Source organism: Streptomyces sp. SCSIO 30461, assembly GCF_037023745.1.
Classification (GTDB): domain Bacteria; phylum Actinomycetota; class Actinomycetes; order Streptomycetales; family Streptomycetaceae; genus Streptomyces.
In genome coordinates this window covers 5,984,687-6,100,029 of the sequence record NZ_CP146101.1, presented here as the reverse complement: position 1 = coordinate 6,100,029, position 115,343 = coordinate 5,984,687, and the positions used below count along the sequence as shown (strand labels likewise).

Below are 115,343 nucleotides of genomic sequence, written 5' to 3'. Positions count from 1 at the left end.
CTGCTCGACTAGGGCTTTCGTCTGGACCAGGCCGGATCAGGGAGCGGTGCCAGGGAACGCGAGCCCGGCAGGATCCAGACGAAACCCCTGGGTCCTGTCCGACTGAGGGAGGAAGCATCCACGTGCGCTTCGACACGACCGGAAAAGTCTCGCTCGACGACATCTACAACCAGCCCGACCCGCGCACCTACTTCCAGGTGCTGCGCCCGCTCGGCTACTGCATACCTCAGCTGGCGAAGCCCTACTTCGTGAAGTACATCCAGGAGTACCGAGAGTCCAGGAAGGTCGCCGAGCCCAAAGTGCTGGACATCGGCTGCTCGTACGGGATCAACGCCGCCCTGGTGAAGTACGACGCCACCATGGACGAACTGTACGAGCGCTACGGCGGCGGGCGGGACGAAGACCGCGAGGCCCTGCTCGCCCGCGACCGTGAGCTGTCCCGCTCCCGCCAGCCCGCCCAGCCCATCCGTTTCACGGGCCTGGACGCCTCCACCCGTGCTCTGTCCTACGCCCGTGAAGCCGGGTTCCTCGACGACACCGTGCACGCCGACCTGGAACACCACGACCCCACCCCGGCACAGCGCGCCCGGCTCGCCGGCACGGATCTGGTGATCTCCACCGGCTGCATCGGCTATGTCACCGAGCGGACCCTGACCCGGGTCATCGCCGCCCAGGACGGCCACCGTCCGTGGATGGCCCACTTCGTACTCCGGATGTTCCCCTTCGAACCCGTCGAGCAGGCGCTGTCCCGCCTCGGCTACCGAACCACGCGCGTGGACGAGGCGTTCAGACAGCGCCGCTTCGCCTCCCTGCGGGAGCAGTCACTCGTGCTCGACGGAATGTCGGCCGCCGGGGTGGATGCGCGGGGCTTCGAAGCGGAGGGCTGGCTCCACGCACAGCTGTACCTTTCCCGCCCGAACAACCCGAATCGAGACCGGAATTGACCAAGACTCAAGGTGCGGTGAGCAGCGTGAACGCGACCTTCTCCCAGGAGCACAACCTGCCACGGGTCCCGCTGCCCACTCTGGAGTCCAGCTGCGAGCGCTTCCTCGAATGGTGCGCCCCGCTGCTCACCGCCGACGAACGCGCCGCCACCGAGGCGGAGGTCGCCGCCTTCCTCAGCCCCGAGGGACCCGGCCGGGTGCTGCACACGGCACTCGAGGAGTACGACAGCACCGAAGGCGTACACAGCTGGCTCGACACCTTCTGGCCGTACCGCTACCTCGGCCGCCGGGACCGCATCGCCCTGAACGCCAACTTCTTCTTCCTCTTCAAGGACTCCGCGCACCCGCAGTCCCAGCCGGAGCGGGCCGCGGGCCTCATCGCGGGCGCGCTCGCCTACAAGCGCCTGCTCGACCGGGAACTCATCGAACCCGTGGTGCTGCGCGGCGCCCCGCAGTCGATGGTGCAGCACAAGTACCTGTTCGCCACGACCCGCGTCCCCGGACTCCGGCAGGACACCGTCCGCGCCCCCTACAGCGAGGGTGCCCCCGGCCCGTCCAGGGCTCGGCACATCGTGGTGTTCTTCCAGGGCGCCGTCTTCCGGATGGACGTACTGGGCCATGACGGCGCCCCGTACGCCCTGGACGACCTCGAATCAGGGCTGCGCGCCGTCATGAAGGCCGGAGCCGAGCCCGCCGCCCCGGACACTTCGGTGGGCCATCTGACCACCATGGCCCGCGCCGAGTGGGCCACCGCCCGCGAGTCACTCCTCTCCTTCCACCCCGGCAACGCCGAAGCGCTGGAGACCATCGAGACCGCGCTGTTCTGCGTCTGCCTGGAGGACTTCGCCCCCGACGGCGTCAAGGACGCCTGCGACGAGCTGCTCTACGGGGACCGGGGCAACCGCTGGTTCGACAAAGCCGTCTCCTTCGTCGTGTTCGCGGACGGCCGCGCGGGCATCAACGTGGAGCACTGCGAGCTGGACGGCACCACGGTCCTCAACTTCACCGACGCCCTGCTGTCCACGCCGCCCGGCGCCCAGTCCCGCGAGTCCGGAGCCCGTCCCCAGGGACTCCCGGCGGTCGAACCGGTGGTGTTCGCCCTGGACGACGCCCTGCGCTCCCGGATCAGCGCCGCGGCCGACGCCTTCGCCATCTACGGCCGTGCCACGGCCACCACCACCGTCTCGTTCGACGGCTTCGGCAGCACCGCGATCAAGACGCTCGGAGTCTCGCCCGACGCCTTCGTCCAGGCCGCCTATCAACTCGCCCACCAGCGCGCCAAGGGCCGTCTGGGTGCCACATACGAGTCCATCGCCACCCGCCAGTACCGCAATGGCCGGACCGAGGCGATGCGCGTCGTCACCCCCGAGATGCTCGAATTCGTCCGCACGATGGAGGACCCGACCGCGGACGCCCCCACCCGCCGCGCGTCCTTCCTGACCGCCGCGACCCGCCATGTCGCCCGCGCCAGGGAGTGCCAGATCGGCCAGGCTCCCGAACAGCATCTGTGGGAGCTGGAGTTGATCCAGCGCCGCCGCGGCGCCGAACTGGGCGTCAGCGAGCAGCCCGGCCTCTACCGCACCCCCGGCTGGCTCACCATGCGTGACGACTACCTGAGCACCAGCTCCGCACCGTCCCACAACATCCAGTTCTTCGGCTTCGGCTCCACCAGCAGCCGCTGCATCGGCGTCGCCTACGTGCTGCTCCCCGAGCGCTTCAACCTCTACCTGAGCACCCCGCAGCCGGTCGCCGACCAGATGCACGCCTTCGCCGACCGCCTGCGCGACGCGGTCGCGGAACTGCGTGACTTGATGGCACCGTGAGCCGTCCGCAGCCGGCTCCGGACGCGCGTCGGCTGTGCCCTCGAGGGAGGGCACGGCCGACGGGTCACCGGCGGAGGCGTCATCCTGACCGCTGCCCTACTTACCGGCCAGGTGGCGACCATTGCCCAGCAACAGCAGATCGCAGACGTGCATGGGCTGAGCGCGCCATGAGGCGCGACCCTGGCGGAGGTGCGCAGGGCTGTGTGTCCGGTCCGGAAGACGCTGACCGGATCGGCTGACTCGGCCCTTCAGGTGATTGTCGGGTGCCTCATGAGCCAGACAGCCGATGCGGGGGGATGAAAGCTGCTACGTCTCAGCAGAACCCTGACCCCCACGAGGAGCTTGATGATGTACGCAGCAGTCCGGCGGTACGAAGGGGTGACGGATCCGGCTGAGGCGGGACGCCGCGTGAACGAGGGGTTCGTGCCGATCATGCGCCGGGTTTCCGGCTTCGTGGCCTACTACTGGGTCGATGCCGGGGACGGAGTAATGGTCTCGACCAGCGTCTTCCAGGACCAGGCCGGTGCCGAGGAATCGATCTCGAGGGCGGCGGACTTCGTGCGGGACAACCTTGCGCCACTACTCCCCAACCCTCCCCAGGTCATGGCCGGGGAGGTCTTGGCTTCGGCGTGAAGACGGTCGAATCAGCCGAATGAGAGTCTGGCTCGGGCCACGTCCGCTGGAGTGGTGTGTCGACGGCCATTCGGTGATCTCGGCTTGAGGCTATGCGGTGAGTACGGTGGGCAGGGCGGTGTTGTCGGTTTCTGACTCGATCCGGGTGGAGTCGGGCCTTGGCGAGGAGTTCGCGGCCCATGTGGCGGCGGGCTTCGGTCCACTCGTCGTTCTGCTCGGCCAGGACCGCCTCGACGAGCCGGATGACGGCCGTGTGAGCCCAAGCGACTCGATCGAGGTAGAGAGCGCGTGCTTTCGGAGGGGCGTCGTTGCCTGCTGCCGCCAACGCAGCCTGAGCCAGCGCCAGTCCTTCTCGCTCTTTGCCCGTGTTGCTGTACTGATACGCGAGCGAACCGGCGAGGTTTCCGACGAGCGTTCCATCTCCGGCTTGACGTGCGGCGCTCATACCGAGTTGGTAGATGTGTTTCGCTTCCTCGTGACGCCCAGCATCTGAGGCGATCCATCCCGCGATCCGGGCGAGCTCACCAATCTGCACGAGGAGGGCGCGGCCGGCTTCTTCCGTATGGCTTCCTGCGTGCTCCAGCTCAATTGCAGGCACTTCGAGAGCGATAGCGATGAAGGGCAGCCACTCGCGCGGGGTGCGCTTCCCCTTCTCATACCGGTAGATGTCCTGCCTGGTGAGGGAATCGGTCGGTAAACCAGCCGCACGGCACGCTTCCGCGGCTAGCCGCACCTGACTCCAGCTTTTGGCTTGCCGTAGGCGCCGGATCATGTGGGCCGCTGTCTCTCCGCGCATGTCTCAAGCCTGGCCTACACGGGGCCTACACGGGGCCGCTAGGCACCGATGAATGCGAGCGGCAGCGTGGTCCGACGCAAGGACCCCGGCGACGGAGGTAAGCCGTCCCTGGTTCCCGCCTGCACCCTGGGAACGGCCCCGACGACCCGGAGAACGGGTTGCCCTGGTGCGCGCAGTGCGGGCACTTCTTCGCGCTCACGGAGCCTGCGTGCCGTGGTCTGTGGTGGTGGCGCAACTCCGCCACCCGCACTCCCGTCCAGCCGCGCGGACACTGACACGGGCACCACGCCCTCGGCGGGTGTTCTCGTCGCTCAACGCGTGACTGAGCCCCTGCTACTCCACATCGGAGCGGCAGGGGCTCAGTTCTTGCACTGACGAGTAGTCAGCTACTCAAGATCGTCTTGCATGGGCATTGCACAACACGGTGAGAAACCGCCGGAACTGCTGAGAAGCGTATTCCCAGGTCAGCCCCGGTTTCGTGCCATCTCCGCCGGTGGCGGAGACGCGGCTCCTAGATGTCGAAGTAGAGCTCGAACTCGTGCGGGTGCGGGCGCAGCTGGATCGGGGCGATCTCGTTGGTGCGCTTGTAGTCGATCCAGGTCTCGATCAGGTCGGACGTGAAGACGCCGCCCGCCTGGAGGTACTCGTTGTCCGCCTCGAGGGCGTCGAGGACCGCCGGGAGGGAGGTCGGGACCTGCGGGACGCCCGCGTGCTCCTCGGGGGCCAGCTCGTAGAGGTCCTTGTCGATCGGCTCGGCCGGCTCGATCTTGTTCTTGATGCCGTCGAGGCCGGCGAGCAGCAGCGCCGAGAAGGCCAGGTACGGGTTCGAGGACGGGTCAGGGGCGCGGAACTCGACGCGCTTGGCCTTCGGGTTGGAGCCCGTGATCGGGATACGCATCGCGGCCGAGCGGTTGCGCTGCGAGTACACCAGGTTGACCGGGGCCTCGAAGCCCGGGACCAGGCGGTGGTAGGAGTTCACCGTCGGGTTGGTGAAGGCCAGCAGCGACGGGGCGTGCTTCAGGATGCCGCCGATGTAGTAGCGGGCGGTGTCGGACAGGCCCGCGTAGCCCTGCTCGTCGTAGAACAGCGGGGAGCCGCCCTGCCACAGGGACTGGTGGACGTGCATGCCGGAGCCGTTGTCGCCGAAGATCGGCTTGGGCATGAAGGTCGCGGTCTTGCCGTTGCGCCAGGCGACGTTCTTCACGATGTACTTGAAGAGCATCAGGTCGTCGGCGGCGGCGAGCAGGGTGTTGAACTTGTAGTTGATCTCGGCCTGGCCGGCCGTGCCGACCTCGTGGTGCTGGCGCTCGACCTGGAGGCCGGCGTTGTCCAGCTCCAGGGAGATCTCGGCGCGCAGGTCGGCGAAGTGGTCGACCGGCGGGGCCGGGAAGTAGCCGCCCTTGTAGCGGACCTTGTAGCCGCGGTTGTCCTCGAGCGCGCCGGTGTTCCAGGCGCCGGCCTCGGAGTCGATGTGGTAGAAGCCCTCGTTCGCCGTGGTGGCGAAGCGCACCGAGTCGAAGACGTAGAACTCGGCCTCGGGGCCGAAGTACGCGGTGTCCGCGATGCCGGTGGAGGCGAGGTAGGCCTCGGCCTTCTTGGCGATGTTCCGCGGGTCACGGCTGTACTGCTCGCCGGTGATCGGGTCGTGGATGAAGAAGTTGATGTTGAGGGTCTTGTCACGGCGGAACGGGTCCAGGCGCGCCGTGGACAGGTCCGCGCGCAGCGCCATGTCGGACTCGTGGATCGCCTGGAAGCCGCGGATCGACGAGCCGTCGAAGGCGAGCTCCTCGGACGGGTCGAACGCCGCTGCCGGGACGGTGAAGTGCTGCATCACGCCCGGAAGGTCGCAGAAACGGACGTCGATCATCTTCACGTCGTTGTCCGCGATGTACTTCTTGGCGTCGTCGGCGTTCTGGAACATCCAACTCCTCCTACTCCCGGCCCGGGGTGGGGCGGGGTTGTCGCTCGGTCGTGCGGCCAGTGCGGTGGCACACGCTGCACACGACCCTAGGTATCGGGGATTTCTCCAGCATGACTCATTTGTTTCGCGGACGTTAACCGGACCGGTTGCCGGTTGACCCGGCCGGGGGTGATCGAAAGCGCGCACAGTACCGTGGACTGGTGGACAACAGGCAAGCAATCGGTTCGTGGCTGTCCGGCCCCCGCGCGGCGGTCGAAGAGGCGGGCGGCGACCTCGGCTACCGGGGCGAGCAGCTCGGACTGCCTCAGGAGGGGCCGGGCGCCATCGCCCCGCTCGGGCGGCGCTTCGGGGCGCTGTTCATCGACTGGGGCCTCTGCATGCTCATCGCGTGGGGGCTCATCACGGGAGGCGACTGGTCCTCGGCGGGCAACCCCGCGCTGCTGGTCCTGCTCGCACTGAGCGTGCTCACCGTCGGCACCGTCGGCAGCACCCCCGGCAAGCGGATCCTCGGCCTCCGGGTCGTTTCGGTGCACGGCGGACGACTCGGCTTCGGGCGTGCGGTGCTGCGCAGCCTCCTGCTCTGCCTCGGTATCCCGGCGCTGGTGTGGGACCGCGACGGGCGCGGGCTGCACGACCGCTTCTCGGGCGCCGTGCAGGTGCGGATCTAGGTGACTGGTGTTAATCGTGTGAGCTCGCGCTGGGTCTTCGTCCTGTGTCAGGCTGCGGGGTGTTGGTCGCTGGGTGTGGGGAGAGGTTGAGCGATGGCAGTGGGCCGGACTCCGATGCAGCCGGGGTTGCTCTCCTCCACAGTGGGTTTCTGCGAGGGTCGGCTGGCGCCGAACTCGATCTACGCGGTGCTGCACCGCGAGTGCCGGGCGTTGTTCCCCGATGAGATGTTCGCCGATCTGTTCGCCGAGGACGGCCGCAGGTCGGTGCCGCCGATGATCGTGGCGGTCGTGATGGTCCTGCAGCGTCTGGAGGGTTTGTCCGATCGCGAGGCGGTCGAGCGGTTCGCGTTCGATGTGCGCTGGAAGTACGCCGCCGGCGGGCTGGACTTCGACCATCCGGGGTTCGTGCACACCGTGCTGGTCGACATGCGGGCGAGGCTTGCCGCTTCCGCCCGGCCGAACCGGATCTTCGAGCGGACGGTAGAGGTTGCTGCACAGGCCGGACTGGTCGGCCGCAGGAGGGTGCTGGACTCGGCACCGATCTATGACGCGGTGGCCACGCAGGACACCATCACGCTGATCCGTTCGGCCATCCGCGGCCTGCTGCGGGCGGCCGATCACGTGCTGCGGGCCGAGCTGCGGGCGGTGATCTCCAGCGGGGACGCCTACACCAGCACGGACAAGCCGGTCATCGACTGGACGGACGCGGCCGAGCGGGAAGCCCTCATCGATTCGCGGGCCCGTGACGGGTTCGCGCTGCTGACCGTGCTGGACGGCCGGGCCGTGCCCGGGGATGTGGGCCAGGCCGCGCGGTTGCTGGCCACCGTGCTGGGCCAGGACCTGGAGCAGGACGGGGGCGTCTTCAAGATCGCCCGCAAGGTGGCCGCGGACCGGGTCATCTCCACGGTTGATCCCGAGGCCCGGCACGGCCACAAGACCGTCCGCCGGTCCTTCGACGGTTACAAGGGTCATGTGGCCGAGGAACCCGACAGCGAGGTCATCACCGCGACCGAGGTCACGGCGGGCAACGCCGGCGATGCCGAGCCCGCCGCCGACCTGCTCGCCGACGTTCTCCAACCACCTGCCGCCGAGCAGGCAGACCAGGCGCGGGCCGAAGTCTACGGCGACGCCGCTTACGGGACCGGGCCGCTGCTGGCCGAGCTGGACGACGCGGGCGCCCGGGTGATGGTCAAGGTGCAGGCGGCCAACGCGCCCGGTGGGCGGTTCTCCAAGGACGCCTTCACCATCGATCTGGAGGCAGGGCAGGTCACCTGCCCGAACCAGGTGACCGCCGCGATCCGCCCGAAGTCTGATGGCGGTGGGGCGGCCTGCTTCAAGACCGCCTGCGCCGCCTGCCCCCTTGCGGCGCAGTGCACTACCGCCAGGAACGGACGCGTCATCACCATCGGCCCTCACGAAGAACACCTGGCCCGGGGCCGGGCTCGCAGTGCGGACCCCGTCTGGCTGGCCGCCTACCGGGCCACCCGCCCCAAGGTCGAACGCAAGATCGCCCACCTGATGCGGCGGCGACACGGCGGACGCCGCGCCCGGGTGCGGGGCCGGGCCAAGATCGCCGCCGACTTCTCCTTGCTGGCCGCCGCCGTCAACGTCGCGCGGCTCGGCGTGCTCGGAATCATGTCCACAGGCAGTGACAAGTGGGCGGTCGCCGCCGGCTGACCGTCCCGAGGGCGCCCTGGACCATGCAAACGACCCGCACGCGGCCGTGCCAAGCCCCCAACAGCCCCCACGACGGCCACGAACCACCCACACGCCGCCCGACCACCAGCCAGCAACCACGACCCTGACACCCCCAACGGCGACACCGCACGCCCAGGACGACCCGCTTAACACCAGTCACCTAGGGCGTGTTGCGAAAGCAGCTCCGTCCGCCCGCAGGGCGGGGCCTGCGGCGTCTGGTGCGTGCGATCGCAAGGCGGAGGATCATCCTCGTACTGGACGTACGTGGATGACTCCGGCAACGCAGCGAGCGTGTGTGCCAGGCGTCGCGGGTCAGGAGGGACTTTCGCAACACGCCCTAGGCCTGATCCAAACGAAAGGCCCTGGGCCATCGGGCCAGGGAGTCATCTCGCGCGGCCGGCTGCTCGGAGCGGCTCATCAGACAACGACGTGAGGGCCCGGATGCATCCGGGCCCTCACGTCGTGTTCAGCGATCAGCGTCAGCGCGCCTTTCCGCCGCGCGGCATGCGCATGCCCTTGGGCATGGGGCCCTTCGGCAACGGCATGTTGCTCATGAGGTCGCCCATCGCACGCAGCCGGTCGTTGGTCTGCGTCACCTGGGGGCCGCTCAGTACCCGCGGCAGTTTGACCATGGTGGTGCGTAGCTTCTTCAGCGGCACCTGGCCCTCGCCGTCGCCCACGATGATGTCGTGCACCGGGGCCTCCACCGCGACGCGGGACATCTTCTTCTTCTCGGCCGCCAGCAGCGTCTTCACCCGGTTCGGGTTGCCCTCGGCCACCAGCACGATGCCGGCCTTGCCGACGGCGCGGTGGACGACGTCCTGACTGCGGTTCATCGCGACCGCGGGTTTCGTGGTCCAGCCGCGGCCGACGTTCTGGAGCACTGCGGCCGCCGCTCCCGGCTGTCCCTCCATCTGCCCGAAGGCGGCGCGCTCGGCGCGGCGCCCGAAGACGATCGCCATCGCGAGGAAGCCCAGCAGGAAACCAAGGATGCCGAGGTAGACCGGGTGACCGATCAGGAAGCCGATCGCGAGAAGGACACCGAAGGTGACGATTCCCACAGCGCCGATGATCAGACCGATCTTCGGGTCCGACCGTCGGGTCATCTTGTACGTCAGGGCGATCTGCTTGAGTCGCCCGGGGTTCGCAGAGGCAGCAGTCTCTGCCTGTTCCTTCCTCGCCATGTTTGAAGTTTACGTGGCTCAGGAGGGGCGAGTCAGCGCGGCCTCCATCACGTGCTCGGCCTCGACCCGGTCCTTGGCGAGTCGGCGGTTTTCGAGCACGGCGATCCAGGCGTTGCGGCGGGCGGTGCTCTGGCCGCCGCGCAGGAGTACGGATTCCACGGCGCGAAGGGCCTGGGTGAAGGTCGGGAAGGCGTTGGCGCGTACGGAGGTCGCGGCCTGCATGGTGGAGTTCTCCCTCGGGGGCGGGGTGGCGATGAGTGAGCGAGAGCGTGCGCTGTGTGAATCCAGAGTCACTGATTGGTGTTACCAGGGTGTGACTGAGGGGTCAAACACCGATGAAACCTCTATTCGGGCCGTGTGAACGCGAACGCGGCCCATGCGCGCCCCCGACCTGCGGGGAGCGTATGAGCCGCGCCGATTCGGCCATTACCGGCCGGTAGTACCTTGTGTGGGAATTCACACCTTCTGGGTGGCCGCCGTCGTCGCGCCACGCCGTTCCATCGCCTGCTGGAAGAGGCGGCCCGCCCGGTATGAGGATCGCACCAGGGGGCCGGACATCACGCCGGAGAAGCCGATCTCGTCGGCCTCCTCCTTCAATTCCACGAACTCCTGCGGCTTCACCCAGCGCTCCACCGGGTGGTGCCGCACGGAGGGGCGCAGGTACTGCGTGATGGTGATGAGCTCGCAGCCCGCGTCGTGGAGGTGCTGGAGCGCCTCGCTGACCTCTTCGCGGGTCTCGCCCATGCCGAGGATCAGATTGGACTTGGTGACCAGTCCGGCGGCACGGGCCTCGGTGATCACCCTCAGTGAGCGTTCGTAGCGGAAGCCCGGCCGGATCCGCTTGAAGATCCGCGGCACCGTCTCCACGTTGTGCGCGAGCACCTCGGGGCGGGACGAGAAGACCTCGGCCAGCTGGTCCGGGTCCGCGTTGAAGTCGGGGATCAGCAGCTCGACCTTGGTGCGGCCGGCCTCGCGGGCCGCGGTCTGGGTGTGGATCTGGCGCACGGTCTCCGCGTAGAGCCAGGCACCGCCGTCCACCAGGTCGTCGCGGGCGACGCCGGTGATCGTCGCGTAGTTCAGATCCATCGCCACCACGGACTCACCGACCCGGCGCGGCTCGTCGCGGTCCAGGGCCTGGGGCTTGCCGGTGTCGATCTGACAGAAGTCGCAGCGCCGGGTGCACTGGTCGCCGCCGATGAGGAAGGTCGCCTCGCGGTCCTCCCAGCACTCGAAGATGTTCGGACAGCCGGCCTCCTGGCACACCGTGTGCAGGCCTTCGCTCTTCACCAGCTTCTGGAGCTGGTTGTACTCGGGGCCCATTTTCGCCCGGGTCTTGATCCACTCGGGCTTGCGCTCGATGGGGGTCTGGCTGTTCCTGGCCTCCAGGCGCAGCAGCTTGCGTCCGTCGGGTGCGACAGCGGACACGACCGGCTCCCTACACTTCGATTCCTCGGCGACCACCAGGGTACGCCCGATGTTTTGATGCCCCTACGCCTGGCCAACCTCTGGCCTTGGGTGGACATTCCCCGTACGGACCGGCATCGCCCGTATACGGGGCGACATCGCTCACCCGGCGGGGAGCGGGGCCTCCACGGCGCCGTGCTCGACCGCGCGGGGCTTCAGCTCCGCGTGCTCCAGCACCTCGCGCAGATGCTTCTCGGCCACCGGCAGCACCTCGGCGATCGTCACGTCCCGGCCCAGCTCGCCCGCGAGCGAGGCGACCCCGGCGTCCCGGATGCCGCACGGCACGATCCGGTCGAACCAGGTGTTGTCCGGGTTCACGTTCAGAGCGAAGCCGTGCATCGTCACACCTTTGGCGACCCGGATGCCGATGGCGGCCAGCTTGCGGTCCTCACGGCGCTGGCCGGCGTTCGAAGGGGCGTACTCGGGCCCGCTGAGCCGCGGGTCGAACTCTCCCTCGTCGCCCGCTTTCGGCGATGAGGGGCCCCCGTCGTGCAGACGCGGGTCGAAATCCAGGGACAGGCCGCCTGTCGCCGGGCGGTGCTCCAGCGTGTCGCCCAGCACCCAGACCCCGCTGCGGCCCTCGATCCGGGTGGTCTCCACGCCGAAGTCGGCGCAGGTGCGGATCAGCGCCTCCTCCAGCCGCCGTACATGCGCGACGACGTCCACCGGTCGCGGCAGCTGCATGATCGGGTAGCCGACCAGCTGGCCGGGGCCGTGCCAGGTGATCTTGCCGCCGCGGTCCACGTCGACGACAGGGGTGCCGTCCAGGGGACGCTCGTCGTCCTCGGTGCGCCGTCCCGCCGTGTAGACGGGCTGGTGCTCAAGGAGCAGACAGGTGTCGGGGATCTCGCCGGCGAACCGGGCCGCGTGTACACGGCGCTGCTCGTTCCAGGCCTCCTGGTACTCGACGGCGTCCTCGCCGAAGCCCAGATGGACAAAACGCAGCTCGCTCACCGGCTGTGCCTCCCTCAAGCTGCCTCATGCTCTCGCGGGTGCGCTCATCGCGCCCCCGGCCACTGTACGACCCGCCACGACTGGCCCTGCCGGGTGCTGCAGTCGTCAGCGGCACCCCTAATCCTCACACGATCGGATGAATGCGGAGACAAGGTGCGCCAGTGGGGTCGGTCGAGCCCGCTACATTCGCGCCGTTTCATGTGGGCTGCACTCAGGCCGTGCCGGAGAGCTTCCGCCTGGCTCCAGTTCCCCAGCACGGCCCAAGGCCCGGAAGGCAGGAGACCGCACAACCGATGACGGAACGACCCCCGCAGCGCACCCCCAACCGCCAGCTCGCCGCGCTCATCGAAGAGGCCGGATTCTCCAACGCCGGGCTCGCCCGGCGGGTGGACCAGCTAGGCCTGGAGCACGGTCTGGACCTGCGCTACGACAAGACCTCGGTGACCCGATGGCTGCGCGGTCAGCAGCCGCGCGGTACGACGCCCGCACTGATCGCCGAGGTGTTCACCCGGCGACTGGGCCGGCGGCTGTCCGCGCAGGACCTGGGGCTCGACGCGTGTGCGCCGGTCTACGCGGGTCTCGAGTTCGCAGCCACCCCCGAGGAGGCCGTGGACATCGTCAGCGGGCTGTGGCGAAAGGACTCCGGCAGCCATGCCGAGCTGCGGAAGATCGCCTTCACCCCGGCGGGCCTCGTCGTACCGAGCCGGGACTGGCTCATCGGACGGGCCGACGAGCGGGTCGGGAGGCAGGACGGGGCCGTCGCACCGGGTGGCCAGCCCGTGCACCCCGGGACCGTGCTGCGGGCCGCGCAGCCCGGAGTCGCCTCCCTGGGGACGGCCGCTCCGTCCGGCTCCGCCGCGCAGGGACGGGCCCGGGTCCCCGCCCAGGGCGCCCGGGTCCATGTCCCGCGCCAGCGCGGCACCGACCGGGGGCCGGGCCAGCGGGTCGGCGCGGGCGACATCGCCGCGCTGCGCTCGGTCAGCGAGCTGTTCCGTACCCTCGACCAGAACTACGGCGGCGGCCACGCCCGGCAGGCCCTCGTGCGCTACCTGGAGCACGAGTTGGAGCCCATGCTGCGCGGCAGCTACCCGGAGGCGACCGGGCGAAGGCTGTTCACCGCCGCGGCCGACCTCACCCGGCTCGCCGGCTGGACCTCGTACGACATCGCCGCGCACGGCCTCGCCCAGCGGTACTTCGTCCAGGCGCTGCGGCTGGCCCAGGCGGCCGGTGACCGGGCGTACGGGGCGTATGTGCTGGCCACCATGGCCCGGCAGGCGGTCTACCTGAGTCATGGCCGCGAGGCCGTCCAGCTCGCCCGGGTCGCCCAGCAGGGCATCGGTACGGGAGCGCCGCACGCCGTGCAGGCGCTGCTGCACGCGGTGGAGGCGCGAGGGCACGGGGTGCTCGGTGACGTCCGCTCGTGCACGGCGTCGCTGGTACGTGCCGAGCGGGCGCTGGAGGCGGCGCGGCCGGGCGACGAGGTCCCGCACTGGGCGTGCCACTTCGACGAGGCACAGCTCGCGGACGAGTTCGGCCACTGCCACCGCGACCTGCAGCAGTACCGCCCGGCGGTCCAGCACGCCGAGCGCGCCCTGCAACTGCGCCCGCCCGGCTACGCACGCAGCCGTCTCTTCTGCCGGGTCGTCCTCGCCACGGCCCGGCTCGGCCTCGGCGAACTCGACCAGGCCTGCGCGCTGGGTGCTGAAGCCGCGCAGCAGGCATCCGAGATGCGGTCGGCCCGCGCGGTGGACTACATCCGCGACTTCGAGCGCCGCCTCGAACCGTACCGGGACGCGGCGGCCGTTCGGGGCTACCGGGACCGGGTGATGGCCATCGGCTGAGCGTCAGCGGTCCAGGACGGGGCGGGCGTCTCGACCCGTACTCGACCGGGGGCCGATCGGCCTCGGCTTCGATGGTGTGGTGGCTTCGATGGTGTGGTGACGGCGATGACTTGGCGGTGGCGAGGTGGCGGTGGCGAGGTGGCGGGGCGCCTACGCGGCCATGGCGTCCGCGGTCGGCGCCCCCGCCGAGTAGCCGGGCTGGATGCCGAAGTCGCGCAGGATCGCGTGCGCTGCCCTGCGCCCCGAGTGCAGCGCCCCCTGGACCGTGCTGGTGTCGCGGTGGTCGCCGCACACATAGAGCCCGGCGAGCAGCCGTACCGCGCGACGTGCGTCGTGCGGTGGCGGCATCGCGGCCACGGCCTCCGGGTCGTGGTGCACGGCGAGCAGCTCCCAGTCGTCGGTGGGGGTGCCGTACAGCGCGGCGAGCTGAGCTCGCACCCGGCGGTCGGGATCCGCCGGTGGCCTCCCGAGGACGGTGGAGGTGACCAGTGCCCGGCCGAACGGGGCCCGGGACGGGTCCACCTCGCTCATCACGGCGGTGTGCGACACGGGCCCGGCGCGGTCGCCGTCCAGCAACAGGGACGGTTCGGCCAGCGGCGCCACGGGAGCCGTGTGGTGAAGGACCGTCACGGGGTGGAACGCGGGTATGCGCAGCCCGGGCAGCAGGGCGGCGGCGGTGCGGGCGCCGGTCGCGAGGAGCAGCGAGCGGGAGCTGACGGAGCCGTGCTCCTCCGTGAGCACACCGTTGATCGACGCGTCGGTGACCCGCACCCCGGTGTGCACTGTGCCGGGCGGCAGGGTGGCGGCGAGCAGTTCGGGAAGTGCTGCCGCACCGCCTGCCGGAACGCACAGCCGACCGCGGGCGAAGGCCCGCAGGGCGAGCTCGGCGACCCGGCTCGAGCTGCTGAGCTCCGGGTCGCAGAGCAGGGCGGACAGCAGTGGGCGCAGGAAACCGTTCACGGTCCGGGCGGAGAAGCCCCGGGTGTGCAGTGCGTCCAGTGCCGGGAGTTCGGGGCGGGCGAGCAGCCGCCGGGTCGGGGTCGCCGCGAGCCGCGCCAGCGCGGCGGCGAGGCGGGCCTGGTCCAGGGCGGTGCCGATCGGCGTGCGGGGGGCGCTCGCAAGAGCGCGTGCTGCTGTGAGCGCTCCCTCGACGCGCCGCGGCGCATGGGGCGAACCTCGGAGTGCGCTCCGGCGTACGCCCATCCTGTGCTGGCGTCCTTCGCTGTGCACTAGCACACCGGGCGCGAAGGAGCGCAGTTCGAGGCCTGCAAGCCCCGGATTGCGACGTAGTTCCGGATAGGCGGTGTTGAGCAGGTGGCCGGTCCGGTCGAGTCGGAACCCGTCGACACGTTCGGTGGCCATCCGGCCCCCGACGGTCGGCGAGGCTTCCAGGACGGTGACCGTGACCCCGGCACCGGTGAGCTGATGAGCCGCCGAAAGACCGGCGAGACCGGCCCCGACGATGACGACGTCCGCGTGGCGTGCGCTGCTGAGCACGTGGCCCTCCCCGAGTCGGCGCGGCTTGGTGTGGGGCCTCATTCCCCTAACCTGCCGGTGCGATGCGGAAGTTTGGACTGGAGAGTAGAAACCCTCCGGCAGGTGCACGGCCAGCGGCGCACATCGGTCGCCCGGCAGCATGAACTCGCACAAGTGTGCGCCTCCTTGTGTGGGAGATGAGTCAGTCCACGGCCGCCCGGATGGACTCGTCGATCGACGGGTGGGCGAACTCGAACCCCGAGTCGAGCAGCCTGCGCGGCAGCACCCGCTGGCTGGCCAGCACGTCGTCGGAGAACTCGCCCATGGCGGCACGGAGCGCGAACGGCGGCACCGCGAACAGCGTCGGGCGACGCAGGACCCGCCCCATCGCCGCGGTGATCTCACGGTTGGTCAGCGGGTTCGGTGCGGTCAGATTCACCGGTCCGGACAGCTCGTCCGCATCGATGATGTGACGGAAGGCGGCGACTTCGTCCTCCAGGGAGATGAAGCTCCAGAACTGGCGACCGCTGCCGAGCCGTCCGCCGAGCCCCGCCCGGAAGATCGGGAACAGCCGCCCCCATGCCCCGCCCTCCCGCGCCACCACCAGGCCCGTACGCGCGAAGGCGACCCGGATTCCGGCCTCCTGCGCGGGAGCCGCGGCTGCCTCCCACTCCTCGCAGACCCCGGCGAGGAATCCGGAACCGGGCGGTGCGGTCTCGTCCACCGCACGGTCGCCGGTATCGCCGTAGTATCCGATCGCGGAGCCGCAGACCAGCACCCGCGGTGGCTCCTCCAGCGACGCCACGGCCTGCGCGATCGTGGCCGTACCGAGCACCCGGCTGTCCCGGATCTCCTTCTTGTACGCCTCCGTCCACCGGTGGTCCCCGACCCCCGCGCCGGCCAGGTGGACCACGGCGTCGCAGCCGTCCAGGCCCAGCGCGTCGACCTCCTGGCGTACGGGATCCCATCGCACCTCGTCAGGGGTGCGCACGGACCGCCGCACCAGGCGGACCACCTCATGCCCGCCGTCCGCCGTCAGGGAGCGGACAAGCGCCTTACCGATGAGCCCGTTGGAGCCGGTGATCGCAATACGCATGCCCCCCATCCTGCCCAGCTGACACGGTGCCGTCATGCCCGTGGGCCATCCGCCGCGCCGGATGCGCCCAGCCCTCCGCGCGGCACGGGGAAGCGACGCCGCCGCGCGCCGAATCCACTCGCCCCCTGCGGCAGGGAGTGTGGCACCCTGCGCTGCCCCCGGGCCGAAGCGGTCCACGGCTTTGAGTGACACTGCTTCACCGCACCGGCTTCCTCCGCGGACGTTCCCCGAGACCGACTACCGGCGACGGGCGACCGGGGGACGGACCGCGGGACCGCGGACCGTCGCACCATCAGACCGCGAAACGCTCCCACAGCGCCGGGAAGCGCTCCGCCAATGCCCGGTCGTCCTCGAAGTCGAACGGGGTGCCCTCCGGTTCCGCCGACTGCGACGGGACTCCCAGATCGGGCGCGACCGCCCCGGTGAGCTGCTCGTACGCCTCGTCCGCCGCGTAGCCCAACTCCTCCCCGTCGCCGTCGATCTCCTCGTCGAAGTCCGCCAGCAGGCCTGCGAGGGAGTCGGGGTCGTGCACCGCGCCCTCGAATACCTCCCGCCCCTGACCGATCAGCCAGCAGCGGAAGTAGTCGAACGCGTCGTCACTCGCCCCGCCGAGCAGCACCGCAGCCGCCCCCCACAGGTCCCAGCGGTATGCGCGGTTGTAGCGCGCCTCGAAGTGGCGGGCGAAGTCGAGGACGGAGTCGGGGTCCAACTGGAGCAGCCGCTCGACCAGCAGATCGGCATGGTCCTCGGGGTCGCCTTCGGCGGCCTCGCGGGTGCGGTCGATGATCTCCCAGAACTCCGTCTCGTCCATCACGGCACAAGCATCGGGGTTCGCGGGCGGCGGCGCACGTGGAGCGGCCGAAATGCAGTCTTTCGGAAATGTGGACAGAAGGTGTCGGAGTTCAGTGGAACTGTCACCGCATGACGACTGACACACCATTCAAGGGACTCAGGGGGAAGGTCGCGCTCGTGGCGGGCGCGACCCGGGGCGCCGGCCGCGCCATCGCCGTACAGCTGGGTGCGGCGGGCGCGACCGTCTATGTGACGGGGCGTACGACCAGGGAACGCGTCAGCGAGGTCGGCCGGACGACCGAGACCATCGAGGAGACCGCCGAACTGGTCACTGCCGCGGGCGGCAAGGGCATCGCCGTACCCACCGATCATCTGGACCCGGACCAGGTGAGGGCGCTGGTCGCCCTGATCGAACGAGAGCATGACCGGCTGGACGTCCTCGTCAACGACCTCTGGGGCGGCGACCACCTGCTCGAATGGCACACCAAGATGTGGGACACCGAACTCGCCCGGGGGCTGCGCCTGCTGGAGCTCGGTGTACGCAGCCACATCATCACCAGCAGCGTGGCCCTCCCGCTGCTGGTGCGCAGGCCGGGCGGCATCCTCTTCGAGATCACCGACGGCACACCCGAGTACAACCGGCGCTTCCGCGAGAACTTCTACTACGACCTGGCCAAGAACGCCCCCATCAGGATGGCCTTCGCCCTCGGGCACGACCTGGAGGACCTCGGCTGCTCTGCCGTCTGCGTCACCCCCGGATTCCTGCGCTCCGAGCAGATGCTCGACGCCTTCGGCGTAAGCGAGGAGAACTGGCGCGACGCCGTCGCCAAGGAGCCCCACTTCGCCGTGGCCGAGTCACCGGTCTACGTCGCCCGGGGCATCGCCGCTGTCGCCGCCGACCCGGAGCGGGCGCGGTGGAACGGGCAGACGCTCTCCAGTGGGCAGCTCGCCCGTGAGTACGGCTTCACGGACGCCGACGGCAGCAGGCCGGACGCCTGGGGGTACTTCCTCGACGTGGTCCACGGTGGCAAGGACGCCTCCGTCGACGCCTACCGCTGACGTCTCGACACCGACCGCCTGCCACCGAGGCCTACCGCCGGGTCCGTAGCGGGCGTGCATCCGGGCCGCGGCCTCCGCGAAACGCGTGCGGAGGTCCGCGGGCTCCAGGACCTCCGACTCCGCGCCGAGGGAGAGCAGCTGGCTGAACGCCACCTCATCCGACTCGACCGCGAGGGTCACCGTCACCCAGCCCTGCCCGTCCGGTGGCCCGGCGGACTCCAGCGCCTCGACGGCGGCGGCCCGGTCGGTGACATGCGGGAGCCTGCGGGCAGCGTCGGGGGAGAGGCGTACGACGACATCGGAGCGAAGGATCGAGCGGGCGAACTGTGCGGCCCGCTCCTCCCAGAAGCCGGGTAGATCGAAGGCATCGTCCCGGGTGAAGCGCTCGTCGGAGACGGAGACGGCACTGAACCGGTCGATCCGGTACACCCGGAAGGACTTCCCGTCGGCGCGGGCGCACAGATACCAGACCCCTGCCTTGAGGACGAGACCGTACGGCTCAAGCCGCCGTTCGGCATCCCGATAGCGGGCGACGGCGATCCGGTCCCCCCACACCGCCTCGGCGATCGCCGGGAGCAGCTCCGGGGTCCCCGGCTCCTGCCACCAGCCGGGCGCGTCCAGATGGAACCGTTGGGCGGCCGTGTCGGAGGCGTCCCGCAGCGACGGCAGCAGCGCCGCCGACACCTTCAGCCGGGCCGCCGAACCGGCGTCGTCGAGCCCCATCTCGCGCAGGGCCACCGGCACACCGGACAGGAACAGCGCTTCCGCCTCGCTCCTGGCCAGACCCGTCAGCCGGGTCCGGTACCCGCCGATCAGCCGGTAGCCGCCCGCCCGCCCCCGGTCCGCGTACACCGGCACCCCGGCCTCGGACAGCGCGAGCGCGTCACGGGTGATGGTCCGCTCGGAGACCTCGAGCTCCTGGGCGAGCTCGGCGGCGGTCATGGAAGTCCGCGACTGGAGCAGCAGGACCATCTTGATGAGACGGGCGGCACGCATGACAGCCATTGTCGCGGGCCTCGGCACACCGCTGTGCCGGGACCCGCGACGCCGTCTACAGGCCGTAGCGCTCGCGCGCCTCCTTCACCGCCGATGCCGGGACCTCACCACGCCGGGCGAGCTGCGCCAGAGCCGCGACCACCACCGACTCGGCGTCCACCCCGAAGTGGCGGCGGGCCGCCGCGCGCGTGTCGGACAGACCGAAGCCGTCCGCGCCCAGCGATGACCAGTCCTGCTCGACCCATTGCGCGATCTGGTCTGGGACCTGCCGCATGTAGTCGCTGACCGCGAGCACCGGGCCCTCGGCGCCCTCCAGTGCCTGGCGGACGTACGGGATGCGCTCCTCGCCGCGCAACAGCGCCGCGTCCGCCTCCAGCGCGTCGCGCCGCAGCTCGGTCCAGGAGGTCGCGGACCAGACGTCGGCCGTGACGTTCCAGTCGGCGGCGAGCAGCTTCTGCGCCTGCAACGCCCAGTGGATGGCCGTGCCGGAGGCCAGCAGCTGGATACGCGGGTCGTCCGCCGCGCCCTCGCCCTCCTTGAAGCGGTAGAGACCGCGCACGATGCCCTCGTCCACGCCCTCGGGCTTGGCAGGCTGGGGCATCGGCTCGTTGTAGACCGTCAGGTAGTAGAAGACGTCCGGGTCCTCGTCCGGCCGGGCCTCGCCGTACATACGGCGCAGACCGTCCTTGACGATGGCGGCGACCTCGTAGGCGAACGCGGGGTCGTAGGTCAGCGCCGCCGGGTTGGTCGCCGCGATCATCGGCGAGTGGCCGTCGGCGTGCTGGAGGCCCTCGCCGGTGAGGGTCGTCCGACCGGCTGTCGCGCCGACCAGGAAGCCCTTGCCGAGCTGGTCGCCGAGCTGCCACATCTGGTCGGCGGTGCGCTGCCAGCCGAACATCGAGTAGAAGATGTAGAAGGGGATCATCGTCTCGCCGTGCGTGGCGTACGAGGTCGCCGCGGCGATGAAGTCGGCCATCGAGCCGGCCTCGGTGATGCCCTCGTTGAGGATCTGGCCGTCGGCCGCCTCGCGGTAGTACATCAGCTGGTCGCGGTCGACCGGCTCGTACGTCTGGCCCTTCGGCGAGTAGATGCCGAGCGACGGGAACAGCGACTCCATGCCGAACGTACGGGCCTCGTCGGGAACGATCGGGACCCAGCGCCTGCCGGTCTCCTTGTCCCTGATCAGGTCCTTGATGAGCCGGACGAACGCCATCGTGGTGGCCACGGACTGGCTGCCGGAGCCCTTGTCGAAGGCGGCGAACGCCTTCTCGGCGGGCGTCGGCAGCGGGCCGACCGGGTGGAGGCGGCGGGCCGGGGCGGGGCCGCCGAGGGCCGCGCGGCGCTCCTGGAGGTAGCGGACCTCGGGGGCGTCCGCGCCCGGGTGGCCGTACGGCACTTGTCCGTCGGCGAACGCGGTGTCCGGGATCGGCAGGTCCAGCAGGTCCCGCATCGCCCTGAACTCGTCCACCGACAGCTTCTTCATCTGGTGGTTGGCGTTCTTGGAGGCGAAGCCCTCGCCGAGGGTGAAGCCCTTGACCGTCTGGGCCAGGATGACCGTCGGGGCGCCCTTGTGCTCCAGGGCCGCCCTGTACGCGGCGTACACCTTGCGCGGCTCATGGCCACCGCGCGAGAGGTGGAAGCACTCGAGGATCCGGTCGTCGCTCAGCAGCTTCGCCATCTCGACCAGGGCGGGGTCCTTGCCGAAGAAGTCCGCGCGGATGTAGGCGGCGTCGCGGGTCTGGTACGTCTGCACCTGCGCGTCGGGCACCTCGCGGAGGCGGCGCACCAGGGCACCGGTGGTGTCCAGCCGGAACAGTTCGTCCCAGGCATTGCCCCAGAGGGTCTTGACGACGTTCCAGCCGGCGCCGCGGAACTGGGCCTCCAGCTCCTGCACGATCTTGAAGTTGGCGCGGACCGGCCCGTCGAGGCGCTGGAGGTTGCAGTTGACGACGAAGGTCAGGTTGTCCAGACCTTCGCGACTGGCCAGCGCGAGGGCCGCGGTGGACTCGGGCTCGTCCATCTCGCCGTCGCCGAGGAAGGCCCAGACGTGGGAGGCGGAGACATCCTTGATGCCGCGGTTGGTCAGATAGCGGTTGAACCGCGCCTGGTAGATCGCGGAGAGCGGGCCGAGGCCCATGGAGACCGTCGGGAACTCCCAGAGCCAGGGGAGGCGGCGGGGGTGCGGATAGGACGGCAGGCCGTCGCCGCCGGACTCCTGGCGGAAGTTGTCCAGGTGCGCCTCGGTGAGCCGGCCGTCGAGGAAGGCGCGGGCGTAGATGCCGGGGGAGGCGTGGCCCTGGATGTAGAGCTGGTCGCCGGAGCCGTCGCGCTCCTTCCCCTGGAAGAAGTGGTTGAAGCCGGTCTCGTAGAGCCAGGCGGCGGAGGCGAAGGTGGCGATGTGCCCGCCGACACCGTGCTTGGCGCCGCGGGTGACCATTGCCGCCGCGTTCCACCGGTTCCAGGCGGTGATCCGGCGCTCCATCTCCTCGTCACCGGCCGGGGCGGGCTCGGCGGCGGTCGGGATGGTGTTGACGTAGTCCGTCTCCAGAAGCTTGGGCAGTTCGAGCCCGGTGACGCCCTCGGCGTGCTGGAGCGTCCGCCGCATCAGGTACGCGGCCCGGTGCGGTCCGGCGGCCTTGGTGACGGCGTCGAGTGAGGCAGCCCATTCGGCGGTCTCTTCGGCGTCGCGGTCCGGGAGCTGGTCGAGCTCGCTCGGAAGCAGCAGGTTGCCTACGGTGTCGGGCATGATCGCCGCCTTCCGGAGTGGGAGGGGGTGGTGAGGGGGCCTGTCTGGCAGGACGGGGCCCAGGGACTGGTGAGTCCGGGTTGACTCTAAGCCGACGATCGATGATCGATCAAAGTCCTGGAGGTAAAAAGTGAGGTCCGGCGTCAAAGTCGGCACACGGTGCCTCGAAATGGGGCACTCCGTGCCTGGATTTCTCGCGGGTGCGCCGCACTCCGTGAGCCCCGTTGCACGGGGCGCTGGGGTGTCGCGGTGGTCCCCACCGGAGCCCTCGGTTGAGACCGGGCTGGGTGGTCGGGGTCGCCCGTAGCCGGTGTCGGGTCCGCTCCCGGACACGAGCACCGGGGTGCGGGCGACCCGGCAGGGCGTTACGCGCGGGGGGCGCAGCCCAGGACGTGGGACTTGACGAGGGCGCCGATCGCCGGGTCGCGGCGGCGGAACGCCGCGACGAGGTCCGCGTGCTCCTCCGCGTACGACTTCTGCTTCGTCCCCAGCCAGCGGATCGACAGCGCCGTGAAGACCTCGATCCCCAGACCTTCCCAGGTGTGCAGCAGCACGCCGTTCCCCGCGGCCTTGACCAGCTCGCGGTGGAACGCCACGGTGTGCCGGACCTGCGCGGTGCCGTCCGCCGTGCGGTCCGCCTCGTACAGGGCCGCCACATGCGGCTCCAGGGCCGAGCAGTCGGCCGCCAGCCGGTCCGCCGCGAGCTCCGCGGCGATCTGCTCCAGGCCGGCCCGGACGGGGTAGCTCTCCTCCAGGTCCGCGGCGGTCAGGTTCCGTACCCGTACGCCCTTGTTCGGGGCGGATTCGATCAGACGGAGCGACTCCAGCTCGCGGAGGGCCTCCCGTACCGGCGTCTGGCTCACGGCCAGTTCCGTCGCGATACGGCGCTCGACGATCCGCTCGCCCGGCTTCCAGCGACCGCTGACGATGCCCTCCACGATGTGCTCGCGGATCTGATCGCGAAGCGAGTGGACGACGGGGATGGTCATGGAGCGCTCCTTCAAGAAGAGAAGACTCCTAGACAATACGGCGGTGCCCCTACCCGGGAGTACTTCCAGGCAGGGGCACCGCAGGTGAGGCTGGTTACAGCCCGAGTTCGACCTCGAACTCGCCGGCTTCCAGGATCGCCTTGACCATCGTCAGGTAGCGGGCCGCGTCGGCGCCGTCCACCAGGCGGTGGTCGTAGGACAGGGTCAGGTACGTCATGTCGCGGACGCCGATGACCGTGCCCTCCTCCGTCTCGATGACGGCCGGACGCTTCACCGTGGCACCGATGCCCAGGATGGCGACCTGGTTCGGCGGAACGATGATCGTGTCGAACAGCGCGCCGCGCGAACCGGTGTTGCTGATGGTGAAGGTCGCACCGGCCAACTCGTCCGGGGTGATCTTGTTGCCGCGGACCTTGTTCGCCAGGTCGGCCGTGGCCTTGGAGATACCCGCGAGATTGAGGTCACCCGCACCCTTGATGACCGGGGTCATCAGGCCCTTCTCGGAGTCCACGGCGATGCCGATGTTCTCCGAGTCGAAGTAGGTGATGGTGCCCTCGTCCTCGTTGATCCGGGCGTTGACGACCGGGTGGGCCTTCAGCGCCTGGGCCGCTGCCTTCACGAAGAACGGCATCGGGGAGAGCTTGACGCCCTCGCGGGCCGCGAAAGCATCCTTGGCCCGGTTGCGCAGCTTCATCAGCTTGGTGACGTCGACCTCGACGACCGAGGACAGCTGGGCCTGGCCGTGCAGCGCCTTCATCATGTTGTCGCCGATGACCTTGCGCATACGGGTCATCTTGACGGTCTGGCCGCGCAGCGGAGAGACCTCGAGCGCCGGGGCCTTCCTGGCGGCGGACGGCGCGGGCGCGGCGGCCGGAGCCGGGGTGGCAACGGCGGCCTTCGCGGCCTCGGCGGCGGCGACGACGTCCTGCTTGCGGATACGGCCACCGACACCGGTGCCCTGGACCGCGGACAGGTCCACGCCGTTCTCGGCGGCGAGCTTGCGCACCAGCGGGGTGACGTACGCGCCCTCGTCCGATGCCGTGGCCGCGGGAGCGGCGGGTGCCACCGGAGCCTGAGCCGCGGGGGCGGCCGGAGCCTGAGCCGCGGGGGCCGGGGCAGCGGCGGCGGGCTGGGCCTGGACCGGAGCCGGGGCCGGCTCAGGGGTGGCAGCCGGAGCCGGGGCCGGCTCAGGGGTGGCAGCCGGGGCCGGAGCCGCGGGAGCCGCAGGTGCGGCGGCGGCCGGAGCGGCTCCCGGAGCGCCGATCACGGCCAGCTTCGCGCCGACCTCGGCGGTCTCGTCCTCGCCGACCACGATCTCCAGCAGCACGCCGGCGGCCGGTGCGGGGATCTCGGTGTCGACCTTGTCCGTGGAGACCTCGAGCAGCGGCTCGTCCTCGGCCACCTCCTCGCCGACCTGCTTCAGCCAGCGGGTGACGGTGCCCTCGGTGACCGACTCGCCCAGCGCGGGCAGCACGACGTCGGTGCCGGAAGCGCTGCCCTCGGAGGACGCCGCAGGGGCGGGAGCGGCAGGAGCCTCGGCGGCCGGAGCGGGAGCAGCAGGGGCCTCGGCGGCGGGGGCCGGGGCGGCGGCAGGCGTGCCCGAGCCGTCGTCGATGACGGCCAGCTCGGCGCCGACCTCGACGGTCTCGTCCTCGGCGACCTTGATGGACGCCAGCACACCGGAGGCCGGTGCGGGGATCTCCGTGTCGACCTTGTCGGTCGACACCTCAAGCAGCGGCTCGTCGGCCTCGACGCGCTCGCCCTCGGCCTTCAGCCAGCGGGTGACGGTGCCCTCGGTGACGCTCTCGCCGAGCGCCGGAAGGGTTACGGAAACCGGCATGGTTTCGGTTTCTCCTTACGAAATTGCGGTAGTGGTCGTCGCGCCCGTTGACTGGATCAGTCGTGGGAGTGGAGCGGCTTTCCGGCCAGAGCCAGGTGGGCCTCGCCGAGCGCCTCGTTCTGCGTCGGGTGCGCGTGGATGAGCTGCGCGACCTCGGCCGGCAGGGCCTCCCAGTTGTAGATCAGCTGAGCCTCGCCGACCTGCTCGCCCATACGGTCACCGACCATGTGGACGCCGACCACGGCACCGTCCTTGACCTGGACGAGCTTGATCTCGCCCGCGGTCTTGAGGATCTTGCTCTTGCCGTTGCCCGCCAGGTTGTACTTCAGAGCGACGACCTTGTCCGCGCCGTAGACCTCCTTGGCCTTCGCCTCGGACAGGCCCACGGAGGCGACCTCCGGGTGGCAGTAGGTCACCTTCGGCACACCGTCGTAGTCGATCGGGACGGTCTTCATCCCGGCCAGGCGCTCCGCCACCAGGATGCCCTCGGCGAAGCCGACGTGCGCGAGCTGGAGGGTCGGGACCAGGTCACCGACGGCCGAGATGGTCGGCACGTTGGTGCGCATGTACTCGTCCACCAGGACGTAGCCGCGGTCCATCGCGACGCCCTGCTCCTCGTAGCCCAGGCCCTGCGAGACCGGGCCGCGGCCGACGGCGACCAGCAGCACTTCGGCCTCGAAGGTCTTGCCGTCGGCGAGGGTGACCCGCACACCGTCCTCGGTGTACTCGGCCTTCTCGAAGAAGGTGCCGAGGTTGAACTTGATGCCGCGCTTGCGGAAGGCGCGCTCAAGAAGCTTCGAGCTGTTCTCGTCCTCGACCGGGACGAGGTGCTTCAGGGCCTCGACGATGGTGATGTCGGTGCCGAAGGACTTCCACGCGGAGGCGAACTCGACACCGATGACACCGCCGCCCAGCACGATCGCGGACTTCGGGACCCGGTCCAGCACCAGCGCGTGGTCGGAGGAGATGATGCGGTTGCCGTCGATGGTCAGGCCCGGCAGTGACTTCGGCACGGAACCGGTGGCCAGCAGCACGTGGCGGCCCTGGACTCGCCGGCCGTTCACATCCACCGAGGTGGGGGAGGACAGTCGACCCTCGCCCTCGATGTAGGTGACCTTGCGGGAGGCGATCAGGCCCTGAAGGCCCTTGTAGAGCCCGGAGATCACCTCGTCCTTGTACTTGTGGACGGCCGGGACGTCGATGCCATCGAACGTGGCCTTGACGCCGAACTGCTCGCTCTCACGCGCCTGGTCGGCGATCTCGCCGGCGTGCAGCAGGGCCTTGGTGGGGATGCATCCACGGTGCAGGCAGGTGCCGCCGACCTTGTCCTTCTCGATCAGGGCGACGTCCAGGCCCAGCTGCGCTCCGCGCAGTGCCGCGGCGTAGCCGCCGCTGCCGCCGCCGAGGATCACTAGGTCGAAAACGGTGCTGGCGTCGTTCGCCACGTCACGTCCTCCATGCATGTGCGCCGGGCGTCGGTCGTCACGACCGCGCGGCGGCTGGTGTTCGGCCGCTTTTCTTCGGCCCTGTGGTGGGGGCCCTGTCCTGCCGAGAACCCATCTTCGCACTTGTCGACGGCAGGCGGGACGCGGGGATGGGATCTGGGGCGGCGGCGAGCCGTTCGCACGGCTCTCCGGCCCGGCCAGATCCGGCGAAGGCCGACGAACACCGGCGAACGCTGACGAACGCCGACGAACACCGGCGAACGCCGACGAACACCGGCGAACGCCGACGAACACCGGCGAGCGCTCACGAACGCCGGCTGACGCCCGCGCACGTCGGTGTACGCCCGTGAAGTCCACGCATGCCGCCCGACGTCCGATCCACTGCGGTCCGTCAGCCGGAACAGGGATCCGGTGGCACGTATTCCTGCGCCCGGCGCCGGGCCGGGGCGGCGCCCCCGGCCCGGTCGAGGGGGCTGCGTCAGCCCAGGTCGCCCGACGCGGTGCGCTCGGCGAGCCTGACCAGGGTGCGGACCGCGGAGCCGGTGCCGCCCTTGGGGGTGTAGCCGTACGGGGCGCCCTCGTGGAAGGCGGGGCCCGCGATGTCGAGGTGGGCCCAGGTGATGCCCTCGCCGACGAACTCCTTGAGGAAGAGGCCGGCGACCAGGCCGCCGCCCATCCGCTCGCCCATGTTCGCGATGTCGGCGGTCGGCGAGTCCATGCTCTTGCGCAGGTCGGCCGGGAGCGGCATCGGCCAGGAGTCCTCGCCGACCTCTTCCGCGATCTCGTGGATGGAGGTGCGGAACGCGTCGTCGTTGGCCATGATCCCGAACCGCCGGTTGCCCAGCGCCAGCATCATCGCGCCGGTCAGCGTGGCCACGTCCACGATCGCGTCGGGGTTGTCCTCCGAAGCCTTGGAGATCGCGTCGGCGAGCACGAGACGGCCCTCGGCGTCGGTGTTGAGCACCTCCACCGTCATGCCGCTGTACATACGCAGCACGTCGCCCGGCCGGGTCGCGGTGCCGGACGGCATGTTCTCGGCGAGCGCCAGCCAGCCGGTGACGTTCACCTTCAGCCCGAGGCGCGCGGCCGTGACGACGGCGGCGAAGACGGCGGCGGCGCCGCTCATGTCGCACTTCATCGTCTCGTTGTGGCCGGCCGGCTTCAGCGAGATGCCGCCCGAGTCGTAGGTGATGCCCTTGCCGACGTAGGCCAGGGACTTCTCCGCCTGGGGGTGCGTGTAGACGAGCTTCACCAGACGCGGGCCGTTCGCCGCGCCCTGGCCGACGCCGAGGATGCCGCCGTAGCCGCCCTTGACGAGCGCCTTCTCGTCCAGGATCTGCACCTTGAGGCCGTGCTCCTTGCCGGCGGCGGCGGCGACGGCGGCGAACGACTCGGGGTAGAGGTCGTTCGGCGGGGTGTTGACCAGGTCCCGGGCGCGGTTGATCTCCTCGGCGAGTGCGATGGCACGCTCGGCCGAGGCCTTGTACGCCTTGTCGCGCGGCTTGGCGCCGAGCAGCGCGACCTCGGCGAGGGGCTGCTTGCGGTCTGTGCCCTTGGCGTTCTTGGTGCTCTTGGCGCTTCCGGAGAGACCGCCGTTGCCGTCCTGGTAGGCGGTGAAGGCGTACGCGCCCAGCAGCGCTCCCTCGGCGATCGCCTCGGCGTCCTCCGACGCCTCGATCGGCAGCGCGAAGGCGGCCTTCTTGCTGCCGGTCAGGGCGCGGGCCGCGGAACCGGCGGCCCGCCGCAGGGTCTCGGCCTGGTACGTCTCGTCCTTCTCGGGAGCCGCACCGAGGCCGACGGCCAGGACGACCGGCGCCTTGAGCCCGGACGGCGCGGGCAGCTTGGTCACTTCGCCCTCGGCACCGGCGGCGCCGAGGGTCTCCAGGACGGTGGCGAGCTTTCCGCCGAACGCCTTGTCCACGGCCTCCGCGCCCGGGGCGACGACAAGTCCGTTGCCGCCCTTGGGGCTCTTCGCGACGCCGACGACGATCGCGTCGGCGCGCAGCGTCGCCGCGCCGGCCGTGCTGAGAGTGAGAGCAGTCACGGTGGTGATTTCTCGCTTCCGTTTGTTGAGTTCTATGGGCCGAAGAGGTGGGGTCGGCCGTGCCCGGCGCATCGTAGATCGGGCGGGTCGGCGCGCCGCAACGAGCCTACGCGCGCCCGCGAGGTTCGCTCACATCAGCGGGTGTTCACCCTTCCGAGGTGTCTCTGGCGCGATCACCATGAGAGCGGGCGAGTCCTACGCCACACTCGGGCCGAATACGCAAGGCGGCAACGCGCCGCTTTGCATGATTTCCACAGATCCTCCCCGGGGAATCCACATGGGGGGGCCTTCAAGGGGTGGGAGTGCGCCATGGCGTACGGATTCAGTTCGAGTGATCACGAGCGAGGGGGGCCCGCGACGCACGGGACATACGAGACGGGGGCGCCGCGCCCGAACGGCGGCGGGCTGCGCGGGCGCGGCGGCAGGACGGCGGTCGCGCTCGCCGTGTCCTCCGCGTCCGCGCTGCTCGCCACGGCGCTGCCCGCGTCGAACGCCGCGGCGGCGGAGGACGCGACCGCGCCGAGGGTCGACCTCAAGGTGCTGGTCATCGACGACGGCGGGGAATCGGTCGCGGCGGTCACATCCGAGCTGCGCAGCACCGGGGTCCCGTACAGCGTGCTCGACCTCGACGCCCCCAACAGGCCGCAGATCAACGCGGCCTTCCTGAGCGACACGGTGAGCGGCCGGCCGCGTGCCAAGTACCAGGGCGTGGTGATGCCGAACGAGGCGCCGTTCGGCACGAGCACGGCGGGTGCCGCGGAGCAGGCCGCGCTGGTCGCTTACGAGCAGACCTTCGGCATCCCCCAGGTCGACGCGTACACCTGGGCACACCCGGGTGTCGGCTTGGACTACACCAGCGAGGGCGGCTGGTCCGGGACCCTCGACGGCACCGCCGCCGCCGTCACCACCGCGGGCCGCTCCGGGCCCTTCGCCTACCTCGACGGCGCTGTGTCCTTCGAGGACAACTCCCCGTCGGTCCCCGAGAGCTACGGCTATCTGGCGCGTCCGCGCGAGGGCTTCACGAGCTATGTGGACGCGCCCGTCCCGGGCGGTGAGGGCCGCGCCAGCCTGCTCGGCGAGTACGCCCACGACGGGCGCCGCGAGCTGGTCGTGACCTTCGCCTACAACCAGCACCAGCGGCAGTTCCGGCTGCTGGCCCGGGGAATCGTGGAATGGCTCACCCAGGGCGTCCACCTCGGTCAGAGCCGCAACTACTTCGCCGTGCACGTGGACGACGTCTTCGCGTCCGACGCCCGCTGGGACAGCGAGCGCAACTGCACGCCCGGCGACATCGACTGCGGCGGCGGCGAGGAGAGCACCACTCCGGACATCCGGATGACCGCCGCCGACGCGCAGTACGCCGCCCAGTGGCAGCAGTCCAGCGGACTGACGCTGGACATGGTCTACAACGCCGGTGCGGGTGAGGAGTGGAAGGCGGAGCACGGCGGCACCGACGCGCTCACCACGCAGCTGCTCGCCGACCGGGCCAAGTACCGCTGGGTCAACCACACCTACACGCATCCGTTCCTGGGCTGTGTGCAGGACGTGACCGTGGTCCCGTGGCAGTGCAGCAAGGACAGCGCGGGCAACATCCGCTGGGTGAGTCGCGCCGATATCTCCGGGCAGATCCGTGACAACCACGACTGGGGTGTGACGAAGGGCCTCTCGGTCGACCGCGCCGAGCTGGTCACCGGCGAGCACTCGGGCCTGAAGACGCTGCCGCAGCAGCCGGTCGACAACCCCAACCTCGCCACCGCGCTCGCCGAGAACGGCGTCAAATGGATCGCCAGTGACAACTCCCGGGAGTCTCAGCAGCGTTCTGTGGGCAGCGCACTGACCGTGCCCCGGTACCCGATGAACGTGTACTACAACACGGGCACGGCGGCCGAGATGGCGGACGAGTACAACTGGATCTACACGTCCCAGGCCGACGGTGGCAGCGGTATCTGTGAGACCAACGCGGCTTCGACCTGCCTCGACGAACCGCTGGACGTCGAGAGCGGATACGCGGACCACATCGTTCCGCAGGAAGCCAGGATCGCCCTCGGGCATGTCTTCGCCAACGATCCCCGTCCGCACTATGTGCATCAGTCCAACCTGGCAGAAGGACGGATCCTCTACCCGGTGCTCGACCGGATTCTCGGTGACTACCGCGATCTGTTCGCCGACAGCACACCGGTGGTGAACCTCCGCCACCGCGACATCGGTACGGAGCTGAGTCGCCGTACCGCCTGGCAGCAGGCGATCGACAACGGACGGGTGACCGCCTACCGGATCGGCACCACCGTCACCGTGCAGGCGCCGTCCGGAGTGGCGATCCCGGTCACCGTGCCCGAAGGCACCCGTAAGCAGCTCCTGCTGGGTACCGCCGCATTCGGCACCGCCTACGCGGGCAAGCGGTCGGACTGGACCTCACCGGAGCTGCTGCAGTCCGCGGTCACCTTGAGGCTGCCCGCCTGACCGAGGAACCGCCGCGCTCCCCGGTGGCCCGGGAGCCCTGGCCCACGGACCCGGCCGTCCGGAGGAAACAGCTGACGCGTGACACATGGCACGTGCCAGCTGTGGTCATCCGTGACCAAGGCGGCGCCTCGACGGTCTGCCGGGACACACCGACCTCCCGACCCTCCCGGCGGCCCCGCCGGGAGGGTCGATGGCGGACGGCGGAAGCACTGCCCGATCACAGCGTGGCGAGCGCGACGAGTGCGGCCGTGGCCGCCGTCTCCTCGACGGCCCCGAACACATCGCCCGTCACCCCGCCGAAGCGGCGCACACAGCGCCGCAGCAGGAACTCGGCGACGAGCAGCGCCACCGAGGCGGCTGCCACGGCCGCGACGGCGCGTCCCAGCGGGTCGGCGGGCGTGCCGACCAGCGCGGCGGTGCCCGCGCCCACCCCGGCCGCGGCGGTGAGGACCAGCAGTACGGCCGTAGCCGCGGCCCGCCCCGGCACGGTGGCTGCCACGGCCGCCCCCAGGCCCTCCGGCCTCGCCGCCGGAACGCCGCCCCGTGAGGCGAGGGTGAGGGCGAGCCGAGCCACCACCCCGGCGAGTACGGCCGCTCCCGCGCCCCGGGCCCAGTCACCGCCCTCCCGGCCGTTGCCGCCGTACAGTTCGGCCAGGGCCGCGATCTGCGCCAGCAGGGTGAACACCAGGGTGATCACTCCGAACGGGCCGATGTCCGACTGCTTCATGATCCGCAGCGCTTCCGGGGCCGGCTTGCCGCTGCCCAGCCCGTCCGCCGTGTCGGCGAGTCCGTCGAGATGCAGTCCCCGGGTGAGCACGGCCGGTACGGCGGCCGTGGCCACCGCCGCGAGCAGCGGCCCCGCCCCGGCGAGCAGGAGCAGCGCACCCGCCGCCGCGCCGAGGAGCCCGACCACCAGACCGGCCACGGGGGCGCACAGCATGCCCGCGCGGGCCGCCTCCCGGTCCCAGCGGGTGACCCGCGTCGGCAGCACCGTCAGGGTGCCGAAGGCGAAACGTATGCCGGTCACGGGCCCGGCGGCGGTCTTGGAGCTCATCGCGCGCAGGGTAGCCCGTGAATCCCGGCGGTAGATTGCGCATGACGGGCGAAACGGGAGTAGGCGGGCATGGGCGACTGGTTTTACCGAAACATCGTGGAGCCGGGGAAGCTCCCGCTGCTGCTCGCGCTGGCCTCGTTCGTGCTGACCTTCCTGATCACCCGTGTGGTCACCCGCATGATCAGGGCAGGCAAGGGCCCGTTCGGCAACGTCAGCTCCGGTGGGCTGCACATCCACCATGTGGTGCCCGGGGTGATCCTCACCGTGGTCGGTGGCTTCGGCTCCGTCGCCAGCAGCCAGCACACCGGCGCGGGCACCGTCGTCTGCGCGCTGATCTTCGGAATGGGCGCGGGGCTCGTACTGGACGAGTTCGCGCTGATCCTGCACCTGGACGACGTCTACTGGACCAACGAGGGCCGCAAGAGCGTCGAGGCCGTGGTCCTCACCGCCTCGGTGTTGCTGCTCATTCTGGCCGGCTTCTCCCCGCTCGGCGTGGACAACCTCAGCGAGGACGAACGGGACGACCGTCGGCTCTTCCTGCTCTTCGTCGCCGTCAACTTCTGCTTCGTGCTGGTCACGCTGCTGAAGGGCAAGCTGCGGATGGCGGTCATCGGAGTCCTGGTGCCGTTCGTGGCGCTGTTCGGCGCGCTGCGGCTTGCCCGCCCCACCTCGCCCTGGGCCAAGCGCCTCTACCGGAACCGCCCGCGCTCGCGGGCGCGGGCGACGCTGCGCGCCTTTCGCCACGACAAACGCTGGACGGGGCCGCGCCGCAGGTTTCAGGACCTGGTCGGCGGAGCTCCCGACCGGGTGGCGGCGGTCCCCGCATCCGGTGACGGTCCGCCTGCTCTGACCGGTGGCGCGTCCGCCGCCCCGGGAGGTGACGTGGCCGGCGTCCCGCGCGATGACGTGGCCGGCGACGGCACGAGGACATCCTCGGGCGACGCGCCGAGTGAGACCTCCGGCGAATCCGGACCGCGCTGACCCACGCGCCCTCGCAAGGCCGTCACCGCGCACACCACCAGCACGGCGGCGATGGCCGCCAGGTGCTCCTTGCCCGCCAGGTTGTTCTTGATCAGGATCTCGATCACCATTGCGGCGATCACCAGGTTCATCGTCAGCCAGGCCCGGTACCGGTAGCCCACGTACACCGCCAGGCCGACGACAGCGGCCGACGGGCCGGTGTCGACGACATGGGCGTCGGCGGCGGGCAGCCCCAGTGGGCTGTCGGGGCCCAGCGCGATCCCGAGCCGCGCGTACAGCGTCCCGGCCAGGGTGGACGTGTACGCGATCGCCAGCGTCCGCAGCCGGCCGAGGCAGATCTCGGCGATCCCGAATACCAGCAGGATCTGTGCCAGCGCGCCCCACACCGGCAGGTCGAGCGCCGGGACGAACAGCGACAGCGGGGTGCGCAGCAACGCCGTCCACAGCGGGTACTCGGCCTGGACCGAGCCGACGGCGTGCACCGCCTCGTAGCCCCAGGACTGATTCTGGACCAGTTGGCAGAGCGCGGTCAGGCAGACCGCGATGAGCGTCATCGGGGCCGCCTTCCACCGCCGCTCGATCAGAGCGGTTCCGACGGCGCTGTACAGCGACCCCCATTCGCGCCGCGCGAAAGCGCGCGCGCCGGCGGCGCTCGGTTCGAACGGCATGGATCGTGGCTCCCGGGTGGATCGGTATGCGGCCACGTCCGAAGACCGGTTCGGCCAGCCCGAGGTTGAGTGCCGGCTGGGGTATTTCGAACTCGTCGGTCAGTCGTACGGATCCGGGTCAGCCGTACGGCGTACGGGTCGATCAGTCCGTCGGGTCCTCGTCGTCCGCCGTGTCCCCGCCGGCCGGCCCGTCTTCGGGCTCCACCGCGTCCCCGGTGTCCGGTGTGCGCTCCGGCAGCTCGGCCGCGAGCGCCGCCGACGCCAGCACGAACGGAAGCGCGAGCAGTGCCCCGGTGCCCTCGCCGACCGTCACCCCCTGGTCCAGCAGCGGGCTGAGCGCCATCCGGTCCAGCGCCTTTGCCTGTGCCGGTTCACCGCTGACCTGCCCCGCCAGCCACCAGTCCGGCGCCCGGAACGCCGCACGCTGCGCCACCAGGGCACATGCCGCCGACACCACACCGTCGAGGATCACCGGTAGCCGCCGTACCGCGGCCTGCAGCAGAAAGCCCGTGATCGCGGCGAGGTCGGCCCCGGCGACCGTGGCCAGCAGCTCCACCTGGTCGCCCAGGACCGGCCTGGCGCGCCGCAGCGAGTCGCGGATCGCCGCGCACTTGCGCATCCAGGCGAGGTCGTCGATGGCGACACCGCCCCGGCCTGTCACCACGGATGCGTCGGTGCCGCACAACGCGGCGATGAGCGCCGCCGCGGCGGTGGTGCCGCCCACGCTGAGATCGCCGATCACGACGAGATCGGTGCCCGAGTCGGCCTCCTCGTCGGCGATCGCCATCCCGAGGCGCACGGCCCGCTCCGCCTCGTCGCGGGTGAGGGCGTCCTCGATGTCGATACGCCCGCTGCCGCGCCGCACCCGGTGGCTTACGACGGCGGCGGGCAGCAGCTCCGGATCGCAGTCGAGTCCGGCATCGACGATCCGCACCGGGACGTTCAGCTGCCGGGCCAGTACCGCGGCGGGGCTCGACCCGTCCAGCACGTCCCGCACCAGCGTGTACGCGGTGCCCGCCGCCCGCCCCGACACGCCCAGCTCGGCGACGCCGTGGTCCCCGGCGAACAGCACCGCCTTGGGTCGCTCCACGGGCCGTACGGGCACGTCCCCCTGGGCGGCAGCCAGCCATTCCCCGAGTTCGTCCAGCCGTCCCAGGGCGCCGGGCGGCACGACCAGCCGCTCCCTGCGCTCCTCGGCTTCGCGCCGGACACCGCCGTCCGGGCGCTCGATCAGGTCGGAGAAGTCGTCGAGATTCAGCGAGCTCATTCGGCGAACAGTACCGGCAGAGCGCGTCGTTGCCGCTGCCGACCCTGGACCGTCACCAGGAGCGGCGAACCAGGACCGCCACCGGTTCGCCCACCCGGCCGTCGTCCCGCGAAGCGCGCCCCGTTTCGGCGGCCGGGACCCTCAGCCCCGTAGGACCAGCGGCTGGCCGGCCACGACCAGCAGCAGGTGCTCGCACTCGGCGGCGAACGCCGTGTTCAGGCGGCCCAGCTCATCGCGGAAGCGGCGGCCCGACGCCGTCGCCGGCACCACACCCGAACCGACCTCGTTGGTGACCGCGACGACCGTGCGGCGAGTGGCGCGCACCGCCGCGACGAGCTCCGCCACGTGGCGGTGCAGTGCCTCACGGCCCGAGCACTCCCACACCTCGTCGTCCCAGGCGTCCACCCGGTCCATGGCATCGGTCAGCCACAGCGACAGGCAGTCGATCAGCAACGGTGGGCCGTTCTCGGCCAGCAGGGGCACCAGCTCACAGCTCTCCAGAGTCCGCCAGCTGCCCGGGCGGCGTTCCCGGTGGGCCGCGACACGGGCCGCCCAGTCCGGGTCACCGGCGCGGACACCGCTGGTCGCCACGTACAGCACGTCGGGGAACGACTCCAGCCGGCGCTCCGCCTCCAGCGACTTCCCTGACCGCGCCCCGCCCGTGACCAGGGTGCGGCGAGGTACGTCCGGCACCGCTCGGTAGTCGCCCACGTACAGCGTCGTACCGTCGGGAACGGTCCGTGCGCCCGCTGCCGCGAGCCGCCGCTCCAGCTCCGCGCCCGGTGGGACGTCGTGGTCGATATGGACCGCGACCACATCCGTCGTCGGGATGACCACGCCGGAACCGCGCAGCCGCGCGAGCCCGTCCGGGCGACCGATGACATCGGCGACCACCATGTCGTACGGGGCCGTGCCGCCCGCCGCGCCGGTGACACCCGCGGGCGCTCCGCCCGGCGGCAGGTACAGCAGCCGGTCGCCGTCCGGCGAGGTCACCTCGTACCCCGTGCCCGGTGAGTCCAGCGGCACAGCGCGCACCCGGTGCCCGCTGATCAGCGTCAACTCCTGGCCGTCCGGCACCCGCCCCGCGGTCGGCAGGCCCACGGGCAGCTCCACCGCGGGCCCGTCGTGCGGATGTGTCAGCAGCACCTGGCGTACGCCCACGAGTGAGCGCCCGGCCCGAGCGGCGGCCAACGCCGCCCCCGGGGTCAGATCGAGCAGCAGGGCCCCGTCGACCAGCAGGGCGGTCACGGCGCGCGCGTGAGCGTCGCGAGCGGCTGCGCAGACGGCGCAGGTGCAGTCGGGGCGGGGGAGCCCGCTGGGGGCGCCGGTGCCGAGCAGAGTCACATCCACAGGACGATCCTCCCGCGCCGCCGCTGCGGGTGCTCGCCCGGCTACGCTGCGGGCAGCAAACCGATCAGCTCCGGGAGGCGCAGATGGCGTGGACGTGGCGGTTCGAGAAGGCTGACGGGACGGAGGTCAGCCCGGCCGTGGAGCCGGAGGAGTTCAGCACCCAGGCAGACGCCGAGTCCTGGATCGGCGAGGTCTGGAGGGAACTGCTGGAGGGCGGCGCCGACCAGGTGTTCCTCTTCGAGGACGGCGGCCGGATCTACGGGCCCATGAGCCTGCACGCCGAAGGAGCGTGACGGCGGCCCGGTCGCAGTCACTCCCACGGCTCGGCGGCGGCCCGCGACGGCCGCCGCCTTCGGCCCTGAAGGCCGACTCCTGCGCGGAGGACCGACTCGGGTGCCGAGACGATTCGGGCGCCGAAGACCGGCTCATGCTCGGCGACAGGACGCCGCCGAGCCTGTAGTGCGCCTGTCAGTCGCGCACCCCGCACAGGTGCAGCAGCGCCGCCACCGCCCGGTACGGATCGGTCCGGCCCGCCCGGTCCTCGGCCGCGAGCAGCCGGTCGAGCGCCGCACCGGACGGCGGCTCAGCCTCGTCGGGCACGTTGTCCGTGAAGACCCGCACCCCGTACCAGGCGTGCAGCGGTGCCGCGATCCCCGCGAGCGTCGCCGTCAGGTCGGAAAGCCGGTCGGCGCGTACGGCCAGGCCGAGGCGGTTGGTGTACCCGTCCGTGTCGAAGGCCGCCAGCGCACCCGACCAGTCACTCCCGAGACCCGGGCGCATGGCCAGTGCGTCACCGTTGCGCACCAGGAGCGACAGCAGACCACCGGGCGCCAGCATCCGGGCCAGGCCGGCGAGCATCGCGTCGCGGTCCGACACGTACATCAGCACCCCGTGGCACAGCACCACGTCGAAGGCGCCGGGCAGGAAGTGCACTCCGGTGTCCCGGCCGTCGCCCTCGATCATCCGGAAGCGCTCCCGGATACCGGCGGGCTCCGACGCCAGCGCCTCACGCGCCAGCGCAAGCATCCCGGGGTCGGATTCGAGACCGGTCACCGTGTGCCCGGCGCGGGCGAGACGCAGCGCCTGGGTGCCCTGGCCCATGCCGACGTCGAGGATCCGCAGGCGCTGCCCGACCGGGAAGCGCCCGGCGATCTGCTCGTCCAGCTGGCGCGCCACAAGCTCCTGCCGGACGGTGTTGCGCAGCCCGCCCAAGCCCTGGATCCAGGCGGCGGCGCCACCGTCGAAACCGGCGACACCGGAGGGGGCACCGGACATACCCGAGACGTCGCCGCAGGCGCCGGACGCATCAGTGCTCAGGGCCGCTCTCCGCGCTTGACCTGCGGTTTCGGCAGGCGGAGTCGACGCATCTGGAGCGAGCGCATCAGGGCGTACGCCACCGCGCCGCGCGTCGACTCGTTCGGGAAGCGCTCCTTCAGCTGCTTCTTCAGCCGGAAGGAGACCCCGATCGAGTCGATGACGATCATCACGATGACGCCCAGCCACAGCAGCAGTGAGATGTTCTGGAGCTGCGCCACACGGATCATGGACAGCACCAGGATCACGACGGCCAGGGGCAGGAAGAACTCCGCGATGCAGAAGCGCGAGTCGATGTAGTCGCGTACGAAACGACGCACCGGACCCTTGTCGCGGGGCGGCAGATACCGCTCATCGCCACCGGCGAGTGCCTCGCGCTGCTTGGCCAGGTCGGCACGGCGCGCCTCACGCTGGCGGCGCGCGGCCTCCTTGCGGTCGACGGGCGCACCCGACTGGGCACGGCGGCGCTGGCCCTGGGCCTCACTCCGCTTCGGGGTGGGCCTGCCCTTGGGGGCCTCAGGGTCGCGGGGCTGCTTGGAGAGGTCCGCCGTCACCTTCTCGGTGGGGGCCTTCTCATCCTTCGATCGGCTACGGAACACAACACCCAAGGGTACGGGGTGGAGAAAGCGGGTGGGACCGTAGGTGCTCCCCGGGACTTCCGCACTTCCGGGCCCCGCCCCGGGAGCCCGCTGCAACGATCCGCGGCCGGCCGGCGTCTGTGTTCCCGACGGCCTTCTCCTCCCTGCGCGGGACCGCGGCGGGTGGCAGGTCGTTCCTGGGGAGGAGCGCATCAGCGCTCGAACAGTGCGGTAATGGAACCAGGGCCCGTACTGTGGGTTCTGGAGTAGCTGGAGCCGGTCCGTCAGAAGGGGGCGCGCGAAGCCCATGAGCGGTGTCATGAAGCGTATGGGGATGATCTTCCGCGCGAAGGCAAACAAGGCCCTTGACCGGGCCGAGGATCCGCGCGAGACCCTCGATTATTCGTATCAGAAGCAGCTTGAGCTGCTGCAGAAGGTACGCCGCGGCGTCGCCGACGTCGCGACCTCCCGCAAGCGCCTGGAACTGCAGCTCAACCAGCTCCAGGGCCAGTCGTCGAAGCTGGAGGACCAGGGCCGCAAGGCACTCGCGCTCGGCCGCGAGGACCTGGCCCGGGAGGCGCTGTCCCGCCGCGCCGCGCTCCAGCAGCAGGTCACCGATCTGGAGACCCAGCACCAGACCCTGCAGGGCGAGGAGGAGAAGCTCACCCTCGCGGCCCAGCGGCTCCAGGCCAAGGTGGACGCCTTCCGCACGAAGAAGGAGACCATCAAGGCCACCTACACCGCGGCCCAGGCCCAGACCAGGATCGGCGAGGCGTTCTCCGGGATCTCCGAGGAGATGGGTGATGTCGGCCTGGCGATCCAGCGTGCCGAGGACAAGACCGCCCAGCTCCAGGCGCGCGCCGGCGCGATCGACGAACTGCTCGCCTCCGGCGCGCTGGACGACCCGACGGGCATGGCCAAGGACGACATCGCGGCCGAGCTGGACCGTATCTCCGGTGGCACGGACGTCGAGCTGGAGCTCCAGCGCATGAAGGCAGAGCTGGCGGGAGGCAGCGGCGGCCAGCAGCAGGCCATCGAGGGCGGCGACGGTTCCACGGCGCAGGACGGGCCGAACCTCAACAAGCAGTGACGTGAGCGGCGATGAGCGGTAGGGACGGCGCGTCATGATCGTCAGGATCATGGGGGAAGGCCAGTGGAGGGTCGACAACGGGCACTTCGACGAGCTGAACAAGCTGGACGATGAGCTCCTGGCGGAAATGGAGTCCGGCGACGAGCCCGGCTTCCGGCGGACGCTGTGCGGACTGCTCGACGCGGTCCGCCGGCTCGGCGCTCCGCTGCCCGATGATTCGTTGGAGCCGTCCGAGCTGATACTGCCGTCCCCGGAGGCGACGCTGGAGGAAGTCCGCGACATGCTCGACGACGACGGGTTGATCCCGGGCTGAGCCTCTCCGCCTCAAAGCCCGGTGGTGTGCGCGGTCTGCGTCCTGGCCCGGCGGCCGCCGCCTTCGGCGAGCCGTCCGCCGACCGCACTCCGTGCCGAAGCGGGCACCGGTCGAAGCAGCCGTCGTGAGCGCGGGCTGGGACGGGCCGCTCCGGCGTACGTCGTGTGCCGACTGCCGGAGCAGCCCGTCCGTGGCGGTCGACTCGCTGGGCCATCGGCCCGCAGTCGGTGGACCGGTTCGTCGACCAGCCGGTCATCCACCCTCCTCGACGGCTGCGGCCCGCCACCTCGCCGGTTCCGTCCTCGGCCGTGCGGGAGGTGGGTACGGGGCAGAACAGGCACCGCCTCACCGGCTGGGCGGCTACCCGAACAGGTGCGCTCCGGGCGCCCTCCGCCTGTGCGTGGTCCACATTCGGGAGATGGGCCCGGCAGGAGGTCCGCGGCGAACGGTATCCAAGGGAGTGGCGAGCCATGGGTGAAGCGGGACGCGTCGTGGGGAAGACCGCAATCGTGACGGGGGGTTCGCGCGGTATGGGCGAGCAGCACGTGCGCCGACTGGTGGCGGAGGGCGCGCGGGTGCTTGTCGCCGACGTGCTGGTCGACGCGGGGGAGGCCCTGGCCGCCGAGCTGGGAGACGCTGCCGCGTTCGCGCGCCTCGACGTCACAAGCCCGGCTGAGTGGGAGCAGGCGGTGCGCCGGACGCTCGATGAGTTCGGCGGGAGGGTCGACATCCTGGTCAACAACGCGGGTATCGCGAACGGGAGCCCGGTCGACAGCTTCGAGCCCGCCGACTGGGAGAAGATCATCGGCATCAACCTGTCCGGCGTCTTCTACGGCATGCGGGCTGTGGTGCCGGCCATGAAGTCTCAGGGTGGCGGCTCGATCGTCAACATCTCGTCGGTCGAGGGCCTTCGCGGCAGCCCCTGGCTGCACGGCTACGTGGCGGCCAAGTTCGGGGTGCGTGGGATCACCAAGTCGGTGGCGGTCGAGGTCGGGAGCTTCGGGATCCGGGTGAACTCCGTGCACCCAGGCTTCATCGAGACGCCCATGACGGAGGGCATCGACCCGGCCGTGCTGCAGATTCCACTCGGCCGCGGAGCGCGGCCCGAGGAGGTCTCGGACCTGGTGCTGTTCCTTGCTTCCGACGAGTCCGGGTACTGCACGGGCGCCGAGTTCGTGATCGACGGCGGCCTCGTCGCGGGTATTCCGCTCCGCGGCTGACGACCGGCTCGGCCTCGCCGTGTGCGCACGGAGCCGGGTGGGGCGGGCGAATGCTCCGCGTACGGTCGCGATCAGGGGCGCGGCGGGCCGCTGCGGCTGCCGATGCCCCAGGTGTCGGTGCTCCAGCAGGTGCGCCGCGAGCTGATGTCCAGGAAACCCGGTCCCAGGTCGCAGCCGAAAGCCGTGTACCGGGCGTCGCCGATGCCGAGTCCCACGGTGATGTGCACCTCGTCTCCGCGCAGGTGCTCCTCGATGGCGCGTTCTGTGCGCTCGGGCCGGTCCGCGGGCCCGGCAGGTTGGACGGGCGTCCCGCCGATGCCGATGGTGACCCGGTCCGCATCGATGTCGGTGTCGTCATGGCACTTGCCCACCGCCACCGCGATCCGCAGCCAGTTGGGGTCCCCGCCGGTCACACCCGTCTTGACCAGCGGGGAGTTGACCACGGCCTTGGCCACGCGCTTGGCCTGCGCGCTGTCCCTGGCCCCTGTCACGGTGACCTCGATCAGCTTGGAGGCGCCCTCCCCATCCCTGGCGACCATCTTCGCCAGGGGGAGGGCGACGGAGTGGAGGGAGCGTTCGAACTCTCCGAGGTCGACCGGTCCGGCCAGTCCGTTCGCGAAGACCGCCGCCATGTCGGCGATGGAGGTGTCGGTGTCCACGGACACGGCGTTGAAGGTCGCGTCCACCACCCTCCGGAAGATCGCGTCGAGGGCGGGGCGGGGGATGTTCGCGTCGGTGAGGAAGAAGGCCAGGAGCGTGGCCATGTCCGGCTCGATCATCCCGACGCCCTTGGCGATGCCGAGGACGGTGGCGGGACCGCACCGCTCCGTCGCCGTCTTGGGCCGGGTGTCGGTGGTCATGATGGCGCGGGCCGCTCGCTCCGGCCAGCCGTCGTCGTCCGTGGGCGGCCATTCGAGCGACGACAGATGGGCCAGGATCTCGCCCATGGGGTACGGCCTGCCGATGACCCCGGTGGACGCGATCAGCAACTCCGTCTCGGGTACCGCGCAGGCACGGGCCGCGGACGCGCGCAGCTCCCGGGCGTCCCGCAGCCCCCGGGGTCCGTTGGCCACATTGCCGTTACGGGCGGTGACGACGACTCCACGCGCCGCCGCCACCCGGCTCTCGTCCCTGGACACCACGATGCTGGGACCCGCGAAGAGCGAGCGCGTGAACACCGCGCTGCACTCCGCCGGGTGGGCGGAGAGCAGGATGGCGAAGTCGTCACCGCCGTCGCGCTCATCCCCGCCGAGGCCGACCGACGCGGTATGCACGAGGAACCCACGAGGCGCTGCCACCGCTCCCGCCATACCCGCCTCCTTTCCCGTCCACCCGGTGGACCCCTGGTGGTTCCCGCGGTCCCGCGGCACCCATCGGACACGCCGCGACATGGGTGCCCCGGCGGGCGGGTCGCACGCCCTTCCGCCGCCCGTAATCCCTCGTTCGGGTCCAGGCCCCGCCGGTGGGCGGGTCGGCCGGGCCGGGATGAGAATGAGGAGAGGAAGGAGTGCATCGACGGTGTGTTCCGCAGAGCAGTCGGCCGACGCCCCGGGGGTTGTGCCGTGTGCGCTCGACCGGTACTTCCACGGGATCGCCGCCGCGGCGCGTGCGGCCGACGCGGAGCGCGAGACGGCCCCCCTCCTTCCTCTCGAGCTGGTCGAGAAGCCCCCGGGTTTCGCGGAGTTCGCTGCCGTCAGCGACATCGGCCTCACCCGTGTGGAGCAGCGCACCTACCTGCTGGATCTGACACGGAACCCGGGGACCAGGACCACCAAGACCCTGGCGTCCCTGCTCATGGTGGCGCGTGCGGCGGCCCATGTCCGGAAGACCGGCGAGCGGGTGCTGTTCCTCACCCCTACTTCCGGTAACAAAGGCATGGCGTTGCGGGACGCGGTCGCCCGCGCGTACACGAGCGGACTGGCTTCACCGGAAGAGGTCCGCTCGGCGGTCCTCGTGCCCGCCGCCTCGCGGTACAAGTTCCGCGACAGTGCGCTGAACGCAGACCCTGCGCTGCGTGCCGCGAACCCTGTGCTCGTCGCCGACGTCGGGGAGCCGAGCGAGGTGAAGGCCATGGCCGGGAGGGTGCTGACCGGGTACGCCGACCGCGTCTTCGACACCACCGGATTCCGCCTTTGCTACACCCACGACCTCGACAACTACCGTGTCGGTGACGCGACACGCGCCTTCGCCGAGGCCGAACTGCTTCCCCTCACCCCCGAGAGCGCGTCGCGGGTGCACGCCCACGCCGTCTCCAGCGCCTTCGGACTGCTCGGATACCACCTGGGGCACCGGATGCTCACCGAAGGAATGGCGGGGTTCCCGCGGCCGGCCAGCCACCCCGCCTTCCTCCTCGTCCAGCAGTTGGCGACTCCCGATCTGGTGACCTCCCTGGGCGTTCAGCCGCCCGAATACGCGTACGACGCCGCAGCGGCCCTGTGGCGCCAGTCGTCCGTACCTTCCGTACCCGAGTTCCCCGCTGCCACGGATGATCCGCAGGAGGTCATCGACCCGACCTTCTGGACCCGCCGACCGGCCACCAGCGCCCTGATCGGCGCGGTCATCAGACGACACGGCGGTGGCGGCGTGGTGGTGTCCAAGCGTGAGTGCATCGAGCGCCTGGACCGGGTGCGCGGGCTGGTCGCCGAGGCGGGCATCGCCATCGCCCGCGATCCCTCCCTGATCCAGGAGTGGTCGCTGGTGAAGGCGTTCGCGGGAGTGCTCGTGGCACGGGAGCGCGGGCTGATCGCGGAGTCGGCCGATGTCGTCGTCCACGGAGCCGGCTACTACAGCGACGATCTCATCGACCCGTTCCCGGCCGAACACCTCGGCCGGGCCGACACCACCGAGGAACTGGCCGGCGCCGTCCTCGCGGCGGCGCGTGTCTGATCCCCTGACCAGGGAGGACCGGCGGAGAGGACGACGGTGGTGGAATCGGCGAAGCCGGAGACCGGGCGGCCGGAGCGATCCGGGCGGCAGGGGAAGGGCAGCGGCGGGGCACGGGTGGGTCCGCGCGGCGGGGCACGGATGATCCCCCCGAACATCCGCTATGCCTGGGAGCACAGCGGTAACCCTCTGGTGGCGGGGGCCCACGCCTGGGCGGATGCGGTCGCCGCGACCCGGCCCTGGCTGGTGGAGTCACGATCGGCCCTGGCCGGGGTGCCGGTGCTGGCCTACGGAGGTCTGGCCCGTGGCCGAAGCCATGGGCTCCCGTTCCTCGAATGGCGTCGCGGCGGTCGGCCGATCCGGCAGGTGAGCCGGACCTCGTGGGCCGAGTTGACCGGCGGCCGGGCAGCCCCCGCGGCCGAGCTCCTGGTGATCGGTGTGCCGCAGCGGATGGCGCCGTCGCCACCGCCACGCCACAGCCTGCTGCTGCCCTTCCGGGTCGGCCAGGCGGTCCCCGTCGGCCCCGAGTACGGCGACGTCATCGACCGCCTCTCCCGCCGGGCGCGCGAGCAGCACCGGCATGAGATGTCCGTGCGCCGCCGCTCACTGGAAGTGGCCACCCGGGAAAGTGACTTCGACTACTTCTACGACCGTATGCACCGGCCGACCATGGACCGCAGGCACGGTGACAGAGCGCACTCGGAGGAGCGTGAGCACGCGCGGCGCTGCCTGTTCCACCGCGGTGTGCTGTTCTTCCTGTGCGAATCGGGGCGGCGTGTGGCGGGGACGCTGTGCCGGCTGGAAGGCCGCACGCTGGTCCTCCGGCTCGTCGGCGTGGCCGACGGCGATCAGCGCTACTACCACACCGGCACCTACCTGGCCGTGTACGTCCTGCTGCTGCAGTGGGCCACCGCCCAGGGGCTGAGGCGGGTCGACCTGGCGGGCTGCGAGCCCTTCCTGAGCAAGGGCATCTTCCAGTTCAAGCGCAGGATGCACCCGCAGGTCGGCCTGCCCGACGACCACTACCGGGACAAGCGCATGCTGCTGTGGGTGCGCCGGGACACCCCGGCGGTACGGGACTTCCTGGTGGCGAATCCCGTGCTGCTGATCGGGCTGGACCAGAGCTTGGAGGCCTGCTACTTCCACGACGCCGACCGCCCCCCGCGGCTGGACCTGCCCTGGCGGAGCCCGGGGGTGCGAGCGCACCGGCTGCTCGACTGCGACAGGTTCCTGGAGGGCCTGCCGGGGCCTGCCTGACCCCGTCGCCATCCGGCATCCCCGCACCGGCCCACCGGGTTCCCGCCGGTTGCGGTGTCATCCCGTACGAGGCGCCTCCGCCCGGTCGCCGCCGGCGACGAACGACCGGAACCTGCGGGCCACATCGGATGGATGGAGGGTCGGCCGCCCGAGCGGCTCCAGCGAACCGGGCTGGATGCGCGCGTGGACGAAGCAGGGGCCGGGGGCGGCCGCCGCCTCCTGCAGCGCCTCCCGCAGACCGGCCAGGTCGGTGCAGTCGAAGACGCTCGGGTAGCCGCAGGCAGCCGCCACCGCGGGGAAGTCGGTGCCCGCGGAGAGGCTGCGCTGGCCGCCGGTGGAATCGTGGACCTGGTTGTCCAGCAGCACATGCGTCAACGCCAGCGGCGGCTCCGCCCCGATGGCCGCCAGTGTGCCCAGGCGCATCAGGGCGGCGCCGTCGCCGTCGACGACGACGACCCGGCGGGCCGAGTGGCGGGCGACTCCCAACCCCACGGCCGATGCCGAGCCCATCGCGCCGACCAGGTAGAAGTGCTGCGGCCGGTCGGCGAGAGTGAACAGCTCCCGGCTGCACTTCCCGGCGGTCGAGATGACGGCGCTCCGATCGTCGACGGTACGGAGCAGGCACTCCAGTGCCTCGATCCGGCGTGGTGGCCGTCGTCGCCCGGCATCCCCGAAGCGGACCACCTTCGTCTCCGGTGACGGCTGCGGCCACGGCTCGCTCAGCGTCTCCGCCGCGATCGTCCCCTTCCGCATGACGAACGCGTGCGGAAGCTCCCGCCCGCGCATCGCGTCCCAGCCCTGGTCGAGTACGGCCCCGAGATCCTCGGGGCCGGGAGGGATGAGCGAGTGGCTGACACCGAGCGTCGTCAGCAGGTCGGTGGTGATCGCGCCGAGCAGTTCGTGCTGCGGTTCGTCCGGTCTGCCCGGCTCACCGCGCCAGGTGACGATCAGCGGCACCGGGATCCGGCAGGGGTGGTTGAGCGAGGTCAGAGGGTTGACCATGTTGCCCAGCCCGGAGTTCTGGGCTATGACACACGTCGTCGCGCCTGCCAGCCATGCTCCGGTGGCGATCGCCACGGCCTCGCCCTCCTGGGTGGCGGGCAGGTAGCGCACGGAGGGATCCGACGCCACCTTGTTGATCAGCGGTGTCAGGAAGGAGCAGGGTACGCCCGTCACCTCGGCCACGCTCCGGGCGGCCAGTTCGTCCACAAGCGCCCCCGCGGTGATCATGCGCGGTACCGCTCCTGGTCCGTGGTGAGCCCCTTGTAGTCCATGAGTCGGAAGACGACGTCGAGGGGGGCGATCTCCTCCTCCAGGGCGACAGGTCCCTCCGTTCGCAGCACGCGGCAGGCTCGGCGCATCGCCGCCACGGCGGACCGCAGGCTCTGGTTGGCCCAGATCACCGCGCTGATGCCGAGGTTCGCGAACACCTCGGGCGGCGTCCGGTAGAAGGTGGTGGGGGCGATGACGACCGGGAGCCGGTCGTGCCATATCTCCATGAACTGCGCGATCTCGTCCACGGATTCGCTGCGGGAATGGATGAAGACGGCGTCCGCCCCCGCCTTCCGGTAGGCCTCGGTCCGCCTGAGGGCTTCCTCCGCGCCGGCATCCGCCACGAACGCTTCCGTGCGGGCTACGATCACGAATTCCGGATCGCGCAGAATGTCCCGGCAGGCTCTGATCATTCCGCTGAACTCGTCGACGGGCACGAGCGCGTGGCTGTCCCCGAAGAAGGAGTTCATCTTGGGGAACACCTTGTCCTCGAAGCAGACGCCCGCTGCTCCGATGCGTTCAGCGCGGGCGGTGAAGGTGCGGGCGGTGTTGAAGTTGCCGTAGCCGGTGTCACCGTCCACCAGGACGGGGAGATCCGCCGCCTCCACGACGCGCATCACCAGGCCGAGCAGGTCGCTCCAGGATGCCTCGTCGCTGTCGCGCACGCCCAGCGTGGTGGACATGCACAGTCCGGACGCCCACAGTGCGGGGAAGCCGGCCTCCGCCGCGATGCGTGCGCTCAGCCCGTCGTGGGCCCCCATGAGCGGGGTCGGTTGCGGCTCGGCCAGCAGCCGGCGCAACCGGGTTCCAGGACTCGCGAGTTCGCTGGTCATCACGGCCACGCATCCGTTGTCCGGTTCGGTCCTTCGGCGATGTCCATCGTCGTCCACTCGCCCACGATCAGCCGGTGTCCGGCCCGCTGATCGCGTACGGCGCGGACCTCGGCGCAGGGGCCGATCAGCGAGTCGTGGAGCCGCCCGATGTCCTTGAGGCGGCCACCGTCGAAGACGATCGACCGCTCGATGTCCGTGCCGGTCACCACGCAGTTGGCGCCCAGGCTGGCGTACGGGCCGATCCTGGAGTCCTCCACGAGGCTGGATGCCCCGACCACCGCAGGGCCCACGATCTGCGAGCCCCTGATTCGGGCACCCCGTTCCACGACCACCCGTCCCGTCGCGTCGCTCAGTGAGTCGACCGAGCCGATGATCCGGCGCTCCAGGGTGTCGAGCATGACCATGTTGCAGTCCAACAGCCCTTCGACGGTCCCGGTGTCCTTCCAGTACCCGGAGAAACGCGTCGCCCGCACGCCGCCGCCGTGCTCGATGAGCCACTCGATGGCGTGGGTGATCTCCAGTTCGCCGCGCTCGCTCGCCTGGATGGAGCGTACGGCTTTGTGGATGGCTGACGTGAAGAAGAAGACGCCCATGACGGCCAGGTCCGTTGTGGGAACAGCGGGTTTCTCGGGGAGACACAGCACTTTTCCGTCCGGGGTGACCTCAGCCAGCCCGTGTGACGAAGGATTGGGCACCCGGGCGACGACGAGTTGGGCGTCCGGGCGATTTCGCTCGAATTCCTCTGCGGCCTTACTGAGATCTCCCAAGATGACGTTGTCACCGAGATACATGACGAAATCGTCGTCGCCCAGGAATTCCCTGGCCACCACCACGCAGTGCGCGAGGCCCAAGGGCTTCTCCTGCTTCACATAGGTGATGCGGAGGCCGTGCTCCGATCCGTCGCCCACCGCGTCGACGATGGCGTCCGCCCAGGTGCCGACAATGATGCCGACTTCCGTGACACCGAATCCTCTGATCGTCTCCAAGCCGTGGAAGACGACGGGCTTGTTGGCCACGGGAGCGAGTTGTTTGGGCATGGAGAAACTAAGAGGACGCAACCGGCTCGCCCTCCCCCCGCAAAGGATCAAAGCCTTCATCCTGCCTCTTCCCGTATACGGCCCGTGGAGCTGTGGATCGGGATCGCGAAAATACAAGGGGAGACCTTGATCCAGGGAAGCAACGTCGCATAGGGCTGTCAAATCGGTCGTCCGCTTCCACCGGAACCGTCGGATTCGAGTATGAGGGCGGGACCGGGGGCCTCGCATTCGGGCGAGTGCCGGGCCTGTGCCAAGGGTGTCTGCGGAGTGGGCAGGCGGGCGAGCTCAAGAATGTCGTGGTATGAGCGATCACAGCGAAGGCGCGGAAAGTGCCGGGCCGGCCGTGCGGCTCGGCGTCGACCGCGTTCTGCTCGTCGGCATTTTCCTGGCCCTGTCGCTGTCGATCATCGACGGAATGGTCGTCAGTATCGCGGCACCGACGATGGCCGCGGATCTCGACCTGTCATCGGCGGGCATCCGCTGGGTCGTCAACAGCTACACCCTTGCCCGCGCCGCGACCTTCGCCCTGGGCGGCCGGCTGGCCGATGTGTACGGGCCCCGGCGCGTACTGCTCGCCGGCCTCGCCGTCTTCGTGATCGCGTCCGTGCTGTGCGGTTTCGCCCCCCAGGAAGCCGGCACGCCCTGGCTGGTGGCGTGCCGCGTGGCCCAGGGTGCGGGCGGCGGAGTGATGTACCCGGCCGCGATGGCTCTGGTCGTTGCGGAGTTCCCCGTCCATCAGCGCGGCCGCGCCCTGGCCACACTGTTCGGTTGCTCCCAGTTGCTCAGTGCGCTGGGGCTGCCCCTGGGCGGCTGGCTGACCACGCTCAGCTGGCGATGGGTGTTCTGGATCAACCTGCCGATCGGTGTCGGCGCGCTGGCGCTGATCGCGATCGCGCGTGGCAGGAACGACATCGGGCAGCGGGGGGTCTCCCAGGACCTGAAGGGTGCCGCCCTGCTCGCCGCGGGGATGACGACCAGCGTGCTCGCGCTGGAGCAGGCTGCGCTGCTGGGATGGTCCGACCCCGTCACGCTGCTCCTGATCGTGAGCGGCCCGGGAGCCCTCGCGCTGTTCGTGCTCCGGGAGAAGCGAACGCCGTTCCCGCTCATCGACATCCGCCTGTTCCGCGACCGTTGCTTCGCGTTGGACATGAGCATCCTGTTCTTCTCGACCATCGCGTACATGCCCATGCTGTTCTTCGCGTCCTTCTACGCCCAGCTGGCGTTGCGGGACACGGCCGTCCAAGCGGGCGTCTACCTCCTGTTCTTCCAGCTCGCGTACAGCGTCGGCGCGCAGTTCGGCGGCCAGTTGCAGGACCGGGTCGGGGTGAAACCGGCCCTGCTGATCGGGGCGGGACTCGGGACCGCGGGGTTCGCCCTGTGGGCCCTGCAGCTCAGGGAGCTCTCCGTGAGCGCGCAGTGGCCGTTCATCGCCATGGCCGGCATGGGCGTCGGGCTCGTGGTCCCGCCGGCGGCCACGGACGCCTACGGGCGGGCGGGGCCGGAGGCAAGCGGAATGGTCGGCGGCGTCGTCCAGACCACGCGCATCTTCTCCGGTGCCCTCGGGCTGGCCCTGCTCGGCAGTGTGTTCTCCGATGTCGCCCAGTCCCGGGTCACATCGACGCTGAAGGATATGGGTATGGCTCCCGGCGCGGTGGGGGAGGCGGCGCGGCAGCTCGTGCACTTCGTCAGCGACGACCAGGGCGACCGGCTTCAGAGCAGCGTGGGAGGCGTCCAGCTCACCCCCGCCATCCAGGAGACCATCCGGCTCGACATCGTCAGAGCCCACCAGTGGGTCTTCATGGCCATGGCTCTCGCGGCGGCCATGGCCTTCTGCTGCGCGCTCCTGCACCCCGGCTCCCGGCCGGCGGGGACAGGCCCCGGTTCCGCAGCCGACGCGCGACATGATGCCGAGTCCTGATCGCCCGCGTGGTGACACCGGCTGCGTCGAGCCCCTCGGAGCCACCTCATGGACATATCAGAAAAGGTACACTTTTTGCCGTATGTCGAATGCGGTATCCCATGATCAACAGGGATCAAAGTCATTCAAGGGTGAGAATCACAGGGGAGAAGGAGGACGCCGTGGACGCGGAAGACGGCAGCAGCGTCAGCATCACCCCGCTCGCCGGTTGCATCGGCGCCGAGATCGAGGACATCGACCTCGCCGTTCCCCTCACACCGCGTCTGACCGCCGTCGTCCGGCGGGCTCTGGAAGAGCACAGGGTGCTCATCTTCCGCGACCAGCACCTCACCCACGACCAGCAGATCGCGTACGCCGGGCAGTTCGGCCCTCCCGCCCCCTCCCATCCATGGGTTCCCCATGTCGAGGGGCACCCGTACGTGCACGCCCTGATCACAGGGAACGGTGAGAGACCGGAGACGACCGATGAGCAGCGGCACGCCGCGCTCTGGCGGAACCCGGACTTCCTGTCCGGCTGGCACAGCGACATCACGGCCGCCGCCGACCCTCCCGTGTTCTGCGTGCTGCGCGCCGAAAAGGTCCCGTCGCACGGAGGCGACACCATCTGGGCCGACATGGTGACCGCCTACGAGCGCCTGTCGGCCCCGCTGCGCCAGTTCGCCGACGAGTTGACCGCGGAGCACCGCTACCTGGTCGGCTATGTGCCGTTCGGTATCAGTGACGCGTTCACCCGCACCAGCGTCGATGCCGGGCTGGTCGCGCACCACCCCGTCGTTCGCGCCCTGCCGGACACCGGCAAGCGCTGCCTGTTCGTGAACCCCAGCTTCACCAGCCACATCAACGAGCTGACGCCGGCGGAGAGCAGACGGATCCTCGACCTGCTCTTCACACACGCCACACACCGCGACTTGACGTTCCGACACCGCTGGACGGCGGGCGATGTGGCCATGTGGGACAACCGGGCCACCATCCACGTCGCCCCCACGGACCACGAGAAGCTGGGGCAGGAACGCGCGATGTACCGGGTGTTCGTCGCCGGAGAGCCCGCCGTGGGACCCTCCGGCGCCAGGTCGCGCGCCATCAGCGGTGATCCCTACCAGGTCGGGGGCGTACGCGCCCGCTGAGCCCCGCCTCCACCGAAGGGGTTGGCCTGGTGCGAACCTCGGCGGGGCAGCGCGCGCGCCCGAACCCGAGGACGTCGAATACCGTGCAGCGCATCCAGCGCGTGTGGACGAGCGGGCCCGGTGTGAGCCGCGCACCGCCCCGCTGCGGAATCGGGAACGGGACACCATGGCGAAAACCTCCGGCGACGAGGCCGCACCCTGGCTCCCGACCCGGCAGTTCCGGCTGGTCAAACTGTCGAGCATGGCTGGCAGCACGGTCGAGTCCTACGACTTCGCCGTGTTCGGCTCCATCGCCGCCCTCGCGTTCAGCAAGGTCTTCTTCCCGTCGCTGGGACCGGTTGCCGGATCCGTCGCCTCACTGGCCGTCTTCAGCTCCGCCTTCCTCGCACGCATGGTCGGAGGGGTCTTCTTCGGGCAGTTCGGGGACCGCCTCGGCCGCCGGCGGGTCCTCATCGCGACCCTGATCCTCATGGGCATCGGGACGCTCGGCGTCGCCTTCCTCCCCGGAGCCGCCGCGATCGGGATCATCGCACCGGTCCTGCTTCTGCTGCTCCGGCTCGTGCAGGGCTTCTCCCTCGGAGGTGAGTACGCGGGATCGATTCTCCTGGTCGTCGAGAACACACCCCCGAGCAGGCGGCCTGCCGTCGTCGCGTGGCCCCTGCTCGGAGGGACGCTGGGCTTCGTCGTGGCCTCGCTGGTCCTGCTCGTCGTCTCCCTGGCCATGAGCCAGGAGGCGTTCCTCGCCTGGGGCTGGAGGATCTCGCTGCTGTTCGGCGCTGTCCTCATCCTCATCGGCCTTTTCATCCGCAGCAGGATCGAGGAGACCAAGGACTTCTCGCGCTTCGTACGCGCGGACCAGCCCTTCCGCTCCCCTCTACGCGCGGTGACGCGCGGTCACCTCGCCGAGATCGGCATGGGCGTGGCCATGTTCACCACGCCGTTCGCGTTCAACTACATCGCGGCCTCGTACCTGATCGCGTACGCCCGCCGGCAACTGCACCTGGAACCCACCACGGTGCTCATCGCGGACACCTGCAGCGGTGTGGTCTACGTGCTCAGCGTCCTCATCGGCGTCTGGGTCAGCATGAGGATGGGAGTGACCAGGGCGCTCCTGGTCTTCGGCGCGGCCGAGGCCGTCATCGCCCTGACGCTGTTCCCCCTGGTCGACCTCGCTCCCCCCTTCACCTACGCCATCGGCGTCGCGCTGGCGCTCTCCTGCTCCGCCTTCGCCGCGGTGCCCGCGTGGATCATCATGATCCACGCGTTCCCTGTGGGGCTTCGCTACACGGGATCGGCACTGACCTACAACACGGCCGCCGTCGCCGGAGGTGCCGTCTCCCCGCTGATCGCCGTCTGGCTGCACACCGCCGTCGGCAGCGAGGCGATCGGGCTGTACCTCCTCCTCCTGGTCTGCCTCGGCACGGGCCTCGGCCGGCGACTGGCCGGGCGCGCCACCAACGCCTGAGCCGGTGAACTCTGCCACGGCACCGGCCGCTCCGCCTCGGTCCACCGAACGGTCAGCCGTGAGCTTGGCCACTCGGCGCGCCGCCGCCCTCTTTGACCTCAGGCGATGTCGGAACGGGGGCGGCGGGCACCGAGGGGTACCCCGTACCGTTGCTTGACGTGACGGCACTACCGACCGGAGCCGGCAGGCTCGACCGCGCCCGAGGCTGGCTGCGCGAGCACCCACTCGCGTTCGACGCCGCGTTGGCGTTCGGCGTGCTCGTCTGCATGATCGGGATGTCGTTCGCCGATCCGCACGGGCCGCACGGGCCCACCTTCGGAGCCCGTACACCGCAGCCGCACGCGCTGGTCCTGATGCTGCTCGCCGCGGTCGTGCTGGTGTACCGGCGCCGCCGGCCGATGGCCGTACTGGCCGCCACGGGCACGCTGTCCGCCGTGGAGTTCGTCGCCGGAGATCCGCCGGCGCCCGTGGTGATGACGGCGGTGGTGGCTCTGTACACGGTCGCGTCCCGTACCGACCGCCCCACCACCTGGCGGGTCGGGCTGCTGTCGATGACGGTGCTGACTGCGACCGCGATGCTGTTCAGCTCCGCGCCCTGGTACAGCCAGGAGAACATCGGGGTCTTCGCGTGGACCGGGATGGCGGCCGCGGCCGGTGACGCCGTACGCAGCCGGCGGGCCTTCGTCGACGCCATGAGGGAGCGGGCGGAGCGTGCCGAGCGGACCAGGGAGGAGGAGGCGGGGCGGCGGGTCGCGGAGGAGCGGCTGAGGATCGCCCGCGATCTGCACGATGTCGTGGCGCACCACATCGCCCTGGTCAATGTGCAGGCCGGAGTCGCCGCGCATGTCATGGACAGGCGCCCGGACCAGGCCAAGGAGGCGCTCGGGCATGTGCGGGAGGCCAGCCGGTCCGCACTGAACGAGCTGCGCGCCACGGTCGGTCTGCTGCGGCAGTCGGGCGACCCGGAGGCGCCCACCGAGCCGGCACCCGGACTCGCCGCGCTCGATCAGCTCCTCGAGTCGTTCCGCCATGCCGGACAGGCGGTCGAGCTGGCCAGGACCGATCACGGTGCCACCCTGCCCGCGGCCGTCGACCTGGCCGTGTACCGGATCATCCAGGAGGCCCTGACCAATGTGCAGAAGCACGCGGGGGCGGCGGCCAGGGCCGAGGTGAGCGTCGTGTGGGTGGGCCGGACGGTCGAGGTCACGGTGCTCGACAGCGGGACGGGTGCCGCGTCCTGCGCCGCCGAGGGTGGCGGCCATGGACTCATCGGTATGCGCGAGCGCGCCACCGCGCTCGGCGGTACGTTGACCGCCGGGCCCCGCTTCAACGGCGGCTTCCGCGTGCAGGCGATACTGCCGATCAAGGCCCACGCGGAGGGGGACGCATGACGATCAGGGTGCTGCTCGCCGACGACCAGGCGCTGCTGCGCAGCGCGTTCAAGGTGCTGGTCGACTCCGAGCCGGACATGGAGGTGGTCGGCGAGGCGGCGGATGGTGCCGAGGCCGTGGACGTCGCCCGGAAGCGAAGCCCCGACGTCGTCCTGATGGACATCCGGATGCCCGGCACGGACGGGCTCGCGGCCACCCGCACCATCAGCGCCGATCCCGCGCTCGCCGCCGTACGGGTGGTCATGCTGACGACCTTCGAAGTGGACGAGTACGTCGTCCAGGCGCTGCGCGCCGGGGCCTCCGGCTTCCTCGGCAAGGGTGCGGAGCCGGACGAGCTGCTCAACGCCATCCGTATCGCCGCCGCGGGGGAGGCCCTGCTGTCCCCTGCGGCGACCAAAGGGCTCATCGCCACGTTCCTCGCCCAGGGCGGCGGTTGGGACGACGGAGGCCAGGACTCGGCGCAGTACGCGGAGCGGCTCGCGGCGCTGACCGGCCGCGAACGCGAGGTACTCGTGCTGGTCGGGGGAGGGCACCCCAACGACGAGATCGCCGAGCGGCTGGAGGTCAGCCCGCTCACGGTCAAGACCCATGTCAACCGGGCCATGGCGAAGCTGGGAGCACGGGACAGGGCCCAATTGGTGGTCTTCGCCTATGAATCGGGTCTGGTTCGCCCCCGGACGGACTGAGACACCGACTACCCGCGTGTACTCCGTTCAGAGTATGCGCGACGTAAGGATCTGGACCTGGGGGCGACGGATTCACCCTCGCGGATGACCGATCGTATAGGCGGGTGGCCCCCGCACCCGCCGCATGCGCACGTCCCGTAAGGCGCACAAGCCGTAGAGCCACAGAAGAGAGACCCCATGTCCTGGCTGTCAAGATTCAGCCTCGCGCAAAGGGCCCTGATAGGGCTGATGTCGATCGTCGCGATCATCTTCGGAGCGATCGCCATCCCCCAGCTCAAGCAGCAGCTGTTCCCCTCGATCGAACTCCCGATCGTGTCGGTGCTCGCCCCCTATCAGGGCGCGTCTCCCGATGTGGTCGAGAAGCAGGTCGTCGAACCCCTTGAGAACAACATCAAGGCCGTCGACGGCATCAAGGGCGTCACCTCCACGGCGAGCGAGGGCAACGCCGTGATCATGGCCACGTTCGACTACGGGGACGAGGGCACCAAGCAGCTCGTCGCCGATGTCCAGCAGGCCGTCAACCGCGCCCGCGCCGTCCTCCCCGAGGGCGTCGACCCGGAGGTGGTCGCCGGCTCCACCGACGACATACCGACCGTGGTGCTCGCCGTCAGCTCGAACAAGGACCAGCAGGCACTGGCCGACCAGCTCGACCGGACCGTCGTCCCCGTGCTCGCGGACATCGAGGGCGTCAGGCAGGTCACCGTGGACGGGGTCCAGGACCTCCAGGTGTCCGTCACCCCCGACGAGAAGAAGCTGGCCGCGGCGGGACTGAACACGCAGGCGCTCGCCGAGGCCCTCAAGGCCGGCGGCGGGACGATGCCCGCCGGCTCGCTCTCCGAGGCGGGCAGCAGCCGCACGATCCAGGTGGGCGGCGGCTTCACCTCGCTGAAGCAGATCGAGGACCTGCGGATCGCGCCGGCGGCCGGCCCGGGTGCCGGAGCCGAGGACGTCAAGCCGGTACGCCTGGGCGACATCGCCACGGTGAAGCAGGAGGAGTCGCAGCGCGTCTCCATCACCCGTACCAACGGCAAACCCAGCCTCGCCGTACTCGCCACCATGGACAAGGACGGCAGCGCCGTCCGTATCTCCGAAGCGGTCCAGGACAAGCTGCCCGAGCTCCGCAAGGACCTCGGCTCCGGTGCCGAGTTGTCGGTCGTCTCGGACCAGGGACCGGCCGTGTCCAAGTCGATCTCGGGTCTGACCACCGAGGGCGCGCTCGGCCTGCTGTTCGCGGTCGTGATCATCCTGGTCTTCCTCGGCTCGCTGCGCTCCACGCTCGTCACCGCGGTCTCCATCCCGCTGTCCGTCGTCCTCGCGCTGATCGTGCTGTGGACCCGCGACCTGTCGCTGAACGTGCTCACCCTGGGCGCGCTGACGATCGCCGTCGGACGGGTGGTCGACGACTCGATCGTGGTCCTGGAGAACATCAAGCGGCACCTCGGCTACGGCGAGAGCCGTGAGGCGGCGATCATCACCGCCGTACGCGAGGTCTCCGGCGCCGTCACCTCGTCCACGCTGACCACCGTCGCCGTCTTCCTGCCGATCGGACTCGTAGGCGGCATGGTCGGCGAGCTCTTCGGCTCGTTCTCGCTGACGGTCACCGCGGCGCTGCTCGCCTCGCTGCTGGTGTCCCTGACGGTCGTCCCCGTGCTGTCGTACTGGTTCCTGCGCGCCCCGAAGGCCGTGCGCGGGCTCGACCCGGACGAGGCACGCCGCAAGGCGGAGGAGAAGGAAGCCCGCAGTCTGCTCCAGCGCGGCTACCTCCCGGTGCTGAGGTTCGCGACCCGCCGCCGCGTCACCAGCGTGGTGCTCGCCGTCGCCGTGCTGCTCGGCACGTTCGGCATGGCCGGTCTTCTGAAGACGAACTTCTTCGACCAGGGCGAGCAGGAGGTCATGTCGATCAAGCAGAAGCTGGAGCCCGACACCAGCCTGGAAGCGGCCGACGCGTCAGCCAGGAAGGTCGAGAAGGTCCTCGACGGAATCAGCGAGGTCAAGGACTACCAGGTCACCGTGGGCTCGTCCGGCTTCATGGCGGCCTTCGGCGGCGGCACCGGTGCCAACCAGGCCTCGTACCAGGTCACGCTCAAGGACTCCTCCGCCTACGAGAAGGTCCGCGACCGCGTCAACGAGGAGCTGGACAAGCTCGACGGCATCGGCGACACGACCATCGCGGCCGGTGACGGGTTCAACAACCAGGATTTGAAGGTCGTGGTGAAGGCCGCCGACCCGCAGGTGCTGCGCAAGGCGTCCGAGCAGGTCCGTGCCGAGGTCGCCAAGCTGGACGACGTCACCGATGTGCAGAGCGACCTGTCGCAGTCCGTGCCGCGGATCTCGGTCAAGGGCACCGCGAAGGCGGCGGCGGCCGGCTTCAACGACACCACCCTCGGGTTCGCCGTGGCCCAGGCGGTGCGCGGCACCCCGGCGGCGAAGGCGGTCCTGAACGACAGCGAGCGGGATGTCGTCGTCACCTCCGTCAAGCCGGCCACGACCATGGCGGAGCTCAAGAAGCTGCCGCTCGGCCCGGTGAAGCTCGGCGACATCGCCGAGGTCGAGTTGGTGCCGGGACCGGTCTCGATGACCCGGATCGACGGGGCCCGCGCGGCGACGATCACGGCGAAGCCGACCGACGACAACACGGGCGCGGTCAGCTACGCGCTCGACGCGAAGATCAAGGGCCTGGATCTGCCCGAAGGCGCGACCGCCTCCATCGGCGGTGTCTCCGAGGACCAGTCCGAGGCCAACGCCCAGCTGGGCCTGGCGATGCTGGCGGCGATCGCGATCGTCTTCATGCTGCTGGTCGCCACCTTCAGGTCGCTGGTCCAGCCGCTGATCCTGCTGGTGTCCGTCCCGTTCGCGGCGACCGGCGCGATCGGTCTGCTGGTGGCCACCGGAACGCCCATGGGCGTTCCGGCGATGATCGGCATGCTGATGCTGATCGGCATCGTGGTGACCAACGCGATCGTGCTGATCGACCTGATCAACCAGTACAGGGCCCAGGGTTTGGGCGTGATCGAGGCCGTGATCGAGGGCGGGCGGCACCGTCTGCGCCCGATCCTGATGACCGCCCTGGCGACGATCTTCGCACTGCTGCCGATGGCGCTGGGCGTCACCGGCGAGGGCGGCTTCATCGCGCAGCCGCTGGCGGTGGTCGTGATCGGCGGTCTGGTGACCTCCACGCTGCTGACGCTGCTGCTGGTGCCGACGCTGTACGCGATGGTGGAGCTCCGCAAGGAGCGCCGCCGCGCGAAGAGGTCCCTCAAGTCCGGTGGCTCCGAGGCCTCCGGGGCTCCCGAGCCCACGGAGTCTGCGGCCCCTGCGGGCGTCTGACCACCGCCTGTGCCTCACAGCGCGGCGCCCCCGGTATCTCTCGGTACCGGGGGCGCCGCGCTTCCGGGGCAGGAGCGCACGCCCCGGCCCCGTCCCGCGCCCGAGCGGCGCGGGACGGGGACAGGGGGCAGGGCTGACCGTGACCAGGGACGCGGCGGTTTCCCACGACAGCGCCCCAGGCTTGGACACCGGGTGGTCGAGCAGCGCGTACTCGCCGTAGCTGCCACCCGCGGTGGCCGGCACCGGGCGTTGCAGGGCCGACCGAAGCGCTCGGTCGCGGTCCTCCGTGACGCCCGTCGCCCCGCACACGGCTCTTCATCGTGTGCGGGGCGACGGCGGACCGGCGGGGGCAGCGCCCCGTTACGGCAGGGCCAGCATGCGCTCCAGGGCGAGCTTCGCGAAGCTCTCGGTCTCGGGGTCGACCTGGATGCGGTTCACCAGGTTCCCTTCCGCGAGGGACTCCAACGCCCACACCAGGTGCGGCAGGTCGATGCGGTTCATCGTGGAGCAGAAGCACACCGTCTTGTCGAGGAAGACGATCTCCTTGTCCTCGCTGGCGAAACGGTTCGCCAGTCGCCGCACCAGGTTCAGCTCGGTACCGATCGCCCACCTGGAGCCGGCCGGGGCCGCCTCCAGGGCCTTGATGATGTACTCCGTGGAGCCCACGTAGTCCGCCGCCGCGACGACCTCGTGCTTGCACTCGGGGTGGACCAGCACGTTCACGCCCGGGATGCGCTCGCGGACGTCGTTCACGGAGTCCAGCGAGAAGCGGCCGTGCACCGAGCAGTGGCCGCGCCACAGGATCATCTTCGCGGTGCGCAACTGCTCGGCCGTCAGCCCGCCGTTCGGCTTGTGCGGGTTGTAGACGACGCAGTCGTCGAGGGTCATCCCCATGTCGCGCACCGCGGTGTTCCGTCCGAGGTGCTGGTCGGGCAGGAAGAGCACCTTCTCGCCCTGCTCGAAAGCCCAGTCGAGCGCGCGCTTGGCGTTGGACGAGGTGCAGATGGTGCCGCCGTGCTTGCCCGTGAAGGCCTTGATGTCGGCGGAGGAGTTCATGTACGAGACCGGTACGGTCACATCGGTGATGCCCGCTTCGGCGAGTACGTCCCAGCACTCGGCGACCTGTTCGGCCGTGGCCATGTCCGCCATCGAGCAGCCTGCCGCGAGGTCCGGAAGCACGACCTTCTGGTCGTCGGTGGTCAGGATGTCCGCGGACTCCGCCATGAAGTGCACACCGCAGAAGACGATGTACTCCGCCTCGGGGCGCGCCGCCGCTTCACGGGCGAGCTTGAAGGAGTCGCCGGTGACATCCGCGAACTGGATGACCTCGTCGCGCTGGTAGTGGTGACCGAGCACGAAGACCTTGTCCCCGAGCTTCTCCTTCGCCGCACGGGCCCGCGCCACCAGGTCCGGGTCGGAAGGGGACGGGAGGTCCCCGGGGCACTCGACGCCCCGCTCGCTCCTGGGGTCGGCCTCACGGCCGAGCAGCAGCAGGGCGAGCGGTGTCGGCTGGACGTCCAGGGAGGAGTCCCTTCCTGCGCTCGGTTCGGTGAGGGCGGTGTGGGCGGTGGTCACGGCACGCACCCTTTCTTCTCTGCGGTCAGCCCGGCGATGTCGAGTCCGGTTCAGGGACCGAGGCTGCGCCGCCGGGATCTTTTCGTCTATTTGACGCTATCTATCATAACCGCTTCACGTCACTTTGACGATGGCGATAGCGTCGATGTGACGCAATTCCCGATCAACAGGTCGCTGCCCATACCGGAGCGCGTATGCGAGCATGAAGAGGAAAGACCAGGGCCGGCCCGGAATGAATCGGGGGCCCGGCCGGTTGCCAACGTCGGCAAGCAGTCTCCGTACAACCCGGGAGAGAAGCAGATGTCCGTATCGGACGAGACCACCACCGTGAGCGACGGCATCCTCCTGTCCGACGCCGCCGCGGCCAAGGTCAAGGCCCTGCTGGACCAGGAGGGCCGGGACGACTTGGCGCTGCGCGTCGCCGTTCAGCCCGGCGGCTGCTCCGGCCTGCGGTACCAGCTCTTCTTCGACGAGCGCACCCTCGACGGTGACGTCGTGAAGGACTTCGACGGTGTGAAGGTCGTCACGGACCGCATGAGCGCTCCGTACCTGGGCGGCGCCTCGATCGACTTCGTGGACACCATCGAGAAGCAGGGCTTCACGATCGACAACCCGAACGCGACGGGCTCCTGCGCCTGCGGAGACTCGTTCAGCTAGGCACGCCGAAAGGGCGGCGGTCCCGGGAATCCCGGGACCGCCGCCCTTTCGCGCGTCGGGGGCCTACCTCAAGGGCACCGCCTGACCCGTGGGTTCCACGACCTTCCGGTCGCCCAGCGGCTTGTCCAGCGTGACCTCGGTGGTCAGCTCCTTGGCGATCAGGATGCAGACCTTCCCCGGATCCTTGCGGGTCTCGGTGATGTGCACCTTCACTTCCGAGGCGCTCTCCTCGGCCTTTCCGCTGTATTCGCTGCACACCCCGCCCCAGAACCGCAGTGTGAGGGTGCGGCCGTCGTCCGAGACGGCGTACGACTCGACCTTGCGCGTGTGGGTCTCCGGCTGCGGGGAGGGATCGGTGGGCTTGGACGGCGAAGCGCTCGATCCGGGCTGCCTCAGATACTTCGGGTCCACCGCCGGGTGCGTGATCGTGAACGACTCGGCGTCGCCGTCAGGGTCCACCTCGAACAGCCACGACGGTACGAGCGCGGGCCTGCCGTCCACGGAGTGCACCGCGAGCCCGAAGACCGCCTTGCTGATCATCACCGGCTCCGCCGAGCCGGCATCGGAGCCGGAGCCGGAGCCGGAGCCGGGATGGGGCTCGCACGGCGCGATCCGCTGGTCAGGGGCAGCGTCCGGATTCGCGGCCGGTACCGGCGTCGCGCAGCCCCCGATCTTCCCCGGGCCGCCGCTCCGGGAAGCCTGGTTCATCCGCTCCAGGGTCTTGTCCGCGCTGAGCACCGGGTAGTCGGCCCCCTTCACGGGTTTGGCCAGCTGCCCGCTGCCACCGACCACCTGGCCGTCGGCCCCGACCTGGATCCCGGTCAGCCAGCCGTACGTCGGCAACCCTCCGATCACCGGATCCGCGTTCACCACCCGCGTCGCGCCCATGGTCTGGGAGGCGTCAAGCCGCGCGCCGCTCTGGCCCACAGCGGTGAGTACGGGGGCGGCCGCCTTCTTGGCGGCCTCCTCGCTCACCGCCGCCTTGCCGGCGTCCCCGCTCGTCCCCGGGGTCCCGCCGTTCGGGCAGGGCTTGCCCTTGAGGCAGTTGTCGCCCTTGGGGGCGGCTCCGTACCGGGCGAACGTCCAGGTGCCGGGAGCCTGCCTGCGGACCTGCAGGACCGGCCCGCTGGAGTCCTTCTCCGCGGCGATCCGCCATACGTCGCCAACCGACCTCGGGGTGCCCTCCACTCCGAGGGCCGCGGCCAGCCGGGTGACATCGGCGGCGGCCACGTCGCCCTGCGCGCGGTACACGGGCGCGCGCTCGGGGCCGTCCGGCAGTTCGCCACTCGCCCGGTACCGGGCGCCGTTCGGGTCGGGCTCGCCCGGGGCGATCCCCGGCCCCGGGCCGGCCTCGGACGGCCCGTCCAGCGACAACGGCGGTGGCTCGCCGTCGGACGCCGGGGTGGCGGCCGAGCCGCCCGAGCCGTCGGCCGCAGTGGTCGCCCAGTAGGCACCGCCACCGCCCACGAGCAGCACTGCCGCCGCTGCCACCGAGGTGACGACCAGCTGGGAACGCCGCCGGGCCGATCCGTCGGCGTCGGTGGTCTTGGTGGGCCGCTCCTTGCTGTTCACCGCATCGCTCCTTCAGTACCCGTCACACGTGTCCGTCTCAGGGGACACCCCTGTGACGGTACGAGGGGGCGTGCGGTTCCCGTACGCGCCGTGCCAGGACGCGGGAACATTTGTTCAGCGGCAGACCTCGACGGCGGGACCTAGTCCGCGAACGCGGGCATGGAGCTGACCAGCCGTGCCGAAGCGGTGGACACGACCACTCCGCTGATGCGCGAGTGCGGCACCGGGGCGGAGGTCGAGGAGGGTGCGACGATCCAGTGCGGGGCCATCCGGGCGCTTCGGCCACGGAGCTCGGCGAGGCTGATCTCGGTGTCCTGTGCGTGGTGCGAGGCGAAGGTTTTGGGCATGCGGGCACGTTAAGCACGTCGGGTTGACGGAAAAAAGACCTACTATCGGGTAGTTTTCGTACTGCAGGGCGGTGCCCGAAAACGGGTAGCGTTAACTGTCAACGCCCGTCTCCCCTCCAGGAGCGCCTCGCCGTGCGAATCGCAGTCACCGGCTCCATCGCCACCGACCACCTCATGACCTTTCCCGGTCGCTTCGCCGACCAGCTGGTAGCGGACCAGCTGCACACGGTCTCCCTCTCCTTCCTGGTCGACAACCTCGATGTGCGCAGGGGAGGGGTCGGCGCCAACATCTGCTTCGGGATGGGGCAGCTCGGCACCCGCCCGATCCTGGTCGGTGCCGCCGGATCCGACTTCGACGAGTACCGCGCATGGCTGGACCGGCACGGCGTGGACACCGAGTCGGTGCGGATCTCCGAGGTCCTGCACACCGCACGCTTCGTCTGCACCACCGACGCCGACCACAACCAGATCGGCTCCTTCTACACCGGCGCGATGAGCGAGGCCCGCCAGATCGAGCTCAAGTCGGTCGCCGACCGCGTCGGCGGCCTGGACCTGGTGCTGATCGGCGCCGACGACCCGGAGGCCATGCTGCGGCACACCGAGGAGTGCCGCTCCCGCGCAATCCCGTTCGCGTCGGACTTCTCCCAGCAGATCGCCCGGATGAGCGGTGACGAGATCCGGATACTGCTGGACGGGGCGACCTACCTGTTCTCCAACGAGTACGAGAAGGGGCTCATCGAGTCCAAGACCGGTTGGACGGACGAGGAGATCCTGTCCCGTGTCGGACACCGGGTCACCACCCTCGGCTCGCGCGGTGTGCGTATCGAGCGGGCCGGCGAGCCGGTCATCGAGGTCGGCTGCCCGGAGGAGGAGTCCAAGGTCGACCCGACCGGTGTGGGCGACGCCTTCCGTGCCGGGTTCCTCTCCGGTCTGTCCTGGGGCGTCGACCTGGAGCGCGCCGCCCAGGTCGGGTGCATGCTCGCCACCCTCGTCATCGAGACCCTGGGCACCCAGGAGTACACCCTGCGCCGTGCCCACTTCATGGAGCGCTTCACCAAGGCCTACGGTCACGACGCGGGCTCCGAGGTCCAGGCCTTCCTGTCGTAGCGGTACCGGGCCGGCCCCTGTCCTGATACGAGTGAGCCGGGCGTTCTGATGAAGTCAGCGCGCCCGGCGCACCACATAAGCGGTGCCGCCCTCCACCGGGCGCTCGCCCGCGTACTCCTGCTCCCTCATCTCGCACCAGGCCGGGATGTCCAGGCGTGCCGCCTCGTCGTCGGAGAGCACGGTGACGGTGCCGCCCACCGGGACGTCCCCGATGACCTTGGCCAGTTCGATCACGGGGATCGGGCAGCGCTTGCCGAGCGCGTCCACGAGCAGCGTCCCGGTGTCGGTGCCCGCATCCGCGTCGGCACGGGCATCCGCAGCCGACCCGGGAGACACGGGGGCGCCGAGGCGTCCGCGTACCCCGGCGACGACCCCCGGCAGCACATCCAGGAAGCGGTCCACATCCGCCTCAGCCGTGCCGAGCGGCAGCGACACCCGCACATTGCCCTCGGTCAGCACTCCCATCGCCCGCAGCACATGGCTCGGGGTGAGCGTCGAACTCGTGCACGACGAACCGGACGACACGGAGAAGCCCGCCCGGTCCAACTCGTGCAGCACGGCCTCCCCGTCGGCGTAGAGACAGGAGAAGGTGACCAGATGCGGCAGCCGCCGGACCGGATCGCCGACCACCTCGGCGTCCGGGACCAGCTCCGGGACCCTGGCCCGGATCCGGTCCACCAGGGCGCGCAGCCGCGCCGACTCGGCCGCGGCCTCGTCCCGTACGGCGCGCAGTGACGCCGCGGCGGCCACGATGGCCGGGATGTTCTCGAAGCCGGGGGCTCGTCCTGACTCCCTCTCGTCCGCCGGGTCCTGCGAGGCGAAACGGACGCCCTTGCGCACCACGAGCAGCCCTACCCCTGCCGGTCCGCCCCATTTGTGCGCGCTCCCGGTCAGCAGGGACCAGTCCCCTTCGACCCGGCCCCAGGCCAGCGACTGCGCCGCGTCGACGAGCAGCGGTACCCCCGCCTCCCGGCACATTCCGGCGACCTCGGCGACCGGTTGCACCGTGCCCACCTCGTGGTTGGCCGACTGGAGGGCGGCCACCGCGGTGTCCGGGCGCAGCGCCGCGCCGAAGTCTCCGGGCGACACCGCACCGGAGCGGCCCACCGGTACCTCGGTGGCGTCGAAGCCCTTGGCGGCGTGCAGCACGGACGAGTGCTCCACCGCCGACACCGCCAGATGCCGCCCGGTGCGCCGGCGTCCCGCCATCGCCCCGGCAAGTCCCGTATGGATGGCACGAGTACCCGAACTGGTGAAAACCAGTTCGTCCGGGCGGCATCCCACGGCGTCTGCCGCCGCCTCCCTCGCGGCGTCGAGCAGCAGTCGTGCACGCCGGCCTTCGCGGTAGAGACGGGCGGGGTCGGCCCAGCCCTCGTCGAGTGCGGCCTGGAGGGCCTGCCGGGCCACGGGGTGCAGGGGAGCGGACGATGCGCTGTCGAAATAGGGCACGCGGCCACGCTAACGCTCCCTCCCGAAGAGAGCGTCAGAAGGCTCTGCGGCGCCGTTGATACGGGGGCGGGGGAGGGGCCGCGGAAGGCCTCAGTCCACCCCTTCGGGTCGTCGGACGGCGCGTTGGGCACCCTCCCCGCGCGACCCCAAATAGCGTCCAGTAGGGTTTGGTCCGCATAAACATCAAACCCCTGCCCGCGTCAGGGCCGGCGACCGACCAGCGAGACGGCCGCAGCCGGCCGCGCGGGCGAGACTCTCGGGAAGGCGCTACGTGAGTCCCAACGGCTCCGACCTCCCCCACGCCCCGGGGGGCGCGGGCGGTACCCCCACGCCGCGGCGCCCGTTGCGGCGGAAGCTGCCGCAGGTGCTGACTGCGGGCCTGATCCTGGCGACAGCCACCGGTTGCTCGTACAACTGGGAAGACTTCCCTCGCCTCGGCATGCCCACACCGGTCACGGAGGAAGCTCCGCGGATCCTCTCCCTCTGGCAGGGCTCGTGGGCGGCAGCGCTCGCCGTGGGCGTGCTGGTGTGGGGTCTGATCCTGTGGAGCGTCTTCTTCCACCGACGCAGCCGCACCAAGATCGAGGTGCCGCCGCAGACCCGGTACAACATGCCCATCGAGGCGCTGTACACCGTGGTCCCCCTCATCATCGTCTCGGTGCTCTTCTACTTCACCGCGCGCGATGAGTCGAAGCTCCTCGCTCTCTCCGACAAGCCGGCCCACACCATCAACGTGGTCGGCTACCAGTGGAGCTGGGGCTTCAACTACCTGGAGGACGTGGACGGGAACCCGGCCACCGGCGACGCGGCCGCCCAGAAGGAACTGAACGCGATTCCGGACAAGTACACCAACGACTTCCCCAAGGGAGCCGAGGGTGTCTACGAGGCCGGTATCCCCGGCGACCGGAACCCGCAGACCGGCAACCCGGGCCCCACGCTCGTGTTGCCCAAGGGCGAGAAGGTCCGCTTCATCCTGACCTCGCGTGACGTGATCCACTCCTTCTGGGTGGTTCCCTTCCTGTTCAAGCAGGACGTCATTCCCGGTCACACCAACGTGTTCGAGGTGACCCCCACCCAGGAGGGCACCTTCATGGGCAAGTGTGCCGAGCTCTGCGGTGTGGACCACTCCCGGATGCTCTTCAACGTGAAGGTCGTCTCCCCGGAGCGGTACCAGGAGTACCTCAAGGAGCTGGCCGACAAGGGGCAGAATGGCTTCGTCCCGTCGGGCATTGAGCAGTCGACCCCGGCCCTGAATGCGGAGAAGAACCAACTGTGAGCATCTCCAACGAACCCCAGGGTGTCGCCGGGGCCGACTCGCACGGTGACGCGTACGAGAACGAGCTCCCGGTCCGGCGCCGGCAGCCCGGCAACGTGGTGGTGAAGTGGCTTACCACCACCGACCACAAGACCATCGGCACGCTGTACCTGGTCACGTCGTTCGTCTTCTTCTGCATCGGCGGTGTGATGGCGCTCTTCATGCGCGCCGAGCTCGCCCGCCCGGGCACGCAGATCATGTCGAACGAGCAGTTCAACCAGGCGTTCACGATGCACGGCACGATCATGCTGCTGATGTTCGCGACGCCGCTGTTCGCCGGCTTCGCGAACTGGATCATGCCGCTTCAGATCGGCGCGCCCGACGTGGCGTTCCCGCGGCTGAACATGTTCGCCTACTGGCTGTACCTCTTCGGCTCGCTCATCGCGGTGGCCGGCTTCCTCACCCCGCAGGGTGCGGCCGACTTCGGCTGGTTCGCCTATTCCCCTCTGTCGGACGCGGTCCGCTCGCCGGGTGTCGGCGCCGACATGTGGATCATGGGCCTGGCCTTCTCCGGCTTCGGCACGATCCTCGGCTCGGTCAACTTCATCACCACGATCATCTGCATGCGCGCACCCGGAATGACGATGTTCCGTATGCCGATCTTCGTCTGGAACGTGCTGCTGACCGGTGTGCTGGTCCTGCTCGCCTTCCCGGTGCTGGCCGCCGCGCTGTTCGCCCTGGAGGCGGACCGCAAGTTCGGTGCCCACATCTTCGACGCGGCCAACGGCGGCGCCCTGCTCTGGCAGCACCTCTTCTGGTTCTTCGGACACCCTGAGGTGTACATCATCGCCCTGCCGTTCTTCGGTATCGTCTCGGAGATCATCCCGGTCTTCAGCCGCAAGCCGATGTTCGGCTACATCGGCCTGGTGGCCGCCACGATCGCGATCGCCGGTCTGTCCGTGACGGTGTGGGCCCACCACATGTACGTCACCGGCGGTGTGCTGCTGCCGTTCTTCTCCTTCATGACCTTCCTGATCGCGGTACCGACCGGTGTGAAGTTCTTCAACTGGATCGGCACCATGTGGAAGGGCTCGCTGTCCTTCGAGACACCCATGCTCTGGACGATCGGCTTCCTGATCACCTTCACCTTCGGTGGTCTGACCGGTGTCATCCTGGCCTCGCCCCCGATGGACTTCCACGTCTCCGACTCGTACTTCGTCGTCGCGCACTTCCACTACGTCGTCTTCGGCACCGTGGTGTTCGCGATGTTCGCCGGATTCCACTTCTGGTGGCCGAAGTTCACCGGCAAGATGCTCGACGAGCGCCTCGGCAAGATCACCTTCTGGACCCTGTTCATCGGCTTCCACGGCACGTTCCTGGTCCAGCACTGGCTGGGCGCCGAGGGCATGCCACGCCGTTACGCGGACTACCTGGCCGCCGACGGCTTCACCCTGCTGAACACCATCTCGACCATCGCGTCGTTCCTGCTCGGCCTGTCGATCCTGCCGTTCATCTACAACGTCTGGAAGACCGCCAAGTACGGCGAGAAGATCGAGGTGGACGACCCGTGGGGCTACGGCCGTTCGCTCGAGTGGGCGACGTCCTGCCCGCCGCCGCGGCACAACTTCCTCACCCTGCCGAGGATCCGCTCCGAATCCCCGGCGTTCGATCTGCACCACCCGGAGATCGCGGCGCTCGACCAGCTCGAGCACGCCGGCCTCGGTGCCATTGCCGCTGACAAGGAGGCCGGCAAGTGAAGATCCAGGGCAAGATGTTCATCTGGCTGAGCGTCTTCATCCTCGCCATGGCCATCCTCTATGGCGTGTGGTCGAAGGAGCCGGCCGGTACGACGGCGCTCTTCCTGGCCTTCGGCCTGAGCATCATGATCGGCTACTACCTGGCTTTCACGGCCAGGCGAGTGGACGCCATGGCTCAGGACGACAAGGAGGCCGATGTCGCGGACGAGGCCGGTGAGGTCGGCTTCTTCTCGCCGCACAGCTGGCAGCCGCTGTCGCTGGCCATCGGCGGTGCCCTGGCCTTCCTCGCGGTCGCGATCGGCTGGTGGCTGCTGTACTTCTCGGCGCCGCTGATCCTGGTCGGCGTCTGGGGCTGGGTCTTCGAGTACTACCGCGGAGAGAGCCAGAACCAGTAGCTCCCCGAGCTGCTCCGCATCACGCAGGGGCCCGGACACTCGCCCAATCGGGTGAGGTCCGGGCCCCTCGTTTGCAGTCATCCGGCGCGCCGCGCCGGGGCTTTGTCCATAGCGTGTGCTCATGAACGACATATCGCCTGTGCGCAATGTCACCGGATGTACGGTGCTGCTCCTGTCTCTGGGTGCCGGAATCGCCGCGTGCAGCGGCTCCGAAAGCCACCCGCTGGCGGCACGGCCCTATGACGCGGCCCGGCAGGTCGCCCTCAGCGCGCCCTCCGGCAGCACCAAGGCGGATCCGGAGAAGCCACTGGAGGTCACCGCGAAGAGCGGTGACGCCCGGATCACCGATGTCACCGCCGTCGACACGGCCGGGCGCTACCTCGCAGGCGTGCTGGCTGCCGACGGCAGCAGATGGCGCTCCACGGGCCCGCTGGCGGCCGGCACGCGCTACACCGTCAGAGTGGCGACGGAGGACGCCGCAGGCGCTCCGGGGCTCCGTACCCAGACGTTCGAGACGGCGGCGGCCACGAACCGGCTGAAGGTCACCCTGGGCCCCAAGGCGGGCACCTACGGGGTCGGCCAGCCCGTCACCGTGGAGCTCAGCGCACCCGTGAAGGACAAGGCGGCGAGGAGCGCCATAGAGCGCGCCCTCACGGTGCGTTCCACGCCCGCAGTCGAAGGCGCCTGGCACTGGGTGGACGACAAGCAGCTGCACTACCGCCCAAAGGAGTACTGGCCCGCCGGCGCCACGGTCGTCGTGCAGAGCAACCTCGATGGCGTCAAGGTCGGCAAGAAGCTCTACGGCGGCGCCACCAAGCCGCTGACGCTGACCATAGGTGACCGAATAGAGGCGATAACCGACGCCGCCACGCACCAGATGACAGTGCTGCGCAACGGAAAAGTGATCAACACCATTCCGGTGACCACCGGCAAGCCCGGTTTCTCCACCCGCAACGGGGTCAAGGTCGTGCTCGGCAAGGAGTACTACGTCCGGATGCGGGGCACGAGCATCGGCATCCCCGAGGGCACATCCGACTCCTACGATCTGGATGTCTACTACGCCACTCGGTTGACCTGGAGCGGGGAGTACGTCCACGCGGCCCCCTGGTCGGTCGGCTCCCAGGGGTACGCCAACGTCAGCCACGGCTGCACCGGGATGTCCAGTGCCAACGCCCAGTGGTTCTTCAACACCGTGCGCGAAGGGGACATCGTGAAGGTCGTCAACAGCCTGGGCCACACGATGGAGACGTTCGGCAACGGCTTCGGGGACTGGAACCTGCCCTGGGACAAGTGGCGGGTCGGCAGCGCCGTCCTGAACGGCACCAGGGACGGTGCCGGACCCGCGGTCACCGCGCGGCTCGCGCCCCTGGTGTGAGCCTTGCCCCACCACCTGCCGGTCCCTCGGGGGCCTCGGGACCCCTCAGTGGTTGGCGGCGAGCCGGGTGCGCAGCAGTGCCGCCAGGGACTCGCTGAACTCCACCGGATCCACCGGAAGAGTGACCGCCGCGTCCGCGCGGCTCCAGGTGGCCAGCCAGGCGTCCTGCGGGCGCCCCATGAGGACCAGCACCGGCGGGCAGCGGAAGATCTCGTCCTTGATCTGCCGGCAGACCCCCATGCCGCCCGCGGGGGCGGCCTCGCCGTCCAGCACGCAGATGTCGACGCCGCCCTTCTCCAGCTCGGACAGCACGGCGGGCAGCGTGGCGCACTCGATGTACCCGACCGGGGGAACATCGGGGGCCGGACGGCGGCCTGCGGCGAGTCGCACCTGTTCGCGCGTGATGGCGTTGTCGCTGTACACCAACACCGTTGCGGTCGCCTGCATGGTTCCTCCGCTTCGTCGGGGAGATCGTCCGGCCGTGCACCGATGCGCGGATGCTACCCCCGTACGGACCCCATCGGCACCGCGAATGACAGGCTTTCGCTGGGCCGTTCGGGCTGGACAAGCGGTACTGACACACCGAACGGCACCCCCGGAGTGAGGGCTGGATAAGCGACCGACATAATGTCGGTCGTGGCGACAGCAACGACAGTAGAAACCGGGCACGCGCACCCGTCGGTCAATCGGCCGAACCTCACCAGCGTCGGAACCATCATCTGGCTGAGTTCCGAGCTGATGTTCTTCGCGGCCCTCTTCGCGATGTACTTCACCCTGCGATCGGTGATGGGTGCCGAGTACTGGGCAGAGCAGGCTTCGGCCCTCAACTTCCCCTTCTCGGTCACCAACACCACGATCCTGGTGCTCTCCTCCCTCACCTGCCAGCTCGGCGTGTTCGCCGCCGAGCGCGGTGACGTGAAGAAGCTCCGCACGTGGTTCGTGATCACGTTCGTGATGGGTGCGATCTTCATCGGCGGCCAGGTGTTCGAGTACACCGAGCTGGTCAAGCACGAGGGCCTCTCGCTCTCGTCCGACCCGTACGGCTCGGTCTTCTACCTCACCACCGGCTTCCACGGTCTGCATGTGACGGGCGGTCTGATCGCCTTCCTGCTGGTACTCGGCAGGACGTACGCGGCCCGGAGATTCACCCACGAGCAGGCAACCGCCGCCATCGTCGTGTCCTACTACTGGCACTTCGTCGATGTCGTCTGGATCGGCCTCTTCGCCACGATCTACATGATCAAGTAGCCGGGTCCGTACCCGCACCCATTCCAGAAGCATCGACGCAGAAGATCCTGACACCGGGGTAATCCGTGAAAAAGCTCTCCGTACGACGACGCCATCCGCTGGCGGCGGTCGTCGTCCTACTCCTCGCGCTGGCGGCCACTGGGGGGCTGTACGCCGCGTTCGCCCCGACGGACAAGGCGCAGGCTGACGAAACCGCCCAGTCCCTCGACATCGAGGAGGGGAAGAAGCTCTACGAAGTCGGCTGCGCCAGCTGCCACGGAGGCGGCGGTCAGGGCACCTCTGATGGCCCCTCCCTGGTCGGCGTGGGCGCCGCCGCAGTGGACTTCCAGGTCGGCACCGGCCGTATGCCCGCGCAGCAGCCGGGTGCCCAGGTGCCGCGGAAGAAGGCCATCTACAACGACGCCGAGATCAAGGCGCTCGCCGCGTACGTCGCCTCACTCGGCGCAGGTCCGGCCATTCCGACCGAGAGTCAGTACAGCCCCCAGGGCGCGGACATCGCCCGTGGTGGCGACCTGTTCCGCAACAACTGCGCCCAGTGCCACAACTTCACCGGCGAGGGCGGCGCGCTGACCTACGGCAAGTACGCGCCCAACCTCGAAGGCGTGAGCGAGAAGCACATCTACGAGGCCATGCAGACCGGCCCGCAGAACATGCCCTCCTTCGGTGACGGCATCATGCCGGACCAGGAGAAGAAGGACATCATCGCGTACATCAAGACCGTCAACAGTGGTGAGACGGAGGACCCGGGCGGCCTGAGCCTGGGCAGCCTCGGCCCCGTCACCGAGGGTCTGTTCGCCTGGATCTTCGGTCTGGGCTCCCTGATCGCAGTCGCCATCTGGGTCGCGGCCCACACCGCTAAGGCCAAGAAGTCATGAGTAGCCAAGACATTCCAGAAGAGTCCCTGCCCACAGAGCAGGGCCACGAGCGCGGTGCCGTAGCCACCAGGGAGGATCCGTTCGCGGACCCCGGGCTGCCGGCGCACAAGCCGCGCATCCAGGACATCGACGAGCGGGCCGCCCGGCGGTCCGAGCGCACTGTCGCCCTGCTGTTCACCGTCTCGATGCTGGCCACCGTCGCCTTCATCGCGTCGTACGTGATCTTCCCGGTCGACAAGATCGTCTACATCTGGCCCATCGGCCACATCAGTGCGCTGAACTTCGCGCTCGGCACCTCCCTCGGTATCGCGCTGTTCTGCATCGGCGCGGGCGCGGTCCACTGGGCCCGCACGCTGATGTCGGACGTGGAGGTCCCCGACGAGCGTCACGCGGTCGCCGCTGAGCCCGAGGTCAGAGCCAAGGTCATGGCCGACTTCAAGGCGGGCGCCGAGGAGTCCGGCTTCGGCCGGCGCAAGCTGATCCGGAACACGATGTTCGGCGCCATGGCCATGGTGCCCCTCTCCGGCGTGATGCTGCTGCGCGACCTGGGCCCGTTGCCCGAGATCAAGCTGCGCAAGACGCTGTGGGCCAAGGGCAAGCTGCTCATCAACATGAACACCAATGAGCCGCTGCGTCCCGAGGACATCGCCGTCGGCTCGCTGAGCTTCGCCAAGCCCGAGGGGCTTGAGGAGCACGACCACGGCTTCCAGACCGAGATCGCCAAGGCGGCCCTGATGCTCATCCGCATCCAGCCGGAGGAGATCAAGGACAAGAAGGAACTCGACTGGTCGGTCGGCGGCATCGTGGCCTACTCGAAGATCTGCACCCACGTCGGATGCCCGATCTCCCTGTACGAGCAGCAGACGCACCACGTCCTGTGCCCGTGCCACCAGTCCACCTTCGACCTCTCCGACGGCGCCCGCGTCATCTTCGGCCCAGCCGGACACCCGCTTCCGCAGCTGCAGATCGGCGTGAATGACGAGGGCTACCTCGAGGCGCTCGGCGACTTCGAAGTACCCGTCGGCCCTGCCTTCTGGGAGCGCGGATGAGCACCAACGACGAGAACAGGCGCGAGGCCTCCAAGGGCGAGCGGATCGCCGACTGGGCGGACGGCCGGCTCGGGATCTACTCCCTGGCCAAGGCCAACATGCGCAAGATCTTCCCGGACCACTGGTCCTTCATGCTGGGTGAGGTCGCGCTCTACAGCTTCATCATCATCATCCTCACGGGTGTGTATCTGACGCTGTTCTTCCACCCGTCGATGAACGAGGTGGAGTACCACGGCCCGTACGAGCCGATGCAGGGCATCCTGATGTCCGAGGCGTACGCCTCCACCCTGAACATCAGCTTCGAGGTCCGCGGCGGTCTGCTCATCCGGCAGATCCACCACTGGGCGGCGCTGATCTTCCTCGCGGCGATGTTCGTGCACATGATGCGCGTCTTCTTCACGGGCGCGTTCCGCAAGCCGCGTGAGATCAACTGGCTGTTCGGCTTCCTGCTGTTCGTCCTCGGCATGTTCACCGGTTTCACCGGCTACTCGCTCCCGGACGACCTGCTCTCCGGCACCGGTGTGCGCTTCACCCAGGGCGCGATCCTGTCCGTGCCGGTGGTCGGCACGTACATCTCGATGTTCCTGTTCGGCGGGGAGTTCCCCGGTGAAGACTTCGTCGCCAGGTTCTACTCGATCCACATCCTGCTGCTGCCGGGCATCATGCTCGGCCTGCTGGTGGCGCACCTGATCCTGGTCTTCTACCACAAGCACACGCAGTTCGCGGGCCCCGGACGGACGAACAAGAACGTCGTCGGTATGCCGCTGCTGCCGGTCTACATGGCCAAGGCCGGAGGTTTCTTCTTCCTGGTCTTCGGTGTGATCGCGGTGATCTCCGCGATCGCCCAGATCAACCCGATCTGGGCCATGGGTCCGTACCGCCCCGACCATGTGTCCACCGGCGCCCAGCCCGACTGGTACATGGGCTTCGCCGAGGGTCTGATCCGCTTCATGCCGGGCTGGGAGATCAACCTCTGGGGCCACACGCTGGTCCTGGGCGTCTTCATCCCGCTGCTCCTGTTCCCGCTGGTGCTCGGTCTGATCGCGGTCTACCCGTTCATCGAGGCCTGGGTCACCGGGGACAAGCGCGAGCACCACATCGCGGACCGGCCGCGCAACGCGCCGACCCGCACCGCCTTCGGTGTCGCCTGGATCACGGCGTACATGGTCATGCTGGTCGGTGGTGGAAACGACCTCTGGGCGACCCACTTCCACCTGTCGATCAACGCGATCACCTGGTTCGTCCGGATCTTCTTCGTCGCCGGACCGGTCATCGCCTTCATCGTCACCAAGCGGATCTGCCTCGGCCTGCAGCGCCGGGACAAGGACAAGGTGCTGCACGGACGCGAGTCCGGCATCATCAAGCGCCTGCCGCACGGTGAGTTCGTGGAGATCCACGAGCCGCTGTCGCAGGGCGACCGCTACAAGCTCACGGCCCACGAGCAGTACGAGCCCGTCGAGATCGGCCCGAAGGTCGACGAGAACGGTGTCGAGCGCAAGATCACGCGGTCCGAGAAGCTCCGCGCGAAGCTGAGCAAGGGCTACTTCGGCGAGGGGAACCAGATCCCCAAGGCAACCGCCGAGGAGTACCAGGAGATCACCAGCGGCCACGGCCACCACTGATCCCCGATGAGCACGACCCGCTGATCCGATGATCGCCACGGCAGGAGCCCCGTCCACTCGGTGGACGGGGCTCTTCGCCGTAACCGAGGTGGATAGGGTGGGGGCATACCCGTTCGTACGAACCGACCAGGAGCGACCATGAGCGCTGTGAGCCCCGCTGGTGGGGGTGCCCCCGGCGAAGCCGGGGGGAGCACTACCGCGGCGGGCCGTTCCTGGCCCAGGGTGCTGGACGCCCTGCTGTCCGGACATGACCAGAGCGCCGACGACACCGCCTGGGCGATGGACCGCATCCTGCGCGGTGAGGCCACCGACGCCCAGATCGCGGGTTTCGCGGTGGCGCTGCGGGCCAAGGGCGAGACGGTCGAGGAGATCGCCGGGCTGGTGCGCACGATGTACGCGCACGCCCGGCTGATCGAAGTGCCGGGACGGACGGTGGACATCGTCGGCACCGGAGGCGACGGCGCCAAGACCGTCAACATCTCCACCATGTCCGCGATCGTCGTCGCCGGGACCGGCGCCAAGGTCGTCAAGCACGGCAACCGCGCGGCATCCAGCGCAAGCGGTGCGTCGGACGTACTGGAGAAGCTCGGCGTCAATCTGGAGCTGACACCGGAGAGGGTCGCCGAGGTCGCGGGGGAAGCCGGGATCACCTTCTGCTTCGCCGTGAAGTTCCACCCGGCCCTGCGCCATGTGGCTGCCGCGCGCAAGGAGCTCGGTATCCGCACGACATTCAACTTCCTGGGTCCGCTGACCAATCCGGCGCGGGTGAAGGCACAGGCCACCGGGGTCGCGGACGCCAGGATGGCCCCGATCATGGCGGGCGTGCTTGCCGAGCGCGGTTCGAGCGCGCTGGTGTTCCGGGGTGAAGACGGCCTGGACGAGCTCACCACCACCGCGACCTCCAGGGTCTGGGTGGTACGCGACGGCTCTGTCCGCGAGGAGTCCTTCGACCCGCGGGATCTGGGCATCGAACTGGTCCCGGTGGAGGCTCTGCGAGGCGCCGACGCCTCGTACAACGCCGATGTCGCCCGCCGGCTGCTCGCAGGCGAGACGGGCCCGGTCCGGGATGCCGTGCTGCTGAACTCGGCGGCGGCGCTGGCCGCGCTTGAGCCGGACGACGGCACTCTGACGGAGCAACTCGGAGACGGGATGGCCAAGGCGGCCCAGTCCATCGACTCAGGCGCGGCGAAGAGCGCCCTGGAGCGCTGGGTGGCAGCCAGCAACCGCTGACCGAAGTGGCACGAAGGGCTGTCCCGCAAACCCCGGTGGACCAGCGTGCGGCGTCAGCTGCACGGGGTCTCACCCGGCCCTTGGGGCCGAGGGGACGCATCGCAAGGCGGAGGGTCGTCCTCACGCTGGGCGTATTCGGGTGATTCGGCAACGCGGCGTGGGGGCACCCCCCGGCGAAGCCAGGGGGAGTGCCGTAGCTGGGGGTACCTCCCAAACGGAGCCCTGGGGGAGCGCCGTGCGCCCGCTGGGGATTACGGGACAGCCCTGAGGCGCAGTCCGCACTGTGGACTGCGCCTTGCGTGTTTCGAGACGTATGGCAGGATGCTCCTCAAGGTCATGAGTGACAGCGAAGACGGCCCCGGCCCGCTGTCCGGCAACCCTCCGTCCGTGGCGGGGTGCCCCGGGTGAAGACCAGGCTGTGGGCAGTGAGGTCCACGGCAAGCGCGGACCCCTTGCCGCCCCTGGGGTCCTGGTCCTCGAGGGAGCGATTCTCGTGAGCAAGCGAATGCGGTAGGGCCTCCCGGCCCCTTCCACCCCACCTCCGCGCGGGCGCCCATCGTTGCCGCGTCGAGGCAACACCCGTATGCCGGACGGCGGTTGTGCCGTCGCTCGGGTGTTTCACAGCCATTCGCCCTGTCATCCGGGAGACAAGCCATGCCCGCACGTCCGTCCACCGCCGTCGCCACCGCAACCGCTGCCGCCCCTGCTTCCGACGGTTCCTGCCGCCCCACCGGCCCGCTGCCGGTGCTCGGCCGCGACGTCACCGTCCCGCTCGTGACCGGGGGCCAGGTCACCTACGCCGCACTCGACTACGCCGCCAGCGCACCGGCCTTGCAGCGGGTGTGGGACGACATCGCCGCCTACGCCCCGTACTACGGCAGCGTGCACCGCGGCGCCGGGTATCTCTCACAGCTGTCCACCGAACTGTTCGAGAACAGCCGGACGACGGTCCACCGGTTCCTCGGCTGCCGGGAAGCGGACCAGGTGGTCTTCACCCGTTCGACCACGGATTCGCTGAACCTGCTCGCCGCCGCCCTGCCGGACGGCTGCAGGGTCTTCGTCTTCGAGACCGAGCACCACGCGGCGCTGCTGCCGTGGCAGGGCGCGGACGTCACCTATCTGGACGCGCCGCGTACCCCGGGCGAAGCCGTGCGGACCCTGGCGACGGCGCTCGCCGAACGCGAGCCCGCCGGCCCCGCGCTGGTCTGCGTCACCGGCGCCTCCAATGTGACCGGGGAGCTGTGGCCGGTACGCGAACTCGCCGCCGCCGCGCACGCCCACGGTGCCCGGATCGTGCTGGACGCCGCCCAGCTTGCCCCCCACCACCCCGTCTCCGTACGGGACCTGGACGTCGACTGGGTGGCCTTCTCGGGGCACAAGCTCTACGCGCCGTTCGGCTCGGGCGTGCTCGCGGGGCGGGCCGACTGGTTGCAGGCCGCCGAACCGTATCTCGCGGGCGGCGGCGCCTCCCGCACGGTCGCCAGGCGCCCCGACGGCGGCGTGGACGTGGAGTGGCACACCACGGCGGCCCGCCATGAGGCCGGATCGCCGAATGTCATCGGCGCCTACGCCGTCGCCTCCGCCTGCAAGGCGCTGACCGACGCCGGATTCGAGGCGCTCGTCGCGCGCGAACGGCACCTCGTCGAGCGGCTCCGCGCCGGACTCGCCCAGGTCCCCGAGGTCAGGGTGCTGTCACTGTTCGGGGATGGGGCCGCCCGAGTCGGCGTCCTGTCCTTCGTGGTGGAAGGCTGGAACAGCTCGCACTTCGCCGCCGCCCTGTCGGCCGAGTACGGCATCGGCGTCCGCGACGGCCTCTTCTGCGCCCATCCGCTGATCCGCACCCTGCTGGGCAGCGACCCCGCCGAGACCGGTGAGTGCGGAGCCCCGGACGCGGCCGCGGGGGAGCGGTCCCTGAACGCGATCCGGGTCAGCTTCGGCGCCGGGACCCCGGACGAGCATGTGGAGCGGTTCGTGGGGGCCGTCAAGGAGCTGGTACGAGAGGGCGCCCGGTGGGACTACCGCACCGAGGACGGCCGCTGCGTGCCCGTTGTCTGAGTGGTCAGGGTGCCCCTGAAGGGCCGCCGATCCGCCCGGCGCACCCGCGCCGGGCGGTGGAGAGCCTACGCGTCGAGGCCGATGGCGAACGCGGCTTCCAGGTCGTGCTGCGAGTACGTACGGAACGCGACATGGGTGTCCGTCGCCTCGACGCCCGGGATCTTGCTGATCCGGCCCGGGATGACATCCGCCAGATCCTCGTGCTGGGCCACCCGGACCATCGCGATCAGGTCGTACGTACCGGTGACCGAGAAGACCTCGCTGACGCTGTCGAGACCGGCGATCGACTCCGCGATCTCCGGGATGCGGTCCACGCTGGTCTTGATGAGCACGATCGCGGTGATCACGGCTGGCTGTCTCCCTCGGTGGCCGTGGCTTGGGCTCTCACTCTAGCCCCCAGCCACAGGCCGGCCCATGCGCAGCAGAAGCCGATCCCGAAGCCCACCAGATGGGCCAGATAGGCGACCCCCGGGCCGGACGAGGTGTCCTGCGCCTCCGCCATCCACTGCAGGGCGAACCAGAACAGCAGCACGATCCACGCGGGAAACCGCAGCGGCAGAAAGAAGAGGAACGGGAAGAGACTGGTCACCCGCGCCTTGGGGAAGAGGCACAGGAACGCCCCCAGCACCCCCGAGATGGCCCCCGAGCCGCCCACCAGCGTCTGCGTGGACTGCGCGTTCGCCACGGCGTAGGCGAGGAGCGCGAGATACCCGCAGCCGATGTAGAAGAGCGCGAATCTCACCCGCCCCATCCGCTCCTCGGTCATCGCGCCGAAGACGAACAGGAACAGCATGTTGCCGAGCAGATGCAGCCAGCTGCCGTGGACGAACAGCGCGGTCAACGGGGTGAGCAGGGCCCGCGGGGAGCCGTGCGTCAATTCGCTCGGGATGACTCCCCAGCGTTCGAAGTACGCGGTGGTGCCGGCGAGCAGGGTGTCCCCTGTCCCGAACCCGGGGTTGAGCCCGGAGACCGGGCCGATGACGAAGACCAGGCAGCACAGCCCGATCACGCCGTACGTCACCACGGGGCCGCTCGTGGCCCCCGGGGTCCCCGTCCGGGTCGCTGCCCGCCGCTGCGTCATGCGTCCGAGCATGGCCTACCGGGGCCGCGGGCCGAGGGCCGCCTCGCCGTGTCACGGCGGGCCCCTGAGGTCGTAGGGTTACGGGGAGTGCGCGCGATGCGACAAGAACGGGACGAAGACCGGCGCCGGGGGAGTGGTGCGCCGTGGTCAGTGAGACCATCGAGTCGTTCCGGCACCTTGAGGAACGCGGTGGAACCAATCGAACTGACCGGCTGAGCGGCCGGGTGCGGATTCGTGAGAAGAGCGCCCGGAACGCACGGAGATCTTAGGAGTGACGGATCGTGGAGCGGCCTGACAGCGGCGGGGACCCGGCCGGCGCGGCCGGCGGCGCCGCGGAGGGGCTGGACCGCCCGCTGCCCGAGGGCGTGCGGCGCCGGGTGGTCGCCCTGGTCTCGGACGCGTTCGGCGGTCTGACGATCGGCGACCTGCCCGCCCAGTTGCGGCAGTACGCCCGGTTCACCCCGTCCCGTCGCGCCAAATTCGCGGGCAACGCGATGGCCGCCGCCCTTGAGGGCGACGCGGTGTTCCGCCAGCGCATCGGCGAGCGGCTGCGCGAGACGCAGCCGGAGTTGGCCGGGACGCTCGAAGCCGGCGCGCCGCCCGCCGCCGCCGACCCGGTGGACGTGGCCGCCGCCGCCTATGTGCTGCGCCCGCCCGGATGGGTGAAGCTGGTCGCCGCCGCGGGCGAGGAGGCCCAGCGTGTGGAGGCCGAGCGGGCCGACGAGGAGTCACGGCAGGAACTGGAGCGGCTGCGCGACGAGGTCGAGCGGCTCAAGGCCCATGCCAAGGCCGAAGCCGACCGGTTGCGGTCCGAACTCGAGGCCGCCCGCAAGGAGGCCGAGTCACTGCACCGCAAGCTGCGCAGCGCCCAGAGCGATGTGAAACGCGGTGAGGCCGCGTTGCGCCGCGCCGCCGCCGACTCCGAGGCGGCGAAGGCAGAGGCACACGCCCAGGTGTCGGCAGCCGAGAGCGAGGCCCGGCGGCTCAGGGCAAGGCTCGGGGAGGCCGAGTCGGCGGTCGAGTCGAGCCGCAGGGCGGCCAGGGAAGGGCGCTCCCTGGAGGACATGCGGGTACGGCTGCTGCTGGACACCGTGCTGGACGCGGCTCAGGGGCTGCGGCGTGAACTGGCTCTTCCCCCCGCTTCGCTGCATCCCGCCGACACGGTCCCCGCGGTCGAGCCGGGCAGGATGTCCCCGAAGGACATCGCGGCGCGGGCGCTCTCCGAGACCGATCCGGCGCTGCTCGACCAGTTGCTCGCGCTGCCCCAGGTTCACCTGGTGGTGGACGGCTACAACGTCACCAAGACCGGTTACCCGACCATGCCGCTGGAGAAGCAGCGGCTGAGGCTGCTCGGCGGGCTGGCGATGCTGGCCGCGCAGACCGGTGCGGAGATGACCTGCGTGTTCGACGGCGCCGAGTTGGCGGCGCCGGTTCTGCTCGCGCCCCCGCGCGGGGTGCGGGTGCTGTTCTCCAAGCCCGGGGTGACGGCCGACGAGCTCATTCGACAGCTCGTGCGGGCGGAGCCGCCGGGCCGACCCGTGGTCGTGGTCTCCACCGACCGCGAGGTCGCCGACGGCGTCGCCAAGGCAGGGGCGCGGCCGGTGGCGTCGGCGATGCTGCTCAAGCGCCTTTCGCGTGTCTAAGGGCTGTCCCGTAATCCCCAGCGGGCGCGCGACGCCAGCTACGGCACTCCCCCTGGCTTCGCCGGGAGGTGCCCCCACGCTGCGTTGTCGAATAATCCGAATACGCCCAGTATGGGGATGACTCTCCGCCTTGCGATGCACCGCATCTGACGCCGCGCGCTGATCCACTGGGAATTACGGGACAGCCCTTAGAAGTCACTTGCGTGACTCATCCCTCTCGTAACTCCTGTGACGTATGCCCGATTTCGGGGAACGTACGGTCAAGTCGCCGCTACTACGTGTGTGATGAGCGTAAAAAATGATGCGTGGTAGGTAGTTTTTACTCATGAGGATTTGAACTGATCACGGAGAGGTCACTAGGGTCAGGCCTCGAACCTTCGCGCGGTTGATCATCCATCCGGGATGGCAGTGAAGGAACCGCCAATTTCGCGCAGTTCGTCCCTTTTCGGGTATGTGGTTGCGTGGAGCCGGGAACCGTCCCGACTGCCCGGCAGGCGGCTCTAGGAAGAAGGAGCTCGCCTTCGTGGCGTCCCACCGTCGACCCAAGCAGCCCAGCCGCGCTCGTGTGTCCGTGCTCACCGCGACCGCCGCGGCAGCCGTCGCCCTGAGCTCACAGGCCGCTCAGGCCGCTCCGGCCAAGCCCAGCAAGGACGAGGTCAAGGCCAAGGTCGACGCCCTGTACCACGAGGCGGAGAAGGCCACCGAGGAGTACAACGGGGCCAAGGAGCAGCAGACCAGGCTCCAGAAGCAGGTCGACGCGATCCAGGACCAGGTGGCTCGCGGCCAGGACGAGGTCAACGAGTTGCGCGGCAAGCTCGGTTCGGTGGCCAGCGCCCAGTATCGCTCCGGCGGTGTCGACCCTGCCCTCCAGCTCTTCCTCTCCTCCGACCCGGACACCTACCTCGAGAAGGCGTCGGCGATCGACCAGCTCGGCGCCAAGCAGACCCAGGCGCTGGAGGAGATCCAGGCCAAGCAGCGCACCCTGGCCCAGCAGCGAGCCGAGGCGGCCAAGAAGCTCGACGACCTCGAGGACGTACGCAAGACGCTCGGCGAGAAGAAGAAGGCGTTCCAGGGCAAGCTCGCCGACGCGCGGGAGCTGCTCAACACCCTCACGGCGGCCGAGCGTGCGAAGCTCCAGGAGGAGGAGCAGCGTGCCAGCCGCGCCGCCGGCGAGCGTGTGGACCTCGGCAACGAGGTGCCTGCCTCGCAGCGCGGAGGTGCGGCGCTGAGCGCCGCCGCCACCCAGATCGGCAAGCCCTACTTCTCCGGCGCCGAGGGCCCCAACTCGTACGACTGCTCCGGTCTGACGCAGTGGGCGTACCGCCAGGCGGGCGTGAGCATCTCGCGCACCACCTACACCCAGCAGAACGACGGTGTGAAGATCGGCCGCAGCCAGCTCAAGCCGGGCGACCTGGTCTTCTTCAACGGTCTTTCCCACGTGGGCCTGTACGCGGGCAACAACCAGATCCTGCACGCCCCGAAGCCGGGCGCCTACGTGCGCTACGAGTCGATGGACTACATGGGCACCTTCCAGTTCGGCGTCCGGGTCTGAGTCGCCGGACCGGGAAAGCCTTGGTGTCCCGCAGCACCCGATCGGGGGAATCGCGGGACGGGTAGCTGACAGTGCGCCCCGCCGATGACCTCGCGGTCTGCGGTGGGGCGTCACTTTTCGCCCCCTGCGGGGCTTTTGGTGCCGCGTAATCACGCGACTACTCTCTGCCGCGCGGCGGTCGTAGGACCGCCCCGTCCAGCGGAAGGGAGTGCGGCTCCTGTGGCGTCCCATCGCCGATCCACCCCGTCGTCGGGGCTCTCCGGTTTCCCCCGCGGTGCCCGGGGCACCCTGCTGTCCGCCGCGGCGGCCACCGCGGCAGCCGCGCTCGGCGCGGCCCCGGCCGGCGCCGAACCGCACGGCACCACCGCCGCCGCCCCCGCCCAGGAACAGGCCGCCCCCACCCGAGCGAAGGTCGACCGGCTGTACGAGCAGGCGGAGCGGGCCACGGAGGCCTACAACGCGGCCGGTGAGCGCGTGGACCGGCTGCGCAGCGAGGTGGCCGCGATGCGCGACCGCGCGGCACGGGGCCAGGAGCGGGTCAACACGATGCGCGGGGCTCTCGGCGCGGTCGCGGGAGCCCAGTACCGCTCGGGCGGTATCGATCCAGCCCTGGCACTGCTGCTCTCGGACGACCCGGACTCGTATCTCGGCAAGGCGGAGTTGCTCGGCCGGATCGGCGACCGCCAGAGCGCCGCCCTCCGCGATCTACGACGCGCCCGGCACACGCTGGCGCGTGAGCGCGCGGAAGCCGGGCGCAAGCTGGTGGAGCTGGAGGAGAACCGGGCCGCCGTCGCCCGGCACAAGCGTATGGTCGAGGCAAAGCTGGCCGAGGCGCGGCGGATGCTGAACGCACTGCCGTCCGCCGAGCGCGACGGCCCCGGCCGTGCCTCCCGCTCGGGATGGGACGGCCTGCCGGCGGACCTGTCGGCCGGACCCGCGTCCGCACGCGCCGCCACCGCCGTCACGGCCGCGAAGAGCGCGCTCGGCAGGCCCTATGTCTGGGGCGCGAGCGGTCCGAACGGCTTCGACTGCTCGGGGCTCATGCAGTGGTCGTACGCGCAGGCGGGCGTCGGTCTGCCGCGTACGTCCCAGGCCCAGCGCCATGCCGGACGGAAGGTGCCCCTGTCGGAGGCCCGCCCGGGTGACCTGGTGACCTACCGCTCCGACGCCAGCCATGTGGCCATGTACGTCGGCAACGGCCAGGTGGTGCACGCGCCCTACCCAGGCGCCGCGGTGCGCTACGACCCGGTGGGCATGATGCCGATCGCCTCCGTCACCCGCCCCTGACCGAGCCCCGTACCATCGACCGGGTGAAGGCCCTGGGCCTTTCGTGTGGATCGGGTCGGATCAGTGAGCGGGGTCTGATGCATGGAGCCTCCCTGGGCCCCCTGGGGCCGGGGGGACGTGTCGCGAGGCGGAGGAGGGAGTCATGGCGGAGCCATGCCGACCGACGACGGGGGGCACATCCCGGGCCCGCAGGGCCCAGGGGGAGCGGCGAGACGCGGTGCCGGGGCACGCGAGCCCGGCAAGATCAGAACGAAAGGCTCCGGGTTCCCCCGGACACGGGACCGTACGGCGGCGGGCACGGGCACTCGTCGCCGCCGGTGTGCTGTTGGCGGCGGGCGGCTGCGCGGAGCCTCCACCCGACACCACGTCCCGGGACGTCAAGCGCACCCTGGACGGCAGGGCGACCGCGGTGCTGCGCCACGACGAGGCGGGCTACCTCGCCGTGCTTGACGCGAAACTGCGCCCGGCGGGGCGCCAGGAGTTCGCCAACCTCGCGGACATGCCGCTGCGGTCGTGGGAGTACCGGCTGACGGGGGTGCGCCGCTCCGGCGACCGTGCCACGGCCGACGCCGAACTGCGCTACCGGCTCGACGGGTACGACAGCGCTCCGGTGACCACCGCTCGCACCCTCGAACTGGCCGTGCGCGACGGCCGCTGGTATGTCACCGGCGACCGCGCGGGGGAGGGCGGGGCCCAGCAACTGTGGCAGCAGGGCGACGTCCGGGTGGTGCGCGGCACCCGCAGCCTGGTCCTCGGCACCGGCGGCGACCTCGCCCGGCTGCGCCGGATCGCCGCGGATGCCGATCGCGCGGTCCCCGAGGTGTCGGCGGCCTGGCCGGGGCGCTGGGCAGGCCGAGTGGTGGTCCTGGTGCCGGACTCCCTGGAGGCCATGGGCCGGCTGCTGGGCGCGCCCGCGGAGGGCTACCGGGGCATGGCGGCGGTCACCACGGGTTCCGCGGAGCGGGTGATCGTCAACCCGGAGGCGTACGACACACTGAGCGCGTTCGGCCGCGGGCTCGTCCTCGCCCACGAGACCACCCATGTCGCCACCCGCGCGGACACCTCGCCGACCACCCCGATGTGGCTCTCGGAGGGCTTCGCCGACTGGGCCGCCTACCGCGCCACGCCGCGCCCGGCCGCTGAGGCAGCCCCCGCCCTGCACCGTGCGGTACGCGCCGGTGGCGCCCCCATCGCGCTGCCCGCCGATGCCGACTTCCGATTCGGCGCGGACGCGGAGGGTCTGGGCCGTGCCTACGAGGGCGCCTGGCTCGCCTGCGAGCTGATCGCGGAGCGCCATGGGGACGCGGCCCTCACGGACCTCTACCGCGCGGTGCCCCGCCAGGGCCTGGACGATGCCCTACGCGAGGTCCTGGGTACCTCGCGGGCTGCCTTCACCGCCGAGTGGCGGGCGTACCTGCGGACGCGCCTGGCCTGAGCAGGCGGTGTGCCCCCTCGGAAGCCCTGCAACTCCCTGTCCCGCACCGGCTGATCCGGCGAGGCAGAACCCCCGGCGCCCGCCCGGTCCGCCGCCCCGGGGACTGTGCTGGTCCACAGCCGCCGGCAGGCCAGCAGGGAGGCCGCCACCAGCAGCCCGTTGCGGACGGCCAGCAGCGCGATTCCGCGCGGGCTGCTGGTCACCACGTCCGCGAACCAGATGGGGAACTCCAGATAGGTGACCCCCGTGGCGATCAGCACCAGGCAGGCGGGCAGCGCCATCCTGCTGGTGCGGAACACCATGCACACCGCCGCGAGGCCCACCAGCCAGATCATGTACTGAGGGCTGATCACCCGGCTGGTGGTGGTGAACAGCAGCACCGCGGTGAACGCCGCGTCCGCCGCCGTTCCCGCCGTGAACTCCCTGGCCCGCAGCCGCCAGACCAGCAGCCAGGCGAACGCCATCGCCGTCAGTGCCAGTGCGGCCCGGCTCACCAGCGGAACGTACGGGCCGAGGAACTCGACCGAGCCGTAGTTGAGGAGCACCTCTCCTTCCCACCCGTAGTGCCGGGCCACATGGAACACCAGCGCACCCAGCGACTCGACCTCGGTGCCCCGGTCGCGCTGGAAGGTGAGGAACGCCAGCGCGCCCGGCATCGCCGCGCCGAAGGCCAGCAGCAGTCCGCCCACCGCGGCCCCGGCCGCGAGCCAGGAGCGACGCGCCGCCGCCCCATGCCGCATCCCGGCCAGCACGAGCAGCGGCCAGACCTTCAGCATCGCTCCGAGACCGGCGAGTGCCCCGGCGAGCGCGGGTCTGCGGGCCGCCGCGAGCAGGGCCGCCACCGCGACGGCGGTCACCATCAGGTCGTAGCGCGCATACGCGGTGGGTCCGAGCAGCGGCACCCCGACGACCCAGAACCAGACGCCTCTCGGTGACTTCTCCGGTCGGCGTCCCGCATATGTCAGCAGCCCCATGACCAGTGCGTCGCAGAGCAGCGAGAGCAGGAAGAATGCCTTGGTGTAGCCGAGGAAGGGCAGTGAGCCGGGGGCGAGGACGGCGAGCGCTGCGGCGGGCGGGTACTGCCAGGTGACGTCGTCCAGCGGGTACGTGCCGGTCTTGAGCACCTCGAACCAGCCCTGGTAGATCACCTCGACGTCGCTGGTCACGTCGGGCCCGGCGACATGGAGCACCTTCAGCACCCACAGCAGCAGCACGGTCCTGGTGATCACCCACCCCGCGACGGGAAGGACTGCGCGCGCCGCGCCTCTCATGATCACCTCACGTGTTTGTCGTACCGCAATCGGTGTGAGCTGCCATGATGCCGCGAACGCCTGAGCGAGAGCGAGCGGCCCCGCCGCCGTTGGTACTGTCGGCGGCAATGGACAAGACCCTGATCGTCACCAACGACTTCCCGCCCCGACCGGGCGGGATCCAGGCATTCCTGCACAACATGGCGTTGCGCCTGGATCCCGAGCGGCTGGTCGTCTATGCCTCCACCTGGAAGCGCGGCCGTGAGGGCGTCGAGGCGACCGCGGCATTCGACGCCGAGCAGCCGTTCACGGTGATCAGGGACCGTACGACCATGCTGCTCCCCACCCCCAGGGTCACCCGGCGCGCGGTGGGGCTGCTCAGGGAGCACGGCTGCACCTCGGTCTGGTTCGGGGCCGCCGCTCCGCTCGGACTGATGGCGCCCGCGCTGCGGCGCGCCGGCGCCCGGCGGCTGGTCGCCACCACCCATGGGCATGAGGCGGGCTGGGCGCAGCTGCCAGGGGCGCGGCGGCTGCTGCGCCGGATCGGCGAAGGCACGGACACCATCACCCATCTCGGGGAGTACACCCGCTCGCGGATCGCCGGGGCGCTGACCCCCGAAGCGGCCGGGCGGATGGTTCAGCTGCCCCCCGGCGTCGACGAGAAGACCTTCCACCCCGGCTCGGGCGGCGACGCCGTACGCGAACGCCTCGGCCTCAGTGACCGCCCGGTGGTCGTCTGCGTCTCCCGGCTGGTCCCGCGCAAGGGCCAGGACACCCTGATCCGGGCCATGCCCGCGATCCTCGCCGACGTGCCGGACGCCGTGCTGCTGATCGTCGGCGGAGGCCCGTACGAGAACGACCTGCGGCGCCTCGCCCACTCCACCGGCGTCACGGACTCCGTCCGCTTCACCGGCCCCGTCCCCTGGGAGGAACTGCCCGCGCACCACGGTGCCGGGGACGTCTTCGCCATGCCCTGCCGCACCCGCCGCGGCGGACTTGACGTGGAGGGCCTCGGCATCGTCTACCTGGAGGCCTCGGCCACCGGTCTCCCGGTGGTCGCCGGGGACTCGGGCGGCGCTCCGGACGCGGTGCTCGACGGCGAGACGGGCTGGGTGGTGCGCGGCGACCGCCCCGAGGAGTCGGCCGACCGGATCGTGACCCTGCTCCGCGATCCGGAACTGCGCCGCCGGATGGGCGAGTGCGGCCGTGGGTGGGTCGAGGAGAAGTGGCGCTGGGACCTGCTCGCCGAGCGGCTCAAGACCCTGCTCTGAGCCCCCATCGGCCGGGTGCCGGCTGCCGCGGTGCCTCCCCGGTCCCGCGCGTCCGGCATCCGGGAGCGACGAGCCCGGCGTTCAGGCGATGGCACCCGCAGCCACCCGTGCCATTCGCGCCACTCCTGGCCCATTAGGCACTCTTGCGCCGCGCGAAAAATTACTGCCCGATCCTATGGGCGGAATCGAAAATTCCGCCCATGCTGCGCGCATGACATCAAATCTGACGCGTCGTCATCTTCTGGGTCTCGGCGCCCTCCAGACCGCGGCGGCACTCGGCCTGACCCGTATCGGGGCCGTTCCGGCCCGAGCAGCCGAACGGGCCTCCGCCGACACCCGCGTCCCCGCCCTCGTCATCGGCTCCGGCTACGGAGGCGCGGTCACCGCACTGCGCCTCGGTGAGGCCGGGATCAGCACCCTCGTCCTGGAGATGGGCCGCCTGTGGGACACCCCGGGCGCCGACGGAAAGGTCTTCTGCACCACCAGCGCCCCCGACCAGCGGTCCATGTGGTTCCGCACCCGCACCGAGGCGCCGCTCGCCCAGTTCCTGTGGCTCGATGTGGTCAACAAGGACATCAGCCCCTACCCGGGGGTCCTCGACCGCGTCCGCTTCGCCGACATGTCGGTGTACGTGGGGCGGGGTGTCGGCGGTGGATCGCTCGTCAACGGCGGAATGGCCGTCACTCCGCAACGGTCCTACTTCAGCGAGATGCTGCCCAACGTGGACGCCGACGCCATGTACGGCACGTACTTCCCGCGCGCCAACGCGATGCTCGGCGTCAACACCGTCAACTCGTCCTGGTTCGAGTCCACGGAGTGGTACCGCTTCAGCCGGGTCTCACGCAAGCACGCCGCCAGAGCGGGGCTGCGGACCGTATTCGTGCCCAATGTGTACGACTTCGGGTACATGGAGCGCGAGGCAGCGGGACAGGTCGCCAAGTCGGCGCTCGCCGGAGAGGTCATCTACGGGAACAACCACGGCAAACGCAGCCTCGACCGCACCTATCTGGCGGCCGCCGTCGGCACCGGGAACGTCACCATAGAGACCCTCCAGCGGGCCCGTGACATCCGGCGGGAGCCCGACGGCGGCTATGTCGTCACCGCCGAACGGATCGACCTGACCGGCAAGGTCGTCTCCACCCGCGAGATCGGCTGCGACCGGCTGTTCCTCAGTGCCGGCAGCCTCGGCACCACCGAACTCCTGCTGCGCGCCCGCGAGACCGGCACCCTGCCCGAGCTCAGCACGGACGTCGGCGGTGGCTGGGGGCCCAATGGCAACGTCATGACCGCCCGCGCCAACCACATCTGGGACACCGTCGGCGCCAAGCAGGCGACCATGCCGGTCATGGGCATCGACGACTGGTCCAACGCCGCCAACCCGGTCTTCGCCGAGATCGCCCCGCTGCCCATGGGCTTCGAGCACTGGATCAGCCTGTACCTGGCGATCACCCGCAACCCCGAGCGTGCCGACCTCACCTACGACACGGCCACGGGCAAGCTGGGGCTCGACTGGACCAGAGCGCAGAGCCAGGTCTCCGTCAACTCGGCCAAGACCCTGTTCGACCGGATCAACAAGGCCAATGTCACGATCTACCGCTACGACCTGTTCGGCGGCAACAAGACCTTCGCCGACGACTTCACCTATCACCCGCTGGGCGGCTGTGTGCTGGGGCGCGCGACGGACGACTACGGGCGGGTGCGCGGGGCGCCCGGGATATACGTCACCGACGGAGCCCTCGTACCGGGCTCCATCGGCGTCAATCCGTTCGTCACCATCTCCGCGCTCGCCGAACGGAACATCGAGCGCGTACTGGCAGAGGACTACGCCCGTGCGGTCCGGGCCGCCTGAGCGGACCGGACAGCACGGGCGCGACGGCTGTCAGGATCTACCGGACCGTCAGGCGCCGTAGATCGACTCGATCTCTCCGGCGAACTCCTTCGTCACCACATTCCGCTTCAGCTTCAGCGACGGCGTGATGTGGCCTGCCTCCTCAGTGAACTGGGAGCCCAGGATGCGGAACTTCCGCACCGATTCCGCCTTGGAAACCGCACTGTTGCCCTCGTCCACCGCCCGCTGGATCTCCGCCAGCAGGTCCGGGTCCTCGCACAGCGAAGCCGCCGTGGAGCCGGCCGGCTTGCCGTGGTCGGCGGCCCAGCGGGCCAGGAAGTCCTCGTCGATGGTGATCAGCGCACCCACGAAGGGCCGCCCGTCACCGACCACCATGCACTCAGCGACCAGCGCGTGCGCCCGGATCCGGTCCTCGATGACCGCGGGGGCGACGTTCTTGCCGCCCGCCGTCACCAGTATCTCCTTCTTGCGGCCGGTGATCGCGAGGTAGCCGTCCTCGTCCAGGGTGCCGATGTCGCCGGTGTGGAACCAGCCGTCGGACAGCGCCTCGGCGGTCGCCTTCTCGTTGTTCCAGTAGCCCGAGAACACGTGCTCGCCGTGCACCAGCACCTCGCCGTCGTCGGCGATCCGGACCACCGAGCCAGGTATGGGCTGGCCGACCGTGCCGATCTTCGGCCGGTCGTACGGGTTGAACGTGGTGGCCGCGCAGGTCTCCGTCAGGCCGTAGCCCTCCAGCACCGTGAAGCCGATGCCGCGGAAGAAGTGGCCGAGCCGCTCGCCGAGCGGCGCGCCACCGGAGATGGCGTACTCACCGCGCCCGCCCAGCACCGCGCGCAGCTTGCTGAAGACCAGCTTGTCGAACAGCCTGTGCTTGAGCTTCAGCAGGAGCGGCACCCCGCCGGGGCCGTCCAGAGCGCGGCTGTACGCGATCGCCGTGTCGGCTGCCTTGTCGAAGATCTTGCCCTTGCCGTCGGCCTGCGCCTTCGCCCGCGCCGAGTTGTAGACCTTCTCGAAGACGCGCGGCACACCGAGGATCAGCGTCGGCCGGAAGCCCGCCAGCTCATCGGTGAGGTTCTTGACGTCCGGGGCGCAACCCAGCTTGATCGGGGCCATCGCGGGCGCGATCGCGACCATCCGGCCGAAGACGTGCGCGGCGGGCAGAAACAGCAGCACCGAGCTGTGGCCGGTACGGAACAGCGGGCTCAGCCGCTCGACGAGGTTGCCGCACTCCGCGAAGAAGGCGCGGTGGGTGAGCACACAGCCCTTGGGGCGACCGGTGGTACCCGAGGTGTAGACGATCGTCGCCGGGTCGTCCGCCTTGGCGATGGCACTGCGCTCGTCCACCAGCGCGTCGGTGACCTCGGCGCAGGCCGCGGTCAGCTCGTCGATCGCGCCGCGCTCGATCTGCCAGACCTGCTTGAGCGCGGGCAGTTCCGCCCGCACGGACTCCAGGGCCTCGGCGTGCGCGTCGCTCTCCACGATCGCGGCGACCGCGCCGGAGTCACCGAGGATCCAGAGCACCTGCTCGGCCGAGCAGGTCTCGTACACCGGTACGGTCACACCGCCGGCGCTCCAGATCGCGAAGTCGAGCTGGATCCACTCGTAGCGGGTGCGGGACATCAGGGCGACCCGGTCGCCGGGCTGCACACCCGCGGCGATCAGCCCCTTGGCGGCGGCCCGTACCTCGGCCAGGAACCGGGTGGCGGTGACATCCGTCCAGGTGCCCCCGACCTTACGGCTCATGACAGCGACATCCGGATGCTGGGTCGCATTACGGCGGATGAGATCCGTCAGGTTTCCGTCCGTGGGGACCTCGTACAGGGCCGGAAGGCTGAACTCACGCAAGACTGCTGCTCCTCATCGGGCGCCGGCGCCACGGCTCTGTGTGAACGCACCGGGGACTGCCCGGACGTTACCGACCAGTACTTGGTTCCGGATAGGGGGTTCCGGTCAGATGTTCGCTGCGTCACATGTGCGTGGCGCCGCATCGCGAACCCTATGACACCGTCTCCCGGCCCGCGAAGTTCGTGCAGGTCTGGACGTCGATCGCCACCTCTATCCTGTGTGCGCTGTTCCACTTAGGGTGATCGCGGGGTGATGTGAATGCGCGTTCACGTAGTCAGCGACGTCCATGGGAACACAAGAGACCTGGCCAGGGCCGGTGAGGGGGCCGATGCCTTGATCTGCCTGGGTGACCTGGTGCTCTTCCTGGACTACGCCGATCACTCGCGCGGGATCTTCCCCGACCTCTTCGGGGTCGAGAACGCCGATCGGATCGTGGCGCTGCGCACCGCGCGCCGCTTCGAGGAGGCCCGGGCGTTCGGGCGGCAACTGTGGGCTGGCCTGGACCGCGAAGCCGCCATCGTCTCCGCCGTGCGCAAGCAGTACGCCGAGATGTTCGCCGCCTTCCCCACGCCGACGTATGCGACGTACGGGAACGTGGACATCCCCGCCCTCTGGCCGGAGTACGCCCGCCCCGGCACCACGGTGCTGGACGGCGACCGGGTCGAGCTCGACGGCCGTGTCTTCGGTTTCGTCGGCGGCGGACTGCGCACCCCCATGCGCACGCCCTTCGAGATCTCCGACGAGGAGTACGCGGCCAAGGTCGAGGCGCTCGGCGAAGTGGACGTCCTGTGCTCGCACATCCCACCGGACGTGCCCGAGCTGACCTACGACGTCATCCCACGCCGTTTCGAGCGCGGCAGCCGCGCCCTGCTGGACGCCATCCGCCGCACCCGGCCCCGGTACGCGCTGTTCGGGCACGTCCACCAGCCGCTGGCCCAGCGGATGCGGATCGGCGCCACCGAGTGCGTGAACGTTGGGCACTTCGCCGCCACGGGACGGCCCTGGGCCCTGGAATGGTGAGCGGCACGGTCACGGTAGATTGCACATCGCAACCTTGTCCGGAGAGCACCGGAGACCACTGGAGGAGCCCGGCGATGGCGGAACACACCAGCTCGAGCATCACCATCGACGCGGCGCCCGCCGACGTCATGGGGGTGATCTCCGACTTCGCGCGCTACCCGGAGTGGACCGGCGAGGTGAAGGAGACCGAGGTCCTGGAGAAGGACGACCAGGGGCGTGCGGCGAAGGTCCGGCTGGTGCTCGACGCCGGCGCCATCAAGGACGACCACACCCTCGCGTACACCTGGACGGGGGCGAACCAGGTCTCCTGGACGCTGGTCAAATCCCAGATGCTGCGCGAGCTCGACGGCTCCTACACGCTGGCGCCGGTCGACGGCGGTGAGCGGACCGAGGTCACGTACCAGCTCACCGTGGACGTCAAGATCCCGATGCTCGGCATGATCAAGCGCAAGGCCGAGAAGGTCATCATCGACCGCGCCCTCGCGGGTCTGAAGAAGCGCGTCGAGTCCGGCGCCGGCGCCTGACCGTCTCCTCACATGCGACTCGTCCTTGTCACCGGGCTCGGCGGTTCGGGCCGCACCACCGTCGCGGCGGCCACCGCGCTCGCCGCGGCCCGCAGTGGTCGGCGAACCCTGCTGCTCACGGCCGGGGGCGCGTCCGTGCTGGGCGCGCCCGTGGGCATCGAACCGGTCGACGTGGCCGAGCGCATGTGGGCCGCTCGTATCGACTCCGGCGCGCACTTCCGCCGCGAACTGCTCGCCTTCCAGGAGCGCTGCACCGGGGCGCTCGATCTGCTGGGCGCCCGGAAGCTGGAGGACGAAGAGCTCACGGAGCTTCCCGGCAGCGAGCAGTTCGCGCTGCTGAAGGCGCTGCGCGAACTGCGGCGCGGCGCTGTCTGGGACACGGTCGTCGTCGACATGCCGCCGGTCCACGAGACGATCGCCCTGCTCGGCCTGCCCGAACAGCTGCGCCGCTATGTGCGGCGCCTGCTGCCGCCGGAACGCCAGGCGGCCCGGGCACTTCGCCCGGTGCTGGCCCAGCTCGCCGGCGTGCCGATGCCCGCGCGGTGGCTGTACGAGAGCGCCGCTCGCTGGGAGACGGAGCTCAGCGCCGTACAGCAGCTGATCGAGGACACGGACACCACGGTCCGGCTGGTCGCCGAGCCCGGCCCTGCCGCTGAGGACGCCCTGCTGACGGCGCGGCTGGGCGTCGCGCTGTACGGGATGCGGGTGGACGCTGTGGTGGCCAACCGCATCCTGCCGTCGGCGTCGCCGGACCCCTGGCTCGCCGGGCTCCGGGCCCAGCAGGAGAAGGCACTGGACCGCTGGCACCAGGAGAGCGGGCCCGGGACCGGCACGGTACCGCTGCTGCCGGTGGCTCATCTGGGCAGGGATCCCCGAGGACTCGACGACCTGTCCGCACTGGCACCCGCGCTGGGCATGGGCCCGGAGCCGGAGGCGGCGGACCATCCCGAACCCTGGGACATCCGGCGGGCACCGTCATCGGGCGTGGGCCGGGGTGGGAGTGGGGACGCGAGCGAGGGCGAGCTCCACTGGGTGCTCCCGCTCCCCGGTGCAGTAAAGGAGGAGCTGGGGCTGGTTCGCCGCGGCGATGAACTCCTGGTCACCGTGGGGCCCTTCCGGCGGGTGCTCCCGCTGCCTCCGGTGCTGCGCCGTTGCACCGTCTCGGGCGCGGGTCTCAGGGACGGCGAGCTCCGGATCAGGTTCACACCCGATCCGGCTGTGTGGCCGCAGCGCCGCTGAACGGGGGTACGCCCCGTTCGGGTACCGTCGGAATCAAGCAGTCCTTCCCGTTCTCCAGGAGCGCGCCATGAGCGATGCCACCGAGCGTCCCGCCGCCGATGCCGACGCCTGGGCCGAAGCGTGTGCCGAGGACCTGGCGGCCGAGCGAGCCCGCCGCAGGGAGCAGCAGTACGGGCACGGCGGCGGCACCGGGTCCGCGGCGGAGGAGCTACGCAAGTTGATGGATGCCGTGGCCGACAGGGTGTCCTCATTGCAGAACCCGCTCTTCGGTATGGCGGCACAGGGTGCCGTACAGCAGATGATCAGCCAGGCCAAGGCTGCCGTCGAGCCGGTCATCGAGCGCAATCCGCAGGTCTTCGACCATCTCGCCGCCGCCGGAAGCGAGCTGCTCGCGGCCTACCGCTCCGCCGTCGAGGGTCATGAGCGGCGCTGGACGCGCGGCGATACCCAGGGCGTGACCCCGGACGAGAAGCCCGGCGGGACACCCGGCGAGCGGCGGGACGGCCCCGACGACGGGCCGCGCGAGCAGATCGACCTGGACTGAGGCGGGGGGTCCCTCGGGTACGGTTGGCCCTAGCGGGGCACGACCGAAAACTGAGGGACATATGGGACTCACCATCGGCGTCGACATCGGCGGCACCAAGATCGCGGCCGGCGTGGTTGACGAAGAGGGCACCATTCTCGAAACGCACACGGTGCCCACTCCGCCCACAGCCGACGGGATCGTGGACGCGATCTGCGCGGCCGTCACCGGAGCCGGTAAGGGGCACGACATCGAAGCGGTCGGCATCGGCGCCGCCGGCTATGTCGACGACAAGCGTGCCACCGTCCTCTTCGCACCGAACATCCAGTGGCGCCACGAGCCGCTGAAGGACAAGGTCGAGCAGCGCGTCAGCCTCCCCGTCGTCGTGGAGAACGACGCCAACGCGGCGGCGTGGGGTGAATACCGCTTCGGTGCCGGCCAGGGGCATGAGGACGTCATCTGCATCACGCTCGGCACCGGCCTGGGCGGAGGCATCATCATCGGCAACAAGCTGCGCCGCGGCCGTTTCGGCGTGGCGGCGGAGTTCGGCCACATCCGGGTCGTCCCGGACGGGCTGCTGTGCGGTTGCGGCAGCCAGGGCTGCTGGGAGCAGTACGCCTCGGGGCGCGCCCTCGTCCGGTACGCCCAGCAGCGTGCGGGCGCGACCCCGGAGAACGCACGGATCCTGCTCGGACTCGGCGACGGCACGCCCGCGGGCATCGAAGGCAGGCATGTCAGCGAGGCGGCGCGGCAGGGCGACAAGGTGGCCGTCGACTCCTTCCGCGAGCTGGCGCGCTGGGCGGGGGCCGGACTCGCGGACCTGGCCTCGCTGTTCGACCCGTCCGCCTTCATCGTCGGCGGCGGTGTCTCGGACGAGGGCGATCTGGTTCTCGACCCGATCCGCAAGTCCTTCCGCCGCTGGCTGATCGGGGCACAGTGGCGCCCGCACGCCCAGGTGCTCGCCGCCCAGCTCGGCAACAGGGCAGGCATGGTCGGCGCCGCCGACCTGGCCCGCCAGGGCTGACCCGTTCGTACGCGCGCGTGCCCGCCGTCCCCTTCAGCCGGGGACTGCGGGCACTCCGTGTACCAGGGCCCGGTGGCCGTGTGCCACGGCTGCGCGGCAGTGCCGCGTACCGCACCCGTGTACCTCGGTACGGTCCGGCGGTCAGGTGGCTTCGCACCCCGCTATCTTGACCGCATGCCGACGCCGCCCGAGCCCCACACCCTTCCCAACTCCCGTACCGAGCCGGATGGTTCCGCGGTCGTACGGGCGCTCAGCTACAACATCCGCTCCCTGCGGGACGACGAGGACGCGCTCGCCCGGGTGATCCGCGCCTGTCGGCCCGATCTGGTGTTCATCCAGGAAGCGCCGCGCTTCTTCCGCTGGCGCAAGCACGCCGCACGCCTCGCGGCCAAGAGCGAGCTGGTCGTACTGGGGGGTGGCGCCACCGCCGCGGGGCCGCTGTTGCTCTGCTCGCTGCGAGCGACCGTGGAGCGCACCGAGGACGTATTGCTACCACTGACTCCCGGCCTGCACCGCCGGGGCTTCGCGACCGCCGTCGTACGGTTCGGGCGGGCCAGGGTCGGACTGCTCGGCTGCCATCTGAGCCTGAACGCCGCCGAGCGCTACACCCAGGCGGGACTGCTGCTGGAGCGGCTCGGGGCAATGGGCGTACCGCAGGCCATCGTGGCCGGGGACATCAACGAACCGCCCGACGGCCCCGGATTCCGCCGCATCGCGGCCGAGCTCCAGGACTGCCGGCAGGTGCGTCCCTGGGGTGGCGAGCACACCTTCACACCCGACACCCCGAACAAGCGCGTCGACGCCGTCTTCGCGACGCCGGGCATCGAGGTACTCGGCTGCGGGGTGCCGTCGGACCACCCCGGCGTCAGCGCGGCCGACCTGAGGGCCGCGACGGACCACCTGCCGGTGCTGGCCGCTCTGCGCATCCCGGTGCCGACGGGCTGAGCACGGCCAGGCAGACAGTTTCTGCCTCAGACCACAGCGCCGCGCCCCGGGTCGTCGTCCTCCTCGTCGTCCCCGTGCGACATCCGTGCCACCAGGGTGATGAACCCGCCGACGAAGCCGCCGACCCCGAGCGTGGTCAGCCACCACGTCATGTTCCAGCCGAGCAGCACGGCGAGCAGCAGCAGCACCGGGCCGCCGATCACAGCGAGCCAGGCGAACTTGGCGGTCGTGTCGGCCTCGGGCAGCGGCGGCGGCTCGGGCGGCACGAAGTGGCCCTCGTCCGAATCGCCGGGGTCGTCGTCGCTCGCCTCGGGCACCTGGTAGTCGCGTGGACCCGTGCCGGGACCGACGCCCGGTGCGAACACGATCGAGCTGCCCAGCGGCTTGACGGAGCCGGGGCCACGCTCGTCGTCCCCGGCACCGCCGTCGTCCTCGGAAGCCGACGGCCTGCTCTTCGCGAACTTGTCCGGCTTGTCCGGATTGGCGGGCGTGGTGGGCGTGTCGGGGCCGTCGGGCCCGTCGGTCCCTTCCGGTGTGCGGTCCGGACCGTTCAGGCCGTCCGGAAGCGCCAGATCCTCGATGGATCTGAACGGCCTGGAACCCGGCGGATCCGCCGGCTCATCGCCGTAGCCCGCGACGATGGCCGCCCATGCGGCCTCCTCGTCGATCGGCCGCGGCTCGGGGTCGCGGTCGTCACGGTCCGCGTCGTGCTGCTCAGCCACCGGATGTGCTTCCCTTCTCCCCGCCGCTCGGAGACTTCACGGCATCCGGAGCGAGTCGGCCGACGAACGCGTAGCTCTCCTCGAAAATCAGCTCCGCGTCATGGTCCAACGTCGCCACGTGGTAGCTCTGTTCCAGCAGGATCTCCTTGACGTCCCGGGACGACACGCGGCTGAGGATCCTGGCCGAGTCGACGGGCGGCACCACATGGTCCTGCGGGCTGTGCAGCAGCACCATCGGCTGGGTGACCTGGGGCAGTTCCCCGTCCACCAGCTTGAGGAATTCGCGCAGGGAGTGCGCCGCGCGCAGCGGCACCCGGTCGTAGCCGACCTCGTCCGAGCCCTCCTTGGCGATATCGCTGGCGATGCCCTTGGTGCTGGGGATCAGATACCGGGCCACCGGAAGCGCCTTGGCGGCAAGACCGTGCATCTTGTTGGCCGGGTTGACCAGCACGATGCCGCTGATCGCGTCGCCGTGCTTGGCCGCGAGCCGCAGCGTCAGCGCACCGCCCATGGAGAGGCCGAAGACGAAGACCCGACCGCACCGCTCCGTGAGCGTGCGCAGTTCCCTGTCCACCTCCGCGTACCAGTCCTGCCATCCGGTCAGCTGCATGTCCTGCCAGCGGGTGCCATGGCCGGGCAGCAGCGGCAGCGACACGGTCAGTCCGCGCTCAGCCAGGTACTCCGCCCAGGGGCGCAGCGACTGCGGGGCACCGGTGAATCCGTGGCAGAGAAGGACACCGACTTCGCCACCCTCGTGGTGGTAGGGCTCAGCTCCAGGCAGTACCGGCACCGGGCGTCTCCTGTTCGTTGAGAGGCAATGAGAGGCAATCGCAAGACGATCAAGATCAAGATCAAGATCAAGAGCGAGAAGGAAAGGCAGGGCATCGCAAGGACCGCGGGGGAACTCGGCAGTGGACCGGTTCCGAGGCGGGGTCCAGGCCCCGACCCGAATCCGAAGTCGATCCGCCGGCGATCCGGAGGTGCCTTCACGTTACGCGACCGCGCTGACACCGACTAGGTCCGAGGGTGCCTCAGCGCGGCACCGGGAGGCAGGGCGTCCTACCCGTACGGGTTAAGGTCTTTGCGTCGGACACCAGGAAGGCATGCGAGTTGATCTACGGCGCCATGAAGTTCTCCCTCGGAGGGTCGCTGAAGCTTGCCTTCAGACCCTGGGTGGAGGGCCTCGAGAACATCCCCGCCGAGGGGCCCGCGATCATCGCGAGCAATCACCTGTCCTTCTCGGATTCCTTCTTCCTGCCGGCGATGCTGGACCGCAAGGTGACCTTCATCGCCAAGGCCGAGTACTTCACCTCCCCCGGACTGAAGGGCAAGCTGACCGCCGCTTTCTTCAAGGGCGTCGGCCAGCTCCCGGTGGACCGTTCGGGTGCGCGCGGCGCGGGTGAGGCGGCCATCAAGAGCGGTATCGACGTGATCAAGCGCGGAGAGCTGTTCGGCATCTACCCCGAGGGCACCCGGTCGCCCGACGGGCGGCTCTACCGCGGCAAGCCGGGCGGTCTCGCCCGGGTGGCGCTGGCGACGGGCGCACCAGTCATCCCCGTCGCGATGATCGACACCGAGAAGATCCAGCCGCCCGGGAAACTCCTGCCCAAGCTGATGCGACCGGGGATCCGCATCGGCAAGCCGCTCGACTTCAGCCGCTACCACGGCATGGACCACGACCGCTTCATCCTGCGCTCGGTGACCGACGAGGTCATGTACGAGATCATGAAGCTCTCCGGTCAGGAGTACGTGGACATCTACGCCACCGCCGCCAAGCGCCAGATCACGGACGCGGAGAAGGCCGCGAAGGCGGCGGCGAAGGCAGCGGCCAAGGAGCCCGCGCCCCGGCAGTCCGCGGCATCCGGCACCGAGGACGCCACCACGGAGGCCACGGAGGAACGGCGCGGCGCCTGACAGCGCCGGTCCGCCCGCCCGGAGACGGGCGCGAGGGCGGCGGAGGGGGAACATGCCCAGACGTGAGCGGGTCGTCCGGATGTCGGTCGAGCTGCCGCTTTGGCGCGCCCTGACCGCATACCGCCTGCTGACGGCGGGTTACGCCGTGTTGCTCTTCGTCTTCGGCCGCGTCAGGTTCGAGCGCCCTTGGGTGGCCATCGCCTATCTCGCGGTCCTGGGCATGTGGACCCTGGTCACCCTCCCCAAGGTGGCCAATGCGGCGAGCTGCACCAAGCGGTTCCTCACAGCCGACATCACCGTCGCCCTCACCGGCATCCTGCTCACGCCGCTCGCCGACACCGACGCCCAGCGGATGGACCTGCCCACCCTGCCGTCGATCTGGACGGCAGGGTCGGTCCTCGCGTTCGCGATCAAGGGCGGCTGGCGCTGGGCCGGTTTCGCCTCCTTGCTCGTCGCGGTGGCCAACATCATCGAGCGCGGCGAGCCCAGCCGCGACACCTTCCACAACGTGCTGCTGGTGTGGGTCGCCTCGATCGGCATCGGGTACGTCGTGGAGATCGCCCGCGCGTCGGAACGCACCCTGGCTCGTGCCCTGGAGATCGAGGCGGCCACCCGCGAGCGGGAGCGGCTGGCCCGCGACATCCACGACAGCGTGCTCCAGGTGCTGGCGATGGTGCAGCGACGCGGCACCGCGCTCGGTGGGGAGGCCGCCGAGCTGGGCCGGATGGCGGGTGAACAGGAAGTCGCCCTGCGGACCCTGGTCTTGGGCGGACTGCTGCCCATGTCACGGGTCTCGGAGGACGAGACCCAGGGCGCGCTGGTACGGGTGGTGAACGAGCCCGGAGGCCCGGCGGACGAGGGGGACGGGGCCGAAGGCGACGGGGCCCCGCGCGATCTGCGCACCCTGCTCACCCGGTATGCCGGAGCCGGCGTCACCCTCTCCGAACCGGGTGCGCCCGTGCCGCTTCCGCCGCGCGAGGCGCGTGAGCTGGCAGCCGCTGTCGGTGCCGCCCTGGACAATGTCCGCAGGCACGCCGGTGACGGGGCCCAGGCCTGGATCCTGGTGGAGGATTGGTCGCACGAGGTGATCGTGACCGTACGTGACGACGGCCCCGGCATCCCGGAAGGGCGGCTCGCCCAGGCCGAGGGGGAGGGCAGGCTCGGAGTGGCGCAGTCCATCCGCGGCCGGCTGCGGGACATCGGCGGGACGGCCGAGCTGGTCTCGGTGCCGGGGCAGGGAACGGAAGTCGAGCTCAAGGTCCCGCGCGGGACACGGGGGAAGGCGAAGCGATGACGAAGACCACCGATGGGCCGGACACGGCGGAGACCGCGGAGGCGCCGATCCGGGTCATGGTCGTGGACGACCACCCGATGTGGCGGGACGCGGTCGCCCGCGACCTGACGGAGGCCGGCTGCGACGTGGTGGCCACGGCCGGCGACGGACCGCAGGCGGTGCGGCGCGCCCGTGCCGTCTCGCCCGATGTCCTCGTACTCGACCTCAACCTCCCCGAGATGCCCGGTGCCCAGGTCTGCAAGGAAGTCGTCGCGGCGAACCCGGCCCTCAGAGTGCTGGTGCTTTCGGCGAGCGGTGAGCACGCGGATGTACTGGAGGCGGTGAAGTCGGGTGCGACCGGCTATCTGCTGAAATCGGCCAGCACCGAGGAGTTGATCGACGCCGTACAACGGACCGCCGTCGGCGACCCGGTGTTCACGCCCGGCCTCGCGGGGCTGGTCCTGGGGGAGTATCGGCGGTTGGCTGCGGAGCCCGTGCCGGCGACCGGCGCCGACCAGCCGAAGGCGCCCCAGCTCACCGAGCGCGAGACCGAGGTGCTGCGGCTGGTCGCGAAGGGGCTGTCGTACAAGCAGATCGCCGAGAGGCTCGTCATCTCGCACCGCACCGTGCAGAACCATGTGCAGAACACCCTCGGCAAGCTCCAGCTGCACAACCGCGTGGAGCTTGTGCGGTACGCGATCGAGCGCGGGCTGGACGACGCCTGATCACACCGATCACTCGTCCGAGCGAATCGAGGCAGACCGGCGCACGCCGACAGCCGCCTGTTGTATGGGATTTCAGCCGACACACCGTCCCGGAGTGACCTGGGTCACTACTAGCGTGGTCCCCCTATGCCACCACCGACGGCGAAGGGAACTTCCATGCGGGTCGGAGTACTGACCGGGGGCGGCGACTGCCCGGGTCTGAACGCGGTCATCCGCGGCATCGTCCGCAAGGGCGTCCAGGAGTACGGATACGACTTCACCGGCTACCGGGACGGCTGGCGCGGGCCATTGGAGGGCGACACCGTCCCGCTCGACATCCCCGCCGTGCGCGGGATCCTGCCCCGGGGCGGCACCATCCTCGGCTCGTCGCGTACCAACCCGCTCCAGCAGGAGAACGGCATCCGCCGGATCAAGGAGAACCTCGCCAAGCACGAGGTGGAGGCCCTCATCGCGATCGGCGGTGAGGACACACTCGGAGTCGCGGCCAGGCTCGCCGACGAGTACGGGATCAACTGCGTCGGCGTGCCGAAGACCATCGACAACGACCTGTCCGCCACGGACTACACCTTCGGGTTCGACACCGCGGTCGGTATCGCCACCGAGGCCATCGACCGGCTGCACACCACCGCCGAGTCCCATATGCGGGTGCTGGTTGTCGAGGTGATGGGACGCCACGCGGGCTGGATCGCGCTGCACTCGGGCCTCGCGGGCGGCGCGAACGTCATCCTCGTCCCGGAGCAGCGCTTCGACATGGAACAGGTGTGCGCCTGGGTCACCTCGCGCTTCCGTGCCTCGTACGCGCCGATCGTGGTGGTCGCCGAGGGCGCGATGCCGAGGGACGGCGACATGGTCCTCAAGGACGAGACCCGCGACTCCTTCGGGCATGTGCGCCTCTCCGGCGTCGGCGAGTGGCTCGCCAAGGAGATCGAGCGCCGCACCGGCAAGGAGGCCAGGACCACTGTGCTGGGGCATGTCCAGCGCGGCGGAACCCCCAGCGCCTTCGACCGCTGGCTCGCGACCCGCTTCGGCCTGCACGCGATCGACGCGGTGCGCGACAGGGACTTCGGGAAGATGGTCGCGCTGCGAGGCACGGACATCGTCCGTGTCCCGATCTCCGAGGCGACGGCGAAGCTGAAGACGGTCGATCCCTCGCTCTATCGGGAGGCCGGAGTCTTCTTCGGCTGATGGCACGTCCGAAGCCGAAGCCGAAGCCGGCCCGAGGCTCCGCCCGCAGCCGCCGGGCGGGCCCCGGGCTGCCGGCTTCGGCTTCGGGCCCTACACCGAGGGCTCCCTGACCAGCCCCTTCAGCAGTGCGCGCACGATCTCCGGGCCCCGCAGGGTCAGCACCGACTCGGGGTGGAACTGGATCCCCGCAAAACCGTCCCCGCGCAGCGCGTGCACCTCCTTCGTCCCCGTGTCGCGGCTGACCTCGATCCCGAGTGCCGACAGCCGCTCGCGGGCCTCCTCGTCGCACACCGCCGTGAAGCTGTTGTAGAAGCCGACCGTCTCCTCGTCGCCGAAGAGACCGATCCGCGCCTGGGCACCCTGGAACGGCGTCTCCTTGCGGGCGATCGGCAGGCCGAGTTCCGCCGCGATGAGCTCGTGGCCCAGGCAGACCCCGAGCAGCCCTTGGCTCCCGCCGGCACCGCCCCTGCCCAGCAGGTCGGCCGTCAGCGAGCGCAGCTGGCGCATCCTGGGATCGCCGCCGTCCGACGGGTCGCCCGGTCCGGGGCCGAGTACGACCGTGCCCTCGTGGGAGAGGGCCGCTTCGCGCACTCCGGGCTCGTCGTAGCGGCGTACGGTCACCTCCAGGCCCGCCCCGCGCAGCACATGGGCCAGCATCGCGGTGAAGGCGTCCTCGCCGTCCACCACCAAGGCGTGCCCGCTGACCTGCGGAGGCAGGGACTGCATCCGCAGCCAGAACGGCGCCAGTTCGTTCCGGCGCGCGTCCAGTGCCGCCCGTACCCGGGGGTCGTCGGCCAGCCGCCGGCGTCCCGTACCGGCATCCCGTGGGACGGTGCCGGGGCGCACCACGCCCAGCGCGGACAGGACCGCCGCGGCCTTGGCATGGGTCTCCGCCACCTCGGACATCGGGTCCGAGTGCCGGACCAGCGTCGCGCCGACGGGCACGCGCAGCGCACCCGACGCGGAGATGTCCGCGGTGCGGATCAGGATCGGCGAGTCCAGGGTCTGCGCCCCGTTCGCGTCCTGTCCGAGCAGGGCCAGGGCCCCCGCGTAGTAGCCGCGCCCGGTGGGTTCGTGGCGGGCGATCACCCGGCAGGCGTTCTGCACGGGGGAGCCGGTGACCGTGGCGGCGAACATGGTCTCGCGCAGCACATCCCGCACGTCGAGCGAGGAGCGTCCGCGCAGTTCGTACTCGGTGTGCGCGAGATGCGCCATCTCCTTGAGCCGCGGGCCGATCACCACGCCGCCCTTGTCGCCGACCGTGCACATCATCTTCAGTTCCTCGTCCACCACCATGGAGAGCTCGTCGGTCTCCTTGCGGTCGGCGAGGAAGTCCAGCAGCCCGTCCACCGACGGCCCGCCGGCCGGATGGCGGTACGTTCCGCTGATCGGGTTCATCACCACGGTCCCGCCCGACATCCGGACATGCACCTCGGGGCTCGCGCCCACCAGGGTGCGGTCACCGGTGTGCACGACGAACGTCCAGTACGCGCCGCGCTCACCCTCCAGCAGCCGCCTGAACAGGGCGAGCGCGTCGGACCTGTCGAAACCGGGGATCTCGCCCGTGAAAGTGCGCCTTACGACGAAGTTCGCACCCTCGCCCCGCCCGATCTCCTCGTCGACGACGCGGCGCACCGTCCGCGCGTACTCCTCGTCCCCGATGTCGAAGACACCGCGCTCGACCCGCACTTCATGCCCGGGCAGGCGGTCCAGCAGCTCACCGGTCGTCAGCTCGTACGCCTCCTCCGCGACCAGCACCGCGAGCGGGGTGCCGTCGTCGCGCACCTCGAAGCCGCGCTCCCTGATCTGCCGGAAGGGCACCAGCGCGAGGGAGGGCAGCCCGCCCACCGGGACGTCGGCCAGGCACCGCGCCTGGTGGACCGGGCCGATCAGCACATCGACGGTGTCCCGTTCGCGGCCGGGAGTACGCCTGCGCAGCAGCGCGAACGGGCGGAGGGGACCCGCGTCGTCGTCCAGGAGTCTGCCGACGATGTCCATGGGGCCCATGGGATGAAGCGGTTTCATCGGGTGCAGCGGTTTCATCGGGGGTTGTTCCTTCCACGGCAGAGGAGTGCGTCAGGGAGGAACGACCCCGGAAACGGAAGAAGGCCGCCCCTCGGGCGGCCTTCGCGATGATCGTTCGGATCGTCTCGGATCCTCAGTGTGCACGCGCGATGAGGTGGGCCGCCGTCTCAGCGGGCCACCACCGGTTCCGGTCGGTCAGCGCGTACATGCGAGGCACCTTAGCAGCGCGCTCAGAACAGTGCGACGACGATCGAGGTCAGCAGCTGGGCCACCAGGCCGAGCAGCAGCACGCCGATTCCGCCGACGAAGACCAGCAGGGCGTATCCACCGGGTGCCGGGGCCACACCGCGCCAGGCCACGGCCGACAGCCACAGACACGCCACCGCTCCCGGGGTGAGCAGCAGGGCAGCCCAACTCGCATACGTCACGAACTCGACGGGCGAGGGTTCGAAGGCCGCGCCGTCGGTCAGCCGCACCTCGACCCGGCTGCCCGCGGGGTAGTCCTCGGCGGCTCCCACCAGCACCACATCGTCCTGGGAGGCGGAGCCGCGGCTGCCCGCGGCTGCGAAGGCGCCCTCGCAGTCGACACCGGGCAGGCTGCCGCCGATGTCGTGGTTGCCGTGGCACTCCGACACGGTGAGGACCCCGTCGGCGGGGCCCGAGCCCGTCACCGCCGTCAACCTGGCACCGAAGACCAACCAGACCCCCCAGATCGACATACCGAGGCACAGCACTGCCCCGGTGATCGCCGCTGCCGCCCGCGCATTTCGCACGTCGCCCTAACCGCCCACGCCGCCGGTGTCCATGTCAGTCCCCCATCTGCGGGAGAGGCTATACGGCGTGATCCGGCCCGCGTCCCCCGGGCTTCCGCGCAGAGCGGGAGGAGCGTGGCAGGGCTCACTGATTGGCGAAGGTTGTCTCAAAAAATGGGCAGAGGTCTGGACTCCCCGCGCGACCCCGTAATGTTGTCGGGGTGACCGTGAACGCTAAGACCACCGACACCGGTGGCAACACCTGGCGAAACCTGCCCGCGGCGCAGCAGCCCGAGTACCCCGATGCCGAGGCTCTGCGCGATGTGATCGCGGACCTCGAGTCGTATCCGCCGCTCGTCTTCGCGGGCGAGTGCGATCAGCTGCGCGCCCGGATCGGAGCCGTCGCCAGGGGCGAGGCGTTCCTGCTCCAGGGCGGCGACTGCGCGGAGGCGTTCGACGCCGTGTCCGCCGAGCACATCCGGAACAAGCTCAAGACCCTGCTCCAGATGGGCGCGGTGCTCACGTACGCCGCGTCCGTGCCCGTCGTCAAGGTGGGAAGGATCGCCGGGCAGTACTCGAAGCCGCGTTCCAAGCCCACGGAGACCCGCGACGGGTTGACCCTGCCGACCTACCGGGGCGACTCCGTCAACGGCTTCGAGTTCACCGAAGAAGCCCGTGTCCCGGACCCCGAGCGCCTGAAGCGGATGTACCACGCGTCCGCCTCGACGCTGAACCTGGTCCGTGCCTTCACCACCGGTGGCTACGCCGACCTGCGCCAGGTGCACGCCTGGAACCAGGACTTCGTGAAGTCGTCCCCGTCCGGCCAGCGCTATGAGCAGCTGGCGCGCGAGATCGACAACGCGCTGAACTTCATGAAGGCCTGCGGCACCGACCCGGCCGAGTTCCGCACCGTCGAGTTCTTCGCCTCCCACGAGGCACTGCTCCTGGACTACGAGTCGGCGCTGACCCGCACCGACTCCCGTACCGGCCAGCTGTACGACGTCTCGGGCCACATGGTATGGATCGGTGAGCGCACCCGCCAGATGGACGGCGCGCACATCGAGTTCGCCTCGAAGATCCGCAACCCCATCGGGGTGAAGCTGGGGCCGACCACGACGGTCGACGAGGCTCTCCGGTACATCGACAAGCTGGACCCGGAGCGCGAGCCGGGCCGGCTGACCTTCGTCGTCCGCATGGGTGCCGACAAGGTCCGCGACCGGCTCCCCGACCTGATCGAGAAGGTCACCGCGTCCGGTGCCACGGTGGCCTGGGTGGCCGACCCGATGCACGGCAACACCTTCGAGGCGGCCTCCGGGCACAAGACGCGCCGCTTCGACGACGTGCTGGACGAGGTCAAGGGCTTCTTCGAGGTGCACAAGGCGCTCGGTACGCACCCCGGCGGTATCCATGTCGAGCTCACCGGCGACGACGTCACCGAGTGCGTGGGCGGCGGTGACGAGATCTTCGTGGACGATCTGCACCAGCGCTACGAGACGGCCTGCGACCCGCGGTTGAACCGCAGCCAGTCACTGGACCTGGCGTTCCTGGTGGCGGAGATGTACCGCGACCAGTAGTGATCACGGACGGTGATCGCTCGCCGTCACCCGACATGACTGTGGGGCGCGGATCCTTGTGATCCGCGCCCCACAGTTGCGTCCGGGGCTTTTGCCACCCCAGGGCGGCGGGTAAGGTTAGGTTAGCCTCACCGATCATCGGGATGGCGCCACTGTCGATCCGATCCGACGATCCGATCCCATCGGGAGGTGAACCGCGTGTACGTCTGCTCGTGCTTCGGCATCACCGAGAAGCAGGTCAAGGAGCACGCGGAGGCCGGTGCCTGCACCCCCCGCCAGATCGCCTCGGTCTCGAAGGCGGGCACGGACTGCGGTTCCTGCGTCCGTCGGATCCAGGGGCTGCTCGGACGCGGCGCGTGCCCTCGCCGGGAGCTCCTGGAGAAGGGCGACAGTGCCGCCGCGCTGTCCGCAGGCCCTGACGCGCCGCCTGGCGAGTCGGACGACGGCGCGTCCGCCGTCGAGCTGCCGGCACCCGCGCCTGAGTTCCCGCAGGCGCTGCCCGAGGCAGCCTGAGTCCGGCCCGATCAGCTCTCGGGCTGCTCGATCAGCTGGGCGATGTACAGCGGCTCCCCGAGCTTCTCGACCAGCTCGAGCTGGGTGTCGAGGTAGTCGATGTGGTGCTCCTCGTCCGCCAGGATCGACTCGAAGATGTTGGCCGAAGTGATGTCGCCCTTGTTCCGCATGATCTCGATCCCGCGCCGCAGCCGGTCGATGGCCTCGACCTCGACCTGCCGGTCGGCCTGGAACATCTCGGTGACCGTCTGCCCGATCCGCACGTGGAAGAGTCGCTGGTAGTTCGGCAGGCCGTCCAGGAACAGGATCCGGTCGGTGAGCACCTCCGCGTGCTTCATCTCGTCGAACGATTCGGCCCGGGTGTACTTGGCGAGCTTGGTCCAGCCGAAGTTCTCCTGCATCTTCGCGTGCAGGAAGTACTGGTTGATCGCGGTCAATTCGGCGGTCAGCTGTTCATTGAGGAACTCGATGACCTCAGGGTCGCCCTGCATCGCAGAGGCTCCTTCCGCGCGTGTGACTGGGGCAGGATGGGCGCATCCTCGCACCGTGATCCATGGCCGTCCAGTAAGTGCATGCTTAGTAGGAGTTGCCCGAATCGGCCCAGACCTGGTCATGACCACCCCTCCCGGTCTGTCACCATGGATGGCATGGGTCAGCCGGAGAGCCGGGAAATACGCGAGTCCGAGCAGTCCGGGCTACCTCCGGGGCAGCGATTGCAGCGTGGCTGGCCCGTCACCCACTACGGGCCCGTACCCAAGTTCAAGGCCGACCGCTGGGAGTTCCGGGTCTTCGGCGCCACGGCGGACGGCGAGAAGCGCTGCTGGAACCACGAGGACTTCTCGGCGCTGCCGTTCGCGACGATCGTGGCCGACCTGCACTGCGTGACGAAGTTCAGCATGCTGGGGGCCGAATGGGGCGGTGTACCCGCCCGGACGATCGTCGAGCTCGCCCCGCCCGCCCCGTCCGTCACCCATGTCATGGTCTGGGCCGAGTACGGCTACAGCGCCAATCTGCGACTGGCCGACTTCCTCTCCGACCGTACGATTTTCGCCACCCATAAGGACGGTGAGCTGCTCACCGCCGAACACGGTTTCCCGCTGCGGCTCGTCGTCCCGCATCTGTACGCCTGGAAGGGCCCGAAGTGGGTGAGGGGTGTGGAGTACATGACCGCCGATCGCCGCGGCTTCTGGGAGGAGCGGGGCTATCACAACCTCGGCGATCCCTGGCGGGAGCAGCGTTATTCCTACCAGGAGGAGCCGGGGGACGGCCCCGAGCTCTGACCGCGCGCCGACCGCGGCCGCCGGTCGTCAGGGCGGGCGCAGTCGTTTCAGCCGCGCCACGTCCGCCGCGTAGGCCTCCTGCGGACCCGGGGTCTCGATGACCAGCGGCACGCCCTCCGCGGCGGGATGCGCCATCAGCTCCGCGAACGCCACCTCGCCGATATGGCCCGCGCCGATGTTCGCGTGCCGGTCCCGGTGCGAGCCCACCGACTCCTTGGAGTCATTGGCGTGGACCAGTTTCAGTCGTCCCTGGCCGACCGTGTCCACCAGCAGATCCAGGGTCTCCTTGACCCCTCCGGACGCGGCCAGATCGTGGCCGGCGGCGAAGACATGGCAGGTGTCCAGGCAGACGGCCAGTCTCGGATGGGCGTCCAGCGCCGCGAAGTACGACCCGAGGTCATCGACCGAGGAGCAGAGTGAGAAGCCCTGCCCGGCCGTGGGCTCCAGCAGCAGCTGGGGATCGTCGTCGTGTGTCAGTTCGTCGAGCAGCGGCAGCACCAGCTCGCGCACCTGCCGCAGAGCCATCTCGCGGGAACGGCCCCCGGTCGCCGAACCGGTGTGCACCACCACACCCAGGGCGCCGATCTCCCGGCCGCGGCGCAGTGAGTGCCGCATCGACTCCACCGACTTCTCAGCGGTCGCCGGGGTGTGCGAACCGAAGTTGATCAGATACGGGGCGTGTACGTACACCGGTATGCCGCCGTCCGCGCACTCTGCGCGGAAGCGGTCGTCCTGCGTCGGGCTCCCGGGCGGTGTGGCCCAGCCGCGCGGATTGGCGACGAAGACCTGGACGGTCTCGGCGCCGATCTCGCGCGCGTACGCCAGGCCCGTCCTGGCCAGGCCGCCGGCCACGGGGACATGGGCGCCGACGGGATTGCGCATGGCTCCGAACCCTCTCTCAGAATCCCTTGGTCTTGATGGTGACGGTGCTGCCCTCGGGAGCCTGCCCGCCTCCGGCCACGGACTGGCTCTGGACCTCGGTGCCGAGGAACGGGAAGCTCCGTTCGACCTTCACCTCGAATCCGGCGGCCTTGAGCTCGTCGGTCGCCGAGTCGACATCATCGCCGATGACGTCCGGCACCCGGATCATGCGAGGGCCCTTGGAGACGGTGAGCGTGACGGTGTCCCCCGCGGCCAGCCGGGCGCCTTCCGCCGGCACCTGAGCGGCGACCGCACCCGCCTGCTCGGGGGAGTGGACGCGCTCGGGCGCGATCCTGACCTTCAGCCCGGCCTCCTCCAGTGCGGCCGTGGCGTCGTCCACGGTCTCGCCGACGATTCCCGGGGCGCCGATCGGCGCGCCCTTGCTGACGACCAGCGCCACCGCCGAGTCCGCGCGCACACCGATGCCGGCCACCGGATCCGAGTCGGTGACGGTGCCCTGCGCGGCATTCTCGTCGAACTTCCTGGTGACCGCGCCCGGAGCCAGACCGGCCTTGCGCAGGGCATTGCGCGCGTCGGCGAGGTTCAGCCCCTGCAGCTTGGGGACGTCGACGATCTCGGGCCCCCGCGAGATCACCAGCGTCACCGAACCGTTCTGCCGGATGCGCTTGCCCTGTGCGGGGTCGGCGGCCATGACGGTCCCGCGCTCGTAGATGTCGCTGTAGTCCTTCCTGGACGGCTCGACGTCCAGGCCGGCGTCGGTGAGGCGCTTCCTCGCCTCCGCCTCGGTCTTGCCGAGTACGGAGGGCACCCGGGTGAATTGTCCTGAGTTGACGTACCAGACCCCCGTGCCCACCCCGAGGAGCAGCAGCGCGGCCACGACCACCGCGAGCACGCTCCGGCGGGGGCGCTGCCACCGACGCGGCGGAGCGAAGCCCTCGGGGGCGTCGGCCGGCAGCACCAGGCGGCTGGTGTGCTCGACGCCGCCCTGCTGGGCGGTCCCGTGCCCCACTGCGCCGTGCCCCGCCGGGACCTGCCCCGATGGGACCGCACGCGGGATCACACTCGTACGGTCGCCGGCGGCGTCGTGCTCCACGGCTCTGGACTGCGGCGGTACGGCGTCGAGCTGCGCGTCGCTCAGACCGGCGCGCGCCCCGCGCGTGAGGGCCAGCAGCGCGACCGCGTCGGCCGGGCGTGACTGTGGATCGCGGCCGGTGGCGGCGGCCACCAGCGTGTCGAGCTCGGTGGGCAGCCCCGGCACGGCGGCGGACGGTGCGGGCACGTCCTCGTTCAGATGCTGGTAGAGGACCTGAGCGGGGGAGTCACCGGTGTGCGGCTTGGCGCCGGTCAGCATCTCGTAGAGCATCACGCCACAGGCGTACACATCGGCCTCGGTGCCGGCCGTGCCCGACTCGATCTGCTCCGGTGCGAGGTACGACACGGTCCCGAGCACCGAGCCCGTGGTGTTCGTCACGGAGCCCACGGCCCTGACCAGGCCGAAGTCGGCCACCTTGACCCGGCCGTCGTCGCCTATGAGCACGTTCTCCGGCTTCATGTCGCGGTGCACGAACCCGGCCCGGTGGGCCGCCCCGAGTGCCGCGAGTACCGGCTCCAGGATGTCCAGCGCGGCCCGTGCCTGGAGCGCGCCACGTTCCCGCAGCACATCGCGCAGATTGCACCCGGGGACGTACTCCATCGCCAGGAAGACGTACGCGCCCTGCGCCCCCTGGTCGTACACCCCCACCACATTGGGGTGGGACAGCCGGGCCACGGACTTCGCCTCACGGATGAAGCGCTCGACGAAGGACGCGTCCGCGGCGAGTTCCGGGTGCATCACCTTGAGGGCGAGTACCCGGTCGAGCCGGATGTCCACGGCCCGGTAGACCGTGGCCATCCCACCGACGGCGATGCGCGCGTCGACGCGGTAGCGGCCGTCGAGCAGCTGCCCGACGAGAGGGTCCTGAAGGGTCGTATCCACGCAGGCGAGTCTACGAGCCGTTCAAGGGACCGTTCTCCCTCAGGACCGCCCCCGGCACCGTACCGCAGCGCGCCTGTGACGCATCGGGAGTGGAAGCCCGCCCCCGGTGGGTAGCCTCAGCGCCCGTCGGCCGCCCACGGGCCACCGACAGCGCGCCACGGCACGGGATCGGCCGCTCAGAAGGCCGGGCGCTCCGGATCCAGTGCGGCGCGCCCTTCGACCGGGGATGACGCCTGGGCGAAGTGGCGGCGCGGGATCCTGCCCGCGCGATGCGCCAGGCGGCCGGCCTCGACCGCGTGGCGCATCGCCGCGGCCATCAGCACCGGCTCCTGCGCGCGGGTGACCGCCGAAGCGAGCATCACCGCCGCGCAGCCCAGCTCCATCGCCAGGGCCGCGTCCGATGCGGTGCCCGCCCCCGCGTCCAGGATCACCGGGACATCGGCCTGCTCGGTGATCAGCTGGAAGTTGTGCGGGTTGCGGATGCCGAGCCCGGAGCCGATCGGTGAGCCCAGCGGCATGATCGCCGCACAGCCGACCTCCTCCAGCTTCCGAGCGAGCACCGGATCGTCGTTGGTGTAAGGCAGCACGAGGAAGCCGTCGTCCACCAGCACCTCGGCGGCGTCGAGCAACTCCACCGGGTCGGGCAGCAGGGTGCGCTCGTCGGCGACCACCTCCAGCTTGATCCAGCGCGTGCCCAGCGCCTCCCGCGCCAGCCGTGCCGTGAGCACCGCCTCGCCCGCGGTGAAGCAGCCGGCGGTGTTCGGCAGCACCCGGATGCCCAGCCGTTCCAGCACCGACAGCACGGAGCCCCGTACGGTCGGATCCAGCCGCCGCATCGCCACGGTCGTCAGCTCCGTGCCGCTCGCGACCAGCGCGCGCTCCAGGACGTCGAGACTGGGCGCCCCTCCCGTACCCATGATCAGCCGGGACGAGAACTCGACGCCGCCCAGGGTGAAACGGTCGTCCGCCACGGCCCCGGTCACCCGCCCTGCACCGCGGTGAGGATCTCCACCCGGTCGCCGTCGCCGAGTGGCGTCACCGGCCACTCGCTGCGCGGGACGACCGACTCGTTCACGGCCGCCGCGACACCGGAGCACGCCGCCGTCAGCGTCGCGACCAGCGTGTCCAGCGTCGTGCCGGCGGCGATCTCCCGGGGCTCCCCGTTGACGGAGACGGTCGGCTTCACGGTCATGCTCATACGGACGCCTCCTGGCGTGCGGGGGAGAAGCGGTGGGGGGTGAAAGGGCGGGCTTCTTCCGGCAGTTCCCCGGAGACCAGGGCGTCGGCCAGGGCGTCGCCGGTCACCGGGGTGAGCAGCACGCCGTTGCGGTAGTGCCCGGTGGCGAGCAGCAGTCCGGGGAGCTCGGTCGGCCCGAGCAGCGGCGCGTTGTCGGGTGAGCCGGGGCGCAGCCCCGCGCGGGTCTCGGTGAGCGGCAGTTCGGTGATGCCCGGCACCAGCTCATGGGCGTCGCGCAGCAGCTCGTACACCCCTCCGGCCGTGACCGTGGTGTCCCAGCCGAGTTCCTCGCTGGTCGCACCCACGACCAGCTCACCGTTCGCACGGGGTACGAGGTACACCTGGCTGCCCCGCACCACGGCCCGCACGGTCCGCGACAGGAACGGGGCGCGGGGGGCCGGCACCGCGAGCCGCAGCACCTGCCCCTTCACCGGGCGTACCGGAGGCAGGATCTCGTCGGGGACTCCGGCCAGCCGGCCGCTGAGACTGCCCGCGGCCAGCACCACCTGATCCGCGTCCACCTCATGCGACACGCCGGCGGGCTCGGGCGACGCGCCGGCGGGGCTCTCGCCGGGCGGCGTGCCGGGTGGGCCGAGCAGCGCTCCGGTGGCACGGTTGCCGTCGACCGTGAGCCTGGTCGCCCATGCGCGGTGGAAGGCCACCCCCGCCCGCTCGCAGGCCACCAGCAGGGCACTCGCGAGCCGCCGGGGGTCGATCTGGTGGTCGCCGTCCACTCGAAGCCCGCCCCTGACCCCGGGGGCGAGCATCGGTTCGAGTCGGCGGCAGTCCCGGCCGGTGAGCCACACCGAGTCAAGACCGCAACGGCGCTGGAGCGCGTGCAGCTCCCGCAGATGGGCGCGGTCGTCCGCGTCCAGCGCGACCGCGAGGGTGCCGCAGGCGCGGTAGCCGGTGTCCTGCCCGCTCGCCTCCTCCAGCTCAGCGACGAAGTCCGGATAGCGCCGGGCGGAGGCGAGATTGAGGCCGAGGAGGGTCTCCTCCCCGTAGTGCAGCTCGGTGACGGCGGCCAGCATGCCGGCGGCGACCTGTGCGGCCCCGCCACCGGGGTCGGGGTCGGCCAGCACCGTGCGCAGTCCGCGCTGCGCCGCCCGCCAGGCCGTCACCAGGCCGATGATTCCGCCCCCGACGACCAGGACGTCAGCGGTCGTCCGTGGATGCACGGGCATCCGGACCCTCCCTTCGCCGGCATGACCCGGATCAGGTTCGTACGGTCGGAGGCCGCCTCAGCCTCCCTCTCAGCCCGGTGCGGCCGGGCTCCCGCGAGTAGCAGTACGGTGGTCAGCCTAACTCCGCCCGGCAACACGCAGTAAGGGAGCCCGCACCGTGGCCCGTTCGCTCGACGGACTCGTACTCGCCCCCGCCGCGGACCAGGCTCCCGGCCAGGTGGGCACCAGGACACGGTTCGCCTATCACGAGCTAGACGGTCGGATCTGGGCCGACTACGCGGGTGGCGACGTGGTCAGGGGACATCTCGTCGGCACCCGTGACGGTGACCGGCTCGATTTCCGCTACGTCCAGCTGAAGGGGGACGGAACGACGTCTTCCGGACACTGTGTCTCCACGGTGGTCCAACTCCCGGACGGGCGGGTGAGGCTGGAGGAGGCCTGGGAGTGGGAGTCCGAGGAGGGCCGGGGTACGAGTGTCGTCGAAGAGCTCCCGGCAGAGCCCGCCGCGGCAGGGGTTGCGGTCCACCGGCAGCCGGAACCTTCTTGACGGCTCGTCAGGTGACTAGGCTGGTCCGGTGAACGAGCACACCGCACAGCACCGGGTCGTGATCGCGGGGGCCGGGATGGCCGGGTCCCAGACCGCGGTCGCCCTGCGCGATCAGGGCTTCACCGGCAGCCTCACCCTGATCGGCGCCGAGCCGCACCAGCCCTACGACCGGCCTCCGCTCTCCAAGGCCGTGCTGCTCGGCAACGCGGAGGGCTCCGCGCTCGACGTCGACTTCGAGGCGATCGATGTCGAACTCCACCTCGGCCGCGAGGTCAGCGGACTGCGCCCGGACGCGCATGAGCTCGACACCGAGGCGGGCCCCGTGCCGTACGACACCCTCGTGGTCGCCACCGGTGCCGAGCCCCTCACGCTGCCCGGCACCGAAGGGGTCAAGGGAGTCCACCTGCTGCGCACGCTGGACGACGCGCGGCGGCTGCGCCCGGTGCTGGAGCGCAAGCACGACATCGTGGTCGTCGGGGCGGGCTGGATCGGGGCGGAGTTCGCCACAGCCGCCCGTCAGGCAGGCTGCGCGGTAACCGTGGTGGAGGCGGCCGACCGGCCGCTCGCGGGCGTTCTGCCGGCCGAGGTGACCGCGCCCATGGCCGGCTGGTACACCGAGAGCGGCGCCTCGCTCATCACCGGCGCACGGGTTGCCGCGGTCGAGCCAGGGGCGGTCGTCCTCGCCGAGAGTGCCGGTGTCGAAACCGGTGTGGGGACCGGTCCCGGTGCCCGCGCCGGGGCAGGTGCCGGGGGCGCGGGCGGCAGGCGGCTGAACGCCGACGCGGTGGTCGTGGGTGTGGGCGCGCGTCCGGCGACCCGCTGGCTCGCCGGCTCGGGCATCGCCCTCGGGCCGGACGGCTCGATCACCGCCGACGAACGGCTGCGCACCACGCTGCCCGATGTCCACGCGGTCGGCGACTGCGCCTCCTTCCCCTCGCGGCGCTACGGCAGGCGGCTCCTCGTGCACCACTGGGACAACGCCCTCCAGGGCCCGCGTACGGTCGCCGCCAATGTGCTGCGTGACCTGCGGGGCGAGCCGCCGCTGAGCTACGACCCGGTGCCGTACTTCTGGTCCGAGCAGTTCGGGCGCTTCGTGCAGTACGCAGGCCATCACGAAGGGGCCGGAACACTCGTTTGGCGGGGTGACCCGGCGGTGGGTTCCGGCTGGTCCGTGCTGTGGCTGAGAACGGCGGACGACGGGCGTCACGTGCTGGCCGCCGTGCTGGCGGTCGGCAGGCCCCGAGACGTGACCCAGGGCAGGCGGCTCATCGAGGCGGGCGCGCGGCTCGACCCCGCCCGTGCGGCGGACCCCGGGGTCCCTCTGAAGGCGGCAGTCGAGTAGGGCCCGGCTACCGACTGTCAGTGCGGGATGGCAGGCTTGTCCTGTGACCGAGATTGACGCAAAGATCGATGCCCTCGTCCCCGCCTGGCTTCACCTGCCTGACATCGCGGAAATGCTCGACGTCGAGGTGACGCGTGTGCGCCAGCTCGTCAAGGAGGGTCAGCTGATCGCCGTGCGCCGCGGCGAGAACCGGACACTTCAGGTGCCGGCCGCCTTCATCAAGGGCGACAAGGTGGTCAAGGGACTCACCGGCACCCTGA

Annotated in this window: 97 protein-coding genes, 3 pseudogenes and 2 riboswitches (2 of these 102 running past the window's edge); of the genes and pseudogenes, 56 read left to right on the top strand and 44 right to left on the bottom strand. The window is 70.3% G+C overall.

Annotated features, from left to right (window positions below):
* From V1460_RS27330 to V1460_RS27315, 4 genes are all read left to right on the top strand, one after another.
* Positions 1–12 carry the end of an arpA protein gene (locus V1460_RS27330; RefSeq protein ID WP_338676274.1) on the top strand. It extends 861 nt beyond the left edge of the window, so only the last 12 of its 873 coding nucleotides appear in the window; its start codon lies beyond the left edge, outside the window; it ends in the stop codon at positions 10–12.
* Positions 13–122: 110 nt separating this feature from the next.
* Positions 123–944, top strand: coding sequence for a class I SAM-dependent methyltransferase (locus V1460_RS27325; protein ID WP_338676273.1), 822 nt, complete (start codon positions 123–125; stop codon positions 942–944).
* A gap of 17 nt (positions 945–961) precedes the next feature.
* Positions 962–2,767 (top strand): choline/carnitine O-acyltransferase, encoded by a 1,806-nt coding sequence (locus tag V1460_RS27320; protein ID WP_338676272.1) that lies wholly within the window; start codon positions 962–964, stop codon positions 2,765–2,767.
* A 348-nt stretch (positions 2,768–3,115) separates the two neighbouring features.
* Entirely contained in the window at positions 3,116–3,400 is a 285-nt protein-coding gene (locus V1460_RS27315) for a hypothetical protein (protein ID WP_338678225.1), read from the top strand.
* 90 nt (positions 3,401–3,490) lie between these two features.
* Here the strand turns inward: V1460_RS27315 and V1460_RS27310 are convergent.
* Both V1460_RS27310 and glnA read right to left on the bottom strand, forming a co-directional pair.
* Positions 3,491–3,650, bottom strand: a pseudogene (locus V1460_RS27310) (IS256 family transposase); the annotation flags it as partial.
* Positions 3,651–4,707: 1,057 nt separating this feature from the next.
* A complete protein-coding gene (gene glnA / locus V1460_RS27305) occupies positions 4,708–6,117 on the bottom strand; it encodes a type I glutamate--ammonia ligase (protein WP_338676271.1) in 1,410 nt (469 codons plus the stop codon).
* Between the two features lie 200 nt (positions 6,118–6,317).
* Here glnA and V1460_RS27300 point away from each other — a divergent pair, with 200 nt between their 5' ends.
* Both V1460_RS27300 and V1460_RS27295 read left to right on the top strand, forming a co-directional pair.
* Positions 6,318–6,785: an RDD family protein gene (locus tag V1460_RS27300; RefSeq protein WP_338676270.1), complete on the top strand. Its 468-nt coding sequence runs from the start codon at positions 6,318–6,320 to the stop codon at positions 6,783–6,785.
* Between the two features lie 93 nt (positions 6,786–6,878).
* Positions 6,879–8,462: an IS1182 family transposase gene (locus V1460_RS27295; RefSeq protein ID WP_338672703.1), complete on the top strand. Its 1,584-nt coding sequence runs from the start codon at positions 6,879–6,881 to the stop codon at positions 8,460–8,462.
* 500 nt (positions 8,463–8,962) lie between these two features.
* On the opposite strand, the gene V1460_RS27290 is transcribed toward V1460_RS27295, so the two are convergent.
* From V1460_RS27290 to lipB, 4 genes are all read right to left on the bottom strand, one after another.
* Entirely contained in the window at positions 8,963–9,667 is a 705-nt protein-coding gene (locus V1460_RS27290; protein ID WP_338676269.1) for a DUF4191 domain-containing protein, read from the bottom strand.
* A gap of 18 nt (positions 9,668–9,685) precedes the next feature.
* The gene (locus V1460_RS27285) at positions 9,686–9,889 is read right to left on the bottom strand and encodes a hypothetical protein (protein ID WP_338676268.1); all 204 of its coding nucleotides are present in this window, start codon (positions 9,887–9,889) and stop codon (positions 9,686–9,688) included.
* Between the two features lie 234 nt (positions 9,890–10,123).
* Positions 10,124–11,092, bottom strand: coding sequence for a lipoyl synthase (gene lipA, locus V1460_RS27280; protein WP_338676267.1), 969 nt, complete (start codon positions 11,090–11,092; stop codon positions 10,124–10,126).
* A 141-nt stretch (positions 11,093–11,233) separates the two neighbouring features.
* The gene (gene lipB / locus V1460_RS27275) at positions 11,234–12,085 is read right to left on the bottom strand and encodes a lipoyl(octanoyl) transferase LipB (RefSeq protein WP_338676266.1); all 852 of its coding nucleotides are present in this window, start codon (positions 12,083–12,085) and stop codon (positions 11,234–11,236) included.
* 293 nt (positions 12,086–12,378) lie between these two features.
* Here lipB and V1460_RS27270 point away from each other — a divergent pair, with 293 nt between their 5' ends.
* Complete coding sequence (locus tag V1460_RS27270; RefSeq protein WP_338676265.1) at positions 12,379–13,926, top strand: regulator; 1,548 nt, start codon at positions 12,379–12,381, stop codon at positions 13,924–13,926.
* A 150-nt stretch (positions 13,927–14,076) separates the two neighbouring features.
* Here the strand turns inward: V1460_RS27270 and V1460_RS27265 are convergent, their stop codons facing one another.
* The 3 genes from V1460_RS27265 to V1460_RS27255 form a co-directional block, all read right to left on the bottom strand.
* Complete coding sequence (locus tag V1460_RS27265) at positions 14,077–15,423, bottom strand: NAD(P)/FAD-dependent oxidoreductase (protein ID WP_338678223.1); 1,347 nt, start codon at positions 15,421–15,423, stop codon at positions 14,077–14,079.
* 181 nt (positions 15,424–15,604) lie between these two features.
* Positions 15,605–16,507, bottom strand: a complete 903-nt coding sequence (locus V1460_RS27260) for a TIGR01777 family oxidoreductase (protein WP_338676264.1) — start codon at positions 16,505–16,507, stop codon at positions 15,605–15,607.
* A 283-nt stretch (positions 16,508–16,790) separates the two neighbouring features.
* Positions 16,791–17,309 (bottom strand): DUF4240 domain-containing protein, encoded by a 519-nt coding sequence (locus V1460_RS27255; RefSeq protein WP_338678222.1) that lies wholly within the window; start codon positions 17,307–17,309, stop codon positions 16,791–16,793.
* Between the two features lie 110 nt (positions 17,310–17,419).
* Between V1460_RS27255 and V1460_RS27250 the strand changes: the two genes are divergently transcribed.
* A complete protein-coding gene (locus V1460_RS27250) occupies positions 17,420–18,349 on the top strand; it encodes an SDR family oxidoreductase (protein WP_338676263.1) in 930 nt (309 codons plus the stop codon).
* Between the two features lie 39 nt (positions 18,350–18,388).
* On the opposite strand, the pseudogene V1460_RS27245 reads toward V1460_RS27250, so the two are convergent.
* The 6 genes and pseudogenes from V1460_RS27245 to V1460_RS27220 form a co-directional block, all read right to left on the bottom strand.
* Positions 18,389–19,345: pseudogene (locus V1460_RS27245) on the bottom strand (helix-turn-helix transcriptional regulator); the annotation flags it as partial.
* Between the two features lie 55 nt (positions 19,346–19,400).
* Positions 19,401–22,091: a pyruvate dehydrogenase (acetyl-transferring), homodimeric type gene (gene aceE / locus V1460_RS27240; RefSeq protein WP_338676262.1), complete on the bottom strand. Its 2,691-nt coding sequence runs from the start codon at positions 22,089–22,091 to the stop codon at positions 19,401–19,403.
* 365 nt (positions 22,092–22,456) lie between these two features.
* Positions 22,457–23,080: a GntR family transcriptional regulator gene (locus V1460_RS27235; protein WP_338676261.1), complete on the bottom strand. Its 624-nt coding sequence runs from the start codon at positions 23,078–23,080 to the stop codon at positions 22,457–22,459.
* 94 nt (positions 23,081–23,174) lie between these two features.
* On the bottom strand, positions 23,175–24,920 hold the full coding sequence (gene sucB / locus V1460_RS27230) for a 2-oxoglutarate dehydrogenase, E2 component, dihydrolipoamide succinyltransferase (RefSeq protein ID WP_338676260.1): 1,746 nt from the start codon (positions 24,918–24,920) through the stop codon (positions 23,175–23,177).
* 56 nt (positions 24,921–24,976) lie between these two features.
* Positions 24,977–26,365 carry a dihydrolipoyl dehydrogenase gene (lpdA, locus tag V1460_RS27225; protein WP_338676259.1) on the bottom strand — a complete coding sequence of 463 codons (1,389 nt, stop codon included), beginning with the start codon at positions 26,363–26,365 and terminating at the stop codon, positions 24,977–24,979.
* Positions 26,366–26,843: 478 nt separating this feature from the next.
* Positions 26,844–28,409, bottom strand: coding sequence for a leucyl aminopeptidase (locus tag V1460_RS27220; RefSeq protein ID WP_338676258.1), 1,566 nt, complete (start codon positions 28,407–28,409; stop codon positions 26,844–26,846).
* 309 nt (positions 28,410–28,718) lie between these two features.
* On the opposite strand from V1460_RS27220, the gene V1460_RS27215 reads away from it, so the two are divergent.
* Positions 28,719–30,869: a hypothetical protein gene (locus V1460_RS27215; protein ID WP_338676257.1), complete on the top strand. Its 2,151-nt coding sequence runs from the start codon at positions 28,719–28,721 to the stop codon at positions 30,867–30,869.
* 217 nt (positions 30,870–31,086) lie between these two features.
* Here the strand turns inward: V1460_RS27215 and V1460_RS27210 are convergent, their stop codons facing one another.
* Positions 31,087–31,923, bottom strand: a complete 837-nt coding sequence (locus V1460_RS27210; protein ID WP_338676256.1) for an adenosylcobinamide-GDP ribazoletransferase — start codon at positions 31,921–31,923, stop codon at positions 31,087–31,089.
* A 69-nt stretch (positions 31,924–31,992) separates the two neighbouring features.
* On the opposite strand from V1460_RS27210, the gene V1460_RS27205 reads away from it, so the two are divergent.
* Positions 31,993–32,904, top strand: a complete 912-nt coding sequence (locus tag V1460_RS27205) for a hypothetical protein (protein ID WP_407077537.1) — start codon at positions 31,993–31,995, stop codon at positions 32,902–32,904.
* Positions 32,905–32,909: 5 nt separating this feature from the next.
* Here V1460_RS27205 and V1460_RS27200 read toward each other — a convergent pair.
* From V1460_RS27200 to V1460_RS27190, 3 genes and pseudogenes are all read right to left on the bottom strand, one after another.
* A pseudogene (locus tag V1460_RS27200) lies at positions 32,910–33,572 on the bottom strand (hypothetical protein); the annotation flags it as partial.
* A 142-nt stretch (positions 33,573–33,714) separates the two neighbouring features.
* A complete protein-coding gene (gene cobT, locus V1460_RS27195) occupies positions 33,715–34,839 on the bottom strand; it encodes a nicotinate-nucleotide--dimethylbenzimidazole phosphoribosyltransferase (protein ID WP_407077536.1) in 1,125 nt (374 codons plus the stop codon).
* 141 nt (positions 34,840–34,980) lie between these two features.
* The gene (locus V1460_RS27190; RefSeq protein ID WP_338676254.1) at positions 34,981–36,189 is read right to left on the bottom strand and encodes a bifunctional adenosylcobinamide kinase/adenosylcobinamide-phosphate guanylyltransferase; all 1,209 of its coding nucleotides are present in this window, start codon (positions 36,187–36,189) and stop codon (positions 34,981–34,983) included.
* Between the two features lie 83 nt (positions 36,190–36,272).
* On the opposite strand from V1460_RS27190, the gene V1460_RS27185 reads away from it, so the two are divergent.
* The gene (locus tag V1460_RS27185; RefSeq protein ID WP_338676253.1) at positions 36,273–36,482 is read left to right on the top strand and encodes a hypothetical protein; all 210 of its coding nucleotides are present in this window, start codon (positions 36,273–36,275) and stop codon (positions 36,480–36,482) included.
* Between the two features lie 175 nt (positions 36,483–36,657).
* Here the strand turns inward: V1460_RS27185 and V1460_RS27180 are convergent, their stop codons facing one another.
* Together V1460_RS27180 and V1460_RS27175 are read right to left on the bottom strand one after the other, a co-directional pair.
* Positions 36,658–37,464: a class I SAM-dependent methyltransferase gene (locus tag V1460_RS27180; protein ID WP_338676252.1), complete on the bottom strand. Its 807-nt coding sequence runs from the start codon at positions 37,462–37,464 to the stop codon at positions 36,658–36,660.
* A 38-nt stretch (positions 37,465–37,502) separates the two neighbouring features.
* Positions 37,503–38,102, bottom strand: coding sequence for a DUF3043 domain-containing protein (locus V1460_RS27175; protein WP_338676251.1), 600 nt, complete (start codon positions 38,100–38,102; stop codon positions 37,503–37,505).
* Between the two features lie 286 nt (positions 38,103–38,388).
* Between V1460_RS27175 and V1460_RS27170 the strand changes: the two genes are divergently transcribed.
* From V1460_RS27170 to V1460_RS27160, 3 genes are all read left to right on the top strand, one after another.
* A complete protein-coding gene (locus tag V1460_RS27170) occupies positions 38,389–39,171 on the top strand; it encodes a PspA/IM30 family protein (RefSeq protein WP_338676250.1) in 783 nt (260 codons plus the stop codon).
* A 34-nt stretch (positions 39,172–39,205) separates the two neighbouring features.
* Positions 39,206–39,484 (top strand): PspA-associated protein PspAA, encoded by a 279-nt coding sequence (gene pspAA, locus V1460_RS27165; protein ID WP_338676249.1) that lies wholly within the window; start codon positions 39,206–39,208, stop codon positions 39,482–39,484.
* A gap of 470 nt (positions 39,485–39,954) precedes the next feature.
* Positions 39,955–40,704 carry a glucose 1-dehydrogenase gene (locus tag V1460_RS27160; protein WP_338676248.1) on the top strand — a complete coding sequence of 250 codons (750 nt, stop codon included), beginning with the start codon at positions 39,955–39,957 and terminating at the stop codon, positions 40,702–40,704.
* Between the two features lie 71 nt (positions 40,705–40,775).
* On the opposite strand, the gene argJ is transcribed toward V1460_RS27160, so the two are convergent.
* Positions 40,776–42,014, bottom strand: a complete 1,239-nt coding sequence (argJ, locus tag V1460_RS27155) for a bifunctional glutamate N-acetyltransferase/amino-acid acetyltransferase ArgJ (protein WP_338676247.1) — start codon at positions 42,012–42,014, stop codon at positions 40,776–40,778.
* A gap of 208 nt (positions 42,015–42,222) precedes the next feature.
* Here argJ and V1460_RS27150 point away from each other — a divergent pair, with 208 nt between their 5' ends.
* Complete coding sequence (locus V1460_RS27150; protein ID WP_338676246.1) at positions 42,223–43,590, top strand: DUF6002 family protein; 1,368 nt, start codon at positions 42,223–42,225, stop codon at positions 43,588–43,590.
* 39 nt (positions 43,591–43,629) lie between these two features.
* Positions 43,630–44,844: a GNAT family N-acetyltransferase gene (locus tag V1460_RS27145; protein WP_338676245.1), complete on the top strand. Its 1,215-nt coding sequence runs from the start codon at positions 43,630–43,632 to the stop codon at positions 44,842–44,844.
* Positions 44,845–44,901: 57 nt separating this feature from the next.
* On the opposite strand, the gene aepY is transcribed toward V1460_RS27145, so the two are convergent.
* Genes aepY through V1460_RS27130 form a run of 3 tightly spaced genes read right to left on the bottom strand, consistent with a single transcriptional unit; the run spans position 44,902 to position 48,046 of the window.
* Positions 44,902–46,074, bottom strand: coding sequence for a phosphonopyruvate decarboxylase (gene aepY / locus V1460_RS27140; RefSeq protein WP_338676244.1), 1,173 nt, complete (start codon positions 46,072–46,074; stop codon positions 44,902–44,904).
* Positions 46,071–46,949 carry an isocitrate lyase/phosphoenolpyruvate mutase family protein gene (locus tag V1460_RS27135; protein WP_338676243.1) on the bottom strand — a complete coding sequence of 293 codons (879 nt, stop codon included), beginning with the start codon at positions 46,947–46,949 and terminating at the stop codon, positions 46,071–46,073. Before V1460_RS27135 ends, aepY begins: the two co-directional genes overlap by 4 nt.
* Positions 46,949–48,046: a glucose-1-phosphate thymidylyltransferase gene (locus tag V1460_RS27130; RefSeq protein WP_338676242.1), complete on the bottom strand. Its 1,098-nt coding sequence runs from the start codon at positions 48,044–48,046 to the stop codon at positions 46,949–46,951. The genes V1460_RS27135 and V1460_RS27130 overlap by 1 nt, the downstream gene beginning before the upstream one ends.
* 241 nt (positions 48,047–48,287) lie before the next feature.
* Between V1460_RS27130 and V1460_RS27125 the strand changes: the two genes are divergently transcribed.
* From V1460_RS27125 to V1460_RS27100, 6 genes are all read left to right on the top strand, one after another.
* Positions 48,288–49,904, top strand: a complete 1,617-nt coding sequence (locus tag V1460_RS27125) for an MFS transporter (RefSeq protein WP_338676241.1) — start codon at positions 48,288–48,290, stop codon at positions 49,902–49,904.
* Positions 49,905–50,065: 161 nt separating this feature from the next.
* Positions 50,066–51,028 carry a TauD/TfdA family dioxygenase gene (locus V1460_RS27120; protein ID WP_338676240.1) on the top strand — a complete coding sequence of 321 codons (963 nt, stop codon included), beginning with the start codon at positions 50,066–50,068 and terminating at the stop codon, positions 51,026–51,028.
* A gap of 166 nt (positions 51,029–51,194) precedes the next feature.
* Positions 51,195–52,493, top strand: coding sequence for an MFS transporter (locus tag V1460_RS27115; RefSeq protein WP_338676239.1), 1,299 nt, complete (start codon positions 51,195–51,197; stop codon positions 52,491–52,493).
* 158 nt (positions 52,494–52,651) lie between these two features.
* A complete protein-coding gene (locus tag V1460_RS27110; protein ID WP_407077535.1) occupies positions 52,652–53,884 on the top strand; it encodes a sensor histidine kinase in 1,233 nt (410 codons plus the stop codon).
* Entirely contained in the window at positions 53,881–54,570 is a 690-nt protein-coding gene (locus V1460_RS27105) for a response regulator transcription factor (RefSeq protein WP_338676237.1), read from the top strand. Before V1460_RS27110 ends, V1460_RS27105 begins: the two co-directional genes overlap by 4 nt.
* Before the next feature lie 177 nt (positions 54,571–54,747).
* On the top strand, positions 54,748–57,897 hold the full coding sequence (locus V1460_RS27100) for an efflux RND transporter permease subunit (RefSeq protein ID WP_338676236.1): 3,150 nt from the start codon (positions 54,748–54,750) through the stop codon (positions 57,895–57,897).
* Positions 57,898–58,257: 360 nt separating this feature from the next.
* Here V1460_RS27100 and nadA read toward each other — a convergent pair whose 3' ends face one another.
* Positions 58,258–59,481, bottom strand: coding sequence for a quinolinate synthase NadA (gene nadA, locus V1460_RS27095; RefSeq protein WP_407077534.1), 1,224 nt, complete (start codon positions 59,479–59,481; stop codon positions 58,258–58,260).
* A 291-nt stretch (positions 59,482–59,772) separates the two neighbouring features.
* On the opposite strand from nadA, the gene erpA reads away from it, so the two are divergent.
* Positions 59,773–60,129, top strand: coding sequence for an iron-sulfur cluster insertion protein ErpA (gene erpA, locus V1460_RS27090; RefSeq protein ID WP_338676234.1), 357 nt, complete (start codon positions 59,773–59,775; stop codon positions 60,127–60,129).
* A gap of 63 nt (positions 60,130–60,192) precedes the next feature.
* On the opposite strand, the gene V1460_RS27085 is transcribed toward erpA, so the two are convergent.
* Together V1460_RS27085 and V1460_RS27080 are read right to left on the bottom strand one after the other, a co-directional pair.
* Positions 60,193–61,701, bottom strand: coding sequence for a hypothetical protein (locus V1460_RS27085; protein ID WP_338676233.1), 1,509 nt, complete (start codon positions 61,699–61,701; stop codon positions 60,193–60,195).
* Positions 61,702–61,841: 140 nt separating this feature from the next.
* A complete protein-coding gene (locus V1460_RS27080; protein WP_338676232.1) occupies positions 61,842–62,048 on the bottom strand; it encodes a hypothetical protein in 207 nt (68 codons plus the stop codon).
* Between the two features lie 132 nt (positions 62,049–62,180).
* On the opposite strand from V1460_RS27080, the gene V1460_RS27075 reads away from it, so the two are divergent.
* On the top strand, positions 62,181–63,155 hold the full coding sequence (locus tag V1460_RS27075) for a carbohydrate kinase family protein (protein WP_338676231.1): 975 nt from the start codon (positions 62,181–62,183) through the stop codon (positions 63,153–63,155).
* A 54-nt stretch (positions 63,156–63,209) separates the two neighbouring features.
* On the opposite strand, the gene V1460_RS27070 is transcribed toward V1460_RS27075, so the two are convergent.
* Positions 63,210–64,604, bottom strand: a complete 1,395-nt coding sequence (locus V1460_RS27070; RefSeq protein WP_338676230.1) for an aminotransferase class V-fold PLP-dependent enzyme — start codon at positions 64,602–64,604, stop codon at positions 63,210–63,212.
* 271 nt (positions 64,605–64,875) lie between these two features.
* Here V1460_RS27070 and coxB point away from each other — a divergent pair, with 271 nt between their 5' ends.
* The 4 genes from coxB (at position 64,876) to V1460_RS27050 (ending at position 69,386) form a co-directional block, all read left to right on the top strand.
* Positions 64,876–65,880 (top strand): cytochrome c oxidase subunit II, encoded by a 1,005-nt coding sequence (coxB, locus tag V1460_RS27065; protein ID WP_407077533.1) that lies wholly within the window; start codon positions 64,876–64,878, stop codon positions 65,878–65,880.
* A complete protein-coding gene (gene ctaD, locus V1460_RS27060; protein ID WP_338676229.1) occupies positions 65,877–67,616 on the top strand; it encodes a cytochrome c oxidase subunit I in 1,740 nt (579 codons plus the stop codon). The genes coxB and ctaD overlap by 4 nt, the downstream gene beginning before the upstream one ends.
* Positions 67,613–68,011: a cytochrome c oxidase subunit 4 gene (locus tag V1460_RS27055; RefSeq protein WP_338676228.1), complete on the top strand. Its 399-nt coding sequence runs from the start codon at positions 67,613–67,615 to the stop codon at positions 68,009–68,011. The genes ctaD and V1460_RS27055 overlap by 4 nt, the downstream gene beginning before the upstream one ends.
* A 121-nt stretch (positions 68,012–68,132) precedes the next feature.
* Positions 68,133–69,386 carry an Ig-like domain-containing protein gene (locus tag V1460_RS27050; RefSeq protein ID WP_338676227.1) on the top strand — a complete coding sequence of 418 codons (1,254 nt, stop codon included), beginning with the start codon at positions 68,133–68,135 and terminating at the stop codon, positions 69,384–69,386.
* 45 nt (positions 69,387–69,431) lie between these two features.
* Here the strand turns inward: V1460_RS27050 and V1460_RS27045 are convergent, their stop codons facing one another.
* On the bottom strand, positions 69,432–69,833 hold the full coding sequence (locus tag V1460_RS27045) for a hypothetical protein (RefSeq protein ID WP_338676226.1): 402 nt from the start codon (positions 69,831–69,833) through the stop codon (positions 69,432–69,434).
* Between the two features lie 180 nt (positions 69,834–70,013).
* Here V1460_RS27045 and V1460_RS27040 point away from each other — a divergent pair, with 180 nt between their 5' ends.
* The 6 genes from V1460_RS27040 to V1460_RS27015 all read left to right on the top strand — a co-directional run bounded on the left by V1460_RS27040 (position 70,014) and on the right by V1460_RS27015 (position 77,465).
* Positions 70,014–70,634, top strand: coding sequence for a heme-copper oxidase subunit III (locus V1460_RS27040; RefSeq protein ID WP_338676225.1), 621 nt, complete (start codon positions 70,014–70,016; stop codon positions 70,632–70,634).
* A 65-nt stretch (positions 70,635–70,699) separates the two neighbouring features.
* Positions 70,700–71,509: a c-type cytochrome gene (locus V1460_RS27035; RefSeq protein WP_338676224.1), complete on the top strand. Its 810-nt coding sequence runs from the start codon at positions 70,700–70,702 to the stop codon at positions 71,507–71,509.
* Positions 71,506–72,558: a Rieske 2Fe-2S domain-containing protein gene (locus tag V1460_RS27030; protein WP_338676223.1), complete on the top strand. Its 1,053-nt coding sequence runs from the start codon at positions 71,506–71,508 to the stop codon at positions 72,556–72,558. Before V1460_RS27035 ends, V1460_RS27030 begins: the two co-directional genes overlap by 4 nt.
* Entirely contained in the window at positions 72,555–74,180 is a 1,626-nt protein-coding gene (locus tag V1460_RS27025; RefSeq protein WP_338676222.1) for a cytochrome bc complex cytochrome b subunit, read from the top strand. The genes V1460_RS27030 and V1460_RS27025 overlap by 4 nt, the downstream gene beginning before the upstream one ends.
* A 138-nt stretch (positions 74,181–74,318) precedes the next feature.
* A complete protein-coding gene (trpD, locus tag V1460_RS27020; protein WP_338676221.1) occupies positions 74,319–75,410 on the top strand; it encodes an anthranilate phosphoribosyltransferase in 1,092 nt (363 codons plus the stop codon).
* Between the two features lie 332 nt (positions 75,411–75,742).
* A riboswitch (SAM riboswitch) is annotated at positions 75,743–75,860 on the top strand.
* A 204-nt stretch (positions 75,861–76,064) separates the two neighbouring features.
* Positions 76,065–77,465, top strand: a complete 1,401-nt coding sequence (locus tag V1460_RS27015) for an aminotransferase class V-fold PLP-dependent enzyme (RefSeq protein ID WP_338676220.1) — start codon at positions 76,065–76,067, stop codon at positions 77,463–77,465.
* 65 nt (positions 77,466–77,530) lie between these two features.
* Here the strand turns inward: V1460_RS27015 and V1460_RS27010 are convergent, their stop codons facing one another.
* Positions 77,531–77,812 carry an Lrp/AsnC ligand binding domain-containing protein gene (locus V1460_RS27010; protein WP_338676219.1) on the bottom strand — a complete coding sequence of 94 codons (282 nt, stop codon included), beginning with the start codon at positions 77,810–77,812 and terminating at the stop codon, positions 77,531–77,533.
* Positions 77,809–78,546 carry a rhomboid family intramembrane serine protease gene (locus V1460_RS27005; RefSeq protein WP_338676218.1) on the bottom strand — a complete coding sequence of 246 codons (738 nt, stop codon included), beginning with the start codon at positions 78,544–78,546 and terminating at the stop codon, positions 77,809–77,811. The genes V1460_RS27010 and V1460_RS27005 overlap by 4 nt, the downstream gene beginning before the upstream one ends.
* Before the next feature lie 281 nt (positions 78,547–78,827).
* Between V1460_RS27005 and V1460_RS27000 the strand changes: the two genes are divergently transcribed.
* The 4 genes from V1460_RS27000 (at position 78,828) to V1460_RS26985 (ending at position 84,463) form a co-directional block, all read left to right on the top strand.
* Positions 78,828–80,189, top strand: a complete 1,362-nt coding sequence (locus V1460_RS27000; protein ID WP_338676217.1) for an NYN domain-containing protein — start codon at positions 78,828–78,830, stop codon at positions 80,187–80,189.
* Positions 80,190–80,712: 523 nt separating this feature from the next.
* Complete coding sequence (locus V1460_RS26995; RefSeq protein WP_338676216.1) at positions 80,713–81,741, top strand: NlpC/P60 family protein; 1,029 nt, start codon at positions 80,713–80,715, stop codon at positions 81,739–81,741.
* Positions 81,742–81,960: 219 nt separating this feature from the next.
* Positions 81,961–83,028, top strand: coding sequence for an NlpC/P60 family protein (locus V1460_RS26990; RefSeq protein WP_338676215.1), 1,068 nt, complete (start codon positions 81,961–81,963; stop codon positions 83,026–83,028).
* Between the two features lie 142 nt (positions 83,029–83,170).
* Positions 83,171–84,463 (top strand): hypothetical protein, encoded by a 1,293-nt coding sequence (locus tag V1460_RS26985; protein ID WP_338676214.1) that lies wholly within the window; start codon positions 83,171–83,173, stop codon positions 84,461–84,463.
* On the opposite strand, the gene V1460_RS26980 is transcribed toward V1460_RS26985, so the two are convergent.
* The gene (locus V1460_RS26980) at positions 84,349–85,734 is read right to left on the bottom strand and encodes a glycosyltransferase 87 family protein (RefSeq protein ID WP_338676213.1); all 1,386 of its coding nucleotides are present in this window, start codon (positions 85,732–85,734) and stop codon (positions 84,349–84,351) included. The genes V1460_RS26985 and V1460_RS26980 overlap by 115 nt on opposite strands.
* A gap of 107 nt (positions 85,735–85,841) precedes the next feature.
* On the opposite strand from V1460_RS26980, the gene V1460_RS26975 reads away from it, so the two are divergent.
* Entirely contained in the window at positions 85,842–86,984 is a 1,143-nt protein-coding gene (locus V1460_RS26975) for a glycosyltransferase family 4 protein (RefSeq protein ID WP_338676212.1), read from the top strand.
* Positions 86,985–87,195: 211 nt separating this feature from the next.
* Entirely contained in the window at positions 87,196–88,833 is a 1,638-nt protein-coding gene (locus tag V1460_RS26970) for a GMC oxidoreductase (protein ID WP_338676211.1), read from the top strand.
* A 48-nt stretch (positions 88,834–88,881) separates the two neighbouring features.
* Here V1460_RS26970 and V1460_RS26965 read toward each other — a convergent pair whose 3' ends face one another.
* Positions 88,882–90,678, bottom strand: coding sequence for an AMP-dependent synthetase/ligase (locus tag V1460_RS26965; protein WP_338676210.1), 1,797 nt, complete (start codon positions 90,676–90,678; stop codon positions 88,882–88,884).
* Between the two features lie 258 nt (positions 90,679–90,936).
* On the opposite strand from V1460_RS26965, the gene V1460_RS26960 reads away from it, so the two are divergent.
* From V1460_RS26960 to V1460_RS26935, 6 genes are all read left to right on the top strand, one after another.
* A complete protein-coding gene (locus V1460_RS26960) occupies positions 90,937–91,698 on the top strand; it encodes a metallophosphoesterase (RefSeq protein ID WP_338676209.1) in 762 nt (253 codons plus the stop codon).
* Positions 91,699–91,772: 74 nt separating this feature from the next.
* On the top strand, positions 91,773–92,222 hold the full coding sequence (locus V1460_RS26955) for an SRPBCC family protein (RefSeq protein ID WP_338676208.1): 450 nt from the start codon (positions 91,773–91,775) through the stop codon (positions 92,220–92,222).
* Positions 92,223–92,234: 12 nt separating this feature from the next.
* The gene (locus tag V1460_RS26950) at positions 92,235–93,461 is read left to right on the top strand and encodes an ArsA-related P-loop ATPase (RefSeq protein WP_338676207.1); all 1,227 of its coding nucleotides are present in this window, start codon (positions 92,235–92,237) and stop codon (positions 93,459–93,461) included.
* Between the two features lie 67 nt (positions 93,462–93,528).
* Positions 93,529–94,005, top strand: a complete 477-nt coding sequence (locus V1460_RS26945; protein ID WP_338676206.1) for a DUF5304 domain-containing protein — start codon at positions 93,529–93,531, stop codon at positions 94,003–94,005.
* 61 nt (positions 94,006–94,066) lie between these two features.
* Positions 94,067–95,008 carry an ROK family glucokinase gene (locus V1460_RS26940; protein ID WP_338676205.1) on the top strand — a complete coding sequence of 314 codons (942 nt, stop codon included), beginning with the start codon at positions 94,067–94,069 and terminating at the stop codon, positions 95,006–95,008.
* A gap of 174 nt (positions 95,009–95,182) precedes the next feature.
* On the top strand, positions 95,183–95,953 hold the full coding sequence (locus V1460_RS26935) for an endonuclease/exonuclease/phosphatase family protein (protein ID WP_338676204.1): 771 nt from the start codon (positions 95,183–95,185) through the stop codon (positions 95,951–95,953).
* 26 nt (positions 95,954–95,979) lie between these two features.
* On the opposite strand, the gene V1460_RS26930 is transcribed toward V1460_RS26935, so the two are convergent.
* Together V1460_RS26930 and V1460_RS26925 are read right to left on the bottom strand one after the other, a co-directional pair.
* Entirely contained in the window at positions 95,980–96,675 is a 696-nt protein-coding gene (locus V1460_RS26930) for a hypothetical protein (protein ID WP_338676203.1), read from the bottom strand.
* Positions 96,668–97,465, bottom strand: a complete 798-nt coding sequence (locus tag V1460_RS26925) for an alpha/beta fold hydrolase (RefSeq protein ID WP_338676202.1) — start codon at positions 97,463–97,465, stop codon at positions 96,668–96,670. The genes V1460_RS26930 and V1460_RS26925 overlap by 8 nt, the downstream gene beginning before the upstream one ends.
* A gap of 335 nt (positions 97,466–97,800) precedes the next feature.
* Between V1460_RS26925 and V1460_RS26920 the strand changes: the two genes are divergently transcribed.
* The 4 genes from V1460_RS26920 to V1460_RS26905 all read left to right on the top strand — a co-directional run bounded on the left by V1460_RS26920 (position 97,801) and on the right by V1460_RS26905 (position 101,772).
* Positions 97,801–98,589 carry a lysophospholipid acyltransferase family protein gene (locus V1460_RS26920; protein WP_338676201.1) on the top strand — a complete coding sequence of 263 codons (789 nt, stop codon included), beginning with the start codon at positions 97,801–97,803 and terminating at the stop codon, positions 98,587–98,589.
* A 52-nt stretch (positions 98,590–98,641) separates the two neighbouring features.
* Complete coding sequence (gene macS, locus V1460_RS26915) at positions 98,642–99,883, top strand: MacS family sensor histidine kinase (RefSeq protein WP_338676200.1); 1,242 nt, start codon at positions 98,642–98,644, stop codon at positions 99,881–99,883.
* Positions 99,880–100,587 (top strand): response regulator transcription factor, encoded by a 708-nt coding sequence (locus V1460_RS26910; RefSeq protein WP_338676199.1) that lies wholly within the window; start codon positions 99,880–99,882, stop codon positions 100,585–100,587. Before macS ends, V1460_RS26910 begins: the two co-directional genes overlap by 4 nt.
* A gap of 156 nt (positions 100,588–100,743) precedes the next feature.
* Positions 100,744–101,772: a 6-phosphofructokinase gene (locus V1460_RS26905; RefSeq protein ID WP_338676198.1), complete on the top strand. Its 1,029-nt coding sequence runs from the start codon at positions 100,744–100,746 to the stop codon at positions 101,770–101,772.
* Positions 101,773–101,862: 90 nt separating this feature from the next.
* Here the strand turns inward: V1460_RS26905 and V1460_RS26900 are convergent, their stop codons facing one another.
* Positions 101,863–103,770, bottom strand: a complete 1,908-nt coding sequence (locus V1460_RS26900) for an anthranilate synthase family protein (protein WP_338678219.1) — start codon at positions 103,768–103,770, stop codon at positions 101,863–101,865.
* A gap of 257 nt (positions 103,771–104,027) precedes the next feature.
* Positions 104,028–104,570 carry a hypothetical protein gene (locus V1460_RS26895; RefSeq protein ID WP_338676197.1) on the bottom strand — a complete coding sequence of 181 codons (543 nt, stop codon included), beginning with the start codon at positions 104,568–104,570 and terminating at the stop codon, positions 104,028–104,030.
* A gap of 206 nt (positions 104,571–104,776) precedes the next feature.
* On the opposite strand from V1460_RS26895, the gene V1460_RS26890 reads away from it, so the two are divergent.
* Complete coding sequence (locus V1460_RS26890) at positions 104,777–106,123, top strand: class II 3-deoxy-7-phosphoheptulonate synthase (RefSeq protein WP_338678218.1); 1,347 nt, start codon at positions 104,777–104,779, stop codon at positions 106,121–106,123.
* A gap of 198 nt (positions 106,124–106,321) precedes the next feature.
* Positions 106,322–106,636, top strand: coding sequence for a (2Fe-2S)-binding protein (locus tag V1460_RS26885; RefSeq protein WP_338678217.1), 315 nt, complete (start codon positions 106,322–106,324; stop codon positions 106,634–106,636).
* Positions 106,637–106,647: 11 nt separating this feature from the next.
* On the opposite strand, the gene bfr is transcribed toward V1460_RS26885, so the two are convergent.
* Positions 106,648–107,127, bottom strand: coding sequence for a bacterioferritin (bfr, locus tag V1460_RS26880; protein ID WP_338676196.1), 480 nt, complete (start codon positions 107,125–107,127; stop codon positions 106,648–106,650).
* Between the two features lie 156 nt (positions 107,128–107,283).
* On the opposite strand from bfr, the gene V1460_RS26875 reads away from it, so the two are divergent.
* Complete coding sequence (locus V1460_RS26875) at positions 107,284–107,916, top strand: sulfite oxidase-like oxidoreductase (RefSeq protein ID WP_338676195.1); 633 nt, start codon at positions 107,284–107,286, stop codon at positions 107,914–107,916.
* Positions 107,917–107,943: 27 nt separating this feature from the next.
* Here the strand turns inward: V1460_RS26875 and V1460_RS26870 are convergent, their stop codons facing one another.
* The 5 genes from V1460_RS26870 to V1460_RS26850 form a co-directional block, all read right to left on the bottom strand.
* The gene (locus tag V1460_RS26870; RefSeq protein WP_338676194.1) at positions 107,944–108,798 is read right to left on the bottom strand and encodes a deoxyribonuclease IV; all 855 of its coding nucleotides are present in this window, start codon (positions 108,796–108,798) and stop codon (positions 107,944–107,946) included.
* 16 nt (positions 108,799–108,814) lie between these two features.
* The gene (pknB, locus tag V1460_RS26865) at positions 108,815–110,773 is read right to left on the bottom strand and encodes a Stk1 family PASTA domain-containing Ser/Thr kinase (RefSeq protein ID WP_338676193.1); all 1,959 of its coding nucleotides are present in this window, start codon (positions 110,771–110,773) and stop codon (positions 108,815–108,817) included.
* A gap of 176 nt (positions 110,774–110,949) precedes the next feature.
* Positions 110,950–111,744 carry a thiazole synthase gene (locus V1460_RS26860; protein WP_338676192.1) on the bottom strand — a complete coding sequence of 265 codons (795 nt, stop codon included), beginning with the start codon at positions 111,742–111,744 and terminating at the stop codon, positions 110,950–110,952.
* A gap of 8 nt (positions 111,745–111,752) precedes the next feature.
* A complete protein-coding gene (thiS, locus tag V1460_RS26855) occupies positions 111,753–111,971 on the bottom strand; it encodes a sulfur carrier protein ThiS (protein WP_338676191.1) in 219 nt (72 codons plus the stop codon).
* Entirely contained in the window at positions 111,968–113,194 is a 1,227-nt protein-coding gene (locus V1460_RS26850) for an FAD-dependent oxidoreductase (RefSeq protein WP_338676190.1), read from the bottom strand. The genes thiS and V1460_RS26850 overlap by 4 nt, the downstream gene beginning before the upstream one ends.
* Positions 113,186–113,299: riboswitch (TPP riboswitch) on the bottom strand. (Overlaps the previous gene by 9 nt.)
* Before the next feature lie 52 nt (positions 113,300–113,351).
* Here V1460_RS26850 and V1460_RS26845 point away from each other — a divergent pair.
* The 3 genes from V1460_RS26845 to V1460_RS26835 all read left to right on the top strand — a co-directional run.
* On the top strand, positions 113,352–113,741 hold the full coding sequence (locus V1460_RS26845) for a hypothetical protein (protein ID WP_338676189.1): 390 nt from the start codon (positions 113,352–113,354) through the stop codon (positions 113,739–113,741).
* Between the two features lie 76 nt (positions 113,742–113,817).
* The gene (locus V1460_RS26840) at positions 113,818–115,083 is read left to right on the top strand and encodes an FAD-dependent oxidoreductase (RefSeq protein ID WP_338678216.1); all 1,266 of its coding nucleotides are present in this window, start codon (positions 113,818–113,820) and stop codon (positions 115,081–115,083) included.
* A 43-nt stretch (positions 115,084–115,126) separates the two neighbouring features.
* Positions 115,127–115,343: the 5' portion of an Rv2175c family DNA-binding protein gene (locus V1460_RS26835; RefSeq protein WP_338676188.1), read on the top strand. Its footprint extends 149 nt past the window's final position; 217 of the gene's 366 nt are visible here — the first part of the coding sequence; its start codon is at positions 115,127–115,129; the stop codon falls past the right edge of the window.

Excerpts from the sequence above, each read along its gene's own strand:
- V1460_RS27315 (WP_338678225.1), top strand. The coding sequence starts at position 3,116 with ATGTACGCAGCAGTCCGGCGGTACGAAGGGGTGACGGATCCGGCTGAG.
- glnA (WP_338676271.1), bottom strand. The coding sequence starts at position 6,117 with ATGTTCCAGAACGCCGACGACGCCAAGAAGTACATCGCGGACAACGAC.
- V1460_RS27295 (WP_338672703.1), top strand. The coding sequence starts at position 6,879 with ATGGCAGTGGGCCGGACTCCGATGCAGCCGGGGTTGCTCTCCTCCACA.
- V1460_RS27290 (WP_338676269.1), bottom strand. The coding sequence starts at position 9,667 with ATGGCGAGGAAGGAACAGGCAGAGACTGCTGCCTCTGCGAACCCCGGG.
- V1460_RS27285 (WP_338676268.1), bottom strand. The coding sequence starts at position 9,889 with ATGCAGGCCGCGACCTCCGTACGCGCCAACGCCTTCCCGACCTTCACC.
- V1460_RS27270 (WP_338676265.1), top strand. The coding sequence starts at position 12,379 with ATGACGGAACGACCCCCGCAGCGCACCCCCAACCGCCAGCTCGCCGCG.
- V1460_RS27260 (WP_338676264.1), bottom strand. The coding sequence starts at position 16,507 with ATGGGGGGCATGCGTATTGCGATCACCGGCTCCAACGGGCTCATCGGT.
- V1460_RS27255 (WP_338678222.1), bottom strand. The coding sequence starts at position 17,309 with ATGGACGAGACGGAGTTCTGGGAGATCATCGACCGCACCCGCGAGGCC.
- V1460_RS27250 (WP_338676263.1), top strand. The coding sequence starts at position 17,420 with ATGACGACTGACACACCATTCAAGGGACTCAGGGGGAAGGTCGCGCTC.
- aceE (WP_338676262.1), bottom strand. The coding sequence starts at position 22,091 with ATGCCCGACACCGTAGGCAACCTGCTGCTTCCGAGCGAGCTCGACCAG.
- V1460_RS27235 (WP_338676261.1), bottom strand. The coding sequence starts at position 23,080 with ATGACCATCCCCGTCGTCCACTCGCTTCGCGATCAGATCCGCGAGCAC.
- sucB (WP_338676260.1), bottom strand. The coding sequence starts at position 24,920 with ATGCCGGTTTCCGTAACCCTTCCGGCGCTCGGCGAGAGCGTCACCGAG.
- V1460_RS27215 (WP_338676257.1), top strand. The coding sequence starts at position 28,719 with ATGGCGTACGGATTCAGTTCGAGTGATCACGAGCGAGGGGGGCCCGCG.
- V1460_RS27210 (WP_338676256.1), bottom strand. The coding sequence starts at position 31,923 with ATGAGCTCCAAGACCGCCGCCGGGCCCGTGACCGGCATACGTTTCGCC.
- V1460_RS27205 (WP_407077537.1), top strand. The coding sequence starts at position 31,993 with ATGGGCGACTGGTTTTACCGAAACATCGTGGAGCCGGGGAAGCTCCCG.
- cobT (WP_407077536.1), bottom strand. The coding sequence starts at position 34,839 with ATGAGCTCGCTGAATCTCGACGACTTCTCCGACCTGATCGAGCGCCCG.
- V1460_RS27185 (WP_338676253.1), top strand. The coding sequence starts at position 36,273 with ATGGCGTGGACGTGGCGGTTCGAGAAGGCTGACGGGACGGAGGTCAGC.
- V1460_RS27180 (WP_338676252.1), bottom strand. The coding sequence starts at position 37,464 with ATGTCCGGTGCCCCCTCCGGTGTCGCCGGTTTCGACGGTGGCGCCGCC.
- V1460_RS27170 (WP_338676250.1), top strand. The coding sequence starts at position 38,389 with ATGAGCGGTGTCATGAAGCGTATGGGGATGATCTTCCGCGCGAAGGCA.
- pspAA (WP_338676249.1), top strand. The coding sequence starts at position 39,206 with ATGATCGTCAGGATCATGGGGGAAGGCCAGTGGAGGGTCGACAACGGG.
- V1460_RS27160 (WP_338676248.1), top strand. The coding sequence starts at position 39,955 with ATGGGTGAAGCGGGACGCGTCGTGGGGAAGACCGCAATCGTGACGGGG.
- argJ (WP_338676247.1), bottom strand. The coding sequence starts at position 42,014 with ATGGCGGGAGCGGTGGCAGCGCCTCGTGGGTTCCTCGTGCATACCGCG.
- aepY (WP_338676244.1), bottom strand. The coding sequence starts at position 46,074 with ATGATCACCGCGGGGGCGCTTGTGGACGAACTGGCCGCCCGGAGCGTG.
- V1460_RS27135 (WP_338676243.1), bottom strand. The coding sequence starts at position 46,949 with ATGACCAGCGAACTCGCGAGTCCTGGAACCCGGTTGCGCCGGCTGCTG.
- V1460_RS27130 (WP_338676242.1), bottom strand. The coding sequence starts at position 48,046 with ATGAAGGCTTTGATCCTTTGCGGGGGGAGGGCGAGCCGGTTGCGTCCT.
- V1460_RS27125 (WP_338676241.1), top strand. The coding sequence starts at position 48,288 with ATGAGCGATCACAGCGAAGGCGCGGAAAGTGCCGGGCCGGCCGTGCGG.
- V1460_RS27115 (WP_338676239.1), top strand. The coding sequence starts at position 51,195 with ATGGCGAAAACCTCCGGCGACGAGGCCGCACCCTGGCTCCCGACCCGG.
- V1460_RS27105 (WP_338676237.1), top strand. The coding sequence starts at position 53,881 with ATGACGATCAGGGTGCTGCTCGCCGACGACCAGGCGCTGCTGCGCAGC.
- V1460_RS27100 (WP_338676236.1), top strand. The coding sequence starts at position 54,748 with ATGTCCTGGCTGTCAAGATTCAGCCTCGCGCAAAGGGCCCTGATAGGG.
- erpA (WP_338676234.1), top strand. The coding sequence starts at position 59,773 with ATGTCCGTATCGGACGAGACCACCACCGTGAGCGACGGCATCCTCCTG.
- V1460_RS27080 (WP_338676232.1), bottom strand. The coding sequence starts at position 62,048 with ATGCCCAAAACCTTCGCCTCGCACCACGCACAGGACACCGAGATCAGC.
- V1460_RS27050 (WP_338676227.1), top strand. The coding sequence starts at position 68,133 with ATGAACGACATATCGCCTGTGCGCAATGTCACCGGATGTACGGTGCTG.
- V1460_RS27045 (WP_338676226.1), bottom strand. The coding sequence starts at position 69,833 with ATGCAGGCGACCGCAACGGTGTTGGTGTACAGCGACAACGCCATCACG.
- V1460_RS27040 (WP_338676225.1), top strand. The coding sequence starts at position 70,014 with ATGTCGGTCGTGGCGACAGCAACGACAGTAGAAACCGGGCACGCGCAC.
- V1460_RS27030 (WP_338676223.1), top strand. The coding sequence starts at position 71,506 with ATGAGTAGCCAAGACATTCCAGAAGAGTCCCTGCCCACAGAGCAGGGC.
- V1460_RS27025 (WP_338676222.1), top strand. The coding sequence starts at position 72,555 with ATGAGCACCAACGACGAGAACAGGCGCGAGGCCTCCAAGGGCGAGCGG.
- trpD (WP_338676221.1), top strand. The coding sequence starts at position 74,319 with ATGAGCGCTGTGAGCCCCGCTGGTGGGGGTGCCCCCGGCGAAGCCGGG.
- V1460_RS27015 (WP_338676220.1), top strand. The coding sequence starts at position 76,065 with ATGCCCGCACGTCCGTCCACCGCCGTCGCCACCGCAACCGCTGCCGCC.
- V1460_RS27005 (WP_338676218.1), bottom strand. The coding sequence starts at position 78,546 with ATGACGCAGCGGCGGGCAGCGACCCGGACGGGGACCCCGGGGGCCACG.
- V1460_RS26985 (WP_338676214.1), top strand. The coding sequence starts at position 83,171 with ATGGCGGAGCCATGCCGACCGACGACGGGGGGCACATCCCGGGCCCGC.
- V1460_RS26980 (WP_338676213.1), bottom strand. The coding sequence starts at position 85,734 with ATGAGAGGCGCGGCGCGCGCAGTCCTTCCCGTCGCGGGGTGGGTGATC.
- V1460_RS26975 (WP_338676212.1), top strand. The coding sequence starts at position 85,842 with ATGGACAAGACCCTGATCGTCACCAACGACTTCCCGCCCCGACCGGGC.
- V1460_RS26970 (WP_338676211.1), top strand. The coding sequence starts at position 87,196 with ATGACATCAAATCTGACGCGTCGTCATCTTCTGGGTCTCGGCGCCCTC.
- V1460_RS26960 (WP_338676209.1), top strand. The coding sequence starts at position 90,937 with ATGCGCGTTCACGTAGTCAGCGACGTCCATGGGAACACAAGAGACCTG.
- V1460_RS26955 (WP_338676208.1), top strand. The coding sequence starts at position 91,773 with ATGGCGGAACACACCAGCTCGAGCATCACCATCGACGCGGCGCCCGCC.
- V1460_RS26950 (WP_338676207.1), top strand. The coding sequence starts at position 92,235 with ATGCGACTCGTCCTTGTCACCGGGCTCGGCGGTTCGGGCCGCACCACC.
- V1460_RS26945 (WP_338676206.1), top strand. The coding sequence starts at position 93,529 with ATGAGCGATGCCACCGAGCGTCCCGCCGCCGATGCCGACGCCTGGGCC.
- V1460_RS26940 (WP_338676205.1), top strand. The coding sequence starts at position 94,067 with ATGGGACTCACCATCGGCGTCGACATCGGCGGCACCAAGATCGCGGCC.
- V1460_RS26935 (WP_338676204.1), top strand. The coding sequence starts at position 95,183 with ATGCCGACGCCGCCCGAGCCCCACACCCTTCCCAACTCCCGTACCGAG.
- V1460_RS26920 (WP_338676201.1), top strand. The coding sequence starts at position 97,801 with ATGAAGTTCTCCCTCGGAGGGTCGCTGAAGCTTGCCTTCAGACCCTGG.
- macS (WP_338676200.1), top strand. The coding sequence starts at position 98,642 with ATGCCCAGACGTGAGCGGGTCGTCCGGATGTCGGTCGAGCTGCCGCTT.
- V1460_RS26910 (WP_338676199.1), top strand. The coding sequence starts at position 99,880 with ATGACGAAGACCACCGATGGGCCGGACACGGCGGAGACCGCGGAGGCG.
- V1460_RS26905 (WP_338676198.1), top strand. The coding sequence starts at position 100,744 with ATGCGGGTCGGAGTACTGACCGGGGGCGGCGACTGCCCGGGTCTGAAC.
- V1460_RS26900 (WP_338678219.1), bottom strand. The coding sequence starts at position 103,770 with ATGGACATCGTCGGCAGACTCCTGGACGACGACGCGGGTCCCCTCCGC.
- bfr (WP_338676196.1), bottom strand. The coding sequence starts at position 107,127 with ATGCAGGGCGACCCTGAGGTCATCGAGTTCCTCAATGAACAGCTGACC.
- V1460_RS26875 (WP_338676195.1), top strand. The coding sequence starts at position 107,284 with ATGGGTCAGCCGGAGAGCCGGGAAATACGCGAGTCCGAGCAGTCCGGG.
- V1460_RS26870 (WP_338676194.1), bottom strand. The coding sequence starts at position 108,798 with ATGCGCAATCCCGTCGGCGCCCATGTCCCCGTGGCCGGCGGCCTGGCC.
- thiS (WP_338676191.1), bottom strand. The coding sequence starts at position 111,971 with ATGAGCATGACCGTGAAGCCGACCGTCTCCGTCAACGGGGAGCCCCGG.
- V1460_RS26850 (WP_338676190.1), bottom strand. The coding sequence starts at position 113,194 with ATGCCCGTGCATCCACGGACGACCGCTGACGTCCTGGTCGTCGGGGGC.
- V1460_RS26840 (WP_338678216.1), top strand. The coding sequence starts at position 113,818 with ATGGCCGGGTCCCAGACCGCGGTCGCCCTGCGCGATCAGGGCTTCACC.